The organism is Luteibacter mycovicinus (assembly GCF_000745235.1).
GTDB classification, from domain to species: domain Bacteria; phylum Pseudomonadota; class Gammaproteobacteria; order Xanthomonadales; family Rhodanobacteraceae; genus Luteibacter; species Luteibacter mycovicinus.
The window spans coordinates 2,164,481-2,279,823 of record NZ_JQNL01000001.1 but is presented as its reverse complement, the minus strand read 5'-3'; the positions used below and the strand labels follow the sequence as shown (position 1 = coordinate 2,279,823).

93 protein-coding genes and 1 pseudogene (2 of these 94 running past the window's edge) are annotated in these 115,343 nt (G+C 63.3%); 49 read left to right on the top strand and 45 right to left on the bottom strand.

All coding sequences use genetic code 11. The features are described 5' to 3' along the window. The 6 genes and pseudogenes from FA85_RS21465 to rpmH all read right to left on the bottom strand — a co-directional run. Window positions 1–2,358 (bottom strand): annotated as a pseudogene (locus FA85_RS21465) (class III lanthionine synthetase LanKC N-terminal domain-containing protein); its annotated part reaches 303 nt to the left of the window's first position; the annotation flags it as partial. A gap of 97 nt (window positions 2,359–2,455) precedes the next feature. After that, entirely contained in the window at window positions 2,456–2,584 is a 129-nt protein-coding gene (locus tag FA85_RS22540) for a hypothetical protein (RefSeq protein WP_255349727.1), read from the bottom strand. A 256-nt stretch (window positions 2,585–2,840) separates the two neighbouring features. Continuing rightward, window positions 2,841–4,172: a tRNA uridine-5-carboxymethylaminomethyl(34) synthesis GTPase MnmE gene (mnmE, locus tag FA85_RS10185; protein ID WP_036109017.1), complete on the bottom strand. Its 1,332-nt coding sequence runs from the start codon at window positions 4,170–4,172 to the stop codon at window positions 2,841–2,843. Window positions 4,173–4,225: 53 nt separating this feature from the next. Further along, entirely contained in the window at window positions 4,226–5,929 is a 1,704-nt protein-coding gene (gene yidC / locus FA85_RS10180; RefSeq protein WP_036109019.1) for a membrane protein insertase YidC, read from the bottom strand. A gap of 31 nt (window positions 5,930–5,960) precedes the next feature. After that, window positions 5,961–6,341 carry a ribonuclease P protein component gene (rnpA, locus tag FA85_RS20905; RefSeq protein WP_051943132.1) on the bottom strand — a complete coding sequence of 127 codons (381 nt, stop codon included), beginning with the start codon at window positions 6,339–6,341 and terminating at the stop codon, window positions 5,961–5,963. A gap of 13 nt (window positions 6,342–6,354) precedes the next feature. Further along, on the bottom strand, window positions 6,355–6,489 hold the full coding sequence (gene rpmH / locus FA85_RS10170) for a 50S ribosomal protein L34 (protein ID WP_036109021.1): 135 nt from the start codon (window positions 6,487–6,489) through the stop codon (window positions 6,355–6,357). Between the two features lie 190 nt (window positions 6,490–6,679). Between rpmH and dnaA the strand changes: the two genes are divergently transcribed. The 9 genes from dnaA to FA85_RS10125 all read left to right on the top strand — a co-directional run bounded on the left by dnaA (window position 6,680) and on the right by FA85_RS10125 (window position 17,153). Next, window positions 6,680–8,041, top strand: a complete 1,362-nt coding sequence (dnaA, locus tag FA85_RS10165; RefSeq protein WP_036109024.1) for a chromosomal replication initiator protein DnaA — start codon at window positions 6,680–6,682, stop codon at window positions 8,039–8,041. Between the two features lie 213 nt (window positions 8,042–8,254). Beyond that, complete coding sequence (dnaN, locus tag FA85_RS10160; protein WP_036109027.1) at window positions 8,255–9,355, top strand: DNA polymerase III subunit beta; 1,101 nt, start codon at window positions 8,255–8,257, stop codon at window positions 9,353–9,355. A 97-nt stretch (window positions 9,356–9,452) separates the two neighbouring features. After that, on the top strand, window positions 9,453–10,535 hold the full coding sequence (gene recF / locus FA85_RS10155; RefSeq protein ID WP_036109030.1) for a DNA replication/repair protein RecF: 1,083 nt from the start codon (window positions 9,453–9,455) through the stop codon (window positions 10,533–10,535). A gap of 68 nt (window positions 10,536–10,603) precedes the next feature. Beyond that, window positions 10,604–13,048 carry a DNA topoisomerase (ATP-hydrolyzing) subunit B gene (gene gyrB, locus FA85_RS10150; protein ID WP_036109033.1) on the top strand — a complete coding sequence of 815 codons (2,445 nt, stop codon included), beginning with the start codon at window positions 10,604–10,606 and terminating at the stop codon, window positions 13,046–13,048. 283 nt (window positions 13,049–13,331) lie between these two features. Continuing rightward, the gene (locus FA85_RS10145; protein ID WP_036109035.1) at window positions 13,332–14,633 is read left to right on the top strand and encodes a tetratricopeptide repeat protein; all 1,302 of its coding nucleotides are present in this window, start codon (window positions 13,332–13,334) and stop codon (window positions 14,631–14,633) included. Window positions 14,634–14,831: 198 nt separating this feature from the next. After that, the gene (locus FA85_RS10140) at window positions 14,832–15,494 is read left to right on the top strand and encodes an energy transducer TonB (RefSeq protein ID WP_036109037.1); all 663 of its coding nucleotides are present in this window, start codon (window positions 14,832–14,834) and stop codon (window positions 15,492–15,494) included. Window positions 15,495–15,547: 53 nt separating this feature from the next. Beyond that, on the top strand, window positions 15,548–16,315 hold the full coding sequence (locus FA85_RS10135; protein ID WP_036109039.1) for a MotA/TolQ/ExbB proton channel family protein: 768 nt from the start codon (window positions 15,548–15,550) through the stop codon (window positions 16,313–16,315). Window positions 16,316–16,326: 11 nt separating this feature from the next. Beyond that, window positions 16,327–16,740, top strand: coding sequence for an ExbD/TolR family protein (locus FA85_RS10130; protein ID WP_036109042.1), 414 nt, complete (start codon window positions 16,327–16,329; stop codon window positions 16,738–16,740). 5 nt (window positions 16,741–16,745) lie between these two features. After that, complete coding sequence (locus FA85_RS10125; protein WP_036109046.1) at window positions 16,746–17,153, top strand: ExbD/TolR family protein; 408 nt, start codon at window positions 16,746–16,748, stop codon at window positions 17,151–17,153. Between the two features lie 96 nt (window positions 17,154–17,249). Here the strand turns inward: FA85_RS10125 and FA85_RS10120 are convergent, their stop codons facing one another. Both FA85_RS10120 and FA85_RS10115 read right to left on the bottom strand, forming a co-directional pair. After that, window positions 17,250–17,993, bottom strand: a complete 744-nt coding sequence (locus FA85_RS10120) for a pyridoxine 5'-phosphate synthase (protein ID WP_036109050.1) — start codon at window positions 17,991–17,993, stop codon at window positions 17,250–17,252. Window positions 17,994–18,134: 141 nt separating this feature from the next. After that, window positions 18,135–18,761 carry a 4'-phosphopantetheinyl transferase family protein gene (locus FA85_RS10115; RefSeq protein WP_036109053.1) on the bottom strand — a complete coding sequence of 209 codons (627 nt, stop codon included), beginning with the start codon at window positions 18,759–18,761 and terminating at the stop codon, window positions 18,135–18,137. A 97-nt stretch (window positions 18,762–18,858) separates the two neighbouring features. Here FA85_RS10115 and FA85_RS10110 point away from each other — a divergent pair, with 97 nt between their 5' ends. Continuing rightward, window positions 18,859–22,344, top strand: coding sequence for a hybrid sensor histidine kinase/response regulator (locus FA85_RS10110; RefSeq protein ID WP_036109054.1), 3,486 nt, complete (start codon window positions 18,859–18,861; stop codon window positions 22,342–22,344). 97 nt (window positions 22,345–22,441) lie between these two features. On the opposite strand, the gene FA85_RS10105 is transcribed toward FA85_RS10110, so the two are convergent. Together FA85_RS10105 and acs are read right to left on the bottom strand one after the other, a co-directional pair. Then, window positions 22,442–23,101 (bottom strand): response regulator transcription factor, encoded by a 660-nt coding sequence (locus tag FA85_RS10105; RefSeq protein WP_036109056.1) that lies wholly within the window; start codon window positions 23,099–23,101, stop codon window positions 22,442–22,444. Between the two features lie 5 nt (window positions 23,102–23,106). Further along, window positions 23,107–25,047, bottom strand: coding sequence for an acetate--CoA ligase (gene acs / locus FA85_RS10100; RefSeq protein WP_036109059.1), 1,941 nt, complete (start codon window positions 25,045–25,047; stop codon window positions 23,107–23,109). A 168-nt stretch (window positions 25,048–25,215) separates the two neighbouring features. On the opposite strand from acs, the gene FA85_RS10095 reads away from it, so the two are divergent. The 3 genes from FA85_RS10095 (at window position 25,216) to FA85_RS20900 (ending at window position 29,220) form a co-directional block, all read left to right on the top strand. Next, complete coding sequence (locus FA85_RS10095) at window positions 25,216–26,703, top strand: porin family protein (RefSeq protein ID WP_036116878.1); 1,488 nt, start codon at window positions 25,216–25,218, stop codon at window positions 26,701–26,703. 12 nt (window positions 26,704–26,715) lie between these two features. Continuing rightward, window positions 26,716–28,380, top strand: coding sequence for an MFS transporter (locus FA85_RS10090; RefSeq protein ID WP_036109061.1), 1,665 nt, complete (start codon window positions 26,716–26,718; stop codon window positions 28,378–28,380). Window positions 28,381–28,521: 141 nt separating this feature from the next. Next, window positions 28,522–29,220, top strand: coding sequence for an MgtC/SapB family protein (locus FA85_RS20900; protein WP_051943134.1), 699 nt, complete (start codon window positions 28,522–28,524; stop codon window positions 29,218–29,220). Here FA85_RS20900 and FA85_RS10080 read toward each other — a convergent pair. The 3 genes from FA85_RS10080 to FA85_RS10070 all read right to left on the bottom strand — a co-directional run bounded on the left by FA85_RS10080 (window position 29,187) and on the right by FA85_RS10070 (window position 30,598). Then, window positions 29,187–29,534 carry a hypothetical protein gene (locus FA85_RS10080; RefSeq protein ID WP_036109063.1) on the bottom strand — a complete coding sequence of 116 codons (348 nt, stop codon included), beginning with the start codon at window positions 29,532–29,534 and terminating at the stop codon, window positions 29,187–29,189. The two genes, FA85_RS20900 and FA85_RS10080, sit on opposite strands and share 34 nt — an antisense overlap. A gap of 2 nt (window positions 29,535–29,536) precedes the next feature. Then, on the bottom strand, window positions 29,537–30,046 hold the full coding sequence (locus FA85_RS10075) for a hypothetical protein (RefSeq protein WP_051943136.1): 510 nt from the start codon (window positions 30,044–30,046) through the stop codon (window positions 29,537–29,539). An 87-nt stretch (window positions 30,047–30,133) separates the two neighbouring features. Beyond that, window positions 30,134–30,598: a hypothetical protein gene (locus FA85_RS10070; protein WP_036109064.1), complete on the bottom strand. Its 465-nt coding sequence runs from the start codon at window positions 30,596–30,598 to the stop codon at window positions 30,134–30,136. Window positions 30,599–30,787: 189 nt separating this feature from the next. On the opposite strand from FA85_RS10070, the gene FA85_RS10065 reads away from it, so the two are divergent. Then, window positions 30,788–31,870 carry a PA0069 family radical SAM protein gene (locus tag FA85_RS10065; protein WP_197056518.1) on the top strand — a complete coding sequence of 361 codons (1,083 nt, stop codon included), beginning with the start codon at window positions 30,788–30,790 and terminating at the stop codon, window positions 31,868–31,870. Window positions 31,871–31,947: 77 nt separating this feature from the next. Here FA85_RS10065 and FA85_RS10060 read toward each other — a convergent pair whose 3' ends face one another. The 4 genes from FA85_RS10060 to FA85_RS10045 form a co-directional block, all read right to left on the bottom strand. Further along, on the bottom strand, window positions 31,948–32,934 hold the full coding sequence (locus tag FA85_RS10060; RefSeq protein ID WP_051943138.1) for a helix-turn-helix domain-containing protein: 987 nt from the start codon (window positions 32,932–32,934) through the stop codon (window positions 31,948–31,950). Window positions 32,935–33,127: 193 nt separating this feature from the next. Continuing rightward, window positions 33,128–33,688 (bottom strand): hypothetical protein, encoded by a 561-nt coding sequence (locus tag FA85_RS10055; protein ID WP_036109066.1) that lies wholly within the window; start codon window positions 33,686–33,688, stop codon window positions 33,128–33,130. A 387-nt stretch (window positions 33,689–34,075) separates the two neighbouring features. Next, window positions 34,076–34,447, bottom strand: a complete 372-nt coding sequence (locus FA85_RS10050) for a DUF1330 domain-containing protein (RefSeq protein ID WP_036109069.1) — start codon at window positions 34,445–34,447, stop codon at window positions 34,076–34,078. 126 nt (window positions 34,448–34,573) lie between these two features. Beyond that, window positions 34,574–35,056 (bottom strand): MarR family winged helix-turn-helix transcriptional regulator, encoded by a 483-nt coding sequence (locus FA85_RS10045; protein WP_036109072.1) that lies wholly within the window; start codon window positions 35,054–35,056, stop codon window positions 34,574–34,576. Between the two features lie 111 nt (window positions 35,057–35,167). Between FA85_RS10045 and FA85_RS10040 the strand changes: the two genes are divergently transcribed. Together FA85_RS10040 and FA85_RS10035 are read left to right on the top strand one after the other, a co-directional pair. Next, window positions 35,168–36,208, top strand: a complete 1,041-nt coding sequence (locus tag FA85_RS10040) for an alpha/beta fold hydrolase (protein ID WP_051943139.1) — start codon at window positions 35,168–35,170, stop codon at window positions 36,206–36,208. 221 nt (window positions 36,209–36,429) lie between these two features. Beyond that, a complete protein-coding gene (locus FA85_RS10035; RefSeq protein WP_036109075.1) occupies window positions 36,430–36,828 on the top strand; it encodes a hypothetical protein in 399 nt (132 codons plus the stop codon). Between the two features lie 108 nt (window positions 36,829–36,936). Here FA85_RS10035 and FA85_RS10030 read toward each other — a convergent pair whose 3' ends face one another. The 3 genes from FA85_RS10030 to FA85_RS10015 all read right to left on the bottom strand — a co-directional run bounded on the left by FA85_RS10030 (window position 36,937) and on the right by FA85_RS10015 (window position 43,597). Continuing rightward, window positions 36,937–39,396 carry a membrane-bound PQQ-dependent dehydrogenase, glucose/quinate/shikimate family gene (locus tag FA85_RS10030; RefSeq protein ID WP_051943145.1) on the bottom strand — a complete coding sequence of 820 codons (2,460 nt, stop codon included), beginning with the start codon at window positions 39,394–39,396 and terminating at the stop codon, window positions 36,937–36,939. Between the two features lie 253 nt (window positions 39,397–39,649). Further along, window positions 39,650–40,012, bottom strand: a complete 363-nt coding sequence (locus FA85_RS10025) for a hypothetical protein (protein ID WP_036109078.1) — start codon at window positions 40,010–40,012, stop codon at window positions 39,650–39,652. Between the two features lie 408 nt (window positions 40,013–40,420). Further along, window positions 40,421–43,597 (bottom strand): lantibiotic dehydratase, encoded by a 3,177-nt coding sequence (locus FA85_RS10015; RefSeq protein ID WP_156108666.1) that lies wholly within the window; start codon window positions 43,595–43,597, stop codon window positions 40,421–40,423. Window positions 43,598–44,006: 409 nt separating this feature from the next. Between FA85_RS10015 and FA85_RS10010 the strand changes: the two genes are divergently transcribed. The 3 genes from FA85_RS10010 to FA85_RS20895 all read left to right on the top strand — a co-directional run bounded on the left by FA85_RS10010 (window position 44,007) and on the right by FA85_RS20895 (window position 48,068). Next, the gene (locus tag FA85_RS10010) at window positions 44,007–45,092 is read left to right on the top strand and encodes an HlyD family secretion protein (protein WP_197056517.1); all 1,086 of its coding nucleotides are present in this window, start codon (window positions 44,007–44,009) and stop codon (window positions 45,090–45,092) included. Next, window positions 45,082–47,217, top strand: a complete 2,136-nt coding sequence (locus FA85_RS10005) for a peptidase domain-containing ABC transporter (RefSeq protein ID WP_036109089.1) — start codon at window positions 45,082–45,084, stop codon at window positions 47,215–47,217. Before FA85_RS10010 ends, FA85_RS10005 begins: the two co-directional genes overlap by 11 nt. A 215-nt stretch (window positions 47,218–47,432) precedes the next feature. Beyond that, window positions 47,433–48,068, top strand: coding sequence for a TetR/AcrR family transcriptional regulator (locus tag FA85_RS20895; protein WP_051943146.1), 636 nt, complete (start codon window positions 47,433–47,435; stop codon window positions 48,066–48,068). A gap of 6 nt (window positions 48,069–48,074) precedes the next feature. Here FA85_RS20895 and FA85_RS09995 read toward each other — a convergent pair whose 3' ends face one another. The 3 genes from FA85_RS09995 to FA85_RS09985 form a co-directional block, all read right to left on the bottom strand. Then, complete coding sequence (locus FA85_RS09995; protein ID WP_051943147.1) at window positions 48,075–49,367, bottom strand: carbohydrate porin; 1,293 nt, start codon at window positions 49,365–49,367, stop codon at window positions 48,075–48,077. 101 nt (window positions 49,368–49,468) lie between these two features. Beyond that, window positions 49,469–50,680 carry an L-dopachrome tautomerase-related protein gene (locus tag FA85_RS09990; protein ID WP_197056516.1) on the bottom strand — a complete coding sequence of 404 codons (1,212 nt, stop codon included), beginning with the start codon at window positions 50,678–50,680 and terminating at the stop codon, window positions 49,469–49,471. A gap of 134 nt (window positions 50,681–50,814) precedes the next feature. Further along, complete coding sequence (locus FA85_RS09985; protein ID WP_036109091.1) at window positions 50,815–51,708, bottom strand: LysR family transcriptional regulator; 894 nt, start codon at window positions 51,706–51,708, stop codon at window positions 50,815–50,817. A 102-nt stretch (window positions 51,709–51,810) separates the two neighbouring features. Here FA85_RS09985 and FA85_RS09980 point away from each other — a divergent pair, with 102 nt between their 5' ends. After that, the gene (locus FA85_RS09980; protein ID WP_036109096.1) at window positions 51,811–52,320 is read left to right on the top strand and encodes an SRPBCC family protein; all 510 of its coding nucleotides are present in this window, start codon (window positions 51,811–51,813) and stop codon (window positions 52,318–52,320) included. Between the two features lie 4 nt (window positions 52,321–52,324). On the opposite strand, the gene FA85_RS09975 is transcribed toward FA85_RS09980, so the two are convergent. Beyond that, on the bottom strand, window positions 52,325–52,981 hold the full coding sequence (locus tag FA85_RS09975) for a GntR family transcriptional regulator (protein WP_036109099.1): 657 nt from the start codon (window positions 52,979–52,981) through the stop codon (window positions 52,325–52,327). A gap of 165 nt (window positions 52,982–53,146) precedes the next feature. Here FA85_RS09975 and FA85_RS09970 point away from each other — a divergent pair, with 165 nt between their 5' ends. The 6 genes from FA85_RS09970 to arsC all read left to right on the top strand — a co-directional run bounded on the left by FA85_RS09970 (window position 53,147) and on the right by arsC (window position 58,341). Further along, a complete protein-coding gene (locus tag FA85_RS09970) occupies window positions 53,147–54,112 on the top strand; it encodes a C-terminal binding protein (RefSeq protein ID WP_036109102.1) in 966 nt (321 codons plus the stop codon). Between the two features lie 35 nt (window positions 54,113–54,147). Further along, window positions 54,148–54,798 carry an RraA family protein gene (locus FA85_RS09965; protein ID WP_036109106.1) on the top strand — a complete coding sequence of 217 codons (651 nt, stop codon included), beginning with the start codon at window positions 54,148–54,150 and terminating at the stop codon, window positions 54,796–54,798. Then, window positions 54,785–55,723 carry a sugar kinase gene (locus tag FA85_RS09960; protein WP_036109109.1) on the top strand — a complete coding sequence of 313 codons (939 nt, stop codon included), beginning with the start codon at window positions 54,785–54,787 and terminating at the stop codon, window positions 55,721–55,723. The genes FA85_RS09965 and FA85_RS09960 overlap by 14 nt, the downstream gene beginning before the upstream one ends. 55 nt (window positions 55,724–55,778) lie before the next feature. After that, on the top strand, window positions 55,779–57,062 hold the full coding sequence (locus tag FA85_RS09955; protein WP_036109115.1) for an MFS transporter: 1,284 nt from the start codon (window positions 55,779–55,781) through the stop codon (window positions 57,060–57,062). 187 nt (window positions 57,063–57,249) lie between these two features. Further along, entirely contained in the window at window positions 57,250–57,894 is a 645-nt protein-coding gene (locus FA85_RS09950) for an SDR family oxidoreductase (protein ID WP_051943151.1), read from the top strand. 51 nt (window positions 57,895–57,945) lie between these two features. After that, on the top strand, window positions 57,946–58,341 hold the full coding sequence (gene arsC, locus FA85_RS09945; RefSeq protein WP_036109119.1) for an arsenate reductase (glutaredoxin): 396 nt from the start codon (window positions 57,946–57,948) through the stop codon (window positions 58,339–58,341). Here the strand turns inward: arsC and FA85_RS09940 are convergent. Together FA85_RS09940 and FA85_RS09935 are read right to left on the bottom strand one after the other, a co-directional pair. Continuing rightward, window positions 58,331–59,578, bottom strand: a complete 1,248-nt coding sequence (locus FA85_RS09940; RefSeq protein WP_036109121.1) for a flavin monoamine oxidase family protein — start codon at window positions 59,576–59,578, stop codon at window positions 58,331–58,333. The two genes, arsC and FA85_RS09940, sit on opposite strands and share 11 nt — an antisense overlap. Window positions 59,579–59,710: 132 nt before the next feature. Then, window positions 59,711–60,424, bottom strand: coding sequence for a pirin family protein (locus tag FA85_RS09935; RefSeq protein ID WP_036109123.1), 714 nt, complete (start codon window positions 60,422–60,424; stop codon window positions 59,711–59,713). A 608-nt stretch (window positions 60,425–61,032) separates the two neighbouring features. Between FA85_RS09935 and FA85_RS09930 the strand changes: the two genes are divergently transcribed. Continuing rightward, window positions 61,033–70,278, top strand: a complete 9,246-nt coding sequence (locus FA85_RS09930) for an autotransporter-associated beta strand repeat-containing protein (protein ID WP_051943152.1) — start codon at window positions 61,033–61,035, stop codon at window positions 70,276–70,278. Window positions 70,279–70,535: 257 nt separating this feature from the next. Next, the gene (locus FA85_RS09925; RefSeq protein WP_081907279.1) at window positions 70,536–71,894 is read left to right on the top strand and encodes a TolC family outer membrane protein; all 1,359 of its coding nucleotides are present in this window, start codon (window positions 70,536–70,538) and stop codon (window positions 71,892–71,894) included. 73 nt (window positions 71,895–71,967) lie between these two features. On the opposite strand, the gene FA85_RS09920 is transcribed toward FA85_RS09925, so the two are convergent. From FA85_RS09920 to FA85_RS09895, 6 genes are all read right to left on the bottom strand, one after another. After that, entirely contained in the window at window positions 71,968–72,606 is a 639-nt protein-coding gene (locus FA85_RS09920; RefSeq protein ID WP_036109127.1) for a hypothetical protein, read from the bottom strand. A 116-nt stretch (window positions 72,607–72,722) separates the two neighbouring features. Next, window positions 72,723–73,463 (bottom strand): SDR family oxidoreductase, encoded by a 741-nt coding sequence (locus tag FA85_RS09915; protein ID WP_036109130.1) that lies wholly within the window; start codon window positions 73,461–73,463, stop codon window positions 72,723–72,725. A gap of 26 nt (window positions 73,464–73,489) precedes the next feature. Beyond that, complete coding sequence (locus FA85_RS09910; RefSeq protein WP_036109132.1) at window positions 73,490–74,257, bottom strand: alpha/beta hydrolase; 768 nt, start codon at window positions 74,255–74,257, stop codon at window positions 73,490–73,492. 18 nt (window positions 74,258–74,275) lie between these two features. Continuing rightward, complete coding sequence (locus tag FA85_RS09905) at window positions 74,276–75,700, bottom strand: aldehyde dehydrogenase family protein (RefSeq protein ID WP_036109135.1); 1,425 nt, start codon at window positions 75,698–75,700, stop codon at window positions 74,276–74,278. After that, entirely contained in the window at window positions 75,697–76,377 is a 681-nt protein-coding gene (locus tag FA85_RS09900) for a type 1 glutamine amidotransferase domain-containing protein (RefSeq protein ID WP_036109138.1), read from the bottom strand. The genes FA85_RS09905 and FA85_RS09900 overlap by 4 nt, the downstream gene beginning before the upstream one ends. A gap of 98 nt (window positions 76,378–76,475) precedes the next feature. Next, window positions 76,476–77,084, bottom strand: coding sequence for a TetR/AcrR family transcriptional regulator (locus FA85_RS09895; RefSeq protein ID WP_036109140.1), 609 nt, complete (start codon window positions 77,082–77,084; stop codon window positions 76,476–76,478). Window positions 77,085–77,223: 139 nt separating this feature from the next. Between FA85_RS09895 and FA85_RS09890 the strand changes: the two genes are divergently transcribed. Continuing rightward, window positions 77,224–77,958, top strand: a complete 735-nt coding sequence (locus tag FA85_RS09890) for an SDR family oxidoreductase (RefSeq protein WP_036109143.1) — start codon at window positions 77,224–77,226, stop codon at window positions 77,956–77,958. Between the two features lie 27 nt (window positions 77,959–77,985). Next, window positions 77,986–78,273, top strand: a complete 288-nt coding sequence (locus tag FA85_RS09885) for a DUF1330 domain-containing protein (protein WP_036109145.1) — start codon at window positions 77,986–77,988, stop codon at window positions 78,271–78,273. A 69-nt stretch (window positions 78,274–78,342) separates the two neighbouring features. Here FA85_RS09885 and FA85_RS09880 read toward each other — a convergent pair whose 3' ends face one another. Next, window positions 78,343–79,137 (bottom strand): NAD(P)H-dependent oxidoreductase, encoded by a 795-nt coding sequence (locus tag FA85_RS09880; protein WP_036109148.1) that lies wholly within the window; start codon window positions 79,135–79,137, stop codon window positions 78,343–78,345. Between the two features lie 86 nt (window positions 79,138–79,223). On the opposite strand from FA85_RS09880, the gene FA85_RS09875 reads away from it, so the two are divergent. Further along, window positions 79,224–80,138, top strand: coding sequence for a LysR family transcriptional regulator (locus FA85_RS09875; protein ID WP_036109149.1), 915 nt, complete (start codon window positions 79,224–79,226; stop codon window positions 80,136–80,138). Between the two features lie 10 nt (window positions 80,139–80,148). On the opposite strand, the gene FA85_RS09870 is transcribed toward FA85_RS09875, so the two are convergent. Continuing rightward, on the bottom strand, window positions 80,149–80,904 hold the full coding sequence (locus FA85_RS09870) for an SDR family NAD(P)-dependent oxidoreductase (protein WP_036109151.1): 756 nt from the start codon (window positions 80,902–80,904) through the stop codon (window positions 80,149–80,151). 134 nt (window positions 80,905–81,038) lie between these two features. Here FA85_RS09870 and FA85_RS09865 point away from each other — a divergent pair, with 134 nt between their 5' ends. The 6 genes from FA85_RS09865 to FA85_RS09840 all read left to right on the top strand — a co-directional run bounded on the left by FA85_RS09865 (window position 81,039) and on the right by FA85_RS09840 (window position 87,540). Beyond that, window positions 81,039–81,920 (top strand): AraC family transcriptional regulator, encoded by an 882-nt coding sequence (locus FA85_RS09865; RefSeq protein WP_036109153.1) that lies wholly within the window; start codon window positions 81,039–81,041, stop codon window positions 81,918–81,920. 152 nt (window positions 81,921–82,072) lie between these two features. Continuing rightward, a complete protein-coding gene (locus tag FA85_RS09860) occupies window positions 82,073–82,801 on the top strand; it encodes a gluconate 2-dehydrogenase subunit 3 family protein (RefSeq protein ID WP_036109155.1) in 729 nt (242 codons plus the stop codon). Between the two features lie 4 nt (window positions 82,802–82,805). Further along, window positions 82,806–84,581, top strand: coding sequence for a GMC family oxidoreductase (locus FA85_RS09855; protein WP_036109157.1), 1,776 nt, complete (start codon window positions 82,806–82,808; stop codon window positions 84,579–84,581). A 10-nt stretch (window positions 84,582–84,591) separates the two neighbouring features. Beyond that, complete coding sequence (locus tag FA85_RS09850; RefSeq protein ID WP_036109159.1) at window positions 84,592–85,929, top strand: cytochrome c; 1,338 nt, start codon at window positions 84,592–84,594, stop codon at window positions 85,927–85,929. Between the two features lie 78 nt (window positions 85,930–86,007). Then, complete coding sequence (locus tag FA85_RS09845) at window positions 86,008–87,084, top strand: NAD(P)H-dependent flavin oxidoreductase (RefSeq protein WP_036109162.1); 1,077 nt, start codon at window positions 86,008–86,010, stop codon at window positions 87,082–87,084. 33 nt (window positions 87,085–87,117) lie between these two features. Continuing rightward, a complete protein-coding gene (locus FA85_RS09840) occupies window positions 87,118–87,540 on the top strand; it encodes a hypothetical protein (protein WP_051943153.1) in 423 nt (140 codons plus the stop codon). Here FA85_RS09840 and FA85_RS09835 read toward each other — a convergent pair. Then, entirely contained in the window at window positions 87,537–87,941 is a 405-nt protein-coding gene (locus FA85_RS09835) for a winged helix-turn-helix transcriptional regulator (RefSeq protein ID WP_036109166.1), read from the bottom strand. The two genes, FA85_RS09840 and FA85_RS09835, sit on opposite strands and share 4 nt — an antisense overlap. Before the next feature lie 92 nt (window positions 87,942–88,033). Here FA85_RS09835 and FA85_RS09830 point away from each other — a divergent pair, with 92 nt between their 5' ends. Then, on the top strand, window positions 88,034–89,152 hold the full coding sequence (locus tag FA85_RS09830; RefSeq protein ID WP_036109169.1) for an NADH:flavin oxidoreductase: 1,119 nt from the start codon (window positions 88,034–88,036) through the stop codon (window positions 89,150–89,152). A gap of 24 nt (window positions 89,153–89,176) precedes the next feature. Here FA85_RS09830 and FA85_RS09825 read toward each other — a convergent pair whose 3' ends face one another. Together FA85_RS09825 and ompR are read right to left on the bottom strand one after the other, a co-directional pair. After that, window positions 89,177–90,505, bottom strand: a complete 1,329-nt coding sequence (locus tag FA85_RS09825) for an ATP-binding protein (protein WP_036109173.1) — start codon at window positions 90,503–90,505, stop codon at window positions 89,177–89,179. Then, on the bottom strand, window positions 90,502–91,218 hold the full coding sequence (gene ompR, locus FA85_RS09820) for an osmolarity response regulator transcription factor OmpR (RefSeq protein WP_036109177.1): 717 nt from the start codon (window positions 91,216–91,218) through the stop codon (window positions 90,502–90,504). The genes FA85_RS09825 and ompR overlap by 4 nt, the downstream gene beginning before the upstream one ends. A gap of 165 nt (window positions 91,219–91,383) precedes the next feature. Here ompR and FA85_RS22140 point away from each other — a divergent pair, with 165 nt between their 5' ends. From FA85_RS22140 to FA85_RS09805, 3 genes are all read left to right on the top strand, one after another. Continuing rightward, window positions 91,384–91,887, top strand: coding sequence for a hypothetical protein (locus FA85_RS22140; protein ID WP_051943154.1), 504 nt, complete (start codon window positions 91,384–91,386; stop codon window positions 91,885–91,887). Between the two features lie 10 nt (window positions 91,888–91,897). Beyond that, entirely contained in the window at window positions 91,898–92,710 is an 813-nt protein-coding gene (locus FA85_RS09810; RefSeq protein ID WP_036109180.1) for an alpha/beta hydrolase, read from the top strand. Window positions 92,711–92,788: 78 nt separating this feature from the next. Beyond that, window positions 92,789–93,448, top strand: coding sequence for a M24 family metallopeptidase (locus FA85_RS09805; protein ID WP_036109183.1), 660 nt, complete (start codon window positions 92,789–92,791; stop codon window positions 93,446–93,448). A gap of 121 nt (window positions 93,449–93,569) precedes the next feature. Here FA85_RS09805 and FA85_RS09800 read toward each other — a convergent pair whose 3' ends face one another. Genes FA85_RS09800 through FA85_RS09785 form a run of 4 tightly spaced genes read right to left on the bottom strand, consistent with a single transcriptional unit; the run spans window position 93,570 to window position 97,850 of the window. Then, entirely contained in the window at window positions 93,570–93,836 is a 267-nt protein-coding gene (locus tag FA85_RS09800; RefSeq protein ID WP_036109186.1) for a DUF3325 domain-containing protein, read from the bottom strand. Beyond that, window positions 93,833–95,398 carry a PepSY-associated TM helix domain-containing protein gene (locus FA85_RS09795; RefSeq protein WP_036109189.1) on the bottom strand — a complete coding sequence of 522 codons (1,566 nt, stop codon included), beginning with the start codon at window positions 95,396–95,398 and terminating at the stop codon, window positions 93,833–93,835. Before FA85_RS09795 ends, FA85_RS09800 begins: the two co-directional genes overlap by 4 nt. Next, a complete protein-coding gene (locus FA85_RS09790) occupies window positions 95,395–95,703 on the bottom strand; it encodes a hypothetical protein (RefSeq protein ID WP_051943156.1) in 309 nt (102 codons plus the stop codon). The genes FA85_RS09795 and FA85_RS09790 overlap by 4 nt, the downstream gene beginning before the upstream one ends. A 2-nt stretch (window positions 95,704–95,705) precedes the next feature. Continuing rightward, window positions 95,706–97,850: a TonB-dependent siderophore receptor gene (locus tag FA85_RS09785; RefSeq protein ID WP_081907283.1), complete on the bottom strand. Its 2,145-nt coding sequence runs from the start codon at window positions 97,848–97,850 to the stop codon at window positions 95,706–95,708. A 681-nt stretch (window positions 97,851–98,531) separates the two neighbouring features. Between FA85_RS09785 and FA85_RS09780 the strand changes: the two genes are divergently transcribed. From FA85_RS09780 to FA85_RS09775, 3 genes are all read left to right on the top strand, one after another. Then, complete coding sequence (locus FA85_RS09780; RefSeq protein WP_197056515.1) at window positions 98,532–103,073, top strand: RHS repeat-associated core domain-containing protein; 4,542 nt, start codon at window positions 98,532–98,534, stop codon at window positions 103,071–103,073. Further along, window positions 103,070–103,369 (top strand): hypothetical protein, encoded by a 300-nt coding sequence (locus FA85_RS21880; RefSeq protein WP_156110289.1) that lies wholly within the window; start codon window positions 103,070–103,072, stop codon window positions 103,367–103,369. Before FA85_RS09780 ends, FA85_RS21880 begins: the two co-directional genes overlap by 4 nt. A gap of 746 nt (window positions 103,370–104,115) precedes the next feature. Further along, on the top strand, window positions 104,116–106,209 hold the full coding sequence (locus FA85_RS09775) for a TonB-dependent siderophore receptor (RefSeq protein WP_036109195.1): 2,094 nt from the start codon (window positions 104,116–104,118) through the stop codon (window positions 106,207–106,209). 220 nt (window positions 106,210–106,429) lie between these two features. Here the strand turns inward: FA85_RS09775 and FA85_RS20885 are convergent, their stop codons facing one another. Next, complete coding sequence (locus tag FA85_RS20885; protein ID WP_051943162.1) at window positions 106,430–107,419, bottom strand: DJ-1/PfpI family protein; 990 nt, start codon at window positions 107,417–107,419, stop codon at window positions 106,430–106,432. Window positions 107,420–107,497: 78 nt separating this feature from the next. Next, a complete protein-coding gene (locus FA85_RS09765) occupies window positions 107,498–108,487 on the bottom strand; it encodes a GlxA family transcriptional regulator (protein ID WP_036109198.1) in 990 nt (329 codons plus the stop codon). A gap of 111 nt (window positions 108,488–108,598) precedes the next feature. On the opposite strand from FA85_RS09765, the gene FA85_RS09760 reads away from it, so the two are divergent. The 4 genes from FA85_RS09760 to FA85_RS09745 all read left to right on the top strand — a co-directional run bounded on the left by FA85_RS09760 (window position 108,599) and on the right by FA85_RS09745 (window position 113,866). Continuing rightward, window positions 108,599–109,588, top strand: a complete 990-nt coding sequence (locus FA85_RS09760; protein WP_036116904.1) for a glycoside hydrolase family 43 protein — start codon at window positions 108,599–108,601, stop codon at window positions 109,586–109,588. Window positions 109,589–109,800: 212 nt separating this feature from the next. After that, window positions 109,801–110,295, top strand: a complete 495-nt coding sequence (locus FA85_RS09755; RefSeq protein WP_036109200.1) for a (2Fe-2S)-binding protein — start codon at window positions 109,801–109,803, stop codon at window positions 110,293–110,295. Continuing rightward, window positions 110,292–112,565: a xanthine dehydrogenase family protein molybdopterin-binding subunit gene (locus tag FA85_RS09750; RefSeq protein ID WP_036109202.1), complete on the top strand. Its 2,274-nt coding sequence runs from the start codon at window positions 110,292–110,294 to the stop codon at window positions 112,563–112,565. The genes FA85_RS09755 and FA85_RS09750 overlap by 4 nt, the downstream gene beginning before the upstream one ends. Next, window positions 112,562–113,866, top strand: a complete 1,305-nt coding sequence (locus tag FA85_RS09745) for a c-type cytochrome (RefSeq protein ID WP_036109206.1) — start codon at window positions 112,562–112,564, stop codon at window positions 113,864–113,866. Before FA85_RS09750 ends, FA85_RS09745 begins: the two co-directional genes overlap by 4 nt. 20 nt (window positions 113,867–113,886) lie before the next feature. Here FA85_RS09745 and FA85_RS09740 read toward each other — a convergent pair whose 3' ends face one another. Next, on the bottom strand, window positions 113,887–114,441 hold the full coding sequence (locus FA85_RS09740; RefSeq protein ID WP_036109209.1) for a glutathione peroxidase: 555 nt from the start codon (window positions 114,439–114,441) through the stop codon (window positions 113,887–113,889). 164 nt (window positions 114,442–114,605) lie between these two features. On the opposite strand from FA85_RS09740, the gene FA85_RS09735 reads away from it, so the two are divergent. Further along, window positions 114,606–115,190, top strand: a complete 585-nt coding sequence (locus FA85_RS09735; RefSeq protein WP_036109212.1) for a TetR/AcrR family transcriptional regulator — start codon at window positions 114,606–114,608, stop codon at window positions 115,188–115,190. On the opposite strand, the gene FA85_RS09730 is transcribed toward FA85_RS09735, so the two are convergent. Beyond that, window positions 115,191–115,343, bottom strand: the 3' portion of a protein-coding gene (locus tag FA85_RS09730) for a patatin-like phospholipase family protein (protein ID WP_051943164.1). It continues 771 nt past the right edge of the window; only the last 153 of its 924 coding nucleotides appear in the window; its start codon lies beyond the right edge, outside the window; its stop codon occupies window positions 115,191–115,193.

Here is a 115,343-nt window from a genome sequence, read left to right as displayed (position 1 = left end):
AGTGAGCGCGAAGTAACGGATGCACACAGCACCGACACCAGCAGAGCCGTACCTGTGATGGGGGAGGTTTGGTGCATGCTCTCTCGAATTCGTGTGGACCTTCCAGACGATCCTGCCCGCGACACGCGTCGCGTAGCTGAGATCGAAATCGATCGCGCGTCCGGCCGACGCGACGAAGTCATCGCGTCCGGTCGCTGACCCGAGGTAAAGCAGGAATAGCGCTACACCGCACTGACCCTCGGCGAGGCCAAGATAGGTCTTGTCTCCCGTAGGCCATGACAGGCCGCGCTCCGAATCTACGGCGTGCCCGAGCAGCCAGTCCCCGATGCGAATGGCTTCATCAAGAAAGGCTTCTTCGCCCGTCGTCGACCAGAAGTGCAACCAGGTCAGGCCCACGCCCGCACATCCGTAGTAAAGGCCCGCACGGTCGAAGACGAGCCCGTCGTCGGCGACCCTGGCCATCATGGCCCTTGCGGCGTCCCGTCGGCCCGCTAGCAGCAGACCGAGGGCCACGCCGGACAAGCCGGAATACAGACCGGGAGGACATAGCTTCGCCGCGGCCCGCCGTTCTATCCAGTCAAGCACAGGTGCGCTGATAGCGCCTTGCCGCTGGAGCAGAAACAGTGCGACGCCCGTCGCGCCATACTCCAACGATACGGGGTTGGTGACGAAGACCTCCGGGGAGGCAGGCCACAACCGATCCTCGCGTGCCAGGTCCATCGTCGAGTCCAGGAACACCTCCACGCCCGTGATTACATCGTCGATCCGACTAACCAGGTCTGGGGATGGCGAGGCGACGTCGAGAAGCTGTTCGCGCGAGGGAAACATCCTGCGCTGGACGAGGGGCAGATCGATGGCTTCGAGAAACGAGAGCGTCTGAGCAACACTCCAGCGACGATCGGGCTCGGTGTGCATCAGTCCCAAGATGAGCGTCATCAACTCCGCAGGAAGTCCAAGATCGGACAGCACGAGCGCGAGTTTCCGAAAGATGTTCTCGCGTCCGAGTTCGAGCCCCGCAGCGCTGAAAGTGAGCATGTCCAGAATCAGCACGCCAAACGCATAGCAATCGTCGGCGACGCATGGTCGTTGTGCCGACGCCTGCTCAGCGGAAGCGTAGCCAGGTGTCCATCCCTGCACCCACGGACCGGCGTCGTCCACCTCGAACGCGAATTCGAAATCGATAAACTTGATTCGCTTGTCGCTCTTGGTGAAGAGAATGTTGTTCTTGGTCAGGTCACGAAGCACGACGCCGTGCGAGTGGATAACCTGCAACCCCTCACCGATTTCGCGAATGGAGGACAGTATGCGGTCGAGACCGAATCCGGTGCTTTGATACTCGTTCGAGAAATAGAACTCCATCGAATGGCCCCAAAGGGAGATGGCGTCCAGCTTCTCTACTACGAGGAACCAATGGTCCCATGCCTGGAACAGATCTATATATTCTGGCACCAGGCCGGTGTGAGACAGTTTTTTGAGCACCCGCGCTTCACGCTTCAGGATGAACGCCGGGTCGTCCTCACTTTCCCGCTCCAGATGTCCCAGCTTGCCGCGTACCTCGCGAACGATTACCTCGCGTTGAGTTTCGGTATCGATGCCACGATAGATGCCGCCGGTTGCATTGAATTTGATGGCGCCCTGTATGACGTAGCGATCCTTGAGGCGGACGGTCTTTGGCTGATCCGGCTTTCTTACGGTGGCCGTGGAAGAAGGAAGTTCTTGTGGGCGTTGGAGCAACGGGTCGACGATGCCGGGCGGTAACCGAAACGTGGGACCGCGCACATCGTTGTACCAGGAACCATCCGGCAGGAAGAAGCCGGAGGCACTGCGTCCTGTCGCATCCACCGATGGCTTGCCGCGATGAACGCCGTAACGGTAGTAAACGACCTTGCTGTCCCGATAGGGCCGGTCAGTGAGGATGTAGGGGCCGTGCAGGTGCGATGTTGCAGCGTGCAGTTCGACAAGAATTGCCGCAAATTCATCGACATTTCTGGGATAGATGGCGATGAACTTTCCAATCTGAAAGCGCGACCAGCCCTTGCCCAGTGACATCTTGAGCATGCGACGGTCGGCGCAAAATTTAAAGGCGATCCGCGCAGAGGACATGATCCCCGCGACGATCGTCAGTGTTTCCACCGCATTGGCCTGTGTACTTGAGAGGTGGATCTTCCACCCGTGTTCGAGATCTTCGCGATCGTCGGGCGAGCAGCTCGCCCAGAAGCCCCTTTCCCTTATTTTCCACCGTTCCCCGAGCGCTGCGCGTACCACGTCGAGGAACTCGTGGGAGGGCTCGTAAGAATAGATGTTCTCGTGATAAATCGGGCTGAGGAACGAATAGGCAAAGAACGGTGACGATTCCATCTGCACCTCTGTCCATGGCTGCGACGCTCAGTCGCTTATCGCTGCGCCTTTGCGGCGCGCAAAAAAAGAATGGGCGGCCAAAGCCGCCCATCTTTTATCAACAGCCGCCGTCGTTAGCGGTGCTGGTCGAGCTCGCAATCGAGAGGCAAGCGTGGAACAGATCCTCCCAGTCAATTTCAAGGGACTGGAGGTTCAGCACGTCGTTCTTTTCGATATCTTGCGCCACAGTAGTGCTCCTTGTGATTCACTCAGAAATACCGATGCTTCGGCGGCGCCGAAGCGTCTCTTGACGTCGATCGCATGCGCAGGTCTGCGTCATGCGGGACCGACCGTATCGAATGTTTGAGAAGATTCGCAAGTGACATCGGTCCCTGGCGGCCTACGGCGCGTCGCATTCACGAGTGTTCCGTCGATTGGGTCGCACATCGGATTTAGCCGGCATAGTCGATTTGCCGTTTTTGCTTACGCGCCGGCAATTCGTATTATTTTCCGATGCAGAACGAACCAAAGATGGCGCCAAGCAAATCGTCAGATGAGTAGGTGCCGGTAATTTCGCCCAGCGCGTGCTGGGCCTGACGCAATTCCTCGGCGGCGAGTTCGCCCGCGTGAGCCGACCGTAGTGCGTCGTCCGTCAGAGATAAATGGCGCTGTACGGACTCCAGCGCCGTGACGTGACGGCGACGCGCGCTGAATGCGCCATCCCCCGCGCCCGCGGTCGCGAGCTCACGCAACCGGGCGCGCAGCGCGTCCATACCATCGCCCGTACGCGCTGAAAGCCAAAGGACATCGCCCTCGCAGTGTGCTTCGCGCTCGTCCAGATCAATCTTGTTAATGACGATCAGACGTTTTGCATATTCGACCATGCCATCCAACAACGAAAGATCGGCATGTGCGTGCGCATCGTCGGTGACCAGCAACGCGACATCGCAGCGTGCAAGCTGGTCACGCGCACGACGGATGCCCTCGCGTTCGACGATGTCGTCGGATTCGCGAAGACCGGCCGTGTCCGCGAGCTCCAGCGCGACGCCATCGATGTGTATCGCCTCGCGAAGCACGTCGCGCGTGGTGCCCGCGACGTCAGTCACAATCGCCCGCTCTTCTCCGGCAAGCGCATTCAACAGACTCGACTTGCCCGCGTTGGGTCGCCCGACGATGGCGACAGCGATGCCATCGTTCAGACGGACACCGCGGCGAGTTTCAAGCAACAGACGGCCGAGATTTGCCCGGAGCGTCGTTAGCTTGTCGCCGATGACAGGGTCGGCAAGAAAATCGATTTCTTCTTCGGGAAAATCGATGGCTGCCTCGATGTGTACTCTCAGCTCGATAAGCTCGGCAAGCAGGGCCTCCACGCGGGCCGAGAAAACACCTTCCATCGATCGCAGTGCTGCACGTGCTCCCGCACGCGACGTCGCGGCAACAAGATCGGCGACAGCTTCCGCCTGTGCCAGATCGAGCTTTCCGTTGAGGAAAGCCCGTTCAGTGAATTCACCGGGCCGAGCGAGGCGCGCGCCCAGCGCGAGGCAACGCTGGAGCAGCGCGTCGAGCAACACGGCGCTGCCATGTCCTTGAAGCTCGACCACGTGCTCGCCGGTGTAAGACGCGGGTCCCGGAAAGGACAACAACAAGCCGCGATCGATCAGCTCACCGTCTGCGTCGTGAAACGCGGTGAAGTGCGCGTATCGCGGTGTGGGTGCCCGGCCAAGGAACGCGGCGGCAATGAAAGGAGCGAGCGGCCCCGACACGCGAACGGCACCGACCCCGGCCGCGCCGGCGCCGGTAGCGATGGCTGCGATGGTGTCGTCGCCGTGAGTCATGTCGTGCCTGTGGATAGCGAAGCGGCGCGTCTTTCGACGCGCCGCTTCAGGTGTTATGCCTTGGTGATCTTCGCCGCGGCGTCGGCTTGTTCGACACTGCGGTTGATCCACCACTGCTGGAGCAGGCTGGTCGCGCCGTTGACCGTCCAGTAGAGCACCAGACCTGACGGGAAGAAGGCGAAGAAGACACCGAAGATCAACGGCATCACCTTCATCATCTTTGCCTGGGTCGGATCCATGCCTGCGGTCGGCATCATGCGCTGGGTGAGCAGGGTGACCAGGAAGTAGAGCACCGGCAGCACGTAGAAGGGATCCGGTGCCGACAGATCGTGGATCCAGCCGAAGAACGGCGCATGGCGCAGCTCGATGGATTCGGACAACACGCGAAGGAGGCCGATGAAGATCGGGAAGGTGATCAGGATGGGCAGGCAGCCAGCCATCGGATTGATCTTTTCCTTCTTGTACAGCTCCATGGTGGCCTGCTGCATCTTCATCCGGTCGTCGCCGTAACGCTCCTTGAGCGCGGCGATACGCGGCTGCAGCTTGCGCATACGAGCGCCCGAACGGAACTGCGCGTCGGTCAGCTTGAACAGCGCGGCCTTGATCAGCAGCACGAGCAGAATGATCGCGACGCCCCAGTTGCCGCTGATCGCGTGCAGCTGGGAGAGCAGCCAGTGCAGCGGCTGCGCGATGATGGTGAACCAGCCATAGTTGCTGGTCAGCTCGAGGCCCGGTGCGATCGCGTCGAGCGTTCCCTGCAGTTTCGGACCGATGTACAGACGAGCGACGCTGTCGGCGGCCTGTCCCGGCGCGACCTGCATGGCCGGTCCGAAGGCACGGACGAGGTAGCGCGGCGTAGCCGAGTTGGGATCGACGACCGCACTACTATAGGTGACGTTCTGATTCGCCGGCGGAATCCACGCGACGAAGAAGTAATGCTGGAGCATGCTGACCCAACCGCCCGTGATGGAGCGATTGAGCGGCTTTTTCGCGAAGTCGGCCAGCGGCAGCGTTTCGAACTTGGTGTCCGGGCTGAACCAGGCGGCGCCGAAGAAGCTGTGCTGCGCCGGATCCGTATACGCCTTGAACCAGTTGACCTTCTCGTTCGCGACGCGCTGCAGCTGGTGATAAGCGTTACCCGTCCACACCGCCGTCGAACCGTTTTCGACGCGCTGGTCGAGATCGACCACGTAGTCCATGCGCTTGAGCGTATAGCGCTTCACCACCTTGACGCCCGATGGATCGGTCCAGGTCAGGTCGAGGCTGACGGACTTCTGGCCATCGGCCAGGGTGGTCTCGGTCTTGTCGGCGTGGAAGAGGGCGCGGTGATCCGGCGCGGCACCGTTGCTGCTGACCAGGCCATCCTGTGCCGCGAAAAAGTGCGCGCCCTCATCGTCGAGCAGACGGACGGGCGGCGACACCGGTTCCTTCTTCGTGACCGGGTTGGTCGGGTAATAGAGGAGCTCCGAACGGACGATGCTGCCGCCACGGGTATCGATGGTCAGGCGCAGGACGTCGTTCGAGAGGGTGACCAGCTCGGCCTTGCCTTCCGGGGCCGCGCCGTTTTCGGTCGGCACGGCGGCGGGAGCGGTGGAACCCGGCACGCTGGCGTCGCCGCCCGGCTTGCCGTTGGCATCGACCTGGGCTGCCGGCGCGGCTGGAGTCGGGGGCTGGACATAGTCCTTCTCCCACTCGGTCCAGAGGAGATACGCCACGAACATGAGCGCGAAGAAGAGAAGCGTGCGCGTTTGATTCATTGCAGGGCCAGATTGGAATGCATAAGAGAGGTCAACGCGCGATTGTGCCGTCGGCACTCTCACGCTTCAACGGCCGGATGCGACGCAGCAGGGTGTCCAGCTCGGCCAGAAGGGCCGCGCCGGTCTCTTTGACTGCGATGTCTTTAGCCATGACCAGGATGTCGACCGGAGGCAGGTCGGGGCGAGCGAGGCGAAAAGCCTCACGCGCGAGGCGCTTGATTCGGTTACGGTCGACCGCGCGCTTGGAACAGCGCTTGGAAATGGCCAGGCCGAGCCGGGCCGTGTCGACGTCGTTGTTTCCGAAGCGCAAAAGAAAACAGCGGCCGCCGAGGCGACCGCTGACTGTTCGCAACGCGGCGAAGTCGGCGGCGCGGCGTAACCGCGCATCGCGCGGCATGGCGGCGGCACGCACGACCGTCGCCCGATTACGGGATCAGACGCTTGCGACCCTTGGCACGGCGGGCGTTGATGATCTTGCGGCCGTCGGCGGTCGCCATGCGTGCACGGAAGCCGTGGGTACGGGCGCGCTTGAGCAAGCTGGGCTGGAAAGTACGCTTCATGGCGAAGACATCCGGGTGAAGATTGAATATGGCCGGCAAGTATGTCCGACAATCCCGAGGACTGTCAACCGGTTGGGCCATAGCCCGTGATCGACCTTCGCCGTGGGGGAGTCCGGCGGGGGGCCGGAACGCTGGTAGACTTGGGCGTCCACCCCGCGCGCAAGCGCCCCTTCTGTGGCAAGAATACCCGATGAGTGATCTTTGGAGGCGCTGTCTCGAGCGTCTTGAAGGCGAATTGACCGCCGAGGAAGTCCATACCTGGCTCATGCCGCTGCAGGCCAGGGAAGACGCTTCCGGGCTGCACCTGTATGCGCCCAACCCGTATTCGCTGGACACCATCCGCGATCAGTATCTGGACAAGATCCAGACGATCGCGGGACATCTGATCGGTCACCCGGTCACGGTGCGGCTGGAAGTCGGCTCGTCCGGCGGACGGCCGGTGCCCGTTCGTGTCAGCAGTGCGACGCCATCTCCCTCGCCGTCGCATCAGCCGGCATCGCGTGCGCCGGAAGCCGCTCCGGAGCCGCCGCACGTTCACAACCTGGATCTGCATTACACGTTCGAAACCTTCGTCGAAGGCAAGTCGAACCAGCTCGGCAAGGCCGCGGCGATGCAGGTGGCGATGAATCCCGGCCGCGCTTACAACCCGCTTCTTCTTTATGGCGGTACCGGCCTGGGCAAGACCCACCTGATGCATGCCGCAGGCAACATGCTGCTGCAGAACAATCCCGGCGCGAAGGTGCTCTACCTCCGCTCGGAGCAGTTCGTCAGCGGCATGGTCAAGGCGCTGCAGCAGAAGAACATGGATGAGTTCAAGCGTCGCTTCCGGACGGTGGATGCGCTGCTGATCGACGATATCCAGTTTTTCGCCGGCAAAGACACGACGCAGGAGGAGTTCTTCCATACCTTCAACGCGTTGTTCGAATCCAAGCAGCAGATCATCCTCACCTGCGATCGCTATCCGAAGGAGCTCGACAAACTCGAGCCCCGCCTGAAGTCGCGTCTGGGCTGGGGTCTGTCGGTAGCGATCGAGCCGCCGGACTTCGAGACCCGTGCCGCCATTCTTCTGTCCAAGGCGGCGGAGAAGGATATGGAGGTGTCGGAGGACGTGGCGATGCTGCTGGCCAAACGGATCCGGTCCAACGTCCGCGATCTCGAGGGCGCACTGAATACCCTGGCGGCACGGGCCAACTTCTATCGCAAGCCGATCACCACGGACTTCGCGGAAGAGACGCTGCGTGACCTGCTGAATACGCACGCGCAGGCGGTCACGGTGCCGAACATCCAGAAGACGGTGGCCGACTATTACCAGGTGCGTCTGTCGGATCTTCTCTCCAAACGCCGTGTGCGCTCTCTGGCGCGGCCCCGGCAGGTAGCCATGGCCCTGTCCAAGGAACTGACCGAGCACAGCCTGCCTGAGATCGGTGAGGCCTTTGGCGGTCGTGACCACACGACGGTGCTGCATGCATGCCGGACGATCCGGGGCTTTTGCGAGAAAGACGTACGGATGAGGCAGGACTGGGAACAGCTCATCCGTATCTTGACGGGCTGAGAACCTGTGGATAATAGGTGGATGGACAGAGGATGAAATCGACCCTCGAAGTTATCCACAAGACACCCACATAGCACGACCGGTTAGGCGCAATCGATATGAAATGCCAAGGTACTGAAATTCAATAGTTTTTCCGTCTTGTCTACTTATCCACCGCCCTAACAACAACCACTAAATAAATCTTAAAAACATTAAAAGCAGGAGAAGGGGCGCATGCAATTCAGCATCCAGAGGGAAGTTCTGCTCAAACCCCTGCAGCAAGTCGTAGGCGTTGTCGAACGTCGACAGACGCTGCCGGTACTGGCCAACCTCCTGGTTCGCGCTTCCGGTAATGAGGTTTCGTTCACCGGTACCGACCTCGAAGTCGAAATGGTCGCGACGACTGCGGCTGACTCGGTGCAGGACGGTGAAATCACGATTCCGGCGCGCAAGCTGTTCGACATCGTTCGCGCATTGCCTGACGGCGCGAAAATCGACCTAAAGCTCAACGGCGAGCGCATCGCGCTGAACGCGGGTCGCAGCCGCTTTACGCTGGCGACGCTGCCGTCGAGCGAGTTCCCGACCATCGACGAGATCGAACTCGTCGAGCGCGTGACGCTGCCTGAGGAAGTTCTGCGCGATCTGATGGACCGTACGGCGTTCGCGATGGCCAATCAGGACGTCCGGTACTACCTCAACGGCATGCTGCTCGACCTGCAGGAGCACACGCTGCGTTGCGTCGCGACCGACGGCCACCGCCTGGCGCTGAAGGAAACGAAGCTGGAGAGCTCGGTGTCGGCACGCCGTCAGATCATCATTCCCCGTAAGGGCGTGAACGAGCTGATTGGCCTGTTCGAAGCGGGCGAGGGCTCGGTCGAACTCGAATTCGGGCGCAATCACCTGCGTGTTCGTCGCGGCGGCGTCGTGTTCACCTCGAAGCTGATCGATGGTCGCTTCCCGGACTACGAAGCGGTCATTCCGCTTGGCGCCGACAAGTCGGCCACGATCGAGCGCGATGTGCTGCGCAGCGCCCTGCAGCGCGCCGCGATCCTGTCCAACGAGAAGTACCGCGGCGTAAAGCTCGAGCTGACGCCGGGTCGCATCAAGATCGTTGCGCATAACCCGGAGCAGGAAGAAGCCCAGGAAGAAGTCGAAGCTGAGACCGTCGTCGACGACCTCGCGGTCGGGTTCAACGTGGGTTACCTGCTCGACGCACTGGGTGCGCTGCGTGGCGACAAGGTCCGGATCAACCTTCGTGATGCCCAGTCGAGCTGTCTTCTGCAGGAAGAAGGCAATGATGAGGCCCGCCACGTGGTGATGCCGCTTCGCCTCTGACACCTATCCACGCTAAAGTTCGGCCACCGACGCCGGGGATGTCTTCGACACCCCGGCGTCGTTCGTTTCGACGCATGGCCAGGAAAAGCAGGGCAGCATGAAGTTCGAGTCACTTAGGATTGCCGGATTGCGAAACCTCGAAGGGGTTTCACTCACCCCCGCAGCCGGCATCAACGTTTTTGTCGGCCCCAACGGCGCCGGCAAGACCAGTGTTCTCGAGGCGGCGTATCTGCTGTCACACGGCCGATCGTTTCGTGCCGGCTCCCGGGATGTACTTCTTCAGCGTGGTGCCGGCTCGCTGTCGGTGTTTGCCGAGGTGCGGGGCAAAGACGACCGGGTTCGGCGTCTGGGGCTGGGACGGGAAGGCAGTCGCTGGCAAGCGCGTGTGGACGGCGATGCCGCCGCGTCGTTGGGCAGCCTCGTCCAGGAATGTGCGGTGGTCTGCTTTGAACCGGGCTCGCACGATCTGATCGCTGGTGCCTCGGACGAACGCCGCCGCTTCCTTGACTGGGGTTTGTTCCACGTGGAACACGCTTTCGTGGATCAGTGGCGTCGTTACCAGCGCGCGCTCAAACAACGAAACTCCCTTCTTCGCGCCGGGGGCCCGATTGAGGCGGCATGGATCGAGCCGTGGGAGGCCGAGCTTGCTACGACAGGCGAGGGTATCAGCGCTTTTCGCCGCGGATATATCGACCGGTTGCTTCCACACATTCGCGGTTTCATGGGAAACGTCCTGCCCGAGCTCGGCGAGTTCACCATTCGTTACAAGCCTGGCTGGGACGACGCGGCGGATCTGCTCTCTACATTGGCGGACCGGCGTCATCGGGACCTGGCGCGCGGTCACACCACCGTAGGACCCCATCGCGCGGACTTCTCCGTGACCTTTGAACACGCCCCGCTACGGGAACACCTGTCGCGAGGGCAGGAGAAGCTGTGCGCCCTGGCGTGCCTGTTAGGACAGGCCTCGCTTCACGCCGACATCCGTGGCGAATGGCCCGTCATATGCCTCGATGATCTTGCATCTGAGCTCGATCGTACCCATCAAGAGTGGGTAGCCGCGCAGCTTCTCGGCCGCGACGCTCAGGTCTTCGTCACGGGAACGGAGATCCCTGCCGCCCTTTCGGCACAACCGGTCACTGTGTTCCACGTGGAACAGGGTGCCGTCACGGCTTTGCTATAATCGTCCGACTGTCCCGACGCTTCCGCGCCGCATCGGGGCCGCACTCTGGCGCCACCACCAGGCATCGCATGAACGAACCTCTCGATCCGACCCATTCGAACGCGTACGACTCCGGCAGCATCAAGGTCCTCAAGGGCCTGGACGCCGTTCGTAAGCGCCCTGGCATGTACATCGGCGACACTGACGATGGCACCGGCCTGCACCACATGGTTTTCGAAGTCGTCGATAACGCCATCGATGAAGCGCTGGCGGGCTATTGCGACTACGTCACCGTCGTCATCGGCCAGGACGGCTCGGTGGGGGTTTCGGATAACGGTCGAGGCATCCCGGTCGAGATTCATCCGGAAGAGGGCATCTCGACGGCCGAAGTCGTCATGACCGTGCTCCACGCCGGCGGCAAGTTCGACGCGAATTCCTACAAGGTCTCCGGCGGCCTGCACGGCGTTGGTGTGTCCGTCGTAAACGCGCTTAGCGAGAAGCTCTGGCTGACGATCTGGCGTGACGGCAAGGAATATCGCCAGGAATACGCCCACGGTGAGGCCCAGGCTCCCATTGCCGCGTTCGGTGACACCACTCGCCGGGGCACCATGGTGCGCTTCCTGCCCAGTCCGGCCACGTTTACCAACAACATCGAGTTCCACTACGACATTCTCGCGAAGCGTCTCCGCGAGCTGGCGTTCCTGAATTCCGGTGTGACGATCGAGCTCGTCGACGAGCGCAACGATCGCAAGGACATCTTCGCGTACGAGGGCGGCATCAAGTCCTTCGTCCAGCACCTGGCCCAGCTGAAGACGGCCCTGCACCCGAATGTCGTGAGCTTCAGCTCCGAGACGGCGGACGGGATCACCGTCGAGGTGGCCATGCAGTGGACGGACGCCTACCAGGAAACGATGTTCTGCTTCACCAATAACATCCCGCAGCGCGACGGCGGCACCCATCTCACGGGTTTCCGCGCCGCGCTGACGCGCACGCTGCAGAGCTACATCGAGAAGGAAGGTCTGGCGAAGAACGCCAAGGTCGGTCTGTCAGGCGACGACATGCGCGAGGGCATGATCGCCGTTCTTTCGGTGAAGGTGCCGGATCCGAAGTTCTCGTCGCAGACCAAGGACAAGCTGGTCTCCAGCGAGGTCAAGACCGCGGTGGAGCAGGTCGTCAACGACAAGCTCGCTGAATTCCTGCTGGAGCACCCGGCGGAAGGTAAGGCCATCGCCTCCAAGGCGGTGGACGCCGCCCGTGCCCGCGAAGCGGCCCGCAAGGCTCGCGAGATGACCCGCCGCAAGGGCGCGCTGGATATCGCCGGCCTGCCGGGCAAACTGGCCGACTGCCAGGAGAAGGATCCGGCGCTGTCCGAACTGTTCCTGGTCGAGGGTGACTCCGCCGGTGGCTCGGCCAAGCAGGGCCGTAACCGTCGCACCCAGGCCGTGCTGCCGCTGAAGGGCAAGATCCTCAACGTCGAGAAGGCACGCTTCGACAAGATGATCGCCTCCGCGGAAGTCGGCACCCTCATTACCGCGCTCGGTACGGGCATCGGTAAGGAGGAATACAACCCGGACAAGCTGCGCTACCACCGCATCATCATCATGACCGATGCCGACGTGGACGGATCTCACATCCGCACGCTGCTGCTGACCTTCTTCTATCGCCAGATGCCGGAGCTCATCGAGCGCGGCCACGTGTATATCGGCCTGCCGCCGCTGTACAAGGTGAAGCAGGGCAAGCAGGAGATGTACATCAAGGACGATGTCGTGCTCAACGAGTACCTGATCTCGGGTGCCGTGGATAACGCGTCGCTGGCACCGGAAGACGGCGCGCCTGGCGTCAACGGCGAAACGCTCGAGAAGCTCCTGCACGACTACCAGTCGGCGCTCGATCAGATCGCCCGCCTCAGCCACCGTTTCGACACCGCGTCCCTCACTGCGATGATCGAACACGCGCCGATGGAAGAGGGGCTGTGGGCCGATGCGTCCGGTATGCAGGCCTGGCTGGATGCCGTTGCCAAGCGTCTGAGTGCCAGCGGTCTGGGTAAGCCGACTTACGCGCTTCGCTTCCGTCCCGCGCTTAACGAGCAGGGCGCCGCCATCGAAGTCGAGCGCATGCAGCACGGCCTGAGCCACACCTGGATCATGCCGCAGTCGTTCTTCGGCGGCGTCGAGTTCCGGGCCATCCTGACCATCTCGCGTCAGCTGGCCGAGCTGCGCATCCAGCCGGGTGCCGTCGTCCGCCGCGGTAACGCTTCGCGGGGCATCGTCAACTTCGCCGATGCGCGCAACTGGCTGCTCGACGAAGCGAAGAAGGGTCGTTCCATCCAGCGATTCAAGGGTCTGGGTGAAATGAATCCGGAGCAGCTCTGGGAAACCACGGTCAATCCGGAAACGCGCCGCATGCTCCAGGTGGGTATCGAAGATGCGGTGGCCGCGGATCAGATGTTCTCGATGCTGATGGGTGAGGCGGTGGAACCACGTCGCGACTTCATCGAATCGAATGCGTTGAAGGTCGCCAACCTGGATATCTGATCCACGGTTGCCCTTGCCGATGTCGAGCCCGGTCGCAGCGATGCGACCGGGCTCTTCTTTTTTGCGCAACGCGGCATCGCTCCGAGGAAAGACGAAAACGCCATTTTCAAGGGCCGAAAGGCTGGTGAATTTGCACCGCGCCAACAAACATATAACAAGTCATTGTTTTGACTCTTCTTTTTTATCGCACTGCGACTTGTTCTTAGGAATGAAATCGGGTTAACCTCTGTAGTCCCCCGGTGCTGCTTGTTGTGCGCCGAGTCCTACAGCCTGAGGTCATTCGATGAAACAGGGTTCCTTCGCAAAGCTCGCGCTCGCCACGGCGGTCGCTCTTTCCCTCGCCACTGGCGCAGTCTCTGCCAAAGACGCGGCGCCCAAGGACAAGAAAGAAGCGCTGTATCCGAACGCCACGCGTACGGAGCCCAAGCTCGACCTCAAGAGCGAGAAGGACCAGAAGGCCATCAACGAGGGCCTCGACGCCGCCAACAACGGCGACAAGGAGAAGGCCACCCAGATCCTGACGCCGCTGGCTGACGGTACGGCCACCAGCAGCAAGTACGCGCAGGCGCTCGCTCTTCAGGGCCTCGCCAACATGAAGTACAACGACGGCGACGTGAAGGGCGCGATCACCACGCTCAAGCAGGCGCTCGATATCGGCGTCATGCCGAACGACACGTACTTCCAGCTCAAGTACATGTACACCCAGTTCCTCGTCGCCGACGAGCAGTACGCTCCGGCGTTGCAGTCGCTGCAGGAATGGCGCGCTGAAGGCAAGAAGGAAACCGCCGATTCGTACGGCCTCGAGGGCAACATCGATTACCGCCTCGAGAAGTATCCGGAAGCCATCGCCGCCATCAACAAGGCGAAGTCGATGCCGGACGCGAAGCCGCAGGGTTCGTGGGACCAGATCCTTGCCGCCAGCTATGCGGAGACGGGCCAGGGCGACAAGGCCGCCGAGCTCGCATCGGCCGAACTCGCCAAGAATCCGAACGACCCCACCGCGATGCAGAACGCGGCTTCCTCGCTGATCCAGGCGCAGAAGTATCCGGAAGCGATCGCGCTGCTCGAGAAGGGCCGTGCCGCTGGCGCGTTCAAGGACGAAAAGCTCTACATCAATCTTGCCAAGGTCTACCTGATCGACGGTCAGGACCATACCGACCGCCAGGAAGCCAACGCGTCGAAGGCGCAGGCGGTTCTCGAAGATGGTCTGGCCAAGGGCATCGTCAAGCCGTCGGCTGAGGTCTACAAGCTCCAGGGCGACGCCGCCATCACCGGTGGCAACGAGAGCGCGGCTCTCGCTGCCTACCAGAAGGCCGCCCCGCTCGCGAAGGATGGTGAGGTCACGCTCAGCGTGGCGCGCCTCCAGCTGCAGAAGAATCAATACGCCGCCGCTGAGAAGTCGGTGACGGATGCCATCAGCAAGGGCGTTCAGCATAAAGGCCAGGCCTATATGGTGCGCGCGGAAGCCAAGCGTGGTCAGAAGAACAAGCAGGGTGCTATCGCGGACATGAAGCTCGCGGCGCAGGACCCTGAAACGTCTGCCAAGGCCAACGCCTGGTTGAAAAATGCAAACAACACCAAGTAAGCGTCTGTAAAGTGCCGGGAGTGGGGATTTTCAAGCGTCATAAATCCTCCCTTCAGGCGCTATACAAACGCCATATGCTGGTGTAACTTGCATATCTTTCCGCTTGCAGAAACCTGCGTTTTCGGCAATGTCAAATGCCGAACGTCGGACTCAGCAGTGCGGGCTCACTTCCGCTTGATTAGCTCTTGATAGTGACTGATGGCCTCAAGTAACGAATCAACCGGCCAAGCGCCGTTTAGTTGGGGGCGCACCAGCGCGTTGGCAGTCGCCATCGCTCTGCACTCGTTCGCTTTCCTTGTGCTTGTTGCGCCGATGGCGCCGCCCAAGACGCAGGAAAAGCAGAAGGAGAAGGTTGTGCAGGTCGATTTTATCGAGCCGCCGCCGCCCCCGCCCCCTCCGCCGCCGCCGCCGCCGGAACCACCCAAGCAGCCGCCGCCGAAAATCATTCAGCAGGTGAAGCCGCCGCCGACTCCGCCGCCGCCGGCTCCACCGCCGCCGGCAGTTGAAGAGGCGAGCTCGAACCCTGTTCCGGCACCGCCGCCGGCGCCTCCCGCGCCGCCAGCTCCGCCGGCAGATATCGCAGCTACCGCGGATATGTCGTACCGTCAGCGTAACCCGCCAAAGTATCCGCCTCAGGCGGTGCGTCAGCGGCACGAAGGTACGGTGGTACTTCTGGTTCTCGTTGGTGTCGACGGTTCGCCGAAGGATGTCAAAGTCGATCAGTCGAGCGGTTTCCGCGAACTGGACAAGGCAGCAGAAGACGCGGCCAGGAACTGGAAATTCAACCCGGGTAAACGAGGCGGCCAACCTGTAGAAGGCTATGCACGTGTCCCCGTTACGTTCAACCTAAACCAGCTGTAAGCCCCCACACTTACATCTTTTAAGTTCACGCTTGACTTCCCAAGGGTAGCGTTATGTTGCAAGACACCTCCGCTCAGCCTGCACAGCCAGGTCAAAACTCCAACGCCGACGCCCTCAAGCAGATGGGCTTCGATCACCTTATCCACAACTTCGATCCGCTCGGTTGGATCGTGTTCGTGGTGCTGGTCGCGATGTCCGTGCTCTCGTGGTACTTCATCGTCGCCAACTTCATCCGTAACAGCATGGTGCGTGCGCGCGCCGACAAGGTCATCCAGGGCTTCTGGAACACCTCGTCGACGCAGGAAGCCATCCGTATGCTCGAAGAGCAGCCGAAGGGCGAACCGTTCTCGAAGATCGCGCTCGACGCCGCGTCGGCCGTTGCTCACCACCAGCAGGCTGCTGGCGGTCGCCTCGCCGAGACGCTGTCGCGTTCGGAATTCATCGACCGCGCTCTGCGCCAGGCCGTGGCTCGCGAGAGCCTGCGTCTGGAAGGCGGCCTGACCCTGCTCGCCACGGTCGGTTCGTCGGCCCCGTTCATCGGTCTTCTCGGTACGGTGTGGGGTATCTACCACGCGCTTATCGGTATCGCCGCTTCGGGTTCCGCGTCGATGGATAAGGTTGCCGGTCCCGTCGGTGAAGCTCTGATCATGACCGCGTTCGGTCTGTTCACTGCTATCCCGGCCGTGCTCGCATACAACTTCTTCATGCGCTCCAACCGCCTGACCTACGCCAAGTTCGACGAATTCGCGCACGACCTGCACGACTTCTTCGCCACCGGCGCTCGCGTCGAAGGTACGGCGCCGGTCGTCGTCAAGAAGTAAGGAGCTGACCCATGGCTATGTCCAGCGGTGGCAACAGCGGCGGTCCGATGTCAGATATCAACGTCACGCCGCTCGTCGACGTGATGCTGGTTCTGCTGATCATCTTCATGATCACGGCGCCCCTGATGTCCCATAAGGTCCAGATCGATCTGCCGAAGGCTAATCCGAACGTTAAGGATGACACCCCGGTCGAACCGATGGATCTCGCGGTCAAGCCGGACGGTACGTACTTCCTCAATGACGGTGAAGTCAGCGAGGCTGAACTGAAGGCTCAGTTCGCGGTTGCGGCGGCGAAGTCGCCGCAGCCGGAACTCCAGATCCGTGCGGACCGCACCACCGAATATAAGGTGGTGAAGAAGATCCTTGGCGATGCCAAGGAAGCCGGTATGGTCCACGTCGGCTTCATGTCGACCGGCAAGGAGTAACGAACATGGCATTCAGCTCAGGCAACTCTGGTGGTCCCATGGCGGACATCAACGTGACGCCGCTCGTCGACGTCATGCTGGTTCTGCTCATCATCTTCATGATTACGGCGCCGATGCTGTCGCATAAGATCAAGATCGATCTTCCGCAGCCGAACCCGAACGTGCAGAACCCAGAGAATCCGCCGGATCCCGTCCGGCTGCAGATTCGCCAGGATGGCTCGCTGTACTGGAACGATACGCCGGTTGACGAGCTTGGCCTCAAGGCCCAGATCGCGGTGATCGCCACGCAGTCGAACCAGCCGGAACTGCAGATCGACGCGGACGACGCGGCACAGTACGAGGTCGTGGCTCGCGTGCTTTCCGACGCTAAGGGCCAGGGCCTGACCAAGATCGGTTTCGTTAACTCGAACTGATCCACGGTCTGTCCGGTTAGACGAAAAACCCCGCCATTCGGCGGGGTTTTTTTTTGCTCCTGTAGGGAGTCAGCCCTGCTGGCGATTCCAGCCGCCTCAGGACAAGATCTCGAGATAAGCCTTCACCGTATTGGTAAGCCCCTGATACAACGCCTCACCAATCAGCGCGTGCCCGATCGACACCTCGGCCAGGCCGGGAATCGCCGACTTGAACGTGCCCAGGTTTGCCTGGCTCAGATCGTGCCCGGCGTTCACGGCGAGGCCGGCCTGCTGGGCACGTTGCGCCGTGTCGGAAAACGCAGCCAGCTGCTTCCGCGCATCGCCCTCGGCAAACGCTTCGGCGTACGGCCCGGTATAGAGCTCGATCCGCTGCACACCGATGGCTGCCGCCTCGGCAAAGCCGTCTCCCCCGGCGTCGACGAAGACACTGACACGGCAACCGATCTCGCGAAACGCCGCGACGATGGGCTTGAGCGTCTCGATGTCTTTCGTCAGATCGAAGCCGTGATCCGACGTGATCTGACCGTCGCCATCCGGTACGAGTGTGACCTGATTCGGCCGTACTTCCCGGGCGAGTTCGAGGAGACCCGGGTAAGCGCCGCGTGGGCCTGCAAAGGGATTGCCTTCGATGTTGTATTCGACGCGTCCCCGCAACAGACCGGCGATGACACGGACATCGGCTGGCGTGACATGACGCATGTCGGGCCGCGGATGCACGGTGATGCCGCCGCAACCTGCCTCGATGCAGGTGTGCGCCGCGGTGGCGATATCGGGCTCGTTGCCGCCGCGCGAATTGCGCAGCACGGCGATCTTGTTCAGGTTTACGCTGAGTAGTGTCATCGACCGTCCAAAAAAAACGCACGCCACCATTGCGACGTGCGTAATGACTGTCTTCCCAGCATAACTCGCCACATCCCTGTGGCGCACTCCACGGTCACGCACACACACACGTAACTGAGACACGGCTCGCGGGGAAAAGGTTCAAAGCGCAGATGTGAAGACGCGGATCGAGCGTTCACCGCCGCGCCAGGCCACCGCGGCGACCGTTCCGTCGGCGAGCCCGAGCGGATGCACCTGCCAGGCCCGCGCGGGTGCTATGTCGCCGTCGAAGTCCTTCGGGTGCGTGCAGTTGCCGACGATCTCAAAGGCCGCGCGATGCAGACCGTAGGACAGGCCGCCTCCGTGGGCCTTTAGCACCGCTTCCTTGGCCGTCCACAGCGCTAGGAAAGCGGACAGCAGGTTCGCTGAAGGCAGCGTCTCCAGCCATGCCGTCTCGCTGGCCGCGAAGAAACGACGCGATAGTTCGAGCGCCCGGGCGCGGGGCCGGATCGTCTCGATGTCGACGCCGACCTGGAAACCGACAGGCCCCCTTCCGACCGCCAGAACGGCCACGTCACCGCTGTGCGACCAGCTGAAACCAAGGGTATCGAAGGGGGCGGGAAAATAGGGCTTGCCGTGTTCAGCGCGCGCGATACGAGGAGCGGCTGGGCCGGCGTATGCCGCGAGCAGTTCGGCGAAATGCGCCTCACCGGCACCACCGGCCCATGACCCATGCCAGATATGGATCTCATCATCGTGCAAGGGAGGAACGGATAGTGGCGACGTCATTCCGACGATGCTGCTTCGTATCGGGCGTTGGAGCAAGTCCTGCAACGGTCGCCGCAAAGCCCTAGAATCGACCTGTGCAAACCGGGGAGCACCATTCGTGATCGCAGGCTGGCTTCTGCTGCTGGTGGCCCTTCTGTACGTGGGGCTGCTGTTCGTCATCGCGTACGTCGGTGACCGGCGGCCACTGTATCCCCGTCAGCCTCGACTGCGCCCGCTCGTCTACAGCCTGGCGCTCGCTGTCTACTGTTCGTCGTGGACGTTCTATGGCGCGGTCGGCACCGCGGCACGGTCCGGCCTCTCCTACCTCCCGATCTATCTTGGTCCGCTGTTGCTGTTCGTCTTCGGATTCGGCCTGCTTCAGCGTCTCGTTCTCGTGGCGCGCGAGCGCAACATCACCTCGATCGCCGATTTCATCGCCGCGCGTTTCGGCAAGTCGCACGGTCTCGCCGCGCTCGTCGCCATCATCGCCGTCGTCGCGATCATTCCGTACATCGCGCTGCAGTTCAAAGCCGTGGCGATGTCGTTTGCCGTGCTCGGTGCCGGTAACTCGGCATGGTGGTTCGGCGACACCGCGTTATGGTGTGCCGCCCTCCTCGCGGTCTTTGCGATCCTCTTCGGTACGCGCAACATCGACGCCACGGAGCACCACCACGGCATGATGCTCGCCGTCGCGGTGGAGTCGCTGGTCAAACTGCTGGCCTTCGTCGCCATCGGCATCTATGCCTGCATGCATGGTCCCGGATTGCAGGAAACGCTTCGCGCGCCGGTGCTCCAGATCGAGAAAGGCAGCCTGCCGCCCGGGTTTGTCGCACAGACCCTGCTCGCCTTCTGCGCGATGTTCTGCCTGCCCCGTCAATTCCAGATCGGCGTGGTCGAATGCGAAGATCCACGCGATCTGCGCCGTGCAAGATGGCTGTTCCCGATCTACATGATCCTGATCTCCGCCGCCGTGCTTCCCATCGTCAGCGCCGGCATGGGCCTGAGTCAGGTCCGGGGTGGGCACCTGGACGCGTGGGTGCTGAATCTTCCACTGGCGCTGGGCGATAGCGGCATGGCGCTGCTCGCCTTCGTTGGCGGGTTTTCCGCGGCGACCGGCATGGTCATCGTCGCCGCTGTCGCCCTCGCGACGATGATCAGCAATGACCTGGTCATGCCCGCGCTGTTGCGCATCCGTCGCCTCGACCTCGAGAAACGTGGCGATCTGTCGAACACCGTGCTGCTGATCCGCCGCATCGCGATCGTTGGCCTTGCGGCGCTTGCGTACATCTATTATCGGATCATCGCGGACGCCGAGAACCTTGCCGCGACCGGTCTGCTGTCGTTCGCCGCGGTCGCCCAGTTCGCTCCCGCCATCGTGTCGGCGCTCTATTGGCGCGGTGCCAGTCGCACGGGCGTGCAGGTCGGCTTGCTCGCCGGCTTCGCCGTCTGGGCTTATACCCTGCTGCTACCGGCAATGACGCGTGCGGGGTGGCTCGGCACGCCGTGGATGGAAGAAGGTCCGTTCGGCATCGGCTGGCTGAAGCCGACGGAGCTCTTCCACCTGACCGGATGGGAGCCGGTGACGCACGGCACGTTCTGGTCGTTGCTGATCAACGTCGGCTGCCTCGTCTTCATCTCGCTGCGTTTTCGACCCAGCGTGGCGGAACGCCTGCATGCGGCGCTCTTCGTGGACCCGTTCGTGCGCAGCGTCGGTGGCGCGGGCGACTGGCGCGGCCGCGTCACCGTTCGCGACCTCGGCACGATCGCCGGTCGCATCGTCGGCGAGCGCGTCACCGCACGTGCCTTCCACGAGTACGGTGAGCGCCACGGTGTCACCCTCACCCCGTCGGACGCCGCCGATCGACCATTGATTCAGTTCACGGAGCGACTGTTAGCCAGCGCCGTCGGCGCCGCCAGCGCGCGCCGCATTCTCATGGGCGCCCTCTCCGGTACCGGCCTGGATATCGCCGAAGCGATGGCGCTGCTCGACGAGGCATCGCAGGAGTTGCGTTTCAACCGCGAGCTGTTAGCCACCACGCTCGAAAACGTCTCGCAAGGAATCAGCGTGGTCGACGGCGACATGCGTCTGGTCGCGTGGAATCGCCGCTACGTGGAACTGTTCGACTACCCGGACGGGATGGTGTACGTCGGCCTTCCCGTCGCCGATCTCATTCGCTGGAACGCCGAGCTGGGCGAGTGCGGACCGGGCGAGGTCGACGAACACGTCGCCAAACGCATTCGCTACATGCGGGCGGGCTCGCCCCATGTGTTTTCCCGCGTGCGTCCCGATGGCACCGTCATCGAGATGCGCGGACGCGCCCTGCCCGGCGGTGGATTCGTCACAACGTTCACGGACGTCACCGCGTACAAGTCGGTCGAACAGGCGCTGATCGACGCGAACGAGACACTGGAACAGCGTGTCGAAGACCGTACGGCCGAGCTGTCCGAAGCGCTCAACGCCACCGCGATGGCGCGTCGCGATGCGGAAGCGGCGAACGCGTCGAAGACACGCTTCCTCGCGGCCGCGAGTCACGATCTGTTGCAGCCATTGAACGCCGCGCGTCTCTTCACCTCCGCATTGCGACAACACCCTGGCCTGGATGGTGAAGCGGCCGGGCTGGCCGAGCGCATCGACGCATCCTTCCGCGCTGCCGAAGATCTACTCGACGCGCTACTGGATGTGTCACGGCTGGATGCGGGCAGCTACCGCCCCGAGGTCGTTCCGTTCGCACTGGCCGATCTGTTCGACTCACTGAAACAGCAGTTCGCCGTCGTAGCCGAACAGCGTGGCCTCACGCTGCGTGTGGTTCCTTCGTCGTTGTCCGTGCGATCCGATGCACAGCTGCTGCGCCGTATCGTCGCGAATTTCCTCTCGAACGCACTCCGCTATACGCGTTCGGGTGGCGTACTGCTCGGCGTCCGCCATGTCGGAGAACATCTTCGCATCGAGGTCTGGGACAGTGGCCCAGGCATCGCGGAAGAACAGCAGGCACGCATCTTCGGTGAGTTTCAGCGCCTCGAGCGACCGTCGCCCTGGGGTGAAAAAGGACTGGGCCTCGGGCTATCGATCTGCGATCGCCTCGCCGGCATTCTCGAGCATCCGCTGGGACTTCGCTCGCGCGTCGGACGCGGTAGCTGCTTCAGCATCACGGTGCCGCGCACGGCATCGGTCTCACGTAAGCGCGCACCGGCGATGGCGCGGCCCGGCGGTGGTGAGCAGCTGCCATTGACGGTGCTGTGTCTCGACAACGACGACACGATCCTGGACGGGATGCAGGCTTTGCTCGGTCGCTGGGGCGTCGATTGTCGTGTAGCGATCGACCTGCCGACGGCGCTCGATATCCTGTCGAGAACGCACGTGGATCTGATCCTTGCGGACTACCATCTCAGCGATGAGATGGACGGGCTCGAGGCGTTGCGGCTGATGGGAACGAAAGTCGCACCGATGCCGCCAGCGGCGATGGTGACGGCGGACGGGAGTACCGAGTTGAAACAGCGTGCGCGGGCGTTGGGTTATCCGTTGCTGCATAAGCCGGTGAGGCCGGCGGCATTGCGGGCGATGCTGGTGGCATTGGCCAAGCGCGCAGGGTCGAATGCGGCGTAATGGAAGAGCGTCGCGCGCAAGGCGCGCTCCTACAGGTAGCAGCGCGTCTTGCGTGCGATGCACATAAATGTAGGAGCGCGCCCTGCGCGCGACGCTCTTAATTGGCGCCGGGAAACGCCTCCTTCTCCACATCCAGATGACTCGCCGCCAGGGCGACCTGAGTACGGTTGGACACGCCGAGCTTGCGCATGATGGCCGTCATATGCGCTTTGACGGTCGCCTCGGATACTCCAAGGTCATAAGCGATCTGCTTGTTGAGCAACCCTTCGGCAATCATGTTCAGCACGCGAAACTGCTGCGGTGTGAGCGACGCGACGCGTGCCGCGACGTCGGCCTCGTCAGGCTTCAGTTCGACATTGCCGCCGACCAGCTGATGAGGCAGCCACACGTCGCCGTCGAGCACGGTGCGCACCGCTTCGACGATCTGATCGACCGCCGCGGACTTCGGAATATAGGCCGAGGCACCGTGCGCAAGCGCCCGACGCGCGACCTGTGCTTCCTCATGACCGGAGACCACGATGGTGGGCAGGCCTGGATACTGCCCACGAATGTGCGCGAGCGCGGAATACCCGCGCGCGCCGGGCATATGCAGATCCATCAGTAACAGGTCCGCATCCGGGACGGACTCGATCACCGCGAACAAGGCGGGTACGCTGTCGGCCGTGTGCACGGTGGCGTCAGGTAACGCGGCAAGCACCGCGCGCTGCAAGGCATCGCGGAACAGAGGATGGTCGTCGGCGATGATGACATCGGACATGCGGATTACTTGATCAGCCTTTCTTCCACGAGACTCTTCACCACACCGGGATCGGCCAGGGTCGATACGTCGCCGAGCTGATCCGGCTGGTTCTCGGCGATCTTGCGCAGAATGCGGCGCATGATCTTGCCCGAGCGTGTCTTCGGCAGGCCCGGTGCCCATTGCAGATAATCCGGCGCGGCGATGGGGCCGATCTCCTTGCGGACGCCGGCGATCAGTTCCTTCACGAGCGAGTCGTCACCGTTCTCTCCCGCGTTGAGCGTGACGAACGCATAGATGCCCTGGCCCTTGATGTCGTGCGGGCAACCGACCACGGCCGCCTCGGCCACCTTGGGATGCGCGACCAGCGCGCTCTCCACTTCCGCCGTGCCGATACGGTGGCCGGAGACGTTGATCACGTCGTCCACCCGGCCGGTGATCCAGTAGTACCCGTCTTCGTCGCGACGGGCGCCATCACCCGTGAAATAGTTGCCCGGGTAGGTCTTGAAGTAGGTATCGATAAAACGCTGGTGGTCGCCGTACACGGTGCGCATCTGACCGGGCCAGGAATCGGTGATGACCAGATTGCCACTTGCGGCGCCTTCCTGCGGCTTGCCTTCGGCATCCACGATGGCCGGCACGATGCCGAAGAACGGCGTGGTCGCCGAGCCAGGCTTCAAGGCGGTGGCTCCGGGTAGCGGCGTGATCAGAAATCCACCCGTCTCCGTCTGCCACCAGGTGTCGACGATCGGGCAGCGCTCTTCGCCTACCACGCGGTAGTACCAGTTCCAGGCTTCGGGATTGATCGGCTCGCCCACGGTGCCGAGGACGCGAAGGCTCTTGCGCGAGGTCTTCTTTACCGGCGCATCGCCTTCGCGCATCAGTGCGCGGATAGCGGTGGGCGCGGTGTAGAACAACGTCACCTTGTGCTTGTCGACCACCTGCCAGAAGCGGCTGAAGTCCGGATAGTTCGGTACGCCGTCGAACATCACCACGGTGGCGCCGTTGGCCAGCGGGCCGTAAACCACGTAGCTGTGCCCCGTGATCCAGCCCACATCGGCCGTGCACCAGTAAATATCGTCTTCGCGCAGGTCGAAGGTCAGCTCATGCGTCAGGCTCGTATAGACGAGGTAACCCCCACTGGTGTGCAGCACGCCCTTGGGCTGGCCCGTCGAACCCGACGTGTACAGCGTGAACAACGGATCTTCCGCGTTCATCGCCTCATACGCGCAGTCCGCGGACTGGCCTTCCATCAATGTGTGATACCAGCGATCGCGCGGCGACTGCATGTTGATGGCGCCGCCGGTACGACGCACGACGATCACGGTGTCCACGCTGTTGGTACGCGGACGAGTCAGTGATTCGTCCACGTTGGCCTTCAGCGGAATCTTCTTGCCACCCCGGCAACCCTCATCGGCGGTGACGACCAGCTTGGCGCCCGAGTCCGCGATGCGCGCAGCGACCGAATCGGGCGAGAAGCCACCGAACACCACGGAATGCACCGCACCGATACGCGCGCAGGCCAGCATGGCGACGGCGGCTTCGGGAATCATCGGAAGGTAGATCAGTACGCGATCGCCCTTGGCCACACCGAGGTTCTTCAGCGTGTTGGCGAACTTGCAGACCTCGGTGTGCAGCTCCCGATACGTGAGGCTACGCGTCTCGTTCGGATCGTCACCCTCGAAGATGATGGCGGTCTTGTCGCCGCGCGCCTCGAGGTGACGGTCCAGGCAGTTGGCCGCGACATTGAGCTGGCCATCCTCGTACCAGCGGATATGCAGGTCGGCCGGGTCGAACGAGACATCTTTGATCTTCGTCGGCGGCACGATCCACTCCACCCGCTCGCTCATCTGCTTCCAGAAACCCTGCGGATCCTGGACGGAGCGGGCGTACATGGCGTCGTAGTCGGCCTTGCTGACGCGCGCGGTGGCGGCGAAGGCGGGATCGACCGGGTGGATGTCGGACATGCATGCTCCTGGAGACGATGGCGTATTGGCTATGCCCGAAGTTTAGCCTCGCGGCGCAACATAAAGCTGCGAAGCGGCTACGACTTTGGTCGAGGTTCGACCTTTGGCCAATGGCACGCGTCATGGGCCTGCCACATGCTCGCCCTGCCAATGGTTGGGGAGACCATGATGAAGACGAACCGTTCCGGTGGCCGCAAGGCCATCGCCCTGAGTGTCGCCTGTGCCTTGATGCTGCCGATGGCGGTCGTTCCCGACCTCGCCCAGGCGCAAACCAGGTCGAAAAAAACCACGAGTCGCGAAGCCCAGCTCGAGTCCCGGGTGAACCAGCTCGAGCAGCAGCTCGCCGAGCTCAAGGCGATGATCCAGGAGCAGAAAGCCGCGACCTCCGAGGCCACCACGACGGCGCAGGCCGCCCAGGTGCAGTCGCAGCAGACCGAAGAGAAGGTAACGAAGGTCGAGAAGGTCGTGGCCACGGTGCCTGCCAAACCGGCCTTCACCACCGGCACCGCGCCCGGCGTCTCGCTCGCACTGCACGGCTTCATCAACGCCAGTGCTTTCACGCAGAACAAGGCGTACACCTATGGTAACGGCGCCAACTCGGAGTATCCGATTCCCGCCGGCGGGGCGAACCGCGCCGATGGCCGCGTCAGCGGCGTCGATGTGCGCAACACCCGCTTCTGGCTCGACTTCACCGGCGCGAAGTTCAACGAAAACTGGGCTGGCAGTGGCCGCATCGAGATGGACTTCTTCGGCGGCTTCAACGGCACCGGCGCCTACGCCGGATCGCAGCCGGAACTGCGGATGCGTCAGGCCTACATGGACATCACCAACGCGAACGCTGGCACGACGTTCCGCATCGGCCAGATGTGGGACCTGATGTTCCCACTCGACTACATCCCCCAGTCGCTCTCGCATATCGCCTTTCCGCTCGGCTATGGCAGCGGCGTGATCGGCTGGCGTTTCCCGGGCGTCGTCTGGATGCAGGACCTCAATCACGGGTCGGAAGGCACCAGGTGGCGCTTCGACATGGCCGTGTTGCAGGGCAGCTGGAATGGTCCTGGCGCGACGGCGACGACGAACTACCAGACCGCGGGCAATGCGGGCTTCAAGCCGCAGATCGAGGCGCGCCTCACCGCGAAAGGCAGCAACTGGCAGGTCTTCACCGCCGGTCACTACAGCAAGGTCGACCTGCACGGTGTCGACGGCCTGACCCCCACGCCGATCAAGAGCAGCCTCAAGAGCACGGCGGTCGAAGTCGGCGGTATGTGGACACCGGGTCAGTTCATCTTCAAGAGCGTGGTCTATACCGGCAACGCGATCGGCGAACTGTTCGGCGACCTCTCGCAGTTCGGCGACATCAAGGACAAGGGCGGCTACCTGCAGGCGGGTTACAAGTTCGACACGCACTGGACGGTCTACGCGTTCGCCTCGGTGAGCAAGCCGGATAAGGACGACGTGCTTCGCTGGCGTGCCGCCAATACCCCGGGCTTGCTAAAGAACCGACAAAAGGCGGCGAGCCTGCAATACACCACGGGCCCGTTCGATTTCAGTGTGGAGTGGATCCACGCCAACCTCGACTCGACCACGGCGAACGGCCTCGGCCGGCAGAAGACCGCCGGCAACGAGTTCACGCTCAACGGCAATTACCGGTTCTGATCGGAGACCGACATGGCGACTACCGCAAGCGGCCTGAGGGCTGACGGCACCATCGGAACCAGCCACAAGCGCGTGATCCTCGCGTCCAGCCTGGGCACCGTTTTCGAATGGTATGACTTCTATCTTTACGGCTCGCTCGCCGCGCTCATCGGCAAGCAGTTCTTCACGGGGTTGAACGAGACCAGCCAGTTCATCTTCGCGCTGCTTGCGTTCGCGGCCGGCTTCGCCGTCCGCCCGTTCGGCGCGATCGTTTTCGGTCGCATCGGCGATCTCATCGGTCGCAAGTACACGTTCCTGGTCACCATCATCATCATGGGTACGTCGACCTTCCTGGTCGGTGTGTTGCCCGGCTATTCGACGATCGGTGTCGCCGCGCCCGTGCTGTTGATTCTGCTACGCCTTCTCCAGGGTCTGGCGCTCGGTGGCGAGTACGGCGGCGCGGCCACCTATGTGGCCGAACACGCACCCGACGGAAAGCGTGGTCTGTACACGAGTTTCATCCAGATCACGGCGACGTTCGGTCTGTTCCTTTCGCTGCTCGTGATCCTCGGCACGCGTCTCGGGCTCGGCACCGAAGCGTTCGAAGCCTGGGGCTGGCGCATTCCGTTCCTGATTTCCGCCGTGCTCGTCGGCGTGTCCGTCTACATCCGGCTGCAGCTGCACGAGTCGCCGGTGTTCCAGCAGATGAAGGCCGAGGGCAAACAGTCCAAGGCCCCACTGACCGAAGCGTTCGGCCAGTGGAAGAACCTTCGTCTCGTGATCCTCGCGCTGCTCGGCGCGACGGCGGGGCAGGCGGTCGTCTGGTACACGGGACAGTTCTACTCGCTGTACTTCCTGACCCAGAGCCTGAAGATCGACGGCACGACGGCGAACCTGCTGATCGCGGCCGCGCTGCTCATCGGTACACCGTTCTTCGTGTTCTTCGGCTGGCTATCCGACAAAGTAGGCCGCAAACCCGTCGTGCTTGCCGGTTGCCTGATCGCTGCGCTGACGATGTTCCCGATCTTCCGGGGCCTGACGCACTTCGGCAATCCCGCTGTCGAAGCGGCTGCCGCTGCCGCACCGGTCGTTGTCACGGCCGATCCGGATGCCTGCACGTTCCAGTTCGACCCGGTCGGCAAGAAGACCTTCACCAGTTCGTGCGATGTCGCCAAGAGCGTGCTGGCCAAGAAAGGTATTCCATACACCAACGCGGCCGCACCGGTCGGCACGCTGGCGACGGTGAAGATCGGCGACGAGGTCATCGAGTCGTTCGAGGGCGGTTCGCTCGACAAGGCGACGTTCACCGCGCAGAACAAGGACTTCACCGCGAAGATCGGCGCGCAGGTCAAAGCCGCGGGTTATCCCGAGAAAGCCGACCCCGCGCAATCGAACTACCCCATGCTGGTGTTGTTGCTGGCGATCCTCGTGCTCTACGTCACGATGGTCTACGGCCCGATCGCCGCCTGGCTGGTGGAGATGTTCCCGACACGCATCCGTTACACCTCGATGAGCCTTCCCTATCACATCGGCAACGGCTGGTTCGGCGGATTCGTCCCCACGATCGGCTTCATGCTGGTCGCGTGGAAAGGCGACATCTACTACGGCCTCTGGTACCCGGTCGCGGTCGCCCTGATGACCTTCGTCATCGGCCTCTTCTTCGTCCGTGAAACCAAAGACGCGCCTCTCCAGGACTGAGCCCGAACGCGCCGCGCGCGCCTGCAGGAGCCAGCCCCGCTGACGAAAGCAACCTGGCCCCGGTCCACGATGACCGGGGCCAGTGCTTTGCAAAACCCCCATCTCACAGCTCATTGATCCCCGACACGCGATAGTGTCGTGATGAACCCGCTAGACCTCCTCCTCCGCCTGAGCACCGCCGCCATCCTCAGCGGCATCATCGGCGTGAACCGGGGTCGCCTCGAATGGACCGCCGGACTGCGCACCCACATGCTGGTCGGCGTGGGCGCCGCTCTCGCGATCATCGTCTCCGCCTTCGGCTTCGCCGACGTCATCAACCAGGAACACGTCGTTCTCGACCCCTCGCGCATCGCCGCGCAGGTCATCAGCGGCGTCGGCTTCCTGGGTGCGGGCACCATCCTCTTCGTCGAACGCGACCAGATCGTCCGTGGTCTGACGACAGCGGCAAGCCTGTGGGCCGTCGCATCCGTCGGCCTCGCCGCCGGCAGCGGGCTTTACGTCGCCGCCGTTCTGGCGACGGCGATCATCTGGATCATCCTGGCGTTGCTCAAGCCGCTCGAGCGCAAGCTTACGGGCAAGCGGAAGACGCGCCCGCGGCTTACCGCACGGTTGAGTGGGACCAATGCGCTGTCAGCCTGCGAAACCGTGCTGGCAGAGCAGCATCTTCCATTTGCGAAAACGATTCTGCGTCGCGAGCCCGATGGCGATGACGTGGTGACGATTCTCTTTGCGAAGCCGGTACGTCGCGAGCAGCTGGCGACGTTGGCGGATGCGATGCGATCGGTCGAAGGATTGAAGTCGGTGACTTACGATGCGCCGCCGGAGACGCGTCGTCGCTGATCCTGAGGACGGCGCACGCAGCCGATACCGATTTGTGGCCGAGGTTTCTTCATTCGCGCCGTCGGAAGTACACGATAGATTTTGGCGTCTGGACCGGCCCACTTAAGCACCGCGACATAAGACGGTGGATTGAGCATCCACTCTACCGTCCCTTCACGCCGTCCGATCACGCCCGGGTTCTTGATCGCGTACATCGTTTCGATGCGGTCGCGGATACCGTTGAGGTAGGCGTCCGGATCGGGATGGCCAGTCGATACGATGTGGGCAGCAGCCCTGATGAGGTCCTTTACGGCGAGCCCCATGTAGATGAGCAAGCTTAAATTCCTTTTTTGCGTCCACGCGTCTTCGCGATTCTGGGAGACGATGCTACCACCGGCTCCAGGTTTCGCTTTGCAACCATCGCAGCCGTCGCCTTCTTTACATCCTCCCAGACATCGGCATGCTCATGCCACGTCGCGACGCCTTGTTCCTCTTGTTGCAATGCCTCGTCCACCTTCGCCCGGAACCAGCGTTCGTGCTCAAGCGCTTCGGATGCGCGTTTTGCGCGATCGGAAACGTCAGTGCGCGGAGCGCGGAGCAAGCCCTTCTGATACTGAGAAATATCCACAAGAAAAGACGAAAGTCCGGCACGTGCGAGTTCACGCACAGCGGTATCGGTCGTGGCAAACATCTTTACCTGACCCGCGCGATTGGTCAGTACGCGCTCGCTGCTTCCCGCGTCGGCATGCACTGTAAAGCCCCCCTTCTCCCCTAGGATCGTTGCGGTCTTTACTGCGCCACTGGACACGAGATCCCGGAGGGCGTCGAGCTTGATCGGATGCGGCATGCGATAATCAGATTATTAATAAGTCGGAACAGATTAACATTAATCGGTGTCGTGTCGCAGAAGCTCATCCGGCTCGCCACGTCCACCTTAGAACTGCGAGCGCGTCGACAATGCCTGACACACCGCATCATCCGACCCGGCACTGCTGGAGTTGCAAGCAACGCGGTTTGCCTCGAGGCCTTTCGTCACAGCCGGGCTCCTGCCTGCCGACGTATACGGAATCTCCGCATTCCCCGGCGGGTGCCAGGTCTCTCGCGGCGCCTCAACACTGATGGTCTCGGACGGCGGAAACGTCCGGTAACGCGCGGGATCCCATGGCGTACCTGCGGCCTGCTGGTCGCGCTGTTTCACGAGCTTGCCGTACTCGTGCTTCTGCCCGGGCGTTCCGTTCGGGATCGACGCCTGAAGCCGGCGCGTCTCCTGGCCGGTGTACTTCATGCGCTTCAGATCCTTGTCGATCGTCTTCTGCTGGGCCTGCTTCTGCTCCGGCGTGAGCTCGGCGTGCGCGGGGAGCGCCATGACGAGGGCGAGAAACATAATCCACTGACGCATGCCGGATCCTTCTAGCGGGACAGGTATCCGAGGTTACCCTTGAGGAAACGCCCATCGACGCCCTTCCGATCCGCCGTTAAGTCACGAGAAGGTTGCGACTACCGATCAGGATCGGCGCGTCGCCTGAGCAGTCATGCCGTCGCCACGATATCGCAGCCCGTGAGACACGAATTGCGTACATTTGTATGCATGCCCACACCCATCCCCATGATCCGCCAACACAAGGGCCGCGGCGCCGCTTCCAACCCGGAGGGCCGCTTCGAATCCACGCGGTACCAGGCCGAGGACGACGGCTGGCATCGGGAGGACGAGGACCGCCGCCCCGCCACCGAAGTTCGCGAGGAACTGGCCCGGAGCGTCATCTCGCGCAACGACTCACCCGACGTGGGTTTCGATCGGGCGACCAATCCGTATCGCGGTTGCGAGCATGGGTGCATCTATTGCTATGCCCGGCCATCCCACGGATACCTCAACCTGTCGGCCGGCCTCGACTTCGAGACCAAGCTCTTCGCCAAGACCAACCTCGAGGAAGTGCTTCGCGACGAACTGGCGCGTAAGAACTACACCTGCCAGCCGATCAACATCGGTAGCAACACCGATCCGTATCAGCCGATCGAAAAGAAGTGGCGGCTCACGCGTGCGGCGCTCGCGCTACTGAACGAGTGCAACCATCCTTGCACGATCGTGACCAAGAACGCGTTGATCGAACGCGACCTGGACATCCTCGTACCGATGGCTGAGCGAAATCTCGTGCAGGTCTTCATCTCGATCAATTCGCTGGATAACAAGCTGGCGTCGAAGCTGGAACCGCGGGCGAGCGCGCCGCACCGGAGGATGAAGGCGGTGGAAACCTTGAGTAAGGCCGGTGTGCCGGTGGGCGTGCTGGTCGCGCCGATTATCCCTGCGCTTAATGAGCGCGATGTTGAGGCGATCATCGAGCAGGCCGGTGTGGCTGGCGCACGATCTATCGGCTATACCTGCGTGCGTCTGCCGCATGAGCTCAAACAACTTTTCCGCGAATGGCTGGAGTTGCACTATCCAGATCGCGCATCGCACATCATCAGCCTGATTCAGCAGATGAATGGCGGAAAGGATTACGACTCGAACTTTGCGACGCGTATGCGGGGGCAGGGGGTGTTTGCGGACATTATTCGGAAGCGGGTGCAGGTGGCGTCGAGGAAGGCGGGGCTGCACCGGGCGTGGGATACGGTGCTGGATACGTCGAAGTTTGTGCCGCCGAGGATTCATTCGCCGCAGGGCGATCTGTTTTGAGATTTGTACCGAGACGATGCGGGAAGACAAGTCCGCTCTCTGCGTATCAATCGCTGGGCTTTGTCTTCGGTGCTGCCTCACTCTTCGGCTAAGTCGCTTGATCGGCCGGTCTCAGGCCCGACGCCATGCTGCACGCGAAGTCCTCGTCGTTGATCAACGTCAGCACCAACCCCATGCACGCGGCGATACGCACCGGGCGGCATGCCGACAACGCGCTGGAACACGCGCGTCAGATGGCTCTGATCGGCGAATCCACACGCGACCGCGATGCTGCTCGCTGGCTGTGCTGTGCCCGACAAAAGTTCCATCGCAACTGCCACGCGTCGCCTCTGCAGCCATTTGTACGGCGGGAGGCCGGTCGACATCCTGAATGCGCGGATGAGATACCCGCTGGACACGCCGCAAGCCGTTGCGAGTTCGTCGATCGATATCTGACCTGCCAGATTGGCGCAAAGCAGCTCTTTCGCTCGGCTTAGCGTGCTCTGATCCAGGCCCACGCTGGTTCTGCGCGAATCGACGCGGGCCCCGCCGTATCGCGTAGCAAGATGCGTCAGGAGTGCCATTTCCACGTGATCGGTAAAGATGCGGCTGGACGTTCCGGGCGTCTTCGCAGCTTCGGCAAGTGCTCTCGCGAGGCCGTCGACTATCGGATCCCCGATGCTGCGCCCGGGCGCTACGTCCAGATGTTCCACCGGATTGCGAAGACCGAGCGCTGCTGTATCGAAGCAACGCATAGGAATGTGAAAGTTGACGCAGTCGAATGCGCTCACCAGGTTTGCCTTCCAGCGATCCCGGTAGTCATACGCGGTGAACTCGCCAGCGTGCCAACTGTCCGTGTGCACCCGGCGCCCGTTACGCCAAAGTTCGCCGCGATACGTATCAAGCTGCAGCGAAATCATGAAGGCGCTCTCGAGCGCATGCGGATCGCTGAGGCCCAGGCCACCACCTCGACACGTAAGCCGGCTTATGCTCACGCCGCTTCGGTTCATCGCCGTGCAATTCAGCGTCGCCATGCTGGCGACGCGCAGGTATCGCATTGACCGGTTTGTAAACTGCGCGGACATCGGGAGGCCTGAGGTGAGCGCGTGCGAGCTCAGTCGTCGACGGACGGTAACCTTGCGCTATCGTGCGAGGCAATACCCAGAAGGTGGGATGCCGGTAGCGGAAGGCCCCTGCATTTATGGCTGGAACCTTCCGCCGAACGAGGTGATGGATGCCTTCCCGGGAGGCGCCCCGCGCGCCATATCGGTGAGGCTCTCAGGCAGTCATGGACTCACCGCGAGCAAGCGCACGGCGCTCGATACTGGCGGCGAACAACGGCGTTTCGCGACTGTTGTGATCGCCACCATCCCGCTGGCGTGCATCGGCGGCTACTTCAAACGGTGTGCCGTGCTTGGCAATGAAATCGAGGAAGTCCTGGGTCGGATGAGCAACGACGCTGTTGGTGTACTCGCACGTCGTGTCGTCGATCTTCCTGACGCTGAGGGTCCAGATGACCTGGACGCGCGTTCGGCCATTCGGCGTGAAGGCGTCGGAGGTCGACACCATCTTGCAAAGACTGGGTGTCGCGATTTCAGCGACATAGTGCTGAACCATCAGAGTCTGGCCGATCATCTCCACGTTGATGGACATCCGCTTGCCGTCATCCGTGCTCGTGGTACCGGCGGAAATGTGGTCGGGAGAGCAGCAGCGCTGATACTCGGCTTCGGGGAGACTGAAGAGCCAATCGGCTATGTCGACTTTTTCGATCGGCGCGTTAATGACGGCGGAGTAGGCCGATGAGGAGAGCTGCTTCCCGGTGATGATGACATCTGACATATGAACTCCTATGGGCGGGAACTGATGGGTGGCCTAAAGGGCCAGCTTTCTGTCGCACTCCCGACCTGGGCCGGCCATAGTCAGGAGTGAGACAGAACTATCGGTTCATCGTCGAAAAGTCGCCAGATATCCCATCGTATGCGCAGCGGCGACGACTTGGTTCGATCGCTTCATACCAAGGTTTTGTCGAAAACGGCGTTTTTGACGTATCCCGCCGTGGTTGGAACGCTACGTACCTCGCGCGAGGCGCAGTCGCAGCGAACGACCGATGGAGCCACGCCGACGAGAGGATGTGCGCCACGCAACCACTGAGCGCAGGCGAACAGATGCAGCTACCGAAGCCAGATGGTCAGGCCATATCGAGCCCGAAGGCGTGGTAAGCCAGCGTCAACGGATATCCTCGATAGCCTTCAGAGGCTGCAGCACGATATCGGCAATGGCCGATACGCCGACCTTGAAAGCAACCTGGTAATCCGGATCGGCGACCATCGTCTGAAACGCCGACCGTCGCGGATACTGAACCAGCACGACGGCATCCCATCCCTGAGTTCGCCCTTCGCTGAGCACGGACAGACCATCCCCGCCGAACACGATCTTTGCGCCGAATCGAGCGAGGATCGGCTTGGCCATACCAAGGTACTCGAGGTATCTCTCCCGGCCGCCCTCGGGCTCGAACCGGATGAGATTCAACATGACGACCGGCGATTCGTCGTTCTCGGCGAAGAAGGCCTCCAGGGCGGGTTGCGACAGCGAAACCATGGGTGTTCCTTTGGGATGGCGCGGGAGGTGCGCCCATGAAGGAATATCACCGCGGTGTGTCAGAAACTGTCAGCAGAAAATCGTAGCGGGGAATTCCTGCGGGAATCCGCGCATGAAGAATGCGCGCTAACCCTCTGTCGCCCTTTCCAGCGCATCCGCGAACCTGCGCATCAGGCGGACCAGGTCCGAGATATCGTCAGAGGGCCAATCCTTGAAGATCTCACGCCCCATGCGCTCTCTTGCCAGATCCAGCTGATCGGTGACCGCCTTGCCCTTCGCCGACACGACGGCCTCCCGCATCCGCCGGTCCTGCGCATTCTCGTGCCGGATGACCAGCTCCATGCGCTCCAGCTTGCTGACCTGTCGACTGATCGTGGTGTAGTCGCGACCCAGCCGGTCCGCCAGATCGACCACGCCGATCGGTCCGACTCGTTCGATCACCACCAGCAGACGAAACAGGGCCTGGTCGAGCCGTACGCCCGCTTCGGCGATAAGCCGCTCGTCGTTTCGCGGCCGGTTCATGACACTGACGATCGAGATCAGGGAGCGATGGAGGTGCTTCAGATCTCCGGCGAGATGGATGTCCGGCACTTTCTTCGTGGTGGGCATGGCGCGCCTCCTGTTGCGTGCATTTTACACGTACTACGAAGATGCCCGCATCGACGTCGGGTCAGGATCGGATGGGTCGCGCCCTTCATCTTCTCGTGGCAGGCTAACGCCATGAATGACACCGATCGCAACATCCTCGGACGCTACGCCGTCACCGCGCTCGCACTGGCCCTCCTTGTACTGGCGCCGTCGATTCACGCCGAAGACGGCCCGGTATACGGCAGCGAACTCCAGGGCTTCGGTTATCCGTACCCTGTCGCGCATTTCCGCTTCAGGTCGCAGCGGCAGGACGTGCAGATGGCCTATATGGACGTCGCCCCGAAGGGACGTAAGGCCAACGGCCGTACGGTCGTCCTGCTTCACGGCAAGAATTACTGTGCCGCCACGTGGGCTCCGACCATCGACGTGCTCTCGCGCGCCGGCTATCGCGTGTTCGCCGTGGATCAGATCGGTTTCTGCAAATCGTCCAAACCGCAAAGCTATCAGTTCACCTTCCAGCAACTCGCACACAACACGAACGACCTGCTGAAGTCGCTGCACATCGACAAAGCCATCGTCATGGGTCACTCGACCGGCGGCATGCTGGGCATTCGCTACGCGCTCATTTACCCCGATCAGGTCGAGCAGCTCGTGCTCGTCGATCCCATCGGTCTGGAAGACTGGCGCGCCAAGGGCGTGCCGCCGGTGTCGGTGGACCAGTGGTACGAACGCGAACTGAAGACGACGGCCGATCGTATCCGGAATTACGAGAAAACGACCTACTTCGCCGGTCAGTGGAAGCCCGAATACGAGGCCTCCGTGCAGATGCTTGCCGGCATGTACCGGGGGCCGCAACGCGACCTCGTCGCCTGGAACTCGGCGCTGCTCTACGACATGATTTTCAACGAGCCGGTCGTCTACGAGCTTCCGCGCCTGCAGCCGCGCACGCTGCTCATGATTGGCGACAAGGACGTCACCGCCATCGCGAAGGATTTCGCGCCGGCCGACGTGCGGCCCACGCTGGGTAACTACCCGAAGCTCGCGAAAGACGCCGTGGCCGCAATGCCCCACGCGACGCTCGTCGAGTTTCCCGATGCGGGGCACGCGCCCCAGATGCAGGAGCCGGCGCGTTTCCACGAAGCGTTGCTCAAGGGCCTGCAGAGCGCCCATTGATCGCGCGGTCGCCGGGCACCGGTGCGTCTTCACCGTCAGGCGGAACGCGTCGTCCCACGCTTCACCCACGCCCCGCGCGTTCCCCAAAGCACGGTCCATCACAGCGCTGTGCTTTTTCAGATTCAGTCTTTTCCCGATAGTCCCCCGACAGGCGGATGGACACGATGGTCATGCCGGCGCGTGACAGATGCCGGTCCACTCACCATCGAGGAGAAACGAACATGTTGGAGAACCTGCTGGGTTATTGGGGAGGCAAACCCACGGCCGGGCTTGCGCACGCCGGTGAAGAGCTCAAGAAAGCGGCCACGACGGCAACCGCGGCAACGGCCGAAGACGTCGAAGGCTATCGTAACGATCGCCACGCCATACACCTCGCCATCGAAGAAGGGATTTACAGCAACCACGGGCGCCATAAGGGCCCTGTCCAGACGGCTGTCGGTTACCTCGACGATTGCATCGATGCGGCGCTGAAAGAGCGTTACCGTCTGAGCAACGACAAGGTGAAATCATCGCTGGGTTACTTCGCCCTGGCGCTGGCAACGGCGGGCTTCGACGATGAGGACACGACGGGCACCCAGATGGGCCAGTTTCTTGGGGAGTGGCGCGGCGGGGGCTTCTGAAGCCCGCCGACTGCTCCGATCGGTGCGGGCTACGGCTGGCGCGTGACTATCCGCTATCGGTCGTCGTGAGACGGCGGTCGGGGCCCGGTGGCCCCGACCGCCGCGAGCTTACTTCGACGGCGCGGGCTTGGCGCCGGCCGTGTTTTCCGGCAGCGCGAACGCCACCAGCGTGTCACCCATCTTCGTACCCAGCGAGCCATGGCCACCGGCCATCACCACCACGTACTGACGACCGGTGGTATCCGACACGTAGCTCATCGGGGTGGCCTGGCCGCCGAACGGCAGACGACCTTCCCACAGCAGCTTGCCGTCACGCACGTCGAACGCGCGCAGGTAGTAGTCGAGCGTGCTGCCGAGGAAGGCGACGCCACCGCCGGTGGTGACCATGCCACCCAGGCTCGGAACACCCAGCGGCAACGCGATCGGCACCGGGGCGCTGTCACGCGTCGTACCGTTCTTGTGCATCCAGACCTTCTTCATGGTGCGCAGGTCGACCGCGGCCACATAGCCCCACGGCGGTGCCTGGCACGGGAAGCCGAGCGGCGACAGGAAGGCCTTGATCTCCACCGCGAACGGGGCGCCGGTCTGCATCTGCAGACCCATCTCGTTGCCCTTGGTGCCACCGGCTTCCGCATCGGCTTCGGCACGCGGTACCAGGCGCTCGAGGAAGCCCATGTAATCCGGGTTGAGGATCATCAGCTGGCGCACCGGGTCGATCGTCGCGCCGCCCCACTCGAAGATACCGAGCGGTCCCGGGGAGATGATCGCGCCACGGCCAGCGGTCTGCGGCGTGAACGGACCTTCGTAACGGCGCGACTTGAAGGTGATGCGGCACATCATCTGATCGATGGGATTCGTGCCCCACATGTCCGCTTCGGTGATGTTGCGGTCGGGCAGGAAGGTCAGCGCCGAGAACGGCTGCGTCGGCGACACGTGATCGCCCGCCGCGACGTTATCCTGCGGCACGGGACGCTCGGGTGCCGGCACCACGAGCTTGCCGTCACGACGATCGATCACGTAGATGTCGCCGCGCTTGGTCGTGGCGACCACCGAGGGCACCTTGCCGTTCGGCGTATCGATATCGACCAGCGACGGCTGACCACCGATGTCCATGTCCCAGATATCGTGATGCACGGTCTGGTAGACCCAGCGCACCTTACCCGTCGCCAGGTCGAGCGCGACGATGGCGCTGTTGTACTTCTCGCCATACGGGTTGCGCTTGCCGCCCCAGGTATCGGGCGTCTCGTTGCCCATCGGGATGTAGACCATGCCCAGCTTCTCGTCGACGCTGGATACGCCCCACGAATTCGGCGAGTTGGGCACGTAGGTCTGGCCTTCCGGCAGCGGAGTGGTTTCGTCCGGGCGCGAGGCATCCCAGTTCCAGACCAGCTTGCCGGTGATGGTGTCGTAGCCACGGATCACGCCGGACGGCTCGTTCGTCGACGCGTTGTCCGTGACGCTTGCGGCAACCACCAGCACATGGGCGGACACCGTGGGCGGCGAGGTCGGCATCAGGAAGCCGCGCTTCTTCATGCTCATGCCGTGGGTCAGGCCGATGACGCCGTTCTCGCCGAAGGACTTGCACAGCTCGCCCGTATCGGCGTTCAGCGCGATCATCGTGGCGTCCATCGTCGGCGCGAAGATGCGGCGCGGGCATTCGATCGATTCCGGCGAGCCGGCCACATCGGCGGGCGTGGCCGGCGCGGTGGTGTCACCGGCGGCGTTGGCGGCGACCTGATCGTGCACGTCCCAGTAGCTGACGCCACGGCAGATCATGTGCTGATAGGTCGACGCGTCGCGGTTGATCTTCGGATCGAAGCGCCACAGCTCCTTGCCGGTGTCCGGATCGAGTGCGATGACGATGTTGTGCGGCGTGCAGATGTACAGCTTGCCGTTGACCTTGAGCGGGGTGACCTCGTTGGCGATTTCCACCGGGTCGTCCGGGCCCTTGAAGTCGCCGGTATGGAACGTCCACGCGGGTTTCAGGTTGGCCACGTTCTCGGGCGTGATCTGCGTGGCCGGCGCGTAGCGCGTGCCTTCGCCGGTTGCGCCATAGGCGCGCCAGTCCTTTGCCGCCTGCGACGCTGGGTCCGGCGCCTGGCCAGCCATCGGCTCACCCGCCGCGACACCTGACAGATCGGTGTAATTGGTGAATGCCGACGCGACACCGACCGCCACGGTCGCCACCATCGCCACCGCAAGGCCGATGCGACCGGCACGCAGGTTCGCGCCCCTGGTCAGGCCGCCAACGATGAAGGGCAGCAGCAGCCAGACACCCAGCGCGAACCATAGGTCCATGCGCGGCAGCAGCTGCCACCAGTCGAGGCGGACTTCGCAGACCGACCAGATCAGGCTGCCCGCCAGCATGACTGCGAACAACGCGAGTACTTCGCGACGCCGCGCGAAGAGGAGCACGGCGCACACCAGTGCGGCGACGCCCATGATCAGGTAGTAAAGGGAGCCGCCGTAGCCGGCAAGGATGCCGCCACCGATGCCGCTGGCAAGGCCAAGCAGCACGAACACAACGCCTGTCGCGACCCTGAGGCCCGACGCCAGTGATTTCTTCATGACACGCCCGAGGATGGAATAAGTGACCCGATGGAAGGGAAATGGGGTGGCGCCGTCCCGTTCGGGAAAGGACGACGCGGGCCATCAGGGACGCGCGATGCGCACCTTCGGGTCACTGGCGTGACGGGCTTTCGGGAGGGATCGGGACAACGCCTCTAATATATGGTACCGCGAGGTTTCCTAAATCTCAAGTCAAGCTGAACGGCGACTTGGACCTATGAAAAAAAGCCATGAATAGTCCATCCCCCGGGCCTTAAGAGGTCGGCGTCGTCGTTAGCCATTCTTTAAAAAGCTTGTAGTGCCGTGCTCGCCGAAGCCAAGCGACCTGGATCCGCCGGGGTGCCACGCGCTTGATCAGGCGCACGATTGGCAGGAGATACAACGTCAAGCCGACGACCACCTGTAGCTCGAGCATCGAGAACGCAATGTCTATGCCCACGGAGTCGACGTAGGCGGCAAAGGGAACTAACACAGCATTAGTGCTCAACATGACGACTACAAGGACCGTCAGCAGACGGACGCACTTGGCGCCAATCCTTTCCTCTACCCAGGTTCTTGCGAGGTTGTCTGGACGAAACCAGACCGGATCCAGGAATGACTTTAGAAAATCGAACATACTCTTCTCGATAGACCAACCGTCTTAAGCCGCAACGGCGCCCTGATGCTATTACAGGACAGTGCGCGCCAGCCCCGGCGTGGAAAACGGAGGAGGCACGTCACGCGCGCCTCCTCCTTTCATCATTACAGAGTGGTCAAGATGGTCGTACAAACCGCAGAACTCTCCGTCACAGTAACCGTGACCGTGACCGAAGTCAGCGTCGAGGTATTCGGCAACATCCCACCTGCGACGCCATTCATCTCAGACGGCGTCAGCTCGAGCATAACGTTCTCCGCCAAGGCTAGCTTGTTGGACACAGCGGAGCTCAGGTTACCATTACGTTCCATTCTCGTATTTCCCTTGGTGTTTGGCTCATCCTCCCCCTCCTGGGGACGGATGTCGCCGATAGGTGAATCGTTCCCTGAATTAGCCTGCCTCTCGCAAGAGCGAGCTAGCAATCTCTCTACCTGCGTATTCGTAAAGCATCATTTCGTTTGATCTGGCATGAAAAGGAAACCAGCGATTACAATCCATATGAATGATGCTCGTTATCACCCTCACGAAATCCCGCTCATCCAGCGTGTTTCGTAGATCTGCAATTAATCTCGCTGTGTAGTCTCGTTCTGGCAGCACAGTGAACGCTAGGTCGTGGGCCTCTCCGGACGGAAGGACTAGGCGATTGACCGCCGCTCTATCGCGTCGGTAGTTGCTTGACACCGCGGCTAGTACATTTCCCCCCGACGGTAGCTCTCGGCGATAGCCGTCGAACATATCTTTTGCCACTGTTCGACGAACAGTGAGATCTGGAAAAGCGTCCTCCAACGTTTGCCATAAAACGAGAAAAGCATGCTTCCAGCGCAATTCTTCCTTTTGTGCGTCGGCTGAAATCGCGCTGAGGACGCTGGCTACGAGTCGGCTACTTACCGTGAAAAGACTCTCACAGATGCCCATCGCAGACGCGCCGCCGTATCGTTCGATTTCCCTCTCGTAGGTGGATACCCGAACCTTGCAGATAATTCCGGAAAGCACCGAATCCTTTACGGATTCCATGAACCGTCTAAAAAGATCCGCTACGGGCACACTCGCAAAAGGAAGGATGCGCACACGAAGGTGGCTCGCCCCAGCTTCGTAAAATCGAACGAAGAACCACTTATCTATTTCGCCTCGATGTCTCTCAGTAAACGTCAAAACGGAAGACGCGACGATGATGTCACCAGAGGCTTCGCCGCAGAACAGATCAAGGTAAATCCAGCCATCCAGCGGAAGCGAAATGTTGCGTTGAGATGAAACGAAGGTAAGATCTTCCCGCAGACGACGAGCGTGATCGACGGCTCTCTTGCGCAGCACATTGAGCGGCAGGAAGAGCTCATGCCGATACGACTTCCCGGCAACACTCACTTGCGCCGAATTCATTGCACCGATCGATTCGCGTAAAACAATCCTTCTTCGCCCACGCATTTCCTCGATCATGGCAAGAACCGATATTTCTCTTTCTAGATCGACTTCAAGAAGGTTGTCGGCATCTACGAGAGTGACGTAACGAGGGAGTCCCTTCTCGCTACGATACGCAGTTATAAGCCTGAACTGCTCGTAGGGCGCCTTTTTCGATGTGATCTCATCAATGGATGCCTTATCCACTATCCAACGGGCAGGAGAAAGAATAAGCGATCGAAAACGTATACGTGGAATGTAAGGCAAGTCACTGAGCACCAAGCTGTCTGACAAACTGCCAGATACGCCATCTTGGTTCTGTAATGCGCTGAGGAACTGGTACACCGGAAGCTGGTAGCCCGCGGTGTTATGCGCCGATGCCAGGCGTGGAATAAGCTCCTCGCCGCTTTCTGAAGTGATAACTACCCTATCGTCCCTCAATTGAACATACATGCTCGAGACAGGCAGATTCCGGTTGTCGTAGCCTTCCGAAGAACCCAGGCCACATTGAATTTCTGCGCTCCTCAGGCGCCGGCGAACAATGACATTGGCCGTCCGTCCACCCGGAATATGAATAATCTCGGCGAGCGTGGCAGAAGACGACCCTTGCTCGGACTCCGCTAGGTCGGAAGCCAACTGGTAAATCGAAGGAAGACCGCTCGTGAATCGTCCGATAAGGCCTAAAGCGGAAGGCCCACTAAGCCCGTTGAAGATCGCTTCGAATGGCTGGCCTTCGCCACGATCGAGAAGAATCAGTATGGCCATGGGATGTTGATAATCCCCCGGATCCGACATGGCGTCCGAACGGCTCGCCAAGCGCACTTCTTCCGGAGTGAGGTCGACTACGTCAAGCCCCTGACCTAAAGCACGTGTGATCCCGCCCAAAAGCGTGGCTTGCCACGTGTCCCACGAAATACTACTAGCGGTATTCGCTGCCATATCTACGCCGGTCAGCAAAGGGCTTCTTGAGGCACGAGCTGGACCAAAGCCGATACCCGTATCAGGATCGAGAGCGTGCAAAAGCGGAACCCGCCTATGACCGAACATCTCTCGAAAACTCGCCTTGAATCGATCAAGCGCGGGACTTCTCTTCCAGACGAGATGGTAGATATCCTCCAAACTCGACAAAATCTCCTTCAGGTCGGTTTCTGCGATTTCAGGACCGCCATCCCGATAGGCGTCGACATGCAAAATCTTTCCCGTATCGACCTGATCTTCCCCAAGGCGAGACCTCACCAGGTCTACGAAAGCGTCGGTTTGGGCTAGCGTAGCGATACTGATATCCCGAATATCGTCCAGGCGCTGAGCGAACTCTCGATAGCTCAGTGCGTACGTCCTAAGCGTCTCGCTAGGGTATTCGGACATCCTTGAAATAAGATCTTTGAACGCGTCGGCAGATGTAAGATTGAGCTCAACGTCGGTTATAAGGATTTGTCGATCCAGAAGGTCGCGCACGAACTGGATAGCATCAGCCGAAGGAACGCTAAGCTCCATTGACAGAATGTCGACGAGTTCGCCTGACGAAATCCAGTCCTTCGCCACCTTTATGACCGCGGCCAAACCTTCGTTGACCTGGAAGCCCGACAAGCGCGACTTCACTTTATCGCCGTTGTAGTCAATGATGAGGCACCTCAACGTGTTGTTGAGAACGTACGCTATGCTTGATAGGCGCACGCGAATCGCCTGGAAGTCGTGGCTCATCAAGTGCTCTCGGAACAAGCGAGCAATCTTTATCGCGATCCCGTTGTCCAGCCGGGCGTGAAGTCGTGGTTCCGGGCTAAGTTCCATAGACGTTCGAGTGCCGATGGAAACATGGGAGACGGTGGCAAAAGCGCCGAACGGAGTGGGGCGTGTGCCCATGCGCGAGAGGTACTTATAGAGGGCGATCCCGAGACGGATGGCCTTTTTGTCCATTGCTGCTATGTCGGAAGCGTTTGCCCGCTCAAGCAAGCCCGGCGACGCAAGCTTTATCGCGGTACGTACGAAAGCGTCGTCGAGCGAGTTCCACATCTGCTCCATCTGACTGGCAAGCCGGGAGGAAAATGCGTGCTCGGATGCCTCCGAATTGGAATCGGAGCGCACACTCGCGTGCAGTCGTGAAAGAAAGTCGCTCGGCTTTAAAGGAACACGTAGAACACCGAACGGTACGGTCTCGACTCGAAAATTCGACACGCCAACTCCTTGGCCATCCGCAGCGCGGCCGGCTTCAAATAAGCGAACAAAATGTCTTGCTTCCCCGAAGCGCCCTCATACGAGGGACACGCGGCCCGTCATTTGGCCGTCTAAAGTTATATATTCGATCGGAATCGCAAGTTCAATATCGAGGAGGCGCATGTTTTTGCGTTTCTTCAAGGCTCGCGAAGTGATGCGCAGAATCGGTTGACTGCAACGCTGACGATATGTTTCTTTTGCACGACATCGGGAGAGCAGCATGACTCAGGGATCTGGGGGGCGAGCAAATGCAAGAGCCGCGAATGAGGTTTTTCTAGCCGCGCCTCCGTCCGCGTGGATCGTAGCCATCCTGGGGTGTGTCTTGCTGGTAGCTGGGGTAACGGCATGCGCGCTCGTCACTTACACAAGCGTGGAATCGTTTCAGGGGCAGCTCGTGCCTTCAGGCGGCGTAATGGAGCTACACAGTCCGTTCAGCGGATACATCTCGAAGAGCTTCACGACAATCGGTGCACAAGTGCGTAAGGGCGAACCCTTGGTTGAAATCGTGGAGTCACGGATAGACAGCCCACTCGGAAACACCGCGTTTCTGGTGCACACCCAGTTTGAAGTCCAGCGAAGAGCGCTCGAAAGGCAGATTGAAGAACAGCGTCAGTTGGCCCGAACAGCTTCGACAAGCCGATTAAGGAAGCTTCAGGATCTGGAAGAAGAGGGCCGCACCCTGACTGAGCAGACCAGACTCCAGCAGCAGAAGGTCGATGATTCTGGAGACCTCTGGGAAAAAATGAAGCCACTCCGCGAAACCGGCGTGATTTCCGCCGTACAGTTTCAGCAGCAGAAAGCGACGTGGACGGAGGATCAGGTTCAGTTGAGGGCGCTATCGCGTCAGCGTAAGGATCTGGACATACAGCTGAACGATGCTCGCAAAGACCAAGACGACGAAGCGGCTAACGCAGCGATCAAGATAGCCGACAATCAAAGGCAGATTGCCGCATTGAGTAGCAGTGAGGCACAGGACCTCGCGCAGCGGGATTCGGTTATCCGGTCGCCGACTGACGGCAAGGTGTCTAACCTGATTTTCTCGCCGGGGCAGGCCGTAAAAGCTGATTCTATCTTGGCCACCGTAGTTCCCGGCAGAAGCAGAATGTATGCGCGAGTGCTTATCCCCAGCCACGCCATAGGTCATGTGACACTAAACCAGATGGTCCACGTTAAATACCGGTCGCTACCTTTCCAGCAATTCGGACAATTCCGCGGGCGAGTGACCGAGATATCGTCGAGCGGAATCGATCAGCCGCCAACAGGTGCAAAATCGACGGATGGTTCCGAATCAACGTTTATCGTAAAAATTTCTGTAAATGACGACGATATTCGCGCGGATGACAGAACGATCCCTCTGTTATCGGGAACGTCACTGGACGTCGACATTCCCATTGAAAAGAGAACCCTGCTTAGCTGGATGTTTTCGCCTTTCGCGAGGTCATCGCATGCGCGCTAATTGGGAGCAAAGCCTGCAGATGGGTTTTGGTCGAACGCTGGGCATGATCTATCAGAGCGAGGTAGCCGACTGCGGTCTGGCCTGCCTCGCAATGGTCGCCAGCTACTACGGTAGCCGACGTACTCTTAGTACCATGCGAAATAGCTTCGGTAGCTCCTCGCGGGGCGTAACCCTTGCGCGTCTGGCCGATAATGCGAGAAGCATTGGTATGCAGTCTAGGGCGCTCCATGCGTCGCCGTCGCAACTTTCACAATTGCGGCTACCCGCGATTCTTCATTGGGAAGGCGATCACTTCGTCGTTCTGAAAGCTATCACACGTACGTACGCCACCATTCATGACCCTGCTATTGGCGTCCGAAGGATTAAGCTGTCAAGGCTATCCGGTCTGTTCAGTAACGTCGCGCTGGAACTCTTTCCGGGTGATGACTTTTCTCGTGGAGAGAAGTCGAATGAACTGACGCTATCTTCATTGCTTTCGAACGTCCGTGGGATGACGGCAACGTTTTTACAGGTCGGCCTTGTCGCTTTGGTCCTCGAGGCGCTAGGTATATCTATACCTTTCTACATGCAGTGGGTCACCGACCACGTCATCGTCAATCAAGACAGTCATCTGATGACGGTGCTCGGCCTCGGATTTCTCGCTGTCGTCATTTTCCAGTCGGCGTTCAATGGGTGCCGGTCGTGGCTGATCATGTGGGCGGGCGCAAACCTAAACGTCCAGTGGTCTTCGAACTTCTTCTCGCGGCTCCTTAAGCTGCCATACGACTGGTACGAAAAAAGGCACATGGGCGACATCGTCTCGCGGCTTGGCGCATCTCAGACGATTCAGAAGACGCTGACGTCGCAATTTGTAGGAACGGTTATCGACGGAATCATGTCCATGGCAACACTGATTCTCATGGGCATCTATAACGTACGTCTATTGCTTGTTTCTGTGGCGGTTCTGTCCGTCTATGTGATTCTCAGAGCGATTTTCTTCTGGCCCTTAAGAAGGGCCAACGAAGAGCAAATAAATAGCTCGGCGCACCTGCAGAGCGAGATCCTTGAGGCAATCAGGAATGTGGCTACGATCAAACTTGCGAGCCAGCAGGGGAGTCGATCTTCACGCTATATCGAGACGGTAACAGATCTGGCAAACAGCGATCTATCCGCGCAGAAGATAACGTCGTTGTTCACCATACTCAGTCAATGCGTGCAAGGCTTGGGCCGCGTCGTTCTGGTGTGGCTGGCGACGATCCAGGTGCTGGATGGTGCGATCACTGTCGGTATGATGATCGCCTTCGCCGCCTACTCGGACCAGTTCATATCGCGTGGCGCGGGCCTTGCGGACAAAGTGGTCGAAATCAGGATGCTCGGGCTACACCTCTCTCGTCTGTCGGATATCGTTTCGTCACCTGTCGAGCCGGGCTATGAGGAGCAATGGGATGGCCCGGATCTTCTTCCACGCCTAAGCGTCCGAAACCTATATTTTCGCTATGACGAAGCTAGCCCATGGGTTATCGAGAACGTCTCGTTCGATATCAATCCGGGAGAGTCTGTCGCTATTGTAGGGAGATCTGGATGCGGGAAGACCACGCTTGTGAAGTTGTTAACAGGTCTCATCCAGCCGACCAGTGGGGAAGTGCTTTACGGAGGGGTTCCAATCCTGAAGCTCGGCATGTCGCGCTATCGCCACTGCATGGCCGCTGTCATGCAGGAGGACTCACTGATGTCCGGTGCCCTTGAGGATAATATTACCTTCGGTGATCCTGCGCCTGAGCGTGATCGGATCTATCGAGCGGCGAGCGCGGCTTTGATCCACGACGACATACTCGCCATGCCGATGGGCTACCGAACCGTGGTGGGGAACCTAGGCGCGGCCCTTTCTGGTGGCCAGAAACAGAGACTCATGCTTGCGAGGGCTTTGTACCGCGAGCCGAGACTTTTGTTGCTGGACGAGGCGACTAGCCACCTGGATGCTTACTCGGAGTCGTTGGTGAGCGAGGCCATTCGCTCGCTTAGCATCACTCGCGTGATGATCGCTCATCGACAGGAAACTATTCGCACGGCTGATCGAATTATTCAATTGGATACTGAATCCGACGTGGACGGTAGAAATGAAGAGGCGGTTACGGCTCACGTTTAAACGCTGGAACGGCTTGCGCGTTTGCCCAAAAAAAAAAGGCCTAAAGCTTTGAAGAGTCTCTGCTTGTAGCGTTCTTCTGCTCATTTTTGATCCTCAGCGGCGCACCGACCGATGAGCATTCATGCGGAGAGTGATAAAGTAGCGCAACGACATCCGCTGGACTCAATGGAACCGTGCCTTCAATCCAGTCAGCCCGAAGGCGCGGTCGCCCGCCCATGCATACGTCGAACGAGCAGATGGAACGCATTCTTGTCGCGGCGGAGCAACTTCTTGCGCAGCATGAACTCGACGCGCACAGCATGGCTGAGGTCGCGAAGCAGGCTGGCATGTCAAAGCGCACGGTCTACGGTCTTGTCGGCAGCAAGGCCGTACTGATCGAGAAGATCATCGAGCGCGTCGCGCTAAAGGCGCTCGACCTGCTCGATGCGAAGGTGAATTCGACGACCGAGGCGACCGACCTGCTCGAGCTGTTCCTCCTGAGCTGGATCAAGGCCGCGCATACGGCGACGGCGGTGAACCTGTTCCGCCTCGTCATCGACGAGCGCAAGAGCTTCCCCGATGCGACCCGGGACTATTTCGCTCTCGGAAACATCCACCTGCGTGCACGCCTTACACAGTGGCTCAAAGCTCAGGTCACGAAGAAACACCTGGTCATCCCCGATCCCGCGTTCTTTGCGGACGTGGCCGCCGACTATCTCGTGTCACGTCCGCTGATGGGTATGGCCCTGAACGTGGAATTCAAGGACGGCGGGCAAAAGCCCACCGTCCGCGTCGAGAGGATCATGAAGCTGTTCGGGCTTCGCCAGGGCGGCCTCCCGGTTACACCTTCCGTACGGCGGGAAACCAGCTGACGGTCGTCAGAACGACGCCGCCACACGCAACCCGAGAACCGCCGCATTCGAATTCGTGTCCAGACCGCCCGGGTGACGGATGTACTGGAAGTTCGGCATCAGCACCACGCCTCGGCCGAGGCTGAAGTTGTAGTTCACTTCGGCGTCGTATTCGTAACGCGGAACGGCGACCGGACCGAGGCCCGCGGCATTGGCGATGCGCGCGTTATCGGCAACGCGATCACTGACACGATCGCGTCCCAGCGCGAAGCTGATCCTGTCGGCGGGACGTGCGGCGAATGGTGCGTCGAGGAAGAAGCCGAGCGACAATAACTGGTCGACGGTGTCCGTATGCGAATCCGCCTGTACCACGTTGGCGAACAAGGTCAGCCCGCCGCCGGAGGCATTCGTGACGAGCTTCTGCTTCACCGTGGCGTACACACCGTGCAGGCCGTTGCGCATCATCGAATCGGCATCGGTCAGCACGGCCGGATCGCCGTTCACGTCATCGCGCAAGTCCGCGTAGGGGGCCGTGTTGCGCCACGCACCGACGACCCAGGAGCCCGGCAGTTCACCCTGTCCCTGGCCTGACTTGAAGCCGAGCTCCACGATGCCGAGCTTGCCGATGTCACGGCCGGGTGCCGACACGCGGAAGCGCTGGTCGGTGTTGAGGTTGTTCGGGTTGACCTGATAGCCACCGACCTTGACGTACCACGACGGATCGGGACTGATCCTGACCACCGCACCGGTCTGCGAGATGGGCATGGTGTACCAGCCTTGCGTCACATAACCCGGCAAGCTCGCGCAGAAGTTCAGGCTCTGGAAGTCGCAGGTAAACGGGAAGAAGTCGTTGCTGACGTCCATGCGACCGACACGCACATCGACCAGGTCGCCAGCGAATTTCTGTTCCAGGTAGAACCGCGTGAGGCGCGTGACGTTGCCGCGACCGTAGATTTCCTGCGTCTCCAGCAGCGAGCCGAGGCTGGCCTTGTTGTCGAGCTGCGTGCCGTTACGGTCGACCACATCGACATGCAGGGAACCGCCTTGCCAGCCGAACATCTTCTGGAAATCGAAGTCGCCACTCAGCCAGATCTGGTCCGCATAAGCGGACGTCTTGCGTGTGCCACCGGAGGTGTTCGTGGCGAACTCGCCGACGTAGCCGCCACCGAGGGCGACACCGCTATCAGCCCACGAGGAGCGTGTGCCACCCCAGTCACCGGTCAGGGTGTTTTCATAGCCGTTGTCGGTGGCGAAGGCGGCCGACAACGGGGCGAGCGCCAGCAGCGCGCCGAGGGCGCGGGCGAGAGGATGAATGCGCATGGATGGGTCCTTGGGCTGGATGGCGGGCAAAGCGCCGCCAGGGGGCCGCGTTGCCGCGGCCCGGTCAGATGTCGTCAATCAGGTGTGTCTGGCGCGGACGCTTACTTCGCGAGATAGCTACGCGAGTTGGTGCCGATATCCCAGATGGTGAAGTTGGGCGAAGTCGGGTGGTCGAAATCCATCGACGTGTCGACAAAGCGATTCAGATGGCCGCTGCTCACGTAGAGGTGACCGTTCGGACCGAAACCGATGGTGTCCGGCCACGACATGTCGGGATGAATCACCACGGTGCTGAACTTGCCCGTGACGTGATCCCAGCGCAGGATGCCGTTCAACTCGAGCGCGGTGAGGTAAAGGTTGCCGTCACGGTCGGCGACCATGCCATCGGCATTGGAAGGCAGCGTCGCAACGTTCTTTACCGCGGTACGAAGTGCCGCCTCGCTGGTCTTCGGGTCGCGCAGCAGGGCGGTGTCGAGCGAATACAGGGCATGGCTCGAGAGGTTGGTCCAGTACAGCGTTTTCTTGTCGCCCGAGAGCGCGATGCCGTCGGCACCCGTACGCATCGGCTTGTCCGGCGTGACATCGCGGTTGTCGATGCGGAAGCGGAAACCCGTCTGGTCGGTGGTGAACACCGTGTCGGAAAGCACGCGTCGCGCCGTGTTGGTCTTGCGGTCGTAAACAATGAGGCCGCCCTGGAGCGGATCGCAGAAGATGCCCGAGTCCGTGATGTAAGCGACATCGCGATCGTTGTCGACGACCACGTCATTGAGGAACGAGCACTTGCTGTCGGCGAGCGAGTCGTCGAAGGTGAAGCTCTGCAGTTCCTTGTTCTGCTTGATATCCCACAGCACCAGCTTCTGGCTGCCCGGCTGCGACGGCTTGCCGCCGACGTGGCCCTGGTCGAGGATCCACATCACGCCATTGCGGTCGATCTCGATACCGAGCACGGCCTGCAGCGCCTTGGGATCGCCGACGCGGTTCATGGCGACGCTCGGATACGGCTGCAGCACCCATTTACCGTCTTTCTTCACCAGCTTCGAGAGCGTCGCGGGAACCTCGGGGCCACCCCAGCGCGCGGTGGTCGCGTAGATGTTGCCGTCGGCGTCGACCTTGGTGCCCTGCAGGAGGACCTTCTTGTACGTCTGGTTCTTGTCGTAGGCGGTCTGCGCCGTCTTGTCGAGATCGAACTCCAGGCGGTTCCACTGGGCGACCGGCGTGATGGACGGCGTGGCGGCGGATTGCGCCACGGCCGCGCAGGGCAGGGCCGCTACAAGACAGGCCATCAGCAGCGACATGACATTCGAATGATTCACAGTTGACTCCCGGGAAACGAAGATTCGTCCCGCCCCCCCACAACGGCAGCGGCACGGCTGTGGCGACCGTAAAGGCGCCAGTCAACTGATATCTTAGATATGTTCGACGGAGCCACAAGTCGCACTGCAACAATTCACAGTGAGAACAGCCGCTCTCTCGCCCACCGGTGTGCCGGCGAACGATGAGTCCGCTCGTGCCACGCCGCCGTCTTGGTGAATCCTGGAATGGGTAAGGGTGGGTCACGAACCACCAGTCCTGGCGCGCGTCGGGCCAGCCGCTCGGGAATGACGGCAATCAGGTCGCTGGCTTCGAGAATCTCCGGTAGCACGAGGAAGCTGGTCACCGACAGACTCACACGCCGCGTGCGGCCAACCCCGGCCAGGGCGTCATCGGTGACGCCGCGGAAGCTACCTCCGCCATAGGACACCAGTGCGTGCTCCAGTGCGCAGAATCGATCGAGCGACAGGGTGGCTTCCGCGGCATCGGGATGACCGCGGCGCATGACGCAGACATAGCGTTCGTCGAACAGCGGCCTGGCATGCAGCCCCGGCGACGTCTCGGACGGGGTGATCAGAGCCAGATCGAGGTCGCCCCGCTCCAGTTGGGCATGGACGGGCTGATTCTGCACGGGCAACACGGCAACCCGTGCCCCGGGGGCCTCTCGTCGCAGTACCGCAAGCAATGGGACCACCACAGCCTGCAAGGCGTAGTCGGTGGCGGCGATCGTCATGCTCCACTCCGCCGTCGTCGGATCGAACGCCACGGGTCGCAACAGCGAGTCGATATCGCCCAGCACCTGTTTGACCGGACCGGCCAGTTCCATGGCGCGTGCCGTCGGCAGCATCCCGCGCTGGGTTCGCACCAGCAGTGGATCGGAGAAGCTGTCCCGCAGACGCTGCAGCAGGCCGCTTACAGCAGGCTGCGTCAGCGAAAGACGTGCCGCGGCTCGGGTGACGCTGCGCTCATCGAGCAACGCATCCAGCGCTTTGAGCAGGTTGAGATCCAGGTTCCTGATATCGGTCTTCATGATGATACAAATCAGGCATATCGATTGGCGTTATGACAGGGTAATCCGCATTCTCTTACTCGTCCACGGGCGTCCCGCCCGTCACTTTCGGAGAGAACAGCCATGAACGAGATCATCTGGCCGGCGGACTACCTGCCCGGCACCACCGCCAACTTCGCCTCCAACGAAGAGATCGTCGCTGGCGTGGACCTCGCCGCTGCCTGGGCCGCCCTGGTCGACACCTCGGCATGGCCCGCCTATTACGAAAACGCGTCAGACATCCGTTTCCACGACAGGAGCGGTCCCGTGCTGTCGGCCGGTGCCCGATTTCGCTTCACCACCTTCGGTTTTCCGGTGGAAGCGGAAGTGACCGAGTTCATCGCACCGGCGGCCGGTCAGCCGGGGCGCGTCGCCTGGCATGGCTGGGTCGAGGGTGATGCGGAGTCCCGTCTCGACGTGCATCACGCCTGGCTGCTGGAGACGCTCGATGGTGGCCGCTTACGCGTGCTGACCCAGGAAACCCAGACGGGCAAGCCCGCCGAAGCCCTTGCGACCACCCGGCCCAATCCGATGATCAACGGTCACCAGGCCTGGCTGGATGGTTTGCTGGCTACGGCACGCCGGGCGATCTGAGAGATCAGGTCGACGCCGGCTGAGCGTGGATCGCGTTGACATAGGACTGTTCGGTGCTGCGGATATGGTCGCGTAGCGTGTCGCAGGCGCCGGACACGTCGCCTGCCGCCGCAAGGGCCGCGATGCGTGTATGCGTGTCGTGGCAGGCGTCGACGCCGTTGTCTTCAGGCAAGCGGGCGCGCAGCGCCTGGATCTTGTCGGCAACGAGCTGATATGACGAAGCCAGATAAGCATTCCGCGAGCCGGCGATGATCGCGCCGTGGAAAACGGCGTCTTCGGCATGCTTCCCGCCGAGCGCCGTGCCCTGGGCAAGGGTGTCACGCAGGACGCGGGCAAGGTCGGCCGCATCGATCCGGATGGCCTCGGCCAGCGCCGCCGTCTCAACGATCTCGCGGAAGCGGCAGATCTCGCGGACCTGATCTTCGGCGGGATCGAAGACGAACGTACCTTTCTGGGGCAGGATCTCGACCAGGCCTTCGGACTTGAGCTGCAGCAGGGCCTCGCGAACGGGCGTCTTGCTTACCCCGAAACGAAGCGCGAGTGCGCTCTCCGAAAGCTGCGCGCCAAAACCCAGCTCGCCACCGGTGATGGCGTTGCGGATGCTTTCCTTGGCGATGGACGTCAGGGATTGCGGGCGCGCGAGCTTGGTTCCGATCGTCATGAGTCTCCACTCCAGACGGGCATCTTAGGACGCGCCTCCGCGACGCGGCAAGGACGGGGGCCAGGGATGCCTTTTATGTTGCAGTGCAACTTGAGAGATGCTTTCCTTGGTATCTAAGATATCAGTTCGGTGGCAGCACGACCACCGGCCGTTCCAAGGAATCTCATGTCCGAGCTGAAGCAGGTCGTCATCATCGACGATGGTTATGAAACGTACGACGTCGAAACCTCGATCCTCGCCGCGGTCGGCGCGACGGTTCAGGTCACTCCCTGTGATGGCGACGCAGGCAAGGTCATAGCCGCCACGGCGCAGGCCGATGCCGTGCTGGTTCGCGAGTCGCCGGTCAACGCCGCCGTTATCGATGCCATGCAACGCTGCAAGGTGATCGTTCGATACGGCATCGGTGTCGACAACATCGATCAGAAAGCCGCTGCCGCGAAGCACATCCATGTCGCCAACGTGCCCGACTATGGCGTGGAAGAAGTCAGCGATCATGCGCTGGCGCTGCTGCTCACGATCGCGCGTCGTACGAATACCCGTGACGTGGCGGTGCGCCAGGGCGCGTGGAACGTATCGCGTGCCGAGCCGATGTACCGGATGCAGGGCAGCACGCTCGGCCTGATCGGATACGGCCGAATCGCTCGCGCGCTCGAGCGGAAGATGCGCGCCATCGGCGCGACCCGCGTACTCGTATACGACCCGTGGGTGAAGCCTGGGCAGTATCCCGATATCGAACTGACCGATGTCGACACGCTCTGTGCCGAAGCCGACTACGTCTCGCTGCATTGTCCGCTCACCGAGCAGAACCACCACATTGTCGACGCGAAGCGCATCGCCGCGATGAAGCCGCATGCCATCGTCGTGAACACCGCACGCGGCGGGCTCATCGATGAAGATGCGCTGGCCGACGCACTCGCCGGACGGCGCCTCCTTGGCGCGGGCATCGACGTGTTCGAGAAAGAGCCGCTGCGCGCGGACCATCCACTCAAGCAGTGCGCCAATGCCGTCCTGACCGATCACACCGCCTGGTATTCCGAGCAATCGGTAGCCGAGCTGCAGCGCAAGGCGGCTGAAGAAGCGGCCCGCGTGCTCAGCGGCCAGGCGCCGCTGAACTGGCTCAACCGCTGGTAAGCCCCTTTTCCCTATCGATCCATCCAGGAGCAAGCATGGAACTCAACGCACTCATCCAGGGCTTCCACGCCGTCGCCACCGCCTCCGTCGCCGATGCCGTCGACACGGTCTGCGGCAAGCGCGGTTACATGGACCAGCAGATCAAGCCGCGCATCAACGACAAGAAGATCGTCGGCCCGGCTGTGACCATTGCCGAAGGCCCGACCGACGAGAAGCTGCCTCCGCAGCACGCCCTCGACGCGATCGACGAATCGGAAGCGGGCAGCGTCATCGTCATCAGCATTCAGGCGGAAGAGAACGTCGCGGTCTGGGGCGGTCTGATGACCGCCGGCGCCGTGGCCAACGGCCACGTCGGCGCCGTGCTCGACGGCGGCGTCCGTGATCTCACGGAGATCCGCCGCGACTACGACTTCCCCGTCTACGCGCGCTCCGTCTCGCCGGGAACCACCGTAGGCCGCTATCGCACGCTGGCTTCCAACGTTACCGTCGAGATGGCTGGCGTCACGGTCAACCCGGGCGACATCATCGTGGCCGACATTGACGGCGTGATCGTCGTTCCTCGGGCGCAGGCTGCCGAGGTGCTGGCGCTCTCACAGGAAATCGATGCGCGCGAACTCGAGCAGGCGAAGCTGATCATCGCCGAGAAGTCGCTGCGGAAGGGGTTGGCGAAGTATGGCCGCATCTGATACCGCACCGCTGGTGCTCGCTATCGGCGAGCCTCTGCTGGAGTTCAACCAGGTACCTGGCGAGCCCGAGCGCTACCTGCGTGGGTTCGGTGGCGACACCTCGAACTTCGCGATCGCCGCCTCGCGCCAGGGTGCGCGCGTCGCCTACGTCACGCGAGTAGGCGACGACGACTTCGGTCGCAGCCTTACGGCGCTGTGGAACGATGAGGGTGTGGACACGGCGGGCGTCGCGATCGATCGCAGCGCCACGACCGGCATCTACTTCGTCACGCATCACGACGGCGGCCACGAGTTCACCTACTTCCGCAAAGGCTCGGCGGCGAGCAAGCTCGCACCCGAGAACCTGCCTTACGATCTGCTCGACCGCGCAAAATACGTGCACCTGTCGGGCATCACGCAGGCCATCAGTGTCGAAGCCTGCGATGCTGTCTTCGCCGCGATCGCGCACCTGCGTGGACGGGGCAAGGTCATCACCTACGATCCCAACCTCCGTGTCCGCCTGTGGCCGGTCTCGAGAGCGCGGGCGATCGTCGAAGCGACTCTCGCGGATGTGGATTACTTCCTGCCCAGCCTGGAGGACGCGACTTCGCTTACGGGCCTGGAACGTGCGGACGATGTCGCCTCGTACTACCTCGACAAGGGCGCGCGTCACGTCATCCTCAAAATGGGTGGCGACGGCGTGCTGATCGCCGATGCGAAGGGGCGTCAGCGTGTGGCCGGACACGTCGTGGACGCGCGTGACACCACCGGAGCGGGCGACTGCTTCGACGGCAGCTTCGTCGCGCGTATCGCCGCCGGCGACAGCGTGGCGACCGCGGTCGCCTACGCGAACGCGTCCGCGGCGCTATCCACGCAGGGCTACGGCGCGGTTGGGCCTATTCCCCGTCCCGAACAGGTGCGCGCTCTGATGCATCCGGCCGCCTGACGCACCACGTCAACCCACAGGCTCCGCGTCCATGTGCGGAGTCGGAGCCCACGCAGTGAATACTCCGTCCGAACTCGAACGCAGGGTGGTGAAGAAGGCCATGTGGCGCCTGATTCCCTTCCTCGTGGTGCTCTATATCGCCGCCTTCATCGACCGCGTGAACGTCGGCTTCGCCGCGCTTACGATGAACCACGATCTGGGCATCGATCCGTATACCTACGGATGGGCCGCGGGGATTTTCTTTCTGGGTTACTTCGTACTCGAAGTGCCGAGCAACCTGATGCTGGTGAAGTTCGGGGCGCGCACGTGGCTCGCACGCATCATGGTGAGCTGGGGGCTGATTTCCGCGGCGTGCGCTTTCGCCCAGGGCGCGACCAGCTTCATGGTCCTGCGCTTCATTCTCGGGGCCGCCGAAGCCGGTTTCTTTCCGGGAATCATTTTCTTCCTGACGTTCTGGTTTCCCGCACGCTATCGAGCACGTGTCGTCGCATTGTTCATGCTGGCGAACCCGGTAGCCAGCGGCGTCGGTTCGATCCTGTCCGGTCTCGTTCTGAAGATGGACGGCATGGCGGGGCTCGCTGGATGGCAGTGGCTCTTCATCATCGAGGGCATGCCATCGGTAGTACTTGGCGTGGTCACGTACTTCAAGCTCGTCGAAGGGCCGTCGACGGCGAAGTGGCTCGCGCCCGAAGAGCGCGAATGGCTCGAGAATGAACTGAACACCGAGGCGGCGGAGCGAGAGAAGCGGCACAAGCCACGCATACTGTCGGTACTGACGGATCCGCGCATGATTGCCTTCGGTGTCATCTACCTGCTGATCGTCACCGTCAATAACGGACTGGTGCTATGGCAGCCGCAGATTCTGTCCAGCTATGGCATGAGCGAGACGATGGTGACGTTGCTCAATGCGCTGCCGTTCTGGATCGGTGCGGTCGCCATGGTGTTCTGGGGACGCATGGCCGACAAGACGCGTCGTTATCGTGCATTTCTTGCCGGGGCATGCCTGATCACCTGCTCCGGACTGGTGATCGCCGCGCTGGGGCACGGCCAGCCTGTGGTTTTTGGCGGACTTGTGATCGCCGCGATCGGCGGTTACTGCGTATTGCCCGTGTTCTGGACCCAGCCGGGTGCTTACCTGACAGGCGCGGCGGCGGCCGCGGGCATCGCCTTCGTCAACTCCGTCGGTAACCTGGGCGGATTTGCCGGGCCTTACGTCCTGGGTTATTTGCGCAGTGTGTCGCCTGGCTTCGTCGGCGGGCTCGTGTTTCTCGCGGGCTGCGCCGCGGCGGCAGCGTTGCTCGGCCTGATCACCGTACCGCGGAATCTGCATACGAGCTGACGACAGGTGTCGAGCCGCGAAAAATCGACCGCATCTGGTGATCGGCGAGGTCGCAGGCAAGGTGAGGCGCGTACGAGGCCCGTGTCCGCAGGTCACTGACTTCGACGAGCCGGCGGATGCGTAACGACCACAGAAATCCAACATGTGGTTGGTTATGTTCGGGGCACACCAGGCACGGAGCTCAGCAATGTCCCGAATTGTCATCATCGGCGGTCACGGTAAGGTCGCGCTCGAGCTGATCCCTCGTCTCGTGGCCGCCAATCACGAGGTCCGGGCGATCATCCGCAATCCTGCGCATGGGCCGGATGTGTCGAAGGCAGGCGCTGAGCCGTCGGTCTTCGATATCGAACACGCCGACGCGGAAGCGATCGCCGGGATGCTCCGCGGCTTTGACGCGGTGGTTTGGTCCGCAGGCGCGGGCGGCGGCAATCCGGGTCGAACCTATGCGGTCGACCGCGATGCCGCGATCCGAACCATCGACGCCGCCTCCCTGGCCGATGTCGCCCGGTTCGTCATGGTGTCGTATATCGGCGCGGGAACGGACGATGTCGACCCGGAGAACGGTTTCTACGCGTACGCGACGGCCAAGGCGGCCGCGGACGAGCATCTGCGGGACAGCCCGTTGCAGTGGACGATCCTGGGCCCCGGCGCGCTCACACTCGATGCCGCCTCGGAAAACATCACGGTCGTCGAGCCCACGTACGATGGCGACAATGCGACGTCCCGAGCCAATGTGGCCGCCGTGATCGAACGAGCGCTTCATAGCAACACATCGGTACGGAAGACGATCCGCTTCATTGACGGCGATACGCCGGTGGCTGAGCTCGTCTGACAGGTAAGATCGCATGCCTCGACGCTTCGCGATCTTCTCCAGGGCCTGACCATGCGCGCAACGATCTACCACAATCCCCGTTGCGGGACGTCCCGCAACACGCTCGCGATTCTGCGGCACGCCGGTATCGAACCGACCATCATCGAGTACCTTACGGCGCCACCCGATGAAGCGACCCTGCGACGACTTCTCTCCGACGCGGGCCTGACCCCTCGTCAGGCGATACGCGAAAAAGGCACCCCGTTCGATGAGCTTGGGCTGGGAGCCGCGTCGATAAGCGACGAGGCGCTGATCGCGGCGATGCTCGCGCATCCCGTCCTGATCAACCGCCCCTTCGTCGTGACGGATATCGGCACTCGTCTTTGTCGTCCGTCCGAAATCGTGCTGCAGATCATTCCCCCATTAGACACGCCCTTCGTGAAAGAAGACGGCGAAATCATCGGCTAGCAACGGCCATCGCGGCGATCGCTTCCTCCGCCGCGCGGATGCCACTCGCATACGCACCATGCGCGGTGGAAAACGCGCTCTCATGAGTCGCCTCACCCGCAAAGAAGATGCGGTTCTCGAAGGGAGCCGCGAGCGTGCGCCGTGCGGAAGAGTATCCCGGCAAGGCATGGCTATAAGCGCCGCTGACGCGCGTGTCGTGGCGCCACTGCGATGTCGTCAGGAAGCGCAGGCCGCTCCGGGCGTTCGCACCGAACAGGCCGACAAGTTCCTTCATCACGTGCTCGCAGGCCGCCACAGGTCCGCCATCCGCCAACAGTCTGGCGCTGGCACCTCTGAGGAAACATTCGATCATGGGTCGCCCGAGGGGGCGGACGTGATACGCCACGGTCGCCTCATCGTACGGATTCCCGATCGCGTGAAGCTCGGAAGGGAAAGCCTCTTCATCCACGATGCGCAGGAAGAGCTTCTCGTCGTAGCCCAGCGGAAGCCGACCTGCCGCCTCGCGCCACGGCTCGAGTTCGTCGGGAAGCCGCATCGTGCCACCAGCCAGCACGTTGGACGATACGGTCAGGATCACCGTTGTCGCATGCAATTCGCCGCGAGGTGTCGCCAGCGTCACGCCGCCCCTGGCCGACAGGGTCAGTCGCTCGAGCGGCGTAACAAGCATGCACACGGTTTCACGGGGAAGGTGGGAAGCGATCAGCGTCCCATAGCCCCTCAACGGCCGCCAGTTCTCCTCTGTGGCGACTGCCTCGTAGTTGGCGTAATCCTGGATCGACAAGTGCTCCAGCGCCGCCCCGTTGATGAACCCGCTCAATGCCTGAAGGTAAGGGTTCCATCGATCCCCCGGTACGAGATGGTCCGCCGCGACGTCGCTCGGCAAAGGCATCGTAAGCATCCGGTCGTGCCAGCGGTCATAGGCCTCGCCCGCCGCCGCTTGCTCTTCGATTGAGAATCCAGGACGCGGAACGGAGCGTCCCCAGGGCGGGTTACGCCGGTCGATCTCAAAGCCGGTTTGCTCGGCGATCCGCGTCCACGGGTTGCGGTCGGCCGAGTGCAGCCAGCCGCAGCCCAGATCGAGGGCCATGCCGTCGAGTTCGACGGTCCAGGCCCGCCCGCCGATGCGTGACGATGCCTCCAGCAGTATCGTGTTCAGGCCTGACCCGGCGAGCCGGCCAGCGGCGGCGATACCCGCAGCCCCGGCTCCGACGATCGCGACATCGAACGTTGTATTCAAAGCAGAAGATCCGTGTCGACGGTAAGACCGCCCATGGGTATCTTGATACCTCAAACGGCATCGTGATGGCGCGAATGTGCGACTCGGTCCATCCATTGGCGGCGTCTTCTGAAGACGCCGCCGCCCGAACCGTTAGCGAGGCGGTTCCAGCTCCGCCATATCGAACAACAGCACCTCAGCGTCCACACCGTCCGAGAGCACCACGCGCGACTCCTCCGTAATCTTCACCGCATCGCCGGCGGACAGCGGATGCCCGTTCACGTGTACCGTCCCACGCACCACGTGTACGTAGATCAGGCGCTCGAAGTCGACGTTGTGGTGGGCGGTTTCATCGGGGCCGAACAATCCCGCATAGATCCGCACATCCTGATGCACCGTCACCGACCCATGCTCACCGCTCTGACTGGCGACGAGGCGCAGCTTGCCGCGCTTCTCGTCATCCGGGAAGAACGTCTGCTCGTAGCCCGGTTTGAGGTTCAGCTGGTTCGGAATGATCCAGATCTGCAGAAAGTGCGTGACCGTGTGGGCATGGTTCTCTTCGGAATGCGTGACGCCATGACCCGCGCTCATCCGCTGCACTTCGCCCGGCCGGATGACGACAGCGTTGCCCATCGAATCCTTATGGGCCAGCTCGCCTTCGAGCACGTAGCTGATGATTTCCATATCGCGGTGCGAATGCGTGCCGAAGCCGGCACCGCCAGCGACCCGGTCTTCGTTGATGACGCGTAGCGGACCGAAGTGCACATGATCCTCGTCGCGGTAGTCGGCGAAAGAGAAGCTGTGGTGGGAATCGAGCCAGCCGTGATTGGCGTGGCCTCGCTCGGACGCGTGGCGGATGACGAACATAAGACTCTCCCTGGATGAGGGCCCACCGTACCGCACCGCTTATGCGCTGGCTTGGAGAATCGACATGCATCGTGCGGTTTCTGCCGTCGACGGACGGAGCGGAACGGCGATAAAACGCTTCGCGTGCCGCTAATGCCTATGCACATTCGGCGCGCGAAGAAAATGATGGGCGAAATCGCAAGTCATATTCGGCAACGGTGCATTCGCGGTCCACGCGTCAAGAGATCGCCGCGGGGCCGTCGCGACGTTTGTTAAATCGCCACGATGAAATACGGAAATGGCGTGAACACTGCGATTCCTTAAGTATCTCTACCTGATTTCTGAAGACGTAACGTCGTCTTTTCGTGCCGTATTTGTCGATGCGCACGAATTCCGCGAGCGACGTTTTCACTTTCTGGAAAGGTCGCGGAAATGCATCGCCAGATTTGTGCATAGACCCCTCTCGACCCTCGCTTAGGCTTGCGCCGAATACCAAGGGCCTGATTCCGTCAGGCTCATCGGCGTCACCAATCAGACGTCTATTTGCGGCACGGATTTTCCGGCGTCGCGGCTGAAGTGCGGCCGATATTTCCCGGTCAGGGAACACGCCGTGCGGACCGGGGAGCGTTATGAGCAAGCGTCACATGGGAAACATCCGCCGCACGTCGCTGAGCAGGGGTATCTACCTCACCTTTGCCTCGACCCTGTTCGGTCTCGTCAGCCAGCAGGCCATCGCCGACTGTGCACCCATCGCTCCGGCCAACGGCTCGACCATCACCTGTTCCGGCGGAACGCTGGTCGGCAACCCTTTCAGCACGAACGCGAACAACCTCACCGTTAACGTCACGAGCGACGGGCGCATCGCATCGGCAATCGGCCTCGGTACGGCGATGACGTTGTCGGGTAACAACGTCACGCTCAATAACTCGGGAAGCATCGACCCCTCGCTGCTGGGTCTTCTGACATTGCTGTCGGAAGGCACGGTCGTCGGTAATGCGAACGCGAGCAACCACGTCATCACGAACAACGCGGGCGCCAGCCTGTACGGCACCATCGGCCTGGCGTCGGTCACGATCGGCGATCTCGGTGGCGTGGCGCTCGACATCCGCAATGGCGCGGGTGGCACGACGACGCTTACCAACAACGGCTTTATCGGTGGCAAGCCCCTCGTCGGCGTGGCGGTGCTTGCCGCCGACGCACCTGCGATCGTCGCGTCCGGCCTGGGCAACACGGTCATGACGAACGGCGCGACGGGCACGGTGCAGGGCCGCATCAGTCTGCATGGCACCAGCAACTCCCTGACCAACAATGGCACCATCACCGGCAGCGTCTACATGGGCCAGGGCAACGACACCTTCGTTGCCGATACGGGGTCCGTCGTCAGCAGCACGGGTACGGGCGTGGCCGCATCCATCGGCGATCTGCTTGGCGTGGGGGTGCTCAACTTCGCCGCCGCCGGCATCGTCGACGGCGGCACGGGTACCGACACGCTGACACTGAAAAGCACGACGGACAATGGCATCAGCAGCGCCTCGGCGGCGCAATACATCAACTTCGAGAACCTGGCTATCAGCGGCGGCATATGGGGTCTCTCCGGCCGCCTGGCCAATGCCACCACCATGACGGGCGGTACGGCGATCCTCGCCGATCCCGCCAATCTGGGCGACAGCGCGAACGTCTCGGGCGGCACTATCCAGGCCGCGACGAACGGGCTCGGCGTTACCACGGCGTTCAATATTCAGGCCGGTGCGGGCCTTACCGTCGCCGGTACGAACAATCTCGGTCTGAGCGGTGCCGTGTCGGGCTCGGGTCCTCTGACGAAGACGGGCACAGGCGCCCTGACGCTGGCGGCCGGCAACACGTGGACAGGCGGTACCACGCTCGCCGCGGGCAGTCTGCTGCTTTCGGGTAACGGTGCGCTGGGTACCGGCGCGGTCAACGTGACGGGCGCCGCCACGACGATCACCGCCCTGAATGCGACCACGCTTTCGAGCGGCAACGCTATCGCGGTAGGCGCCGGCAACACGCTCACCATCAACGGAACACAGAACCTGACCCTCAACGGCGCCCTGTCCGGTGCGGGCAACGTGACCAAGGCGGGCACGGGTGTGCTCACGCTCGGTGCCGTCAATACACTCTCTGGCACGTTCTCGATCACCGGCGGCTCGCTCGCCGTCGGTGCGGGCGGCATGTTGATGCCGACGCAGGTGATCACCCTGTCGCCGGGCGGCACGCTCGATCTCTCCGCGGGTGCCAGCCAGACGATCGGCTCGCTGGCGGGCCTCGGTGGCACCGTCAACCTCGGCGCGACGACGCTCACGACCGGCGGGCTCAACACCAGCACGAGTTACGCGGGCCTGATCGCCGGCACCGGCGGCATCGTCAAGGTCGGCACCGGCGTGCAGACGCTTTCCGGCGCGAACACCTTCAGCGGTGGTGTCGCGCTCAATGGCGGTGGCCTGCTGCTCGGCAACAACGGCGCGCTTGGTACCGGCGCGCTCAGCGTCGGCGCGAACGTCACGCTCGACGGCACGGCACCGCTCGCGCTGGCCAACAACGTGAACCTCGGTACGGGCGGCACGCTCAACCTGCTCGGCGGGCAGCCGCTTGCTTTCGGCGGCGTCATCGCCGGCACCGGCAACGTGGTGAAGACCGGCGCGTCATCGCTCACGTTGACCGGGGCGAACACGTTCAGCGGCGGCCTCACCGTCAATGGTGGCGCGTTGTTGCTCGGCAACGACAGCGCACTCGGCACGGGCGCGCTCAACGTCGCGGCATCGACCACGATCGATGCCAACAACGTTGCGCTGACTCTCGCCAACGCGGTGAATCTGGCATCCGGTGCCGCGTTGAACGTGCTCGGCGGCCAGCCGCTGACCTTCAACGGTCCGATCACCGGCGCGGGGAGCCTGATCAAGAGCGGTGCGTCCACGACGCTGACGCTCGGCGGTGCGAACACCTTCACCGGCGGCCTCAACATCGGCGCGGGCACCGTGGCGCTTGGTACCGGTGCCTCGCTCGCCGCGACGGGCGCGGTGAATCTGAGCGGAACCGGCGCGAGCTTCGACATCTCGGCGGCAGGCAACCAGACGATCGGCGCGCTGTCGGGTGTGCCCGGCACCACGATTTCGCTGGGTGGCAACGCGCTGACCTTCGGCGACGCGACCAACCAGACTTATGCCGGCGTCATCGGCGGTACGGGTTCGCTGGTCAAGGCGGGCGCGGGTATTCAGACACTCAGCGGCGCGAACACCTTCACCGGTGGCGTGAGCCTCAATGCCGGTGGCCTGCTGCTCGGCAACAACGGCGCGCTGGGCACGGGTGACCTCACGGTCAACGGTGCCAGCACGCTCGACGGTACGGCGGCACTGAACCTTGCCAACAACGTCAACCTCGCGGGTGGATCGCTCGTCCTGCCCGGTGCGCAGAATCTCGTGCTGGGCGGTGTCGTCACGGGTGCCGGCGGTCTGATCAAGAACGGCGGGTCACAGCTGACCCTCAACGGCGCGAACACCTTTACCGGTGGCGTGAACCTCAATGCCGGCAGCCTGCTGCTGGGCAACGCGGGCGCACTCGGCACCGGTGCGCTCAACGTCGGCGGCACCGGGTCGCTCGACAGCACGACGGCGCTCAACCTCGGCAATGCCGTGAACCTCGGTGCGGGCACCGCGCTCACGCTTGTCGGCAGCCAGGCGGTCACGCTCAACGGTGCGGTGGCCGGTGCGGGCAGCCTGATCAAGAACGGGGCGTCGGTGCTCACGCTGAATGGTGCGAATACCTTCAGCGGCGGACTGACCGTGAATACGGGCGGTCTCGTGCTCGGCAACAGTGGCGCCATCGGTACGGGCGCGCTGAACATCGGCGGCGCGGTGTCGCTGGATAACAGCGCCGCGATCAGCCTCGGCAATGCGGTCAACCTCGGTGCGGGCAGCGCACTCAGCGTTCTCGGCAGCCAGGATCTGGCTCTGGGCGGCACGGTGTCAGGCACGGGCAGCCTGACCAAGAATGGGACATCGGTGCTCACTCTGGGTGGCGCCAATACCTTCAGCGGCGGTGTGAACCTCAACGGTGGCGGGCTGCTGCTCGGTAACAGCGGTGCGCTCGGCACCGGTGCGCTGAACGTGGGTGCCGATGCGTCGCTCGATGCGAATGCGCCGATCAACGTGGTCAACAACGTCGGCCTCGCCGCCGGTGCGAACCTGAGCGTGCAGGGTAGCCAGGCACTCACGCTGGCTGGCGCATTGTCGGGCGCGGGCGCCCTGACCAAGAACGGCGCCGCGACGCTGACGCTGTCCGGCGCAAACACGTACACCGGCGGTACGACGATCAACGCGGGCACACTCGCGCTCGGCGCAGGTGGCAGCCTCGCCGCGACCGGTGGCGTCACGCTGGCCAATGCGGGAGCCGGCTTCGACATCTCAGGCGCGGGCAATCAGACCATCGGCGCGCTGTCCGGCACGGCCGGCACGACGATCGCGCTCGGCGGTAACGCACTTACCTTCGGTAACGGGACCGACCAGATCTTCAACGGCTCGCTCACCGGTAACGGCGCACTGATCAAGGCGGGCGCGGGCGTGCAGACGCTCGGCGGTACCAGCACCTTCGGCGGCGGCCTGACCGTCAACGCCGGTGGCCTGATCGTCGGAAACGATGCGGCGCTCGGCAGCGGCACGCTGACCATCGGCGGCGCGACCACGCTCGATGCGAGCGGCCCGGTCGCCCTGGCCAATGCGATCGCGCTCAACGCCGGCCTCACCGTGCTCGGCAGCAACGCACTCACCCTCAACGGCAACATCGCGGGAACCGGCGGCCTGACCAAGGACGGCTCGGCACTCCTGACGTTGAACGGCAGCAACACGTACACCGGCGGCACCAACATCAACGCCGGCACGCTGGCGCTCGGTGCGGGCGCCAGCCTGGCGAGCACCGGCATCGTCAATCTGGCGACGGGCGCCACGTTCGATCTCTCGGCAGGCAACGGCACGCAGACGTTCGGCACGCTCACCGGTGGCGGTACCGTCAACCTCGGTGCGAACTCGCTGACCGTCGGGGGCCCGACCAACGGTGTCTTCGCCGGCTCGATCGCGGGCACCGGCGGTCTGATCAAGGAAGGCACCGGCACCGAAACCCTGACCGGTACCAACACGTTCACCGGGGGCACGCTGATCAACGCCGGCACGCTGGCGATCGGCGCAGGCGGCAGCCTGGCTGCGACCGGTGCGGTGAATCTCGCGGCGCCGGGTACGGGATTCGACATGTCGGCGGGCGGTAATCAGGCCATTGGCCTGCTCAACGGCGTCGCGGGCAGCACGGTGACGCTGGGTGGTAATGCGCTCACCCTGGGTGGTGTCGGCAACAGCGTGTACGACGGTCTCATCGCGGGTACCGGCAGCGTCATCAAGAACGGTGCGGGCATTCAGGCGCTCGGCGGTGCGAACACCTTCAGCGGCGGCGTCGCGCTCAATGCGGGAGGCCTGGTGCTGGGTAACGACGATGCGCTCGGCACCGGTGCCCTGTCGGTCGGCGGCAATGCGTCGCTCGACACGACGGCCGCGCTCAATGTCGGCAACAGCATCACCCTCGCGTCTGGCGTGAACCTCGATCTGCTGAGCAGCAACGCGCTGACGCTGAGCGGTGCGGTGTCGGGTGCGGGCGGCATCATCAAGGACGGCGCCTCGACGCTGACCCTGACGGGCGCAAACACCTTCACCGGCGGCACGACCATCAACTCGGGCACGCTGGCCATCGGCGCCGGTGGCAGCCTTGCGTCGACCGGTGCGGTGAATCTGGCTGGCACGGGTACGTTCGATATTTCGGCGGCCGGCAACCAGTCGATCGGTTCGCTCACCGGCGTCGCGGGCAGCGCGGTCTCCCTCGGCGGCAACGCGCTGGTGCTCGGCGGTGCGACGGATGCGACCTTCAACGGCAGCATCGGTGGCAGTGGCGGCCTGGTGAAGAACGGCGCGGGCGTGCAGACGCTCAACGGTGCGAGCGCGTTCACCGGCGGCGTGACGCTCAACGCGGGCGGCCTGGTCGTCGGCAGCGACGCCGCGCTGGGCACGGGGGCGCTGACCGTGGGCGGTGCATCGACCCTCGATGCGTCGGTCGCCACCACGCTCGCGAACGACGTGATCCTCAACGCCGGGCTCGCGGTGCTGGGCACTAACGACCTCACGCTCAACGGTGCCATCTCGGGTGCCGGCGGCCTGACCAAGGACGGCGCGGCGACGCTCACGCTCAACGGCACGAACACATACTCGGGCGGCACCTTCATCAACGCCGGCACGCTGGCGCTGGGTGCGGGTGCGAGCCTGCTGAGCAGCGGCACGGTGAATCTCGCCACCGGCGCCACGTTCGATCTCTCGGCCGGCAACGGCACGCAGAGCTTCGGCACGCTGGTCGGCGACGGTACCGTCAACCTCGGCGGCAACTCGCTGGTGGTCGGCGGCCCCACGGACGGCACCTTCAGCGGCAGCATCGGCGGCACCGGTGGGCTGATCAAGGAAGGCACCGGCATCGAAACGCTGACGGGTACGAACACGTATACCGGCGGTACCACGATCAATGCGGGGATCCTCGCCATCGGCGCGGGTGGCAGCCTGTCGCCCACGGGCGCCGTGACGCTCACGGCGGCAGGCACCGGCTTCGATATCGCGACCGGCGGCAATCAGGCGATCGGCGTACTCAACGGCGTCGCCGGCAGCGCCGTCACGCTCGGCGGCAACACGCTGACACTCAACGGCGTCGGCAACGGCACCTACGACGGCGTCATCTCGGGCGCGGGCGCCCTGATCAAGGACGGCCCGGGGTCGCAGACGCTGGCCGGTGCGAATACCTTCAGCGGCGGTGTCACCCTCAACGCGGGCGGTCTCGTGGTCGGCGACAACGCCGCCCTCGGCACGGGCGTGCTGACGGTGGCCGGTGCGGGAACACTGGATGCCAGCGCGCCGGTCACGCTGGCGAACGACATCGCACTCAACGCCGGCCTGACCGTGCCCGGCAGCAACGACCTGACCCTTGGCGGCGCGATCTCGGGTGCGGGGAGCCTGACCAAGAACGGCGCCGCGACGCTGACGCTTACGGGCGTCGGCAGCTACACCGGAGGCACGACGATCAACGGAGGCACGCTGGCGATCGGCGCCGGTGGCAGCCTGGCTCCCGCCGGCGCGGTGACTCTGGCCGGTACTGGCACGTTCGACATCTCGGCGGGCGGCGACCAGACGATCGCTTCCCTCGACGCGGTGGCGGGCAGCACGGTCGGTCTCGGCGGCAACCTGCTTACGCTCGCCGGTGCTGCGGACTCGCTCGTCAATGGCACGGTCACCGGTACGGGCGGGCTGGTGAAGGACGGCGCGGGCACGCTCACCCTCGGCGCCGCCAACACCTTCAGTGGCGGCGTGACCCTAAACGCCGGTGGCCTGAGCGTCGGCAACGACGCGGCGCTGGGCACGGGTGCGCTGACCGTCAATGGCGCGACCACGCTGGATGCGACGGCAGCCACCACGCTGGGGAACGACGTCGCACTCAACGCCGCACTGACCCTGCCGGGCAGCAACAACCTGACGCTCAATGGTGCGATCTCCGGCGCCGGTAGCCTGATCAAGCACGGCGTGATTCGTCTGGCCGTGAACGGCAACAACAGCTACACCGGCGGCACCACGGTCGACGGCGGCACGCTCGTCGTCGGCAGCGACACCGCGCTGGGGACGGGCGGTCTCAACATCGACGGCGCCGCCCTCGAAGCGAGTACCGCGGTAACGCTCGGCAACGACGTCACGGTCGGTGGCAACGGCGTGACCGTGCAGGGTCCCGCCGACCTCACCTTGAACGGCACGCTCAGCGGCACCGGCGGCCTCGACAAGGAGGGCACCGGCACCCTCAATCTTGGCGGATCGCTCGCTGGCTTCACCGGTGGTCTGACGGTCAATGGCGGCATCCTCAATGCCAGCAATCCGTACACGGGTGGCGTCGCCGTCGGCTCGGACGGCACGGCCAGTCTCGACGGTACCGGCAACGTCGTCACGGTGACCGGCCCGATCGCCGGCACCGTCAACCTGGGTGGCAACAGCACGATCGATATCTCCTACGGCCAGCTGCCGGGTGTCACGGGTACGGTCAACGGGACGGGGCCGGGTAGCACGGTCAACATCACGGGTAGCGGCGAGGCCAGCTTGCCGGGCGGCTCGATCACCCACATCGACAACCTCAACATCGGTGCCGGCACGCTCACGATCGCTAGCGGTACGACCGCGACCTTCCCGGGTGGCACCACGGTCGGCGGCAACATCGTGGTCAATGGCTCGCTGGGCGGACCGGCGACCGTGACTCCCGGCGGCGGCATCGTCGGCGGCGGTACGGTGACGGGCCCCGTGGTGGTCGATGGCACAATCGCACCGAGCGGCATTCCGGGTGCGACCGGCGCGGCGGGAGGCACCGGTACGCCGGGTACGGTGCTGACGACGGGCGACCTGACGCTTGGCAGCGGCTCGACCACGCAGATCCGCACGGGCACCGGCAATACGAGCGACACCATCAACGTCAATGGCGCGGCCACCGTCGGCGGCACGTTGGCGGTCACGCCGACGAGCACCACCTTCAGGCCGGTGAGCCGCTTCACGATCCTGCGGACGACCAACGGCATCAACGGCGCGTACAGCAACGTGCCGACCAGTCCCTTCCCGTTCCTCGACACGAATCTGGCGACCGAAGGCAATGACCTCGTCCTGACGTACAGCCAGGCGGGCAGCGGTCTCGGCGCGGGCGGTATCGGCTTCGGCCAGTTCCCCGGCCTCAACGCCAATCAGGGCGACATGGCCTCGGTACTGCAGCGCATCGCTGTCTCGGGGGGCGACCCGCTGCCGACCCTGCTGGGCAATGCGCGTGGTCTGACCTCGGAGCAGGTCTACCGCGCCTTCGATTCGCTGACCGGTGAAACGTACGCGTCGGCAGCCAATGCCGAGCTTTCCGGGCAGAGCCAGTATCAGGACACGCTGTTCTATCGTCTCAAGCTCCAGCGTGACACCGGCGAGCCGGGTCCGGCGGTCTGGGCGGAACCGTACACCTCGAGCAGCAGCTTCGACCACAGCGTCGACGTCGCAAAGACCGACTACCGCATCCATGGCGTCATCATCGGCACGGACGCGCCGGTCACGCCGGACCTGCGCCTGGGTGTGCATGCCAACTTCGCCAACTCGCGTACCGAGGCGGATCGTCGCGGCGATTACACCGATGTCGATCAGGCGGCGATCGGCCTGCATGCGCTCTACTTCAACGACAAGCAGTGGTGGGCGGAAGGCCTGGCGTCGTACGGCTGGCAGAATGCGGACAGCTCGCGTCGTATCGCGGTGGGCAGCTTCACGCCGCAGGCGACCGGTAGCTATGACGGCAAGACCGCCAATGCCTCGCTGGAGGGCGGCTACCGCTTCCAGCTTGGCCAGTCCATGCATCTGGAGCCGTTCGTCGGTGCGTACTACGCAAAGGTCAAGTACGACGCCTTCACCGAAAAGAATGCCGGTGACGCCGACCTCCGCGTCGGCAGGACCAGCGCCAGCAGCCTGCAATACGGCGTCGGTGCCCGCCTCGTCGGCGATGTCGACCTGGGCGTGGAAGGCACGAAGCTGCACCCGATCGTGATGGTCCGCTACCTGCACAACACCCGGGACGATACGACCACCGTGAACAACGCCTTCGCGGGCGCACCGGCCGAGACCTTCTCGGTGCAGGGCTCGCAGCCGGTACGCAACCACTGGCAGGCCGGCGTGGGCGTGAGCTTCGACATCACGCCGAAGGCCAGCACGTTCGTGTACTACAACGCGGACGTCGCCACGCATCAGCGCAGCGACGCGGTGAACCTGGGCTTCCGCTGGAGCTTCTGACCGAGCCGACCTGACGAGCCGCCACGGCTCGTCAGGTCGTTCGCGGTGTGACCGCCGGTGTCCGCGCGGGAACGTCCGCGGACACGGTCCTTGCCGGCCCAGACCGGGTATCCCTTCGCCCGAAGGATGTTGCGACCCGCCCTTTGCCCTTGAAAAACAACGCCTGAGCGTTACCGCGATGGCACGCATGTCCGTCCGCACGTGCTGGCATATCGCTTGCAACGTGCCTCGGATAATCGGCGTGCTTAGAGGCGGACATGCAAACAAGGTATCTATCGGGCTGTCTGGCGGCGTTGCTGTCCATGGCTGGCGCGCTGCCGGCGGTCGCCGGCGCGGAAGACCTGCTGGACATCTATCGCGAAGCGGTAGCCAACGATCCTGTCCTGGCGGGCGCCGATGCGCGTCGTCTGGTGGTGGCCGAGGGTGTGCCGCAGGCGCGGTCGGCCTTGCTTCCCCAGCTGTCCGCCGGACTGGAGCTGCAGCAGTTTCATCCCGGTTACGCCGGTGTGGAATCCGGCAACGGCGGCACCTCGTCCGAAACGACGGGCGGCCACAGCCGGCAGCGTGACCTGACGTTTCAGCTCGACCAGACGGTGGTCGACCTGGCGAAATTCTCGCGCGAACGCCAGGCGAAGCTCACCGCCGAATCGCAGGACGCCACGTATGAAGGGGAGCTGCAGGACCTCTACGTCCGCGCGACCACCGCGTATTTCAACGTGCTGATCGACCAGGACCAGGTCGAGGTATTCCAGTCGTACGAGGACGCTTACAAGCAGCAATACGACCAGGCCGTCATCAAGTTCGCGAACGGGCTGGCGCCGCAGGCGGACCTCAGCCAGTCGAAGGCTTATTACCTCTACATCAAGTCGTCGCGTGTGGATGCGGAGTCCGCGTTGAAGGATGCGCGTCGCGCGCTGCAACAGCTGACCGGCAAGGCCCCTGGCACGCTGAAGAGCCTGCGTGAAGACCTCCCGATGGAAACGCCCACGCCGAACAATGCCGAGGCGTGGGTCGAAGAAGCCATGCGTCAGAACCCGGACGTGCTCGCGGCGAGCCGTCTGGTGACGGCCGATGAGCACTCGATCTCGGCAGCGCGCAGCGGTCATCTGCCGACGCTCAATTTCTCGGTGGGCTACGACAAGGCTGGCGCGTGGTCGAACACGGTTCGTGGAGGCGCGAGTTATGGCCCGGGTAGTACGACGGTCGGCCTGGTGCTGGCCGTGCCGCTGTTCAGCGGCGGCCTCACCCAGTCGCAGGTGCGCCAGGCGATACACCAGCGCGATGCGGACCAGGACGACCTGGAGTCGCTGCGCCGACAGACCGCGCGTGATGCCACCAACTATTTCAACCTGATCACCGCGGGCATCGGACAGGTCAGCGATGCGCGCGATGCGGTGAAGTCGGCTAACGACGCGCTGGCTTCCATGCGCGCGGGTTACGACATCGGTACCCAGAGCCTGACCAACGTCGTTGTCGCGATCGCGCAGCTGGCGAACATCCGTACGCAGTACACCGCGCTACGCCACCAGTTCATCCTCAACAAACTGCTGCTCAAGCGCAGTGTCGGCGCTGCCGAGCTGAAAGACATCGAAGAAATCAACCGGCTGCTGCAGTAGCCACTGTGGTGGGAGCCAATCCTATTGGCGATGCTTCTGTAGGAGCCAGCCCTGCTGGCGAAAGCAACCCACCTCAGTGCTCAGCCAAAGCCACCCACTCCGACTCAGCATGCGCCTCACGATGCACGAAGAACAACGCCCGCACCGTCGCATCGACCATGCAGCTCGTCGTCAGCATCGCGTCCGTGCCGTCCGCCGGTGCGAACGCATAACTGACGTCGATCTTCTTCACCTTGGCGATGAAGTTACCCGCCGTCCCGTGTAAGCGAAGATCCAGATGGTCGATGTAAGGATGCCCCCCGGCATTCTTCGTCACGGTGACCGCGCCATCGAACCGTTCGTCGTCGCCCTTGCCGTCGCTGCTCACGTTGATATGCCCGGCCTGGACATAGCCGCGTGGCAGACGCGTCGTCGTAAACGCGTACGTCGTCCGTCCGGCTTCCTGTTTCGTCACGTGCGCATCGGTACCGATGACGTCCCGCAGTTCGTCGTAGGAAGCCATGATCTTTTTCGGCTCCTTGCGCGGATCCACGGATTCGGAATCCAGCTCGGGCTTGTCGCCGCCCTTGACCGTCGTGGTCGTACGGATGACGCCGTGCAGATCGGCCGTGGGCACCGCCTTGCGGGCGAGTGCCTGTTCCAGCAGCGCATCGTGGGCGGTGACGGTCGATGCCCCGGCGAGCAACAGCAATCCCAGATAAGTGGCTCGCATCGGCATCCCTCCTTCGGCTCGGATATATCCATGGAAGGTAGGCCGGCCATCGCCGGGCGCCATGGCCCATTGGTCACGACCGGCCCATACGTCATGCCGCGCCGGATGCACTCCGGTCAGAACACCTGCTGCGTCGGCCGGATCACGATGTTATTGATGTCGACGTCGGCGGGCTGCTCGATCGCGAACGCGATGGCCCGTGCGACCGACGCCGCCGGAATCGCCTGCTTGTAGAAATCCAGCACGGTGTCTTTCGCGGTGCCCGATGTGCTGAGCTTGAGATCGCTCTCGACCGCGCCCGGCTCGATGCAGGTCACCCGGATATCGCCACCCACTTCCTGGCGAAGGCCTTCCGAGATCGCGCTGACCGCGAACTTGGTACCCGAGTAGACCGTGCCACCCGGTGCGAAGACCTTCACGCCGGCGACGGAGCTCAGGTTGATGATGTGGCCGCGCTTCTGCTCGATGAAGCGCGGGAGCACGGAGGCGATGCCGTACAGCGTGCCCTTCAGATTGACGTCGATCATCGCGTCCCACTCGTTGGTATTGACCTCTGACATGGGACGGATCGGCATCAGGCCGGCATTGTTGATGAGGACGTCCAGCGTGCCGAAGTCGGCGACCGCGGCGCCGACGACCTGGGCGAACTGCGCCTTGTCGGTGACGTCCAGGGTATAGGCCGCGGCTTGCCCACCGGCCGCGACGATCCCGGCCACGACGGCATCGAGCATCGACTTACGCCGCGCCGCGAGCGCGACTTTTGCACCGCGGGCCGCGAGATGCTTCGCGACTTCCGCACCGATGCCCGTGCTCGCGCCCGTGATCAGGACGACCTTTCCTTCGATTTGCTTGCTCATGGTATTGCCCTCTATGTCGTGAGTGCTTACTTGACCGACTTGCTGGCGGCCTGCTCGATCAGCTTCGCCACGTCGGCAGGATGCGAGAGAAAGGCGACGTGACTGGAGGCGACCTCGACCGTGGTGCTGCCTGCGCGCTTCGCCATGAAGCGTTCGAGATCCGGGTTGACCGTCCGGTCGAGCGTGGCGACGAGCGCCCAGCTCGGCTTGGTCTTCCACGCCGCGGTCGACACGGGGGCGGTAAACGCCTGGACGGAAGGCATGACCTGCGAGGCCGCCATGAAGCGGGTTTCCTTCTCCGGCACGTCGGCGGCGAAGTCGGCATGGAACTGCGCGGGGTCGATGTAGAGGAAGTTGTCCGCCGTCTTCTTGATCGCCTTGGTCGCGCCGGGATTCTTCTCGGTCAGCGTGGCCAGGCTCTCGCCGGCCTCGGGCTGATAAGCGGCGATGTAGACCAGGCCGACGACCTGCGGATCGTTGCCCGCTTCGGTCACCACGGCACCGCCGTAGCTGTGGCCGACGAGGATGCTGGGACCGTCCTGCATGTGGACGACGCCCAGCGTCGCCTTGACGTCATCGGCGAGCGAGGTTTCCGGCTCCTGCACGATGGAAACCTTGTAGCCATCGCGGATCAGGATGTCGGACACCGCTTTCCAGCCGGAGCCATCCGCGAAAAATCCATGGACGAGGACGATGTTCTTCACGGGTGCGGCGGTGACGGCGGCGGCGCCGAAGACGGAGAGGGAGATCGCCAGGGCGGCGGCGAAACGGGTGCGACGGAATGCTGTTTTCATGAGGTTCTCCTTGGGCGCTTACTTGCGGATCAGAATGGTTTTCGGATTGGTGAAGAGCTGGCGCCCTTCGCTGCCGTGCTCGGTGCCGACGCCGGATTGCTTGTGGCCGCCGAAGGGCACGTCCACGCCCTGGGTATGGATCTCGTTGACCCAGACCATGCCTGTCTCGAGGCGGTTGGCCACCGCGACGGCCGCGGCGGTGTCGCGACCCCAGACGGAGCCGCCCAGACCGAACGGACTGTCGTTGGCACGCTCGATCACGTCGTCGACGTCGTCGTAGGCGATGATCGGCACGATCGGAGCGAACTGCTCTTCCTGCACGATCTTCGAATCTTCCGACGGGTTGTCGACGACGGTCACGGGGATGAAGTAGCCGGGACGGTTCGGGTCGATCTCGCCGCCGAGGACGATCTTCTGACCGTTCGCCTTGATGTCGTCGAGGAACGTGACGACCTTGTCGAACTGCATCTTGTTCTGCACCGGGCCGACGGTAACCTCGGGGTCGAGCCCGTCGCCGAGCTTCTGCCGCTTGGCGTATGCCACGAATGCGTCGACGAAGTCCGCGTGGAACGAACGGTGGACGTACAGGCGCTTGATGCCGACACACCACTGACCCGAATTGCCGACAGCGCCCCAGAACAGTGTGGGCACGATCGAACGCCAGTCGGCATCGGGCAGCACGATCGCCGCGTCGTTGCCACCCATCTCGAGTGTGAGGCGCTTGATCGTCCCGGCAGCGGAGCGAATCACATGCTTGCCGGTCTCGGTGGACCCGGTGAAGCTGATCTTGGCGATGTCCGGGTGCGCGGTCATCTGCGGGCCAAGCTCGTTGCCGCCGGAAACCACCGAGAGCACCCCGGGTGGCAGCACGGACTGCGCGATCTGCCCAAAGCGCAGTGTGGACAACGGCGTAAACGGCGAGGGCTTGATCACCATGGTGTTGCCGGTGATCAGTGCCGGCGCGACCTTCCACAAGGCGAGCAGCACGGGGAAGTTCCACGGTGTGATCGCACCGACGACGCCCAGCGGCGTGTGGTGAAGCTCGACGATGTGGTCGTCGGTCTCCTCCACGATCTCGACGGGGATGCGCCGCGCGGCGATCTGCCGGATCCAGGAGATCGACTGGTCGACCTCCGGCTCCGCCATCGTCTTGAGCGGTTTGCCCTGCTCGAGGGTGAGCAGTCGGGCCAGCTCGTCGCGGTGGGCTTCGAGCGCATCGGCATAGGCGTTGAGATAGACCTGGCGCCGCTCGTAGCCAAGGGTCGACCAGGTCCTGAAGGCCGCTTTCGCGGCGGCGATCGCTTCGTCGAGCTGCGCGGCGCTGGCGGCCGGCGCCTGCGCCAGCACCGTCCCGGTCGCCGGATTCATGACGTCGAAGCGATCGCTCGTCTCGATGAGCTTGCCGGCGATGCTCAGGTAATACGGACCGTCGAAGATGTTCATGCCGACAGCTGCTTCATCAGCACAGCGGCGGCTTCCGACGACGACGCGGGGTTCTGGCCCGTGATCAACAGGCCATCGGTAACGACGTACGAACCCCAGTCCGGACCCTTCGAGTAGATGCCACCCCTGGTCTTCAGTTCGTCTTCGACGAGGAAGGGCACCACATCGGTGAGGCCAACGCCTTCTTCTTCCGTATTGGTGAAGCCCGTGACCTGTTTGCCCTCGACCAGCGGCTTGCCGTTCGACGCCTTGACGTGGCGGAGCACGCCCGGGGCATGACAGACGAGCGCGACCGGCTTACCCGCTTCGATGAACGATTCGATCAGCGCGATGGAATGCGTGTCCTCGGCCAGATCCCACAGCGGGCCGTGACCACCCGGATAGAACACGGTGTCGAAGTCGGCCTGCGAGACGCTGTCGAGGCGGACGGTGGCCGCGAGCTGGGCGTTGGCGGCGGCATCGGCTTCAAAGCGACGGGTGACGTCGGTCTGGAACGACGGCTCGTTGCTCTTGGGATCGAGCGGCGGCTGGCCGCCCTTGGGCGAGGCGAGAACGATCTCGGCGCCGGCGTCCTTGAAGGTGTAATAGGGCGCGGCGAGCTCTTCGAGCCAGAAGCCGGTCTTGCGGCCGGTGTTGCCAAGCTGGTCGTGCGAGGTCAGAACGATGAGGACTTTCATGGGAATCTCCTGATTGGTTGGGTAAAAGTAGACCAGTCGTCTAGTAGCTAGGGGCAAAAAAACGCTTCGCGAAGAAGCGTCCGTATCGCCTCCCGGCCTCAGGCCGGGAGCTTCAAAACCTGGCGGGTGGTAGCCATCGCCTTGTCGAACGGTTCGGTGTTGCGAACGATCTTGACCATGACGCTGGCGCCCAGCCAGAGCTGGTACAGGCTCTGCGCCACGTCCGCCGCCGGCTCGTCGACCGACAGTGAGCCGTCGGCCACCCCGGCCTCGATCGCTTCGGCGAGGTAGCGGATGATCCCCGTGGTGCCGCGCCTGAGCGAAGCGCGCATCACTTCTGACAGATCCGCCACCTCGGCGCCCAGCTTCACGGCAAGGCACTTACCCTGGCAGTCGTGGAAGGACTGGTTGTCCCGCCACGCCTGAAAGTAGTTCTCCAGACGAGCCGCCACCGGTCCGCCGGCCTGGCGCAGCGTGCGGTCCATGTCGGCCAGGTACTCCTCGAAGTAGTCCTCGAGCAAGGCCTCACCGAACGCGTCCTTCGATCCGAAGTAGTGATAGAACGACCCCTTCGGCACACCGGCGGCCGCCAGCACTTCATTGAGGCCCACCGCAGAGAACCCCTTGCCGCCCATGATGCGCTGACCCGTGGCCAGGATCCTGGCGCGGACGTCGGACGATTCGTTGATGGCGGTGGCTGGGCTCATGGGAAGAACTCTACACGCCATTAGACCGGTCGTCTAGTATTTTTTTCGAGGAATATCTGAACTGACGGGTTTTAAGTCCGGCAGGCCATCCACATGTCGAACGCAGCGATATTCCCAACCCACCGAGCAAGGATCTGGAATGAACACCACGCAGAAAGTCGCCCTCGTCACCGGCGCCACCCGCGGCATCGGTCAGGAAACCGTCCGTCAGCTGGCGCAGGAAGGTGTGATCGCGCTGCTGGCTGGCCGCGACGCCGGTCGTACCAAGGCGGCGGCGGACAAGCTCAAGGCCGAAGGCCTCACCGTCGAACCGATTGCGCTCGATGTCACCGACAGCGAAAGCATCAGAAAGGCCGTGGCGGAAGTCGGCGAGAAGTACGGCAAGCTCGACATCCTGGTGAACAACGCGGGCATCCTCGTCGACGACATGAGCAAGGCCCCGTCCGAGCAGACGCTGCAGGCATGGCGCGAGACCTTCGACACCAACGTGTTCGCGGTCGTCGAAGTGACCAACGCCTTCCTCCCGCTGCTGAGGAAAGCCCCGGCGGCGCGTATCGTCAACGTCTCCAGCCAGCTCGGCTCGATCACGCTGCACGTCGATCCGAACTCGCCGATCTACAGCTTCAAGGTGCCGGCGTACGATGCGTCGAAGACCGCCATCAATTCGTGGACCGTGCATCTTGCTTATGAACTGCGCGACACGCCGATCAAGGTCAACGCGGTGCATCCGGGTTATGTGCAGACCGAGATGAACGGTGGCAACGGCGAGATCGATGTGCCGACCGGTGCGAAGAGCAGCGTCGGTATGGCCTTGCTCGATGCCAACGGCCCGACGGGTAGCTTCACCTACCTCGGCAAGACGCTTCCCTGGTAAGTCCACCCACCCCTCAGGATGTGAACTATGGCGACTTATGTCGTGTTTTCCCGCGATCGCACCAAGGATCCGGAAGAGATGAAGATCTACGCAGAGAAAGCCAGTGAGGCGCGCGGAAACCATCCCATCACGCCGCACGCGTTCTACGGTGAGATCGAGACGCTCGAAGGGCCCGAGGTCGAGGGTGCGGTCATCATCAGCTTCCCGACGAAGGCCGAAGCGCTGGCCTGGTACAACAGTCGGGAGTACACCGAGGCGCGCGCGCATCGGTTCAAGGGTGCGGACTACCGGGTGTTCATGGTCGAAGGGGTCTGACCGACACCCACGGAACCCGGTGCTCGGTCCGTACGATCGAGCACCGGGTTTCGAGCCATGGGCTCCGCTTCAACAGGGTGCCGTGCCAGTGTCCTGATGAAGTCCGAATCCGACCGTATCCTGTCCAAGCCCGTCACGCAGGCGCAAGCTCGGTATCTCGTAGTCGCCCCCATTCTGTCGCCGGAAAGGAATCGGAGACGTGATCGCCAGATTGCGCATGCGCTCGCGTAACGCTTCGGCCATCGCGGGAAACGCGTCCTCGCCCATGCGATCCAGACGGTAGGCGACGAACGGCGGCAGGACGTCGAACCCCGGGTAGTGCAGTACCCCGTGGTTGATCGGAAAGAGCAGGTCATCGATAGGCCCGTTGATCCCGCGTGGCCCGTAGTGCTCCTCCCAGCCACCGGCGGTGACGACGAGCATGGCGCGCTTGCCCGCGAGCGTGCCTTCGCCGAAACGGTCGCCCCAATGCCTGTCGCTATGCTCGCCGACGCCGTACGCGAAACCACAGGCGTACACGCGATCGATCCATCCTTTGAGAATCGCCGGCATCGTGTACCACCACAGGGGGAACTGCAGAATCACCGCGTCGGCCCAGAGCAGCTTCTCCTGTTCCTCGCGCACGTCATCGGTCAGGGTTCCCGAGGCAAAGGCTTCAGCCGAAGCACGTGCGGGATGCAGACGGTCGTCACTCCGGAGGGCAGGGAAGTCATCGCGATCGACCACCGCTTTCCACCGCTGAGCGTACAGATCGGTCTGACGCACGTCGTGGCCCTGAGCCAGCAGCTCCGCGATGGCGACATCGCGCAGTGAACCATTGAGTGAGCGGGGCTCAGGATGAGCAAAAACAAGCAAAACCTTCATAAAGACTCCGGATGTCGAATGACCTCACGGTAGCCAACAGGTGATCCATCCACTATATGGATGGATGCATAACTCAGTGCCGAAAAATGGATAGATCCGATCTGACGCTGGAACGCATGCGCACCTTCGTGCGCGTCGCGGAGCGAGGCAGCCTGTCTGCGGTGGCACGCGAAAGCGGCCTGGGACAGTCGACGGTCACGCGCCATCTGCGCGAACTCGAGGCCGCTGTGGGAGCACCATTGCTCAGTCGGACGACGCGCCGCATGACCCTGACCGACGAAGGCGCGCGCTTCTACGCCTCAGCTCTGCAGATCCTCCGGCTGGTCGAGAAGGCCGCCGACGAAGTCAGCGATCACCGCGGCGCCAATGCCGGTACGGTTCGTCTCTCGACGACGAGCGCTCTGGGCATCCTCCACATCACGCCGTTGATCTTCGCATTTCAGGATCGGTACCCCGATATCGAGGTGGAACTCGGGCTCACCGATGAGCGGATCGATCTGGTGCGGGAAGGCGTGGATATCGCCATTCGCCTCGGGCCCCTCGACAACAGCTCGATGAAACTGCGCGCGCTCGGCTCCAGTCAGCGCTTGCTGGTGGCCTCTCCCGCCTACCTGGCCTCTCGCGGCACACCTGCATCGCCAGACGATCTCATCGGGCATGACAGCATCCGCATGTCGAACGTGATCGGCAGCGACGTCCTCCTGCTCGACGGTCCGGACGGTGTGCGTCACGCGATCCCGGTCACAGGTCGTCTGCGTGTCGACCACGGTCTGGCTGCGCGAGCGGCTGTCGTGGCAGGGCGAGGCATCGTGTCGGCTCACCGATGGATGGTGGACGACCTGCTGGTGACAGGGACGGTGGTCCCCGTGCTGCCGGATCATCGCCCGGTGGCCGTGCCGCTCAACCTGTTGATGGTTCCGGGGAGATCGGACGTCGCGCGCGTGCGACGTCTGATCGACTATCTGGTGGACGCCATCGCCACCCTCCCAGGTATCGCTTAGGGCGAATCGCTCATATCGCCTGACCGCCCGACACCTCGATTCGCTGCGCCGTCACCCAGCGGTTATCCGCCGAAAGCAGGCTGGCGATCATCGGGCCGATATCGTCGGGCACACCTGCGCGACCGAGCGCCGTCATGTCGGCAAAGATCTTGTTGATCTCCGGATTGTCGCGCACGGCACCGCCACCGAAGTCGGTTTCGATGGCGCCGGGCGCGACGGTGTTCACGGCGATACCGCGGCTGCCCAGTTCTCTGGCCATGTAGACGGTCAGGACTTCTACCGCTGCCTTGGCGGCGGCATACGCGGCATACCCGGGATACGAGACGCGCGTGAGTCCCGAAGACAGGTTGATGATGCGACCGCCATCGGCGAGCAGGGTCAGCAGCGACTGGGTGAGGAAGTACACGCCCTTGAAGTGGACGTCGACCAGCGAGTCGAACTGAGCTTCGGTGGTGTCCTGGATCAGCGCGTAATCGCCGTGTCCGGCGTTGTTGACCAGGTGGTCGAACGTATCGCGGTTCCAGGTTTCGCGCAGGACCTTCGCAAGGCTCTCCGCGAACGCCGCAAAGCTTCGGCTGTCGCCGGTGTCCAGCGGAAGCGCGACCGCCTTGCGACCGAGCGACTCGATCTCGGCGACCACCGCATCGGCTTCGTCGCGACGGCTGCGGTAGGTGATGACGACATCGCCGCCGTGGCGCGCGACGCTCAGTGCGGTGTTGCGGCCGAGGCCGCGGCTGCCGCCGGTAATCAGGGTGATCGTGGTCATGTCGCTGGCTCCGTTTGGGATGAAGGAAACGATAGGTGTCGGCGTCTCCCGCGTCGTTGCCGTAACCTCGACGTTGTTTGCCTTTTCCTCCAACGGGGCCGATGCGGCGCCTGGGATGCGTTAGCTTTCACCTCATGACCGAGGCCCTTCTCACCGCCGTTCGCCGTTATGTCGCCGCACATGCCGACGCGACGGGGCTTGCCCAGACGCCCATTCCCGGCCTGACGACGATCCGTTCGACCGAGCCCAGCGGACTGGTCTACGCCATCTCCCAGCCATTGGTCTGTCTGGTACTTCAGGGCGGCAAGCAGGTGACCCTGGGTGCGCAAACCGTGTCGCTGGAACCGGGTGATTCGCTGCTGATCACGGCCGACGTTCCCACCGTGAGCCAGATCGTGACGGCGAGCCAAGACGCACCGTACTTTTCACTGGTCATGGATCTGGACACGCGCCTGATCGCCGAGCTGGCGCTCGCGATGGAAGCGGGCACGCCGGCCGGTGGCCCGGATGTCCGTGCCGAGCCGACCGATGCTGAGGTGGCCGCCAGCGCGCTGCGCCTCATGCAGCTGCTCGACCGGCCGGGTGCGGTGCCTATCCTGCACACGTCGCTGGTGCGCGAGTTGCACTACTGGTTGCTTGCCGGGCGGCATGGTCCGGCGATAAGGCGCCTCGGCTGGCAGGAGGGGCACGCCCAGCGCGTGGCACGCGCGGTAGCGGTGCTTCGCTCGGAGTTTGCGCAATCCATTCCGGTCGAGCGGCTCGCTGCCATCGCCGATATGAGCCCGTCGTCGTTTCATCAGCATTTTCGTGCGGTGACGTCGTTGTCGCCGAAGCAGTTTCAGAAACAGCTGCGGCTGATCGAGGCGCGTCGCCTCATGACGGGTGAGGGCAGGTCGGCGAGCGGTGCCGCCTTTGCCGTGGGATACGAAAGTGTTTCGCAGTTCACCCGGGAGTATTCGCGGATGTTCGGTTTGTCCCCGGGTAAGGACACAGAGCGGCGCACGGCACCCCTGTAAAAAACGCAATGCAGATATGACGACATCGGTCGATAAGACACCTGTAACATGCACGTGTCACATTAGTTCATAACTGAAGTATATCGACCGACAGTAAGACCGTCGGTGGTTTTTCTATTGTCTTAAGCCAGCCTGCCGCCCCGGAGCCAGCCATGTCCTCACCGGACGAAACCAACGCCGCGTTGCAATCGCGACGCCGTATCCTGCTTGGCCTGACCATGGCCCCGCTCGCTGCCGCTCTCCCGCTCGCCGCGACAGCCACGCACAAGCCAGGTGACGGCGCCACCGCTGAGAGCGGTGCCGGGTACAAACCGAATTTCTTCAAGGACGTGGAATGGACCTGCATGGTCGCCATCTGCGACCGGCTGATCCCCAGTGACGACGTCGGCCCCGGTGCCGTCGAGACCGGCGTGCCCGAGTTTCTCGACCGCCACATGCAGACGCCGTACGCCAATGGCGCCATCTGGTACATGCAGGGTCCCTTCCTCGAAGCCCCGCCGGAGTTCGGCTATCAGGGCCGCCTCACGCTGCGCGACATCATCCGTGTCGGCCTCAACGCGATCGACGCGCATTGCAGGAAGACCTTCGACGGCAAGACCTTCGCCCAGCTCGAGCACACCCGGCAGGAAGAACTGCTCAAGGCGGCCGAGAGCGGCAAGCTCAAGCTGGAGGACATCTCGTCCAAGCTGTTCTTCACCAACATCCTCAACGAAGTGAAGAACGGCTACTTCGCCGATCCCCGTTATGGCGGCAACCGCGGCATGGCCGCGTGGAAGATGATCGGCTACCCCGGCATGCGCGCCGATTACCTGGACTGGATTACGGTGCGCGACAAACCGTATCCGCTGCCGCCGGTCGATCTGTCCGGCAAGAGGGGTTGAGACGATGGCTACCGTGAAACCGAAAGTGGACGCCGTCATCGTCGGCATGGGCTGGACCGGCGCGATCCTCGCGAAGGAACTGACCGAGGCAGGCCTCCATGTCGTGGCGCTCGAGCGCGGCGCCGACCGCGATACGCAGCCCGACTTCGCCTATCCCAAGGTCGTCGATGAGCTCGAAGGCTCGGTGCATCGCCGGTTCCTGCAGAGTCTCAATCAGGAAACCGTCACCATTCGCCACAACAGCGCGTCGGATGCCGTGCCGTATCGGCAGATGGGTTCGTTCAAGCCCGGTACGGGCGTGGGCGGTGCGGGTACGCACTGGTCGGGTTGCCATTTCCGTCCGCTGCCCGAAGACATGTACCTGCGTACGAACATGGAACACCGTTATGGCAAGGCCTTCATTCCCGCCGACATGACGATCCAGGATTTCCCGGTCAGCTATGACGACCTGGAACCGCACCTGGACATGTTCGAGCGCGTCTGCGGCACCTCGGGCAAGGCGGGCGTGATCAACGGCGTGCTGCAGGAGGGCGGCAACCCCTTCGAAGGCTCGCGTTCGAAGGAATACCCGCTGGGGCCTAACCCGAATTACCTCGGCGCCGAACAGTTCTACAAGGGCGCGAAGGAAATGGGCTGGCATCCGTATCCGATTCCCACGTCCAATGCCTCGGGTCCGTATGTGAATCCGTACGGCTGCCAGATGGGTCCGTGCAATGCCTGCGGTTTCTGCAGCGATTACGGTTGCCTGAATTACTCCAAGGCCAGCCCCAACGTTTCGATCCTGCCGGCGCTGCGCATCAAGCCGAACTTCGAGCTGCGCGCCAACTCGCAGGTGCTCAAGGTCAACCTCGACAGCACAGGCAAGAAGGCGACGGGCGTTACGTACCTCGACGCGCAGGGCCGTGAAGTGGAGCAGCCGGCGGACATCGTCCTGCTGTGCGCGTTCCAGCTGTTCAACGTGCACCTGATGCTGGTATCGGGCATCGGCAAGGCCTATGACCCGGTGACGCAGACGGGCACCATCGGTCGCAACTACTCGTACCAGAACCTCAACCGCACGGTGATGTTCTTCGACAAGAGCGTGCAGGCCAACCCGTTCATCGGTATCGGTGGCGCGGGCGCGACGATGGACGATCTCAACGGCAATCAGCTCGACAACGGCAAGCTCGGCTTCGTCGGCGGCGGTCTGGTCTGGGCGCGTCAGCCCGGCGCGGGTCCGGTGCGCGGCATCAACGTGCCCGCCGGTACCCCGAACTGGGGCACCGACTGGAAGCGTGCGGCGGCGGACAACTTCCGTCACTCGTTCTACTTCGAGGTGCAGGGTGCCTGCATGTCGTATCGCCAGAACTATCTGAGCCTGGATCCGACCTATAAGGATTCGTTTGGCCGTCCGTTGTTGCGGATGACCTTCGACTGGCAGGACAACGAGATCAAGGCGTCGCAGTTCCTCGTGGGTCAGGCGCTGCAGATGGGCCGCACCCTCAATCCGTTGTCGATCCTCGGCGATGCGAAGAAGGACGGCGAGCACTACAACATCACCAAGTACCAGAGCACGCACACCTGCGGTGGCGCGACGATGGGCTCGGATCCATCGACCTCGGCGCTGAACCGTTATCTGCAGTCGTGGGACGTGCCCAACGTGTTCGCCATCGGCGCCAACGCGTTCCCGCAGAACAACGGCTACAACCCGACCGGTCTGGTCGGCGGCCTCGCGTACTGGGCCGCCACGGCCATCCGCGAGAAGTACCTGAAGGACCCCGGTCCCATGGTCCAGGCGTAAGGAGAACGAGATGAAAAAGTTCTTCCTCACCCTGATCGCCCTCGGCGTGGTCGTGCTCGTGGCTGCGCTGGCGTTCGCGTTCTGGCCCACGCACACGCGTGCGATCGCCGGCGATGTGCCCGCGGACGACAAGGCCCTGATCGAGAAGGGCCACTACCTGGCCCTGGCCAGCGACTGCACGGCATGCCACAGCCGTCCGGGCGGCAAGCCGTTCGAAGGTGGCCTGCCGATGGCGACGCCGCTGGGTACGATCTACAGCAGCAACATCACGCCCGACGCGGACCACGGCATCGGCAAGTACACGCTCGACCAGTTCGACCGCGCGCTGCGTCATGGCATCGCGGCGGATGGCTCGAGCCTTTACCCGGCCATGCCGTTCCCGTCGTATGCGCGTCTCAGCGACGACGACGTGCGCGCGCTGTACGCGTACTTCCGGCACGGCGGCATCGAGCCGTCCTCGCGCGCGAACCAGGGCACGGCGATTCCGTGGCCGCTGTCGATGCGTTGGCCGCTGGCGATCTGGCGCAAGCTGTTCGCACCGGATGCCGACAGCGTGGTATTCGATCCGAAGGCGTACCCGGACGAGAAGATCGCCCGCGGCGCCTATCTCGTCCAGGGCGCGGGTCACTGCGGCAGCTGTCACACGCCACGCGGCTTCGCTTTGCAGGAGCGGACGCTTGACGAGAAGGGTGGCTCGTACCTGTCCGGTGGCCAGGTGATCGACGGCTGGTATGCGGTGAATCTGCGTGGCAACACGGCCGACGGTCTGGGTCGCTGGAGCGAACAGGACATCGTGGACACGCTGCGTACCGCGCGTAACGCGCACAGCGCCGTGGTCGGTCAGCCGATGGCCGACGTGGCCGTGCACAGCATGCAGTGGCTGAAGGACGACGATCTGCATGCGATCGCCGCGTACCTGAAGACGCTGCCAGCCACGGCGGACGATCCGTCGCGCTTCGCGCCCGACGACACCACCGCGAAGGCCCTGCAGGCCGGCATCAACGATAGCCGCGGCGCTGAAATCTATGTCGATAATTGCGCCGCTTGCCATCGCACCGACGCGGAAGGTTACGCGCACGTGTTCCCGACGATCGCGGGCAACCCGACCGTGCTCGCGGACGACCCGACCACGCTGGTGCGGCTGATCCTCGGCGGTAGCCACCTGCCGTCGACCGAAAAGGCACCGTCGCCGCTGGGCATGCCCGGCTTCGCCGAGCGTCTGAGCGATGCGGAGGTGGCGCAGGTGGCAACCTTCGTGCGTACGGGCTTCGGCAACCATGCGTCCGCTGTCACCGAGAGCCAGGCCGCGGCGGCACGCACGTCGCTGCGGAAAGCCGAAGCACACTGAAGACTTTACGCGACGCGGAGGTCGACCGGTCTATCCTTGCCGGTATCGACCTTCGCGGTTCGCTTCGAGGAGTTTGCTGTGCCTGTCTGGACCGACCGTCGCGTGCTCGACCTGTTCGCCATCGAGCATCCTTTTCTCCTCGCGCCGATGGCCGGTTCCGGCGGATCCGCTCTCGCCATCGCCGTGGCGCGTGCCGGTGGCCTCGGTTCGCTGCCGTGCGCCTCGATCACCGCCGACAGGGTGCGTGAGGAGGTCGCGGTGTTTCGTGCGGCCGTGCCCGGACCGATCAACCTCAATTTCTTCGCGCATACGGCGGTGACGCCGACCGAGGCGCAGACACGTCGATGGCTGGACCGGCTGGCGCCCTACTTCAGCGAATTCGATGTGGATCCGGCAAAGCTGCCCGCCGCCGGTGGGCGCGCGCCGTTCGATGCCGCCATGTGCTCGCTCGTCGAAGAGCTGAAGCCCGAAGTGGTGAGCTTTCACTTCGGCTTACCCGAGACGGCTCTGCTCGACAGGGTGAAGGCGACCGGTGCCATCCTTCTTGCCACCGCGACCACGGTCGCCGAAGGCCGCTGGCTGGCCGAGCGCGGCTGCGATGCCGTTATCGCCCAGGGGTATGAAGCCGGAGGCCATCGCGGCAACTTCCTCACCGACGACATGACGACGCAGCCCGGCACGATGGCGCTCGTGCCGCAGATGGTCGACGCGCTGAGCATCCCCGTGATCGCCGCCGGTGGCATTTCCGATGGACGTGGGATGGCCGCCGCGCTGTGTCTGGGCGCCTCCGCCGTGCAGATGGGCACGGCCTTCCTGCTGTCGCCGGAATCGACCAGCGCCGCCGTGCATCGCGCCGCGCTGCGCGGCGTACGTGACGACAACACCGTGGTCACCAACGTGCTGACCGGGCGCCCGGCGCGGGGCGCCATCAACCGCCTGATGCGTGAAGTAGGTCCCCTTTCCGCCGATGCACCGCCGTTCCCCCTGGCGGCCGGGCCGCTGACGCCGTTGCGGGCAGCGACGGAAGCGATGGCGCAGGGCGATTTCCAGCCATTGTGGTCGGGTCAGGCCGGTGCCCTGGCCAGGGAGGTGCCAGCGGAGGAGATCGGGCGTACCATCGTTGCCCAGACGGCGGCGGTGCTGCGCCTGGGTTGATGCTCGCGGGCGCATCCGCGGGAAGGGGGAAACATGATCGACAATGCCAACGAATGGATTCGGCTGCGCGTCAGCGACGATCCCGATGACAACCAGCGCGCCGCCAGCGAGACGGTGCCGCTCGCGGTGTGGATGCAGATCCACGCACGCGCTCCCGAACTGCGGCCGTTTATCGCCTACAACCGCACGTCGCCGCCGGAGATGCTGGAACGTCTGGCCAGCGATGCGAACTGGATCGTCCGCCACGCCGTGGCCGAGCGCGTCGACGCCTCGGAGACGCTGCTGCGCGAACTGGCCGACGACGTGAACGAGAAAGTGCGCGTGTGTATCGCCGCCAATCCTTCGACGAAGCGTGACGTGTTGCAGTACCTGTCGCGGGTCGACGGGTCGGATGCGGTAAGAGCGCGGGCGAGTGCCCGGCTCAGGGCTCAGGCGCACCCGTCGTCACATTCCTAGGCGACGGCATCCGCAGGCGCGGATGACGCTTCGTCATAACGGACACGTGCCGCCTCGACCTCATCCAGGTTCTGGTGCATCCAGATGTAGAGCTCCTTGAACGGCCGATGCAGCGATCGGCCGAGATCGGTGAGCGCGTACTCCACACCGATCGGCGCGGCCGGAATGATGCGTCGCGTAAGCAGCCCGTTGCGCTCGAGACGGCGCAGGCACTGCGTGAGCGCCTTCTGCGTGACGCCTTCGAGCTGCCGCCGGATCGCGTTGAAGCGCAACGGCCCGCCGTGCAACACGGTGAGGACCATCATCGACCACTTATCGGCGACCTGCTCGAACAGCACGCGGCTGGGGCATCCGGCCGAGAAGTGCGTGGGAGAGCAGGTCGGATCAGCGCGGGTTTCCATGGAGATACCTGAGAGCTTTCAAGTGCCTTATTGACGCCAAGTATATCCTGTATACCCTCGCACGCATCTTCAATAAAGGTGCGATATTTCTCATGACCCAGGCCGCTGTCGACGCGCTGTTCCGCCCTTTCACCCTCAAAGGCCTCACGCTGGCCAACCGCATCGTCATGGCGCCCATGACCCGTCTGTTCACCGACGCGGGCGTGCCGGGAGAAGCCAACGCCGCTTATTACCGCCGCCGTGCCGCCGATGGCGTCGGCCTGATCCTCTCCGAAGGCACGGTGATCGACCGCCCGGCCTCGCGTAACGAACCCAACATTCCGTCCTTCTTCGGCGACGCCGCTCTGGCCGGCTGGCGCCATGTGATCGACGAAGTGCACGCCGTTGGCGGCCGCATGGGCCCGCAGATCTGGCATACCGGCGGCACGCGCGGTATGTCCGGCTGGGTGGGTCCGGTGTCGGCGGAAAGCCCGTCGGGCATCAACGGCCCCGGCGACAGCCACGGCGTGGCCATGACCGACGAAGACATCGCCGATACCGTCGCCGCTTTCGCGCGCGCCGCCTTGAGTGCGAAAGAACTCGGCTTCGACGTCGTCGAACTGCACGGCGCGCACGGCTATCTGATCGACCAGTTCTTCTGGAACGGTTCGAACGAGCGCGCCGACCGTTACGGTGGCGCCACGTTGCCGGAGCGTGCGCGCTTCGCCGCCGAAGTCGTCGCCGCCGTGCGCGCCGCGATCGGCCCCGACATGCCGCTGATCCTCCGCGTCAGCCAGTGGAAGCAGCAGGACTATCAGACGCGTCTGGCCCATACGCCGGCCGAACTCGAAGCGTGGCTGTCGCCGCTGGTGGCCGCAGGTGTGGATGTCCTGCATTGCTCGCAGCGTCGTTTCTGGGAACCGGAGTTCCCGGACGTCGACGGCGCCGAGGGTCTCAACTTCGCCGGCTGGGCGAAGAAGGTGACCGGCGCCGCGACGATCTCCGTCGGGTCGGTCGGCCTCGATGGCGAGTTCCTTGCCTCGTTCGGTGGCGCGACGTCGTCGCCCGTGGGCGTCGAGCGTCTGGCCGAACGTCTGGAGCGCGATGAGTTCGACCTGATCGCCGTGGGCCGCGCGTTGCTGGGCGATCCGCAGTGGGTGTCGAAGGTGCGTGCGGGGGATACAGCGGCGATGAAGTCGTTCGATCCGGCGTCGCTGGCTGAGCTGGTCTGACAACGACACCCCCGTCTATCCGCGTCACATCGCGGGTAGACGGCGTTCGCATGCGACGCGTAAACCCACGAAGCCCGCCTGAGTCCGTGGATTGCCGCGCGGTAACACCAGCGTCGCGGCGAATCCGCCTTCCGGCAGGTTGCGCAGATGCAGTTCGCCGCCGTGCTGGATCGCCGTGCGTCGAACGCTGGCCAGGCCCAGACCGCTGCCCGTGGCATCGCTGCGGGCGGCGTTTCCGCGGAAAAACGGCTGGCCGAGGTGGGGCAGCAAGGTCTCGGGTACGCCGGATCCATGGTCGATCACCGTCGTAAGGATCTCCGTCGCGGTGACCTCGATCGTCGCTTCGAACGGTGCCGCACCATGTCGGCTTGCGTTGCGGACGAGATTCTCCACAGCGCGACGCAAGGTCAGGGGCTTGCCCTGGATGATCGGCGCGTCGGGCAGCCGCAACGTCCACACCTCGCCATGCGCCGATGCGACAGCCGCCACGTCGTGCACGATCGCGCTCAAGTCGACGTCGCCCGTCGCTTCGTCACGACCGTCGCGTGCGAAGGCGATGAAGTGTTCGCAGAGGCTGTCGAGCGCATCGATGTCCGCTTCCATGCCGCCGCGCAACGCGGGATCGGTCACGGGCGAGAGCTCCAGTCCGAGGCGCAGCCGGGCGAGCGGCGTGCGCATGTCGTGCGACAGCGCGGCCAGCATGAGGTCGCGCTCACGTGCGCTGGCACGAACGTCGGCCGCGGCGCGGGCGAGGGCAGACCGTAGCTCGGTCAGTTCACGCGCGACCCCGTCGGGGAGCGATGGCGGCTCGCTTCCGTTCACCATGTGGGCGGCACTGTCGGCAAGCTGCCGCAGCGGTGCGGTGATGCTGCGCGCGTAAAGTCCGGCGAGCAGCACGATCAGCACGCCGCCCAGCGCAATGGCGAGCAGGCCGGCGCGAACGGCCGGCTTTCCGGTGTTGGTCACTGGCACACCCAGCCAGCCTGTCGCGGGCGCCGGCGCAGCGATCCACAGCGTGGCATCGTGCATGCCATCGATGCGCACTTCACGACCGGGAAAGGCCTGGCGAATGTCCTCCAGAGTGCGGCGAACGACGGGAAGGACGGGCTCCCTGCCTGCGGGCGCGGTGGGCGCGCGGATCACGTGGATCTCGGCCAGCCCGGCCTCCTTGCCGCTGGCGATGAGCGTATCCGCGACGACGATACGTGCCGTCGCGCCGCGTATGCCCACGCGGCCCGCGCCTTCGTCGCTGGTGATCCGGATCGCGACGATGCTCAGGACGAAGCACAACCCGACCGTAACGGCGAGCAGCGTGGCGATCCTTGCGAACAGGCTGGATGGCCGCCGGTTCACGGGCCGTCCGGAACGAAGACGTAGCCGTGTCCCCAGACGGTCTGCAGCCAGCGCGGTTCGCGCGGATCGTCTTCCACGACCCGGCGCAGCCGGCTCATCATCACGTCCATGCTCCGGTCGAAGGCCTCATGGTCGCGACCGCGCGCGGAGCTCATCAGCTGGTCGCGCGTGAGTGGCTGGCGCGGGCGCTGTACCAGTGTCGCGAGCACGGCGAACTCACCGGTCGTCAGGTGCTGCGGTTCGCCATCGCGGAGCAGGCGGCGCGTGCCGAGTTCGAGTACGAAGGGCCCGAAGACGACGCGGCGGTTGTCGGTGAGCGGTGCGCCGGGCGCGGCGCGCCCACGGCGAAGCACGGCGTTGATCCGGGCGACCAGCTCGCGCGGGCTGCCCGGCTTGGCCAGGTAGTCGTCGGCGCCGATCTCGAGCCCGACGATGCGATCCACCTCGTCGCCGCGCGCCGTCAGCATGATGATCGGCGTATCCACGCCCTGGCCACGCAGGCGACGACAGATGGCAAGGCCGTCTTCTCCCGGCATCATGATGTCGAGCACGATGAGGTCGACGTGTCGACGCTTCAGCTCGCGGTCCAGCGCCTTGCCGTCCTCGGCCGTCACCGTCGCGAAGCCCTGGCTCTGCAGGTAGCGCGAGAGCAGATCGCGCAGGCGCGCGTCGTCGTCGACGATCAGGATGCGGGAGGGCGTGGACTCGGTCATGGTGCGATTCTGCCGTGTCCGGGACACGACCGGGAGCGAAGATGTAACAGGATGTTTCGTAAGCGGGGCAAGGAAACGTTCGGTTGCGAAGTGTGACGGCGGGCCGCCCTGGCATTCGTCAGAGTGACGCCTCCGGCCGGACGGCCATCGAGATGGAGTTTGCTCATGTATCGCACGATTGCCTGCTCCCTGGCGCTTCTTCTCGCATCCGGCGTGGCGACCGCATCGGGTCGTTTCGTCGCCTATGGCGCTCACGGGCAGGCCGCGGGAGGTGCCGTCGCCGGCCACGCGGCGGGGTTCCGGGGTCCCAACGGTGCGGCGGGCGCGCACGGTCGTCGTACGGTCTCCGACGGCCAGGGCAATGTGACATCCAACGCCGGAGGTAGCTGGCGTGGAGCTGGCGGCGGCACGGCAACGACCCGCGCGACAGCCACCCATAACGCCGATGGCACTGGGAGCTTCGATCGCAACACGAACGCTACCGGGTCGCAGGGTGGAACGTTCGCGGGACAAACCACGGGTGCGCAAGGGCAGGGCATCACGCATACCGCCTCGGCGACCGGCGCGGCTGGGAACAGCTACAGCGGCAGCACGACGGTCACCCGGGACGGGGTCACTCACACCGGCAGTTGCAGCAACGCGGCTGGCGAAAGCATCGCCTGCCACTGAGGAAGCTCCGGTGTACCCCATCCTCCGGCTTATCGCCTGGCTGATCGCCTTCATCGTCTTGCCGGCGGCGGCCGCCGATGTGTCCTATGGGCCGTCGCGCGAACAGACCCTCGAGGTTCACGTGCCGGCAGGCGCGCATGACGCACCGATTCTCGTCATGGTCCATGGTGGCGCATGGATCGTCGGCGACAAGGACAACCCCGGCGTCATCGACGGCAAGCTGGCGCACTGGGGCTCGCAGGGTGCGATCGTCGTGTCGGTGAACTACCGACTCTGGCCTGCCGCCTCGCCGCTGGAGCAGGCGGCCGATGTCGCCAGCGCACTGGCCTGGGTGCAGCGTCACGCGCATGAGTGGCACGGCGATCCGTCACGCATCGTGCTGATGGGGCATTCGGCCGGCGCGCACCTCGTCAGCCTGCTTGCCGTGTCGCCGGACATCGGCCGTCAGGCGGGCGTGGCACCGTGGCTGGCCACGGTATCCCTCGACAGCGGTGCCGTGGATCTTCCCCAGATCATGAACGCGCCACATGCGCGTTTCTATGACCGCGTGTTCGGCCGCGACCCGGCGGGCTGGCCGGCGGCCTCGCCGCTGGACCGGCTGGTCCGCGCGCCCGCCACTCCGATGCTGATGGTGTGTTCGTCGGCGCGGGCGCAGTCGTGCGGGGCGAACGAGCGGTTTGCCGCGAAGGTGAACGCCCTTGGTGGACGAGCCGCGACGTTGCCGATGGCGCTGGATCACATGGAAATCAACCGTAAACTCGGGGTCGACCCGGGATATACGCGGCAGGTGGACGCGTGGCTGCGTGCGGTGGGCTGGCCTTGAGGTAAGCGTGTCGCACACCCTGTTGGCGGCATGCTTCGCCGGGGGATAATGCCCCCCCGAAACGCCTGGACCGCCGCCATGCCCGCAGCGACCGCCGAGAACGTCGGCAGGAAATTCGATCTCGCCCGGATGCTGGGTGCCCGCGAGCGCGCCTGGACCGCCTTGCGCGACATCGCCTCGCGCATCCGTCCGGGCATGACGGAGCCCGAGGCCGTTCAACTGGCGAAGGAACGGCTGGAGGCTGCCGGTATGGATCGCATCTGGCATCCGAGCATTCTGCGTTTCGGCGCCAACACGCTGAAGACGTTCCGCCAGCGCTCGGCACCCGACACGGTGCTCGGTGAGAACGACATCTACTTCGTCGACCTGGGGCCCGTCTTCGATGGCCACGAGGGCGATGTGGGCGACACCTTCGTGGTCGGCGACGATCCGGTCATGCATGCCTGCGCAGCCGCGTCGCGCGAGCTGTTCGCCAGGGGTGAGGCACGCTGGCGCGACGGTGTCACGGGCGTCGCGCTTTATGACTATGTCAGCGCCCAGGCTGACGCCATGGGCTGGCGCCTCAACCACGCGACCAAGGGCCACCGGGTCGGCGACTACCCCCATGCGGTGCACAAGGCCGGCAACCTCGGCGACTTCGCCGGCGCGCCGGTACCGGGTCTGTGGATCCTCGAGATCCAGATCGCCCACCCGACCCTGTCGATCGGAGCGTTCTACGAAGATCTGTTGATGGCGTGACATGAAGCGGATCGAGTTCGCGCGGTCTGTTCTGGGCTCCGTCGGGTGAGCATGCCTGACGGCGCGCTGTCGTCCGGTCGTCGTCGTAGCTGCGGCGCACACTGAGCCGGCTACCGGCAAGCTACCTGGACATTCCGGTAACCGTGAACGCCACGACCAGCGCGCCAAAGGTGAGCACGCCGACGCCATAAACGGCGCCGAGGGCGGCACCTTCGATCAGCATGCTGCCGCCGTAGGCAAGCACGACGAGGGTCCAGCCGATCCATCTCGCCGCCACGGTACGCCCAGGCGACATCGCGCGGCCGAACAGATCGCGCTGATGTCGCGACATGCCGAGGCACAACAATGTAAATCCGAGCAGGGAGGCAAGCATCGGTAAGAGGATCATGCCGATACCTCCCGCGTCGCCGCCCGTTTGCGTCTCACGACGACGGTCGGCCGCTTGTACACCTTCCACGTGGCGAACCCGAGTGCGCCGGCAAGGGCGATCATGGTCAGGTCGAAACCTGCGAAAACCCAGTCGCCGTGCAACAGGCTCGGCACCAGCCAGCGATCCGTGGTCAGCGCGTCCACGACGGGGATGGCGGCAAAGGCGGCGGTCGACGCCGCCAGCAGCGCGAGCCATCCGCGCCGTGGCGACAGAAGGCAGGCGAGCACCAGCGATCCGCCCCAGGCGATGAAGAACGCATGCACTTCCCAGTCCGGACGGCCGTCCATGCGCAAAGGCAGCAAGCGGTTGGCGAGGAAATGGCAGGCGAATGCCAGCGGCAGACCGGCCACGCTGGCGATGTTCAGCCGCTCGACCAGCCGGAAGCCGATGTGCGGGCGCTCGGGATCGGGCAGCTGCACGCGCCGTTTGGCCGTCCACAGGATGAGCCCCGTCGCGACCATCACCGTACCGGCAAGGCTGCACAGGAAATACAGCCAGCGCAGCAGATAGGGTGCGTAGCGTCCCGCATGCAGGCCCACCATCACGCTCTCGGTCTCGCTCGCAGCACCCTTCGCGGCCGGTACCGGATGCATGTGGCCGGTGGCCGCATCGAACTGCAAGGTCTTCGCACGCGCCGCCATACCGTCGCCGCCGCCGCGGAACATGCGTACGATGCCGTTGGCGTCGCCGGGGAACGCGATGTCGATATAGCCCGGCTCCGCGCCACCCCAGGCCGCGCGCGCCTGGCGAATCATTTCCGCGATCGGTGCCACAGGCGCGGCGTTGCCGGAACGCACCGGTGGCGCCTCGCTGCCATAGGCATCGGCGGAGTACGCCGCCACCGTGGGATAGGCCACCGTCATGCCCCAGGGCATGTACAGCGACTGCAATGTGACCAGCCCGGTAAAGGTGATCATGGCGTGGAACGGCAACGCGAGCACGGCGCTCAGATTGTGCGCATCCAGCCACGAGCGCTGCCCCTTGCCGAAGCGCAGCGTGAAGAAATCCGCAAAGATCTTCTTGTGCGTGATGACGCCACTGATGATCGCCACCAGCATGAACATGGCACAGAAGCCGACGATCCAGCGCGCCCAGAGGACGGGCATGTAGTGCAGGTCGAAATGCATACGGTAGAGGAAGAAACCGCCGATGGTCGCGCGCGACACGACGGGCTGCCCGTTGCCATCGAGCGTGATGGTGTGGTCGCGCAGCGACCGGCGCGTCTCGCCGGCCGGTTTCCAGTAAAGGGTGGAGGCGATGGCGCGCCGACCGGGCAGGGTGATCGACCAGCTGTCCGCGCCGGGCTGGTTCTTCTGTAACCAGTCGAGGGCGCGCTCGGAGGCCAGGGTGATCTGGCGCTGGCCGGTGATCTCCGGCTGCATCCATCGGGTGATCTCGTCCTGGAAATACGCACTGGTGCCCGTGGCGAAGATCGCCAGCAGCAGCCAGCCGACCAGCAGGCCGGCCCAGGTATGCAGCCAGGCCATCGACTGGCGCAGGCCGCCGTTGACACCGTTCATGCCGCGCTCCCGTGCATCGACCATGCGAGCGCACCCGCAAGGGGAAGGCCAAACGCTGCCAGCCACAACCACACCCGCGTCGCGCTGCGCATGGCGAAGGCGAGAATGACAACGGTGGCGTACACGGCGAACGAGGAAAGCATGCCTGTGATCACCGCCTCGACGCGCGCGACAGGCAGCCAGCGAGCGAAGGCCGAGGCGACCAAAGCCGCCATCGCGTAGCCGCCGAAGACGGCGGCAACCGCACGCGACGTGATTTCCAGCACGCGAGTGGACTGAATGCCTGCGGCCTTGCGCCTGGCCATCGTCAGAATCTCCTTTCCAGGTTGAGCATCACGCTGCGGGGCTCACCCCAGTTGGTGCGCGTCGAGGACGCGGTCACGAAGTAATGCCGGTCGAAGGCGTTCTTCACGTTGAGTCGGGCGCTCCAGGGGCCCGTGTCGTATAACAGCGCCGCATCCACCAGCACATAGCTCTTCATGATAAACGGGCGGCCGTAGATCGGGTCCACTTCCTCGGAGTTCGACGCGGGCCGGTCGCTCTGGTAATTCAGGCCCAGACCGACGCCGAAGCCGGCTAGCAGGCCTTCCTGCCACGTGTATTTCGACCACAGGTTGAGGTTGTGGCGGGGAATGCCCGCGAGCCGAGCGCCGACCGGCAGCGTGTTGTCCTCGGTGATCTCGGCCTTGGTGAACGCGTAGGCCGCGGTGAACTCGACACCGGCCTGGGGCTGCCAGGCGAGTTCGGCTTCCAGGCCACGGCTACGCTGCTCGCCGGTAATGACGTAGAAGTTGGGATGCAGGAAATCCTCGGTCGCCACGTTCTGCCGGGTCAGCTGGAACGCGGTGAACATGCCGCGCAGGCTGCCGTCGGGTCGCGCAATCTTGAGGCCGGCTTCGAAATCCTCACCGCGTTCCGGCGGAATATTGCCGCCGTCGAAGCGCGGATAGCCGCCCTGCGGACTGAACGACTTCGACCAGTTGGCGTAGAGCGCGCTGCTATCGGACAGCGCATACGTCACGCCGGCGCGGGGACTGAAGGCGCTGGTCTTCAGCTGATCCGCACCATTGCCATCGCGTGCGCGGTCGAAACGTCCGCCCGCCGTCACGGTCCACTTTTCACCGAACTGCACGTGATCCTGCACATAGACACCGGTCTGCCGCGTGTCGCTCGAGTACGGCGTGATGGCGATAGTCTCAGGGCCGGGAACGATGCCGTAAGTCGGTGCGTAGATGTCGAACGGATACGGGCCGTAGTCGAAGTTGTTGATGTCGCTCGACTGCCGGTGCCCATAGTCGATGCCGACCAGCAGAAGGTGATGCACATCACCGGTATTGAAGTCAGCCGAGAGGTTGGTGTCCACGCGCAGGTCGTGGGCGTGCTCGTCATAGGGGCCGTAGTAGAAACGATCGACGGTACGCATGTCCTCGTGGATGCCGCTGGTGAACAACCAGTGGTCCCACGTGTTGTGCGTGTCTTCGTAGCGGACGCCCTGGTGCATCGCGAAGGTATCGTTGAAACGATGGTCGAACATCCACCCCGCGCTATGTCGGTCACGCGTCTGCTCCGCGGGGTAATCGCGGTCGTTGACGGCACGGCTGCGGGGGATGCGGCCGTTCGGGTTGTACAGGATGGTGCCGTAGGCGGTGGTCGGAGACCACGGGTTGAGCTTGTCGTGCTGCCAGGTGCCCAGCAGAGTGAGGCTGGTGTCGCCGTCGATCTTCCAGGTCAGCGAGGGCGTGACGTACACCCGCTTCGCGCCCGAGCTGTCGACGAAGAAGTCCTGGTCGCGCCAGACCAGGTTGATCCGGCCCAGCCAGTCGCCGTCCTTGTCGAGCGGGCTGTTGGCGTCGAGGCGGGCCTCGCGATAGTCGTTCGAGCCCAGCCCGACGCCGATGTTGGCGAAGCGCTCATCGGTCGGCCGCTTGCTGACCATATTGACCAGTCCGGACAACGGTCCCTGGCCGTAGAGGCCCGAGGCCGGCCCTTTGACCACCTCGAGGCGCTCCAGCCCGGCAAGCTCGGAGGTCGCCATGCTGTCGTTGACCTGCAGGCCATCCAGATAGGTCGCCGACGAGGAAGCGTCGAATCCGCGGATATTGAAGCCGTCGAAGAAGCCATAGACGTCGCTGCGCGATACGCCGGCCACGTTGCGCAGGGCCTCGCCGATACGCAGCGCGCCCTGGTCCTCCAGCAACTGGCGAGGCACGACCGAGATCGCCTGCGCCGTCTGCAGCACCGGCAGGTCGACCTTGGTCGCCGTGCTGGCCTCGTCGATCACGTTGGCGGTGACGGCCACCTTGTCGAGGTCGGTGCTTCGCTTCTTCGCCCGGGTGTCGTCGTCGGCGTGGGCGGAAAACGCCGTACAGGCGGCAAGCGCCAGAACCAGAAGGCGTCGTAGCGGCAAACAATCACTGGCCCGCTCGATGAGAGCGGGTGCTGGAATAGACATCGGATAGCCCTTGCGTCGATGAAGCGCGACTGGCTACCCGATGAGGGAACGGGATGGCGGGAGCGCGGGGGTACTGATCCTCAGGATTTTACGCAAATACGAGCCATTCGCAATCTCTTGACGAAAGAGACCCCCAGTCTGCCCGTGTGGGTGGGTAGAGCGTAACTGTTGGGGTGTAACGTTCTTATACTCAACCGTCTCGCTGCATCGCCATAAATCTCTAATGAGCACGGTAATGCCTCGGTGAATGACTGCACCCGGCTAGCGCCTCGGCCGCGGCGTGCAACGAACGCGTCGTAACGAAGAACGATGAAGCACTTAAATCTCCTGGGACGAATCCCATGCAGCACGGAACTCATCTGTATTCCTTCGCCCAAAGCCCCGTCTGCAACCATCGTGGATGTCGAAGCCCCACGACCGGACTGTAGGCTTCCTGAGCCAGAAGAGCGACCCGGTTCACAAAATAACGTTATGTAGGCGAAACCCTACAAGTAATTGAGGCATAGGCCCACACGCCAGACGGGCGATGCCCGTGATAATCCGCGCATTAAGCGAATGCGACGGCAGCCACCTGCACAGCAGGTTCTCGATCTCCTCTACTGAGCAAGCAGGGACGGACTTATGTATAGGAAGCGCACTCATCATTCGGAGAGGATGGGAGCTCGGCGATGGATCCTGGTCGTGTGCGGGCTGATTGCGCAATGGGGCCTCGCCATGCCCAGCTACGCCTTGTCGGACACCAACGACTTTGGCCCACCTTACGCGTTCTACAGCCAAATTCCCGATGCCAAGCAGTACTCCTCACTGGACCAGATGATAAAGGTTGCCAGCACGTACCTCGCCGGGCAGGGAGCAACGGCGGGCTGCTACCTTTACGTCCAGAACCTTAATCCACATCAGAATTTTCAGAACTTTATCCTGGAGATGCAGTATCGCGATAACGTCACGCCGACGAGTTGCGCGGGTAATAACTTACCTTTGGCCGTGAACGTGACATTTCGCTCATACGATGTGGGGAAGAACGCTGGCGGATGTGACTGCGACAGCGGCAACGGACACGACGGGTCACCGTTGCGCTCCACGCCGCTCGAGGCTGACCCCATCAATACGGCCACTGGCAATAAATTCCTTCAGGAAACGGACTACCGTGGCGGATTGCAGGTACTAACGTTTCGCCGGTTCTACAACAGCCTGAGCGGCATGACATCGACCACACTCGGGTCATTGTGGCGTCACTCGTTCGATCGGTCGCTTAGATCGCTTTCGACGACGACGATCAACCTGTATCGGCCAGATGGCAGAGTCGAGCAATTCGTCAAAACAAACGGCATATGGGCGCCGGACGCCGACGTTGCCGACACGCTGACCGAACAGGACGATGCCAGTGGAACGGCTATCGGCTACTCAGTATTCCTGGCCGCCGTTCGCGAGACCGAAGCCTACTCGGCCTCGGGGCTGCTGCAATCGATTACCCCGCTTTCGGGCGCACCGACCACCTTTAACTACAGCGTGCCGAGTACGCCAGCAAGCGTCGCACCCGCTCCCGACCTCCTGATTTCCGCCGTAGCACCTGACGGCCGTGCGCTGCACTTTTTCTACGACGGCTCGAGCAGGCTAACGCAGGTTACCCTTCCCGACGGGGCATTGCTGAAGTACAGCTACGATGCATCCACAGGCGACCTAATAGGCGTCCAGTATCCCGACGGAAAGACCCGGCAATATCTCTATAACGAAACAGACCTCACCGGCGGCAAGAATCTCCCGGGCCTACTCACCGGGATACTGGATGAGACGGGAAAACGCTTCGAGAGCACGACGTATGACAGCAGCTCCCGGGCCCTGTCTTCCAGCCGGGCAGGCGGTGTCAACGCGTTGACCGTCACCTACGGTACGTCCACTTCGCTCCCCACTGTCAGTACGGTGACCACGGCCCTGGGCACGAAGACCAACCTCGGCTTTAAGAATATTCTCGGAACGCTAAAGGTTTCCGGTAGCTCGCAGCCATGCGGTGGCGGGTGCAATCAGCCTTGGCAGGCGCGCACGTACGATACACGCGGCTACCCAGCAAGTGCCAAGGACTTTAACGGCGCCGTGACCACGACAACTTACGATGCCCAAGGGCTTCTCACACGACAAGTCGAAGCAGCCGGAACTGATGCACAGCGAAATACCAGCATGACCTGGGAGACGGTGCATCGCGTACCGCTGACCCAGGCGGTGTCCAACGCCGACGGCAACGTCGTATCCAAGCAGGCATGGGCATACAACGCACGCGGGCAAGTCACCGCGGAATGCGCCATCGATCCTTCCGTGACGGTCACCTATGCATGCGGCAGTCAGGCGCATGCACCAAAGGGTATCCGCCAGGTCAAGTACACCTACTGTGATGCGACGGACGCGACGCAATGTCCCCGCGTAGGCCTTTTGCTGACCGTGGACGGCGCCCGTACCGATATCACGGACTTGACCCGCTTCAGCTACTTTCTGACATCCGATGAGTCCGGTTGCGCGGCGCTCGGCGGTGCCTGCCATCGCGCCGGGGACCCCGCAACGATCACGGACGCTGCCGGGCTGGTGACCAGCTACCTCAGTTACGACAAGGCGGGACGTCTTGCCCGGGCGAAGTCCGCTGATGGCGTGATCACTGATTACAGCTATACCCCTCGTGGCCAGCTTGCCACGACGGTCGTACGTGCGCTGAGCACCGGCGTCGCGTCAGGTGCCGATGCGACGACGCACATCGCGTACACGCCTGACGGTGCGGTCCGGACGGTGACCGATCCCGATGGCATCGTCACCACCTACGCCTATGACGATGCCCATCGTCTGACCGATATCACCGATGGACTGGGTCGTCGTATGCATTACACGCTGGATGCGGCAGGCAACGCGACCAAAGCGCAGTCCATTACCGCCGCGGGCACCGTGGTCAAGTCCACATCCCGGTCCTTCAACACGCTGGGTCAGTTGACGGCGATCATCGACGGGCTCGGCCGCGCCGTGTTCTCGGCGACCGACAGCGATAGCTATGACGGGAACGGCAATCTCGTCCACAGCCGCGACGCGCTCGGCATCCAGCAGAAGCAGGTATTCGACGGGCTCAATCGCCTGGTCAGCACCTTGCAGAACTACCAGGGTACGGACACGGCGACCAGAGACAGCCAATCCGTGAGCACGTACGATGCCATCGATCGGGTGACCGGTTTCAGCGACCCGGGCGGACTCAATACATACTACGACCGCGACGGCCTGGGTAACGTCACTGGCCTGCGCAGCCCCGATACCGGCACCACATCGAATACCTTCGACGTCGCCGGCAACCGCCTTACGTCCACCGATGCCACGGGCAACGCGCGGGCTATGACCTATGATGCCCTCGGTCGTCCGCTCACGGTGACCTTCGCCGATAGCAGTAAGTCGATCCAGTACAAGTACGATGACGCCGACACGGCGACGGGCTGCACGGGTAGCCACGGGAAGGGTCATATGACTCGCATCATCGAAGCGAATGGCGGCATCGTCTGGTGCTACGACGGTCGAGGGAACGTGCTGATGAAGCAGCAGGCCGTGGGTGCCGCGACGACGACGACCGCGTACACATGGACGCCGGCAAACCGCCTGAAGTCCATCACCACAGCCAACGGCACGCTGATCGCCTACACTCGCGATGGCGATGGCAGCATCATCACCGTGACCGCTACACCGAAGGGTGGCGTCGCCACCACGATCGCCAGCAGCGTCGTCTACAAGTCGTTCGGTCCGATCGCGTCGCTGAAACTCGGCGACGGCCAGGTCGTCACCTATAGCTACGACGCGACCGGCGCCCTGACCGACATTGTCAGTACCGCGTTCACTCTGCACATGAAGCGTGACGCGATGGGCAACCTCACCGCCATCGGCAACGCCGCGGGCGTGGCCACGCCGACCGAGACCTACGGCTACGATTCGCTCTATCGGCTGACTGGCGTGACCGGGAGCAGCGGTAACGCCATCGAGGCATACACCTACAACAAGACCGGCGACCGCTTGAGCAAGACGGCGCCGGGCTTGCTCACGGGGACATACAGCTTCGCCAGCGGCACCCACCAGCTCACCGGTATCGGCACCACCACCCGCACAGTGGATGCCCGAGGCAACACCACGAGCAGTCACCTGGCGAGCGGGACCGACGTCTACGGCTACGACCAGCGCAACCGACTGACCAGCGTCACGCGTGATGGCACGGTCGTCGGCAGCTACGTACTGAATGCACTGGACCAGCGCGTCCAGAAGACGGCTAAGGGAAGCACCACGCGCTTCGATTACGACGAAGGCAGCCAGCTGCTGTCGGAAAGCAGCGGGACTGCGGCCAGAGACTACATCTGGCTCGGTACCCTGCCGGTGGGCGTGGTGGATGTCAGCGGTAGCAGCACATCGGTCGCCTTCGTGCATGCCGATGGCCTGGGCACGCCGCGAAGCGTCACGAACGCCAGCGGGACGGTACTCTGGCAGTGGCCGTATGCGAGCAATCCGTTCGGGGAGAAGGCGCCGACCTCGGCGGTGGGATACGGGTTGAATCTGCGATTTCCCGGACAGTACTTTGACGCCGAGAGTGGGTTGAATTACAACTTGAACCGCGACTATGAGGCCACGACGGGTCGCTACGTACAGAGTGACCCTATTGGTCTGAATGCCGGTAGCTCGACCTACGCCTATACGCTGAACGATCCTCTAGCAATGGTCGACCCGAATGGACATGACGCTATCGTGCTCATCGATCCGAGCGCGGCCATGATATTCGGCCGAACTGCAGGGCACGAAGCCATTCTTGTCGGGAGCGATAAGTCAGGATGGAGCTACTATTCCAAGCAAGGAAGACGCGACGGCGTTCAATACGATGTAATGAGAAATTACAACAAGTTATCCGACTTCGAGTCGACATGGGGCAGTGACTATCCGATGCAGTATGGCGTCCCTACTACGTCCGAAGCAGATGCGACAATGAACGACTGGGCACGTAAGAACATCGGTCGGCCCTACAACGCGCTTCGCTTCAATTGTGGTGATTTTGTCAACGGAGTACTGAAGGCCGGTGGCCAGCACCCTTACGAAAATCATTTACTCCCTACCATTCCAAACAAAATGCTCAACAACTTAGGCTCCTTGGGTGACGACGTCTATTACCCTGGCCCAGACTACTATCCAAGCGAGAAGCTCCAGACTCGCATGTGGGGCGAACCTTGAAAACGTCGAAACTAACAGCAGCCTGGCTTGGGTTCTTCCTGGCACACCTTGCAGGATCGGTTATTACCGGCCTGAATTCCGTGAGTTGCTACGCCGAGTGTGACCAAAAGAATTGGTTGAACAATCTTTTTAGCGTCCCGCTGACGTTTCTCCCCATCGAGCGCATCAGCAGGGTTTTCGATCCTGCGGTAGTCATCATCGCCGCGATAATCACCAACTCGATGCTGGTATCGAGCATCGTAGTTGGTGCATGGAAGCTGGGGCGTAAGCTTTCTAAACACCGCGCAGAGACTTAGCTTCAAGAATCACACGCTACATTTGACGCGACCGGAGTGAGAGCGATTTATGATTGCGTCAAATTCGCAAAGCATCGGCCCGACGCACGTTCAGCTATAACAAGACGGGCGGTCGGCTGACCAAGACCCTTCCGGGGCTGGCCAAGAGTACTTACGGCTATCAGACCAGCACGCAATGGGCCATCGGCGCAGGCGCGGGCGTCTCCTTCTGTCGGGGTTTGCTGTAACCGTGGCTTTGTTCGCCGCGTCCGTGGCAGTTATGCTTTGGCAAGCCGCCAAGTCGTTGTTCGACGGAGGTTTGATCAGATAGATCCAAGCCCTATTTTCCCAATCGGCAGCCCGGTCTCAATCTTGGACACATTCCTTCTCTGGCTGCCTGCGGTCGACGCCACCCGGCGGCTGGGCAATGATGAGCCACGGCTTGTCTGCCCGAGTTATCAACGACAGCAGGTGTCAGAGATGAGCTACTTCGTTTTTTACCCAACAGCGATGATGATCTGGATAAGCGGCGCGCTGAATTCTGGTTGAGGAAGGCAGCCGCAGCTGGCGATAAACATGCCAGGAGCGAACTCGAGGGTCTCGAGAAGACACGACACGTGAAATAACGCCTGCCGGCAGGTGGCTGCGTCTTCCGCCACGTGCACGCTAACGCCACAGGATCTTGCGAAACCGGACGCGATTCGTCATCATGGTAATGAGAGTCGTTCGCATTAGTGGCGACGACATCCAGCCACGGACCCAAGCTCATGACCCTTCCTTCGAAGGCGCTGCCTCTGCTCATCGCAGGGGTACTGGCGTCGCATGCCTCGTTCGCTCAGGACACCGCCCGCAGCGACAAGGCTGTTCAGCTCGACGCCGTCGACGTGCACGGGGTGAGGGTGGACGAAGGCTACGCCCGGCAGGACGCCTCCGGCGCGACCAAGACCGACACGCCGATCATCGAGACCCCCCAGGCGATCTCCGTGATCTCGAACACGCAGATGATCGACCAGGGCGTGCTGACGGTGCAGGATGCGCTGCGTTACTCCGCAGGCGTACGCTCGGACGCTTACGGCGTGGACAGCCGCGGCGACGACGCCTTCGTCCGTGGCACATCGTTTACGCAATATCTGGACGGCCTCCGTCAGGCGCTTGGGTCTAGCTACGCCCGTACGGAGCCCTATTTTCTCGACCGCATCGAAGTGGTCCGCGGCCCGTCGTCGGTCCTCTACGGACAAGGCACCACCGGCGGCCTGATCGGTCTGACCTCGAAGCGTCCCCAGTTCACGGCGGCGCATGAAGTGCAGGTGCAGCTGGGAAACCATGCGCGCAAGCAGACGGCCTTCGACTTCACCGGTCCCCTCGACGCCGCCGGGCACTGGGCGTATCGCCTGATCGGTGTGTTGCGCGATGCGGACACCCAGATCGACCACGTATCCGACGACCGTCGCGCCATCGCACCGTCGATCACCTGGCAGCCGGACGCGAACACGCGCTGGAGCCTTCTGGTCAATCTCCAGTTCGACCGCAACGGCTCGTCACTGAACTTCCTGCCGCATGCGGGCACCTTGCTGCCCAATCCGAACGGGCGCATTCCGACGAATCGCTTCGTCAGCGAGCCGGGCTTCGATCGCTACGATACCGATCAGCGCTCGGTATCGTCGTTCTTCGAACATCGCTTCAACGACGCGTGGAAGTTCGTGCAGAACGCGCGGTACTCGCACGACAACGTCGACTATCGCTCGCTCTACCCGAACGTCTATTCGAACCCTGCGTACCCGTTCCTCGACGACGACCAGCGCACCGTGTCGCGATACAGCTATGTCGCCATCAGCCGGCACAAGCGTCTGGTCACCGACACCCATGCGGAAGGGGATTTCGATACGGGAAGCATGCATCACCGTGTCCTGTTCGGCCTCGATATCAGCTATTCGCACACCGATAGCGCGCAGGGCAACGGCCTCGACGCCACGCCCTTCGATCTCTATGCGCCGGTCTACCACAACGGTTTCGTGCCGCCCGATGTTTTCCCTGTCGCATCGAGCCACACCCGTCAGACCGGCCTCTACGTCCAGGATCAGATCAACTGGGGCGATCACTGGATCGGTACCGTCGGCGTGCGTCACGACCGTGCGACGCTGACGACCGGCGGCAGCCGCTCCGTGGACAACGCGACCACGTCACGCTTCGGTCTCATGTACCGGTTCGACAGCGGGATTGTGCCGTACGTCAGCTACACCGAATCGTTCCAGCCGCTGGATAGTCTCGACTTCTACAACCGGCCCTATGAGCCCCTGCGCGGCAAGCAGTACGAGGCCGGCCTGAAGTACCAGCCTGTCGGCGGATCGACGCTGATCACGGCAACGTATTTCGATCTGCGCGAGGAAAATCGACTCGCACCGGATCCGCAGAATCCCCTGAACCAGATACAGGCGGGGCGGGCGAAGACGCGCGGCGTCGAACTGGAAGGTAACTCGCGGATCGGCAATCATGTCGACCTGATCGGCACGTACACCTGGACCAGGGCGCGTCCCGACGATGGCACGATCGTCGCGGGTCTGCCGAAGACCCAGGCATCGGCGTGGGGCGTCTATCACGTGAACGCGGCCGACAGCGACGGCTTCAGCTTCGGCATCGGTGCGCGTTACATCGGTACCAACTACGACGAGACGGGCACGCTCGTGGTTCCCCACAAGACCCTGTTCGACGCGATGGTCGCGTACACGCAGGGCCCATGGCGTTTCTCCGTCAACGCGGCCAACGTCACCGACCAGGTTTACAACGCCTCATGCCTCGCGCGCGGCGACTGCTTCTACGGTCCGCGCCGCAGCATCATGGGAAGTGCCAGCTACCGGTTCTGATGGCATCCGGACGGCCGAAACGTTATGGTCGTCCGCTCTCCGTACAGACGAACGGGGTGCCAAGCTGTGGATTTGCTTGATGGTCAGCGTGATGAGGCCAACATCAGCCATGATGGGACTTTGGAGGGCGGGCTGAACCTGAAAACCGCCTGGTCGAGCCCCAATCAAGGCAAGCAGTTGCACGAGCCGCGGGTCGCGCAACCTCTCCCAAATCGCAAAATCACGGCTGCGCTGGCGATGCTTTCAACATGATGTCCAGCTCGAAGTGCCTGGCATCGGCACCCGGTTGTGTCTCGAAGCTCAGCATCACATCCCGCCCTTCCTGCCGATTCGTCCACCGATGCTTCCCCGCCGCCTTCCACAATCCACTCTTCCGGGCACCCGCATCCAGCCGGTCGAGCAACTCCGCCGCTGGCGTCGCCGTCTCCACGTGATATCGCGAGACCCACTGATCGAGATCGCCCGTCGACACGTACTCATCGAACTTCGCGTCCTTCGGCCACTCGACCCCCGCCTGAAGTAGCTTCTTGGTCAGGAAGCGATCTGCCATCCGTGACCGCACAAACCCACCGTCGGACTTCCAGTCGTATTCCAGGCGCATGGCGACGGTACGTGCCTCATCGGTACCGCGAACCCTGGCGACGACATGCAACGCCGCGTCGATGCCGGACGAAAGGCCGGCCGACGTGATCAGCTTGCCGTTATCGGCCCAGCGCACATCGCGGATCACATCGATCTTCGGAAAGGCGGCCGCCAGCTCATCGATCCGCGGCGTAAAGGTCGTGGCCTTGTCGCCGTCGAGCAGCCCCGTTGCGCCGAGAATGAAGGCGCCCGTGCATACGGAGAGCACCTGCCGTGCGGGCACCGAACGCTGCCGGATGAACTCAAGCACGCGTGGATCCTTCTGGGCATCCTCGACGTCGCCACCAGGGATCAGCAACACGTCGAACGGCGGCGCCGTGGCGAAGCTCGCATCGGGCGTGACCTTTAGCCCCATCGCCGTCGTCACGGGCTTGCCATCCGGCGATACGGTAACCACGCCGAAGCCCGCCGTACCGAAAACCTCGTAAGGGCCTGCGAAATCGATGATCTGCACGCCATCGAACAGTACGATGCCAACCCGGACCGGCGGCGCGGACCCGTGCGGTTCGTGCGACGCGAGCGCGGGCAGGGCGAAGAACATGGCGAGCAAGGGCAGCAGGCGGCGCATGGGCGGATCCTCCGTGAACGATGCCGCACGCTAAAACGTTTCTGGGTGCTTTTGCGGACATGGAACCCGCGCAAACGGTCACTTAGCCGCGAAGCGCGCCCGGTACTCGGCCGGCGTGCTACCCAGCCGGCGGACGAAAGCCCGGCGCATCGCCTCGTCGGAAGGAAACCCGCACTCGTCGGCGACACGCTTGATGTCCTTGCCGGTGCTCTCGAGCAGGGGCTTTGCCGCTTCGACGCGCAAGCGCTCGATGTACTTCAGCGGTGTCACGTCGAAGTGCGCACCAAACCGGCGCGTGAACTGGCGAGGGCTCATGTGCAACCGATCGGCGAGTATCCCGACATCGAGTCGCCTGCGCAGGTTTTCGCCGATCCATGACGCCAGCGACGCGAAGTGCTCCGGCTGTTCCAGTGCATGCAGTTGTTCGCTGAACTGGCTTTGCCCGCCCGAGCGCTTGTTGGCCATGACCATGCGCCGCGCGACTTTCAGCGCCAGCGTGGCACCGTGGTCGGCGCTGACCATCGCCAGCGCCAGGTCCATCCCCGTCGTGATTCCCGCCGAAGTCCAGATATGGCCGTCGCGCGTGTAAATCGCGTCCGGCAACACGCGCACGGCAGGATAGCGGTCGCGCAGCTCGGGGATGTCGCTCCAGTGGGTGGTCGCCTCCCGGCCGTCAAGCAGGCCTGCCTCGGCGAGCAGCAGGGCGCCGCTGCAGATCGAGGCAACGCGGGGCACCCGTTGCGCCGCCTCGTGCAGCCATGTCACCAGGTTCGTGTCGGCGCGCACCCGCTCGACGGCGTCACCCATGCCGCCGCAGACCAGCAAGGTATCGGTTTCGTTGGGCATATCGCGGTAGTGGGTATCCGGCAGCAGGCGCATGCCGGATGCCAGTTCCACGGGCTTGTCCGTCGCGGCCAACACCTGCGTGCGATACAGCGGCGCACGTCCGGGCTCGTCATCCTGGGCCTGGCGGCTGGCCAGCGCGAACACCTCAAGGGGGCCGCTGATGTCCAGCGACTGCGCCTGAGGGTAGACGAGCATGCAGATGGTGCGGGGAGCGGCGGACATACGTACGTTTTCATTCCGTGGGCGGATCACGGTAAACGATACCTCCGATGGCATCCGGACGGCCGAAACGTTATGGTCGTCCGCTCTGCACAGACGAACGGGGTACTCGGCATGCGGTTAGCTCAATGGGTTGGGGGTGCGGTGCTCGCCGCGTGCATGTCCACGGCGGCATTCGCCGCTCCACCGCCGGGACACGCCGGCAACCCCGTCTTCCCCGGCTGGTACGCCGACCCCGAAGCCGCGATCTTCGATCATCAGTACTGGATCTACCCGACCACGTCGCTGAAGTACGCGCAGCAGACCGGCTTCGACGCGTTCTCGTCCCCGGACCTGGTGCACTGGACGAAGCACAGCAGCGTGCTGGCGATGAAAGACATCCCCTGGGCGAAGAAGGCGCTGTGGGCGCCCGCGCTGGTCGAGAAAGGCGGCAAGTACTATTTCTTCTTCGCCGCCAACGACATCCAGAACGACAACGAGGTCGGTGGCATCGGCGTGGCCGTCGCCGACAAGCCCGACGGTCCGTTCAGGGATCTGCTCGGCAAGCCCTTGATCGACAAGTTCCATAACGGCGCGCAGCCGATCGATCAGTTCGTCTTTCATGACGACGACGGCACCTACTACATGATCTACGGCGGCTGGAAGCACGCGAACATCGTGAAGCTGAGGCCGGATTTCACCGGCGTCGAGCCGATGGCCGATGGCACGACCTTCAAGGAAATCACGCCCGCGCCCGAGTACGTCGAAGGCCCGCTGATGTTCAAGCGCAACGGCAAGTACTACTTCATGTGGTCGGAAGGTGGCTGGACCGGGCCCGACTATTGCGTCGCCTACGCGATCGGCGACTCCCCGACAGGTCCATTCAAGCGTATCGGCAAGATTCTGGAGCAGGATCCGAAGATCGCCACCGGCGCCGGGCATCATTCCGTGTTTCACGTCGCAGAAGACGACAGCTGGTACATCGTCTATCACCGCCATCCGCTCGGCGATACCAACGGCAACCATCGCGTGACCAGCATCGACGAGATGCACTTCGACAAGGACGGTCACATCCTGCCAGTGAAGATGACCAACGAAGGCGTGACCGCCAAGCCGCTGCGCTGACGCAGCGGCTTGGCCGGGACCGGCCGATGGAGTCGGCATAAAGCGCGGCACATAACGGGCGCGATGTGCCGGTCCCCCGTCACGCCGCAAGAAGTTTCTGCAAAAACACCTCCTCTCGCGGAATGCACGGCTCCCGATTCGGCGTAATCTGTCGCCCGACATCTGATCAAGCCAGTGGACGCGAGCGTCCACCCAGCCGAGGGGAAGGGGACATGTACACGCTGCGCGTGAATGGTGAGGATCGGCAGGCCGACGTGCCACCCGATATGCCGTTGCTCTGGGTGCTGCGCGACGTGGTGGGACTGACCGGCACGAAGTTCGGTTGCGGCATCGCGCAGTGCGGCGCGTGCACGGTGCACCTCGATGGGCAGCCGGTCCGCTCCTGCCAGATGCCCGTGTCGGCCGTGGGCGACCGCGCCGTCACGACGATCGAGGCGATCGGCGCGACACCCGAAGGCGCGAAGGTGCAGCAGGCCTGGCTGGCGGTCGACGTCGTGCAATGCGGTTACTGCCAGTCCGGACAGATCATGTCCGCCGCGGCGTTGCTCGCGCGCACACCGAACCCCAGCGATCGCGACATCGATGCTGCGATGGCCGGCAATATCTGCCGGTGCGGCACGTACGTGCGCATCCGCGAGGCCATCAAGCAGGCGGCGACGGGACTGCCGCAAGGGTTGCAGGTCATCGTCGACGGGAGTACGCCATGACTGCCTCCCCTCACGACGAGCACGGGATCGATCCGCGGCGCCGCTCGGCGCTGAAGCTCGCAGGCGGTGGTCTCGCCGTGGCCTTCCTGTGGACGGCCGGGCTCGGTCCCGCGGTCGCGCAGATGAATCCCCGACGCCAACCGGCGGATGACGCGGCGGCCGCGGCCGATGGCCATCCGACGTTCGCACCCAACGCGTTCATCCGGATCGACGCCGATGGGCGCATCCGCCTCGTCATGCCCACGGTCGAAATGGGGCAGGCGATCTACACGGGCATTTCGATGATGCTCGCCGAGGAGCTCGGCGTCGGCCTGGATCAGATCACCGTCGAACATTCGATTCCCAGTGATGCGCTGTACGGTCAGGTCTTGCTTGGGGGCGGCCAGATCACCGGCGGCTCCACGAGCACGCGCGGACAGTGGCAGTCGTTGCGCGAAGCGGGTGCGGTGGCGCGCGAGATGCTTGTAGCCGCCGCCGCGGCGCAGTGGCACGTGGATGCGGCCAGCTGTTCGGTGGCCCGCGCCACCATCACGCACGTGCCGTCGGGTCGCACCCTCGGATTCGCGGCGGTGGCGGAAGCCGCCGGCAAACTGCCGCAGCCAGCGACCGTCACACTGAAAGACCCCAAAGACTTCACCGTGATCGGCAAGCCGCTGCGTCGCGTGGACTCGCCGGATAAGGTGAACGGCGGTACGCAGTTCGGCATCGACGTCAAAGTGCCGGGCATGAAATATGCCGCCGTACGTACCAGCCCGGAACTCGCCGGTACGCTCGGTGCCGTCGATGAGACGAAGGCACGCGCCGTGCCCGGGGTCATCGATGTGATCAGGCTGGCCGATGCCGTGGCCGTGGTGGGTGAGCACTACTGGGCCGCACATCGTGGCCTCCAGGAACTCACGATCGAATGGCGCCACGGCGTCAACGAGAAACTCGATACCGCCACGCTCATCGCCGCCTTGCAGGAAAGCTCGCGCAAAGGCCCCGCCCTGGTCGGGCGCAAGCCGAAGGGCGAGGCGGGCGCGGGTGGCAAGGCGGTGGAGATGACCTTCGTATCGCCCATGCTGGCGCACGCGCCGATGGAGCCGCTCAACGCCACCGTGCACGTCACGCCCGGCAAGTGCGAGATCTGGACGGGCACACAGGTTCCGACGCGCGCGCAGAAGGAAGCCGCGCGCATCTGCGGCATCCCGCTCGACGCGGTGACGGTGAACAACCAGTACCTCGGCGGCGGTTTCGGCCGTCGCCTCGAAACCGACCAGGTAGAACAGGCCGTGGCCTTCGCGAAGCAGGTGGCCTACCCGCTCAAGGTCATCTGGAGTCGCGAGGAAGACATCCGTCATGACCGCGTGCGGCCGCTGTACTTCGACCGCATCTCGGCCACGCTGGATGGCGATGGCCGCCCGACCTCGTGGAAGCATCGCATCACCAGTGGCACGGTACTTGGGCGCTGGGCGCCCGGTGGCATGGGCAAGGACGGCATGGACAGCGACGCCATCGAGTCCGCGGCCGATCTGCCTTACGAGATGGACAACGTGCTCGTCGAGTGGGTCCGCCACGACATGCCGCCCGGGCTCGTCGTCGGCTGGTGGCGTGGCGTCGGTCCGACGCACAACCTTTTCATCGTCGAGAGCTTCATCGATCAGCTCGCTCACACCTCGGGCAAGGACCCGCTGGCGTACCGGCGTTCGCTGATGAAGCCCGGTTCACGGCCGCTGGGCGTGCTGGATCTCGCCGCCGGGAAGATCGGCTGGGGCGGCCAGCCGTTACCGGCGCGGGTCGGACGCGGTATCGCTGTGGCGTCGCCGTTCGGTAGCCACGTCTGCGCGATCGTCGAGGTCGAGGTGACGGCACAGGGCCAGGTCCACCTGCGACGCGCCGTGGTCGCCGTCGACGTGGGTATCGCCATCAATCCGAGTTCCGTGCAGGCGCAGGTGCAGGGTGGTCTGTTGTTCGGCCTCAGCGCCGCCCTGTTCAACGGCATCACCCTCAAAGACGGCATGATCGAGCAGAGCAACTTTCACGACTACCGCACGCTGCGCATCAACGAAGTACCGAACGTCGAGGTCTATACGGTCGCCAGCGGGGAGTCGCCGGGAGGACTGGGCGAAGTCGGTACGGCGATCGCCGCGCCGGCCCTGGCCAACGCGATCTTCGCTGCCACCGGCGTGCGTCTGACGGAGTTGCCGGTCTCGCGCACCTCGCTCGCCGCATCGGCGGATGCGCTCAAACGTGTCGCGGATGCGGGAACCGGCAAGGAGGGCGTCGCATGAAGCGCTTCTTTCTGCTGATCGTCGTCGTCCTGATCATCGGAGCGGTGGCCTATGTCGCGCTCAATCGCACCGATCCGGCCGATGGCACCGCTCCGGTGCTCGCCGGTGCGCCCTTGAACGCCGATCCCGTCGCACGCGGCGAGTATCTGGCGCGCGCGGCCGATTGCATCGCCTGTCATACGGTGCCGGAAACCGGTAAACCCTTCGCGGGAGGCCTGCCCTTCAAGCTGCCGTTCGGCACGATCTACTCTTCCAACATCACCGCCGACGTCGAGACAGGCATCGGCGGCTGGAGCGACGACGACTTCGTGCGTGCGGTCCGCGAGGGCATACGCAAGGACGGCAAGCATCTCTATCCCGCCTTCCCGTACACCGCGTACACGCAGCTGAGCCGTGCCGATGTGCTGGCGATCAAGGCCTACCTGTTCACCTTGCCCAGGGTGCGCCAGCCGGAACGTCCGAATGATCTCGGCTTTCCGTTCAACCAGCGCTGGGCGATGGGTTTCTGGAATGCCGCGTTCTTCCGCAGCGAACGCTTCGAGAACGATCCCTCGCGATCGCCGGCGTGGAACGCGGGTGCCTATCTCGCCGGACCGCTCGGTCACTGCGCGGAATGCCATACGCCACGTAACGTCGGTTTCGGGCTGAAGCATGGCGAGTCGCTGGCTGGTGCGGAACTGCAAGGCTGGCGCGCGTGGAACATCACCTCGGACGCCACGCACGGCATCGGCAAGTGGAGCGACGAGGCGCTGACGCAGTATCTGCGTACCGGCCACGCGGATGGCCATGCGTCGGCCATGGGGCCGATGGGCGAGGCGGTCGCGCACAGCCTGCAGTTCCTGAAACCGGAAGACACGGCGGCGCTCGTCGCCTGGCTGCGCACGGTGCCTGCGCGCGAGGGCGATGACCCGGTGGTCGTCGACCCGTCGCCCAAAGCCGTACTCGCGTCCAGTGCGGCCGCGCCTGGCGGAGACGATGAAACGGCCGACGCGGACGGTCTGCGCCTGTTCGAAGGTGCGTGTGCCAGCTGCCATCAATGGAATGGCGCCGGACAGCAGACGTCGTACGCCAGCCTCGTCGGTACGCGTGGCGTCAATGACCCCAGCGGGCGGAACGTCACCCAGGCGATCCTGCACGGCGTGACGATGCGGATCGGCGAAACGGATGTCTACATGCCGGCCTTCGGTCACGCGTACAGCGATCCGGAGGTAGCCGCCCTGGCCAACTACGTCATCCGTCATTTCGGCGGAAAACAGGGTCAGGTGACCGCGGAGGACGTCGCCAGACGCCGGGCACTTTAGGCCCGGCGCCTCCAGGCGACTCAGGCTTTCTCGGCCAGTGCCTTCTCGAGCACCGCCTGCAGGCGTGCATCGCTCGCTTCGACGTCCGGCGCGAAGCGTGCGATCACTTCACCGCGGCGGTTCACGACGAACTTCTCGAAGTTCCAGAGTACCTCCGGCGCCTCGTTGGTCGGAATGCCATGACCCTGCAGGCGATCACGCATCGGGCCTTCACCGATGCGTTCGGGCTGCGCTTCGATCAGCGCGCTGTACAGCGGGTGGCGCTGCGGACCGACCACCGGAATCTTGGAGAACAGCGGGAACTGCACGTCGAACGTCGTCGAGCAGAACGACTTGATGTCGTCGTCGCTGCCGGGCTCCTGCGCGAGAAAGTCGTTGGCGGGAAAGCCGAGGATGGTGAAGCCCTTGTCGCGCCAGCGCTGGTAGAGCGCCTCGAGGCCTTCGTACTGCGGCGTCAGCCCGCACTTCGAGGCGACGTTGACCACCAGCAGCACGTCGCCGCGCCAGGTGTCGAGCGTGGTGGAAACACCGTCGATCTGCTTCACGGCGATGTCGTACAGATGGGCCTGGCTCATGTGGGATCCTCGTTGGCGTGACGGAAATACGCCAAGCATAGGCCAACACGCAGTGCCTTGAACGTCGCGACGATGTGATCCCCATGACGTTCGACATTTCAATATGCAAGCATTGCTAGAATCGGCCCAGGGCAGGGGAATCGATCCCCAGGGGAGCGAAAGCAATGCGTTATGAGAAAGGTCACAAGGAGCAGACTCGGCAGAAGATCGTCGAAGCGGCTTCTGAACGGTTTCGCGCGGACGGCATCGACGCCGTCGGCGTGGTGAGCCTGATGAGCGACGTCGGGCTGACCCAGGGGGGGTTCTACAACCATTTCGGTTCGAAGGAAGACCTGGTGCGCGACAGCGTGGCATCGGCTGCGACGTCGGCAAAAGACCGGATGGCCGTGCGTGTCGCGGGCTCACGTTCGGAGCCGCATCGTGCGATGGTCAACACCTATCTGTCGGCGGATCACCGCGATCATCCGGCATCGGGCTGCGTGGCGGCCGCACTGGCGGCCGAGATGGGCCGCCGTCCGGAAGAGACCCGCGCGGCGTTTTCGGAAGGCTATGCCGAGATGGTCGAGCTGATCGCGTCGACCCTGCCGGCGTCGGTGCGTGGCAAACGCCGTCGCACGCTGGCCATGTCGGTGTTCGCATCGATGGTGGGTTCGATGTCCCTCTCGCGCGCCGTGGCGGAACAGGGACTGTCGGACGAGGTGCTTACGCTGGGCCGTCAGGCGGCGCTGGCGTTGATCGACGCGGGTTGATCAGCGCGCCGGGACGGGCGGCCTGCCCATGGCGGCCGTCTTCTCGGCGATCTTCGCCCTGATCGCGGGAATGGCGGCCAGTGCGGCCCGCTCGCCTTCGAGGATCGCCACGTTTTTCTGATCGAAGTCGGTCGGTCCGATCTGACCGACCTT

Excerpts from the sequence above, each read along its gene's own strand:
- mnmE (WP_036109017.1), bottom strand. The coding sequence starts at position 4,172 with ATGACTCACGGCGACGACACCATCGCAGCCATCGCTACCGGCGCCGGC.
- yidC (WP_036109019.1), bottom strand. The coding sequence starts at position 5,929 with ATGAATCAAACGCGCACGCTTCTCTTCTTCGCGCTCATGTTCGTGGCG.
- rpmH (WP_036109021.1), bottom strand. The coding sequence starts at position 6,489 with ATGAAGCGTACTTTCCAGCCCAGCTTGCTCAAGCGCGCCCGTACCCAC.
- dnaA (WP_036109024.1), top strand. The coding sequence starts at position 6,680 with ATGAGTGATCTTTGGAGGCGCTGTCTCGAGCGTCTTGAAGGCGAATTG.
- dnaN (WP_036109027.1), top strand. The coding sequence starts at position 8,255 with ATGCAATTCAGCATCCAGAGGGAAGTTCTGCTCAAACCCCTGCAGCAA.
- recF (WP_036109030.1), top strand. The coding sequence starts at position 9,453 with ATGAAGTTCGAGTCACTTAGGATTGCCGGATTGCGAAACCTCGAAGGG.
- gyrB (WP_036109033.1), top strand. The coding sequence starts at position 10,604 with ATGAACGAACCTCTCGATCCGACCCATTCGAACGCGTACGACTCCGGC.
- FA85_RS10145 (WP_036109035.1), top strand. The coding sequence starts at position 13,332 with ATGAAACAGGGTTCCTTCGCAAAGCTCGCGCTCGCCACGGCGGTCGCT.
- FA85_RS10140 (WP_036109037.1), top strand. The coding sequence starts at position 14,832 with ATGGCCTCAAGTAACGAATCAACCGGCCAAGCGCCGTTTAGTTGGGGG.
- FA85_RS10135 (WP_036109039.1), top strand. The coding sequence starts at position 15,548 with ATGTTGCAAGACACCTCCGCTCAGCCTGCACAGCCAGGTCAAAACTCC.
- FA85_RS10130 (WP_036109042.1), top strand. The coding sequence starts at position 16,327 with ATGGCTATGTCCAGCGGTGGCAACAGCGGCGGTCCGATGTCAGATATC.
- FA85_RS10125 (WP_036109046.1), top strand. The coding sequence starts at position 16,746 with ATGGCATTCAGCTCAGGCAACTCTGGTGGTCCCATGGCGGACATCAAC.
- FA85_RS10120 (WP_036109050.1), bottom strand. The coding sequence starts at position 17,993 with ATGACACTACTCAGCGTAAACCTGAACAAGATCGCCGTGCTGCGCAAT.
- FA85_RS10115 (WP_036109053.1), bottom strand. The coding sequence starts at position 18,761 with ATGACGTCGCCACTATCCGTTCCTCCCTTGCACGATGATGAGATCCAT.
- FA85_RS10105 (WP_036109056.1), bottom strand. The coding sequence starts at position 23,101 with ATGTCCGATGTCATCATCGCCGACGACCATCCTCTGTTCCGCGATGCC.
- acs (WP_036109059.1), bottom strand. The coding sequence starts at position 25,047 with ATGTCCGACATCCACCCGGTCGATCCCGCCTTCGCCGCCACCGCGCGC.
- FA85_RS10095 (WP_036116878.1), top strand. The coding sequence starts at position 25,216 with ATGAAGACGAACCGTTCCGGTGGCCGCAAGGCCATCGCCCTGAGTGTC.
- FA85_RS10090 (WP_036109061.1), top strand. The coding sequence starts at position 26,716 with ATGGCGACTACCGCAAGCGGCCTGAGGGCTGACGGCACCATCGGAACC.
- FA85_RS20900 (WP_051943134.1), top strand. The coding sequence starts at position 28,522 with ATGAACCCGCTAGACCTCCTCCTCCGCCTGAGCACCGCCGCCATCCTC.
- FA85_RS10075 (WP_051943136.1), bottom strand. The coding sequence starts at position 30,046 with ATGCCGCATCCGATCAAGCTCGACGCCCTCCGGGATCTCGTGTCCAGT.
- FA85_RS10070 (WP_036109064.1), bottom strand. The coding sequence starts at position 30,598 with ATGCGTCAGTGGATTATGTTTCTCGCCCTCGTCATGGCGCTCCCCGCG.
- FA85_RS10065 (WP_197056518.1), top strand. The coding sequence starts at position 30,788 with ATGCCCACACCCATCCCCATGATCCGCCAACACAAGGGCCGCGGCGCC.
- FA85_RS10060 (WP_051943138.1), bottom strand. The coding sequence starts at position 32,934 with ATGTCCGCGCAGTTTACAAACCGGTCAATGCGATACCTGCGCGTCGCC.
- FA85_RS10055 (WP_036109066.1), bottom strand. The coding sequence starts at position 33,688 with ATGTCAGATGTCATCATCACCGGGAAGCAGCTCTCCTCATCGGCCTAC.
- FA85_RS10050 (WP_036109069.1), bottom strand. The coding sequence starts at position 34,447 with ATGGTTTCGCTGTCGCAACCCGCCCTGGAGGCCTTCTTCGCCGAGAAC.
- FA85_RS10045 (WP_036109072.1), bottom strand. The coding sequence starts at position 35,056 with ATGCCCACCACGAAGAAAGTGCCGGACATCCATCTCGCCGGAGATCTG.
- FA85_RS10040 (WP_051943139.1), top strand. The coding sequence starts at position 35,168 with ATGAATGACACCGATCGCAACATCCTCGGACGCTACGCCGTCACCGCG.
- FA85_RS10035 (WP_036109075.1), top strand. The coding sequence starts at position 36,430 with ATGTTGGAGAACCTGCTGGGTTATTGGGGAGGCAAACCCACGGCCGGG.
- FA85_RS10030 (WP_051943145.1), bottom strand. The coding sequence starts at position 39,396 with ATGAAGAAATCACTGGCGTCGGGCCTCAGGGTCGCGACAGGCGTTGTG.
- FA85_RS10025 (WP_036109078.1), bottom strand. The coding sequence starts at position 40,012 with ATGTTCGATTTTCTAAAGTCATTCCTGGATCCGGTCTGGTTTCGTCCA.
- FA85_RS10005 (WP_036109089.1), top strand. The coding sequence starts at position 45,082 with ATGCGCGCTAATTGGGAGCAAAGCCTGCAGATGGGTTTTGGTCGAACG.
- FA85_RS20895 (WP_051943146.1), top strand. The coding sequence starts at position 47,433 with ATGCATACGTCGAACGAGCAGATGGAACGCATTCTTGTCGCGGCGGAG.
- FA85_RS09995 (WP_051943147.1), bottom strand. The coding sequence starts at position 49,367 with ATGCGCATTCATCCTCTCGCCCGCGCCCTCGGCGCGCTGCTGGCGCTC.
- FA85_RS09985 (WP_036109091.1), bottom strand. The coding sequence starts at position 51,708 with ATGAAGACCGATATCAGGAACCTGGATCTCAACCTGCTCAAAGCGCTG.
- FA85_RS09980 (WP_036109096.1), top strand. The coding sequence starts at position 51,811 with ATGAACGAGATCATCTGGCCGGCGGACTACCTGCCCGGCACCACCGCC.
- FA85_RS09975 (WP_036109099.1), bottom strand. The coding sequence starts at position 52,981 with ATGACGATCGGAACCAAGCTCGCGCGCCCGCAATCCCTGACGTCCATC.
- FA85_RS09970 (WP_036109102.1), top strand. The coding sequence starts at position 53,147 with ATGTCCGAGCTGAAGCAGGTCGTCATCATCGACGATGGTTATGAAACG.
- FA85_RS09965 (WP_036109106.1), top strand. The coding sequence starts at position 54,148 with ATGGAACTCAACGCACTCATCCAGGGCTTCCACGCCGTCGCCACCGCC.
- FA85_RS09960 (WP_036109109.1), top strand. The coding sequence starts at position 54,785 with ATGGCCGCATCTGATACCGCACCGCTGGTGCTCGCTATCGGCGAGCCT.
- FA85_RS09950 (WP_051943151.1), top strand. The coding sequence starts at position 57,250 with ATGTCCCGAATTGTCATCATCGGCGGTCACGGTAAGGTCGCGCTCGAG.
- arsC (WP_036109119.1), top strand. The coding sequence starts at position 57,946 with ATGCGCGCAACGATCTACCACAATCCCCGTTGCGGGACGTCCCGCAAC.
- FA85_RS09935 (WP_036109123.1), bottom strand. The coding sequence starts at position 60,424 with ATGTTCGTCATCCGCCACGCGTCCGAGCGAGGCCACGCCAATCACGGC.
- FA85_RS09930 (WP_051943152.1), top strand. The coding sequence starts at position 61,033 with ATGAGCAAGCGTCACATGGGAAACATCCGCCGCACGTCGCTGAGCAGG.
- FA85_RS09925 (WP_081907279.1), top strand. The coding sequence starts at position 70,536 with ATGCAAACAAGGTATCTATCGGGCTGTCTGGCGGCGTTGCTGTCCATG.
- FA85_RS09920 (WP_036109127.1), bottom strand. The coding sequence starts at position 72,606 with ATGCGAGCCACTTATCTGGGATTGCTGTTGCTCGCCGGGGCATCGACC.
- FA85_RS09915 (WP_036109130.1), bottom strand. The coding sequence starts at position 73,463 with ATGAGCAAGCAAATCGAAGGAAAGGTCGTCCTGATCACGGGCGCGAGC.
- FA85_RS09910 (WP_036109132.1), bottom strand. The coding sequence starts at position 74,257 with ATGAAAACAGCATTCCGTCGCACCCGTTTCGCCGCCGCCCTGGCGATC.
- FA85_RS09905 (WP_036109135.1), bottom strand. The coding sequence starts at position 75,700 with ATGAACATCTTCGACGGTCCGTATTACCTGAGCATCGCCGGCAAGCTC.
- FA85_RS09900 (WP_036109138.1), bottom strand. The coding sequence starts at position 76,377 with ATGAAAGTCCTCATCGTTCTGACCTCGCACGACCAGCTTGGCAACACC.
- FA85_RS09895 (WP_036109140.1), bottom strand. The coding sequence starts at position 77,084 with ATGAGCCCAGCCACCGCCATCAACGAATCGTCCGACGTCCGCGCCAGG.
- FA85_RS09890 (WP_036109143.1), top strand. The coding sequence starts at position 77,224 with ATGAACACCACGCAGAAAGTCGCCCTCGTCACCGGCGCCACCCGCGGC.
- FA85_RS09885 (WP_036109145.1), top strand. The coding sequence starts at position 77,986 with ATGGCGACTTATGTCGTGTTTTCCCGCGATCGCACCAAGGATCCGGAA.
- FA85_RS09880 (WP_036109148.1), bottom strand. The coding sequence starts at position 79,137 with ATGAAGGTTTTGCTTGTTTTTGCTCATCCTGAGCCCCGCTCACTCAAT.
- FA85_RS09875 (WP_036109149.1), top strand. The coding sequence starts at position 79,224 with ATGGATAGATCCGATCTGACGCTGGAACGCATGCGCACCTTCGTGCGC.
- FA85_RS09870 (WP_036109151.1), bottom strand. The coding sequence starts at position 80,904 with ATGACCACGATCACCCTGATTACCGGCGGCAGCCGCGGCCTCGGCCGC.
- FA85_RS09865 (WP_036109153.1), top strand. The coding sequence starts at position 81,039 with ATGACCGAGGCCCTTCTCACCGCCGTTCGCCGTTATGTCGCCGCACAT.
- FA85_RS09860 (WP_036109155.1), top strand. The coding sequence starts at position 82,073 with ATGTCCTCACCGGACGAAACCAACGCCGCGTTGCAATCGCGACGCCGT.
- FA85_RS09855 (WP_036109157.1), top strand. The coding sequence starts at position 82,806 with ATGGCTACCGTGAAACCGAAAGTGGACGCCGTCATCGTCGGCATGGGC.
- FA85_RS09850 (WP_036109159.1), top strand. The coding sequence starts at position 84,592 with ATGAAAAAGTTCTTCCTCACCCTGATCGCCCTCGGCGTGGTCGTGCTC.
- FA85_RS09840 (WP_051943153.1), top strand. The coding sequence starts at position 87,118 with ATGATCGACAATGCCAACGAATGGATTCGGCTGCGCGTCAGCGACGAT.
- FA85_RS09835 (WP_036109166.1), bottom strand. The coding sequence starts at position 87,941 with ATGGAAACCCGCGCTGATCCGACCTGCTCTCCCACGCACTTCTCGGCC.
- FA85_RS09830 (WP_036109169.1), top strand. The coding sequence starts at position 88,034 with ATGACCCAGGCCGCTGTCGACGCGCTGTTCCGCCCTTTCACCCTCAAA.
- ompR (WP_036109177.1), bottom strand. The coding sequence starts at position 91,218 with ATGACCGAGTCCACGCCCTCCCGCATCCTGATCGTCGACGACGACGCG.
- FA85_RS22140 (WP_051943154.1), top strand. The coding sequence starts at position 91,384 with ATGTATCGCACGATTGCCTGCTCCCTGGCGCTTCTTCTCGCATCCGGC.
- FA85_RS09805 (WP_036109183.1), top strand. The coding sequence starts at position 92,789 with ATGCCCGCAGCGACCGCCGAGAACGTCGGCAGGAAATTCGATCTCGCC.
- FA85_RS09800 (WP_036109186.1), bottom strand. The coding sequence starts at position 93,836 with ATGATCCTCTTACCGATGCTTGCCTCCCTGCTCGGATTTACATTGTTG.
- FA85_RS09795 (WP_036109189.1), bottom strand. The coding sequence starts at position 95,398 with ATGAACGGTGTCAACGGCGGCCTGCGCCAGTCGATGGCCTGGCTGCAT.
- FA85_RS09790 (WP_051943156.1), bottom strand. The coding sequence starts at position 95,703 with ATGGCCAGGCGCAAGGCCGCAGGCATTCAGTCCACTCGCGTGCTGGAA.
- FA85_RS09785 (WP_081907283.1), bottom strand. The coding sequence starts at position 97,850 with ATGTCTATTCCAGCACCCGCTCTCATCGAGCGGGCCAGTGATTGTTTG.
- FA85_RS09775 (WP_036109195.1), top strand. The coding sequence starts at position 104,116 with ATGACCCTTCCTTCGAAGGCGCTGCCTCTGCTCATCGCAGGGGTACTG.
- FA85_RS20885 (WP_051943162.1), bottom strand. The coding sequence starts at position 107,419 with ATGCGCCGCCTGCTGCCCTTGCTCGCCATGTTCTTCGCCCTGCCCGCG.
- FA85_RS09765 (WP_036109198.1), bottom strand. The coding sequence starts at position 108,487 with ATGTCCGCCGCTCCCCGCACCATCTGCATGCTCGTCTACCCTCAGGCG.
- FA85_RS09760 (WP_036116904.1), top strand. The coding sequence starts at position 108,599 with ATGCGGTTAGCTCAATGGGTTGGGGGTGCGGTGCTCGCCGCGTGCATG.
- FA85_RS09755 (WP_036109200.1), top strand. The coding sequence starts at position 109,801 with ATGTACACGCTGCGCGTGAATGGTGAGGATCGGCAGGCCGACGTGCCA.
- FA85_RS09750 (WP_036109202.1), top strand. The coding sequence starts at position 110,292 with ATGACTGCCTCCCCTCACGACGAGCACGGGATCGATCCGCGGCGCCGC.
- FA85_RS09745 (WP_036109206.1), top strand. The coding sequence starts at position 112,562 with ATGAAGCGCTTCTTTCTGCTGATCGTCGTCGTCCTGATCATCGGAGCG.
- FA85_RS09740 (WP_036109209.1), bottom strand. The coding sequence starts at position 114,441 with ATGAGCCAGGCCCATCTGTACGACATCGCCGTGAAGCAGATCGACGGT.
- FA85_RS09735 (WP_036109212.1), top strand. The coding sequence starts at position 114,606 with ATGCGTTATGAGAAAGGTCACAAGGAGCAGACTCGGCAGAAGATCGTC.